A 115343-nucleotide genomic window follows, 5' to 3' on the forward strand; every position below is an offset into this window, starting at 1 on the left:
TTCTTTTATTATTCTTTACGAATTTTTAAAATAAGATTAACATATTCAGTTTACAAAGATTACTCTTCTTAACAAACCAAATCTTAGATTTTAAAGAACTTAATTTTAAACCGTATCGGTCAAATTGGACGGGAATTATAATAGGATTTTTTAGCTTTGTCAAGAGGTTTAACTTAAATTTAGCTTAAATTTTGGGATTTATTGTAATTGTTCGATTTCTTGGGGTTTGTAAGATGTTTATTTATTTTTTATCAAGGTAAATTTAGGGTTTATACCCTAAATTTATTATAATTTTGAGATAAATTCAGCTAAAGCAGAAATTTGTTCTGGAGTTTTTGTCTCTACATGAGTTTTCATTATGCCTTTCATAACACCTCCGTAACTTCCGTCTTTATAACCATTTAAAGCTTTAATAACTCTATCTTTATCCCAACCTGCAATAACTTGAGATTTTCCTAAAGCTTCTTTCTCACCTTTTTGTCCATGACATGATGTACATGTTTTAAACAAAGCCTCGGCATTAACTTCATTTTCAACTACATTTTTTGCTACTTCTTCAGTTTTAGGTGCTTCTACTTTTACATCTTCATTTTTTTGTTCAACAACTTTAGCAACTTCTTGTTTTACTTGCTCAACTGCACTTTTTGTTTCAGTTTTTTTATTATCATCAGTACAACCTGTCAGTAATGCAAGTGCAACTGATGCTACGATTAAACTTTTTTTCATTTTTTCCCTTTATTTTTATTTAATTTATAATTGTATCAAAGTGATTGTAAAAGAATTGTGTTTTAGAAACTATATTCAAAAACAAATTCGTCTTTATAATCAATTTTAACTACTCCACCTTTTTTAAGTTTTCCAAATAAAATCTCATCTGTTAAAGGATTTTTGATTTTATCACTTATTACTCTATTAAGTGGTCTAGCTCCCATAGCTTTATCGTATCCTAGCCTAGCTAATTCATCTTTTGCTTTTTTACTAATTTCAATTTTTATCTTTTTACTTTCAAGCTGTTTTTCTAAATCTTCTATAAACTTACCTGCAACTTTAGAGACAATATCTAAACTTAAACTATCGAAACTAACAACACTATCAAGTCTATTTCTAAACTCAGGAGCAAAAAATCTGTTTATAGCTCTGTTTTCATTTAGTTTCTCATTTTTTGCAAATCCCATAACATTTGCTTCAGCAACACCTAAATTTGAAGTCATTATTAATATAACATTTTGAAAATCTGCTTTGTTTCCACTATTATCAGTTAATTCTGCATTATCCATAACTTGAAGTAAAATTGACATTAAATCTGGATGTGCTTTTTCTATCTCATCAAGTAGTAAAACTGTATGTGGATGTTTTCTAATACTTTCTGTTAAAAGTCCACCTTGCTCAAATCCAACATATCCTGCAGGTGCTCCTATAAGTCTTGAAACGGCATGTGCTTCCATATATTCACTCATATCAAATCTTTCAAAATGTATTCCCATTTGAAGTGATATCTCACGTGCAACTTCTGTTTTTCCAACACCTGTTGGACCAGTAAATAAAAAACTTCCTATTGGTTTTTTATCAAGACCTAATCCCGCTTTATTTCTTTTTATTGCTTGAACTATTGTAGAAATTGCCTTATCTTGCCCAAAAACTCTTTTTTGCATATTTTTTTCTAAGTTTTTTAATAGTGATAAATCAGATTTTGTAGCACTTCGTGCTGGAATATGTGCCATTTTTGAAATAGTTGCTTCTACATCTTTTTCATTTATAGTATTGTTTGTTTCAAGGCTATTTTGAATAGCTATTTTTTTACTAGCACCAACTTCATCTATTACATCTATCGCACAATCAGGTAAAAATCTATCTTGAATATATTTTTTGCTAAGTTCAACTGCACTAATAATTGCATTTTTAGTATATTTTACCTTGTGATAATCTTCATATTTATCTTTTAAACCTTCTAAAATAGTGATTGAATCTTCAATGCTTGGCTCATTTATATCAACTTTTGCAAATCTTCGACTTAGTGCCTTATCTTTTGCAAAATCATTTCTAAACTCTGCAAATGTTGTAGCTCCAATGCACTTTAATTTTCCATCTGCTAAAAGTGGTTTTAATATATTTGAAGCATCCATAGCACTTCCACCAACACTTCCAGCTCCTACAATTGTGTGGATTTCATCTATAAATAAAATTGCATTTGGAATTTTACTAATTTCACTTAGAAGAGATTTTAATTTTTTCTCAAAATCTCCTCTATATTTTGTTCCAGCTAACATTGAGCCCATATCAAGCGAGAAAACTTTTGCTTCTTGCAAAAACTCTGGAACTTCTTTTTTTGATATTTTTAAAGCTAAGCCCTCAGCAATTGCTGTTTTTCCAACTCCAGGTTCTCCTACAAGAAGTGGATTATTTTTCTTTCTTCTTCCTAAAATCTCAATAACTCTTGAAATTTCGCTATCCCTTGCTATTACTGGGTCTATTCGTGATTTTTTAGCAATTCCTACAAGCTCACTAGAGTTTTGCTCTAAAACTTTATCGTTTTTATCCTCTTTTTCTTCACTATTTTGCTCATCTTTATGCGAAATCTCTTCTAAAATATCAACTCTTTGAATACCCAATTTTTTCAGTAAATATGTAGCATAAGCTTTTTCATCTTTTAAAATTGCTACAAACATATCTTCAACATTTGCTTTAGTTTTTCCACTACTTTGAGTGTGAGCTACCATATATTCAATAGTTGAAGACAAAGCCAAAGTCTCAATTGGTTCATCTATTATTCCGTCTGGAAGTTTTGGTGTATTTGCATCTATATATGTTTTTAAATCTTCAAATAAACTATTTGTATTTACACCTAAATCAATGAACATATCTTCAATTGTTGCATCATTTATAAGCATCAAAAAAATATGTTCTAAAGTCAAATATTCATGTTTACTTGTCTTTGCATAAGCAATTGCTTGTGCAAAAATATGTCTTAACTCTTTACTAATCATTTTTTACTCTTCTTCCATAATAGCTTTTAGTGGAAAGCCCTTATCTCTTGCTAAACTCTTTACTTGTGCAACTTTTGTACTTGCAATTTCAAAGCTATAAACTCCACAAAGACCCTTTCCATTATTATGAACACTAAGCATAATTGTTTCAGCTTCATTTATATTCTTTCTAAATACTTTTACTAACACATCAATTACAAAATCCATAGTAGAATAATCATCATTTAATAAAAAAACATTGTATCTTTTTGGCTCTTCTACTTCTAAATCTTCATTTAACTCTATTTCTATATCATTACTCACATAAAACCCTTATTATTTTTACTATGATAAAATCATATTTTTAAAAAGCTAGAAATTATAACAAAAAAGAGATTATTATGAAAATTGACCCAAAAGAGTACATAGGAAAAGCAATATTTGTAACAGCTACAAATACAGATGTAGGAAAAACTTATGCTTGTGAAAAACTTTTAAATTACTTTGCAAATGCAAATTTAAAAGTTGGATATTTTAAACCAATAGAAACAGGAGTAAAAAACAACACTCCAGCTGATGGTTCAAAGATGTTTGAGCTAGTAAAAAAACTAAATAAGGAGTTTGAAAAGCTATCAATTGATGATATTGTTCCATATCAATTTACTCTTCCTGCTTCGCCTTATGTTGCAAAAGGGAACAAATATATAGAAATAGAGTTTTTAAAAGAGAAAAAAGAGTATTTACAAACTTTTTGTGATGTTTTAATAATTGAAGGAGCTGGAGGGCTTATGGTTCCAATTAAAAAAGATTTTTTTATAATAGACTTAATAAAAGAGTTTAAATCTAAAGCTTTTTTGATAACTCCTTCAAAACTAGGAAGTATAAATGATACCCTACTTTCAATTGAAGCTTTAAAAAATAGAAATTTAGATTTTGAATTTTTTATAAATTTATATGAAGATATAGAAAACTTTGAAAAAATATCAAAACCATTTTTAGAGAAGTACTTTTTAGAGCTTAATTTTTTACAAGATTTATAAAAAAGAGAAAAAAACTCTCCTTTTTTATAAAATAATTTGTTTCTTATCTTAATTTTTAATTTTATTTTATTCAAAATTATCACTTTTTATAATATTTTTTAAGTTTACTTTCCCTAAAATTGGTAGTTGTACTGCATTTATTATAATAAACTTAAATTTATTTACTATATTAAAAGATATAAAATTTATTCATTTTAATTTGTGTATAAATTCCTTGTTAGTTTTTATGTGTAATAAAATCTTTGTACATAAAGCAAGTAAAAAAATATGAAAGGTTTAAATATGATGACTTCTGCGATAGATTTATCTAAATTAACAGCAAATGACGATTTAACACCAGTTCTTGGTGGTTATTGGCCAGGTATTCAAATTTACTATCCACCAATTAAATATAACCCACTAGATGGTTCTTATGAAACGATGGAACAAGCTAAATTAAGATTACAAAAACATGCTTATAAAACAAAGGCTCACACAGTTTTATTCGACTTAGAAGATGGATGTAGACAAAAAGCTATGAGTAGAGAGCTTTTAATTCAAGAGTTACCAAAATTTCCTGAAAGAGATTTTCAAATAGCTATTAGAATAAATCCATTTAGAACAGAAGAGTATGAAGAAGATTTAAAAATGTTAAAACAAATTCACCAATATATTGATGTTATTGTTTTAGCTAAAGCTGGAGAAGTTTATGGAAGTGCTGAAATTAGAGATTTAAGCTCTTGGTTAATTTCTATTGGAAGTAAATTAACAATTCAACCAATTGTTGAACACCCAAAATCTCTTCAAATTGCAGATAGATTGATGGAACACTCAACAGTAAAACATATAGTTTTTGGAATTCACGATTTTTCAAAAGCAATGGCTTATAAAATCACTCCAAAAGGGTGGATTGATGAACTTGAAACATTCTTTAATATTCTTACAATGGAAGCAAGAATAAAAGGTAAAGGAGTTATTGGAGGAGTTGAAGTTCTTTTAACACCGCACTCTTTACCTGATAATTGTGTTGAGAAAAAAGATATTAGAAGATGGTTAGATTTACATGGTGATGAAGCAAGTAAACATGTTTATGCTCATGCTTTAAGAGAAAATGCTATGGGATTAACAGGAAAACAAGTAATCACTCCAAATCATATTAATATTTGTAAAGTTGCATTTACACCATCTCCTATTGAAATAGAAAAAGATGTATCTATCTTAAAAGCTGCTATTGAAGCTGATGCTCTACTAAGTGGTGCGATTAGATATGAAGGTGAAATGCTTGATCCTCCAATGTTTGGTAAATCTTTACAAAATATTTTAAGAGCTTATGCCCTAAATAGTTTATCAAAAGAGGATGAGTTATTTGCTCTTTCTGTATTAAACAAAATGCCTCTTCATACATTTAAAGAAAACTGGCCATACGGTCAATTGTAATATCCAAGGAGATTAATATGAGTCAAACAGTAAAATTAGAAGTACCTGAATTTTTAAATATTGGTATTGCTTGTACAACTAAACATGTTGGGACAAACAAAGAGAACAATGTTGCTATGATAATTGAAGATGACAAACTTGGAACGGATACAATAACTTATAAAGAGTTAGCAACAAAATCTGACCAAGTATCAAATTTCTTTAGAGGAATTGGTTTAGAGCCAAGAGATAGAGTTTTAGTTTGTTTAAAAAACTCTTTAGCTTACCCTATTTCATTCTTTGGAGTTATGAAAGGTGGAATGATAGCAGTTCCAACTTCAACACTTTTAAGTGGTAGTGAAGTTAAATATTTAGCTGAAGATTCTCAAGCAAAAGCTATGGTTATGTCTGCTTCTATGTATGAAAATTTAATTCCATATTTAGAAAATCTTGACAATTTAAAAACAATTGTTGTTGCTGGAGTTGATAGTGTTGATAATTTAAAAGTTCCAGAAGGAATGCAAGTATTTTCTTTAAACCAAATTTTTAAAGATACAAGCACAACAGCAAATCACTATAACTCAAAATCAGGAGAACCAGCATATTTAGTATATACATCTGGAACAACTGGATATCCAAAAGGAGTTTTACACTCTCATAGATCATTAGTAGGAAGAAAACCAGCAACTGATTATTGGTTTGATTTTAAAGAAAACGATAGAATTATGCACTCTGGTAAATTTAACTGGACTTATGTTTTAGGTTCTGCACTTATGGATCCATTATACAACGGTCATACAGTTATTGCTTATGAGGGTTCAAATGATGCTTCAACATGGATTAATTTAATTAAAAAACACCAATGTACAATTTTCATTGGAGTTCCAACAATTTATAGACAAATTATCCAAAAAACAGATTTTTCTTTAGATGATTGCCCATCTTTAAGATATTGTATGAGTGCTGGAGAGCATTTATCTGATGAGATGTTAGGACTTTGGAGAGATAGATTTAAACAAGATATTTATGAAGCAATTGGGATGAGTGAGTGTTCATACTATATTTCACACTCAAAATATAATCCAATAAGACCAGGAAGTGCTGGTTTCCCACAACCAGGACATATTGTAAAACTTCTTGATCCTGAAACTTTGAAAGAAGTTGGTGTTGAAGAAGAAGGAATGATTTGTATAGGTGAAGATGATCCAGGACTTTTCTTAGAGTATTGGCAACTTGAAGATGAAACAGCAAAATCAAGACATGATGGATACTTCTTTACAGGAGATTATGCAAGAAAAGATAAAGATGGATATATCTGGTTTATTGGTAGAAAAGATGATATTATCAACACTTTTGGATTTAGAGTAAGTCCACATGAAATTGAGAGAGTTGTAAAAACTCACCCAGATGTTGCTGATTGTGTTGCTTTTGGACTTGATATTGAGAAAGAGAAAACTATTGTTGCTATTGCTGTTGTTGGACATTCTCCACTAAGTAAAGAAAAAGAGCAAGAGATTTTAAAATTCTCTCAAAATAATCTAGCAAAATATAAAGCTCCTAAAGAGATTTTTGGAATGCTTGATTATCCACGAACAAAAAATGGAAAAGTTCTTAGAAAACAATTAGTAAAAGATTTACATGAACAATATTTTGCTATTGCAAAAGGTGAAGAAATTGTTGAGTACAAAGCTAGAAGATCAATGCTTTTAGTTCCTTCTTACAATAAACACAATGTAGAAAAAGCAAAAACAGTTTTAGCTGACACAGTTATTTTTGATCTTGAAGCTATTTTAGCAGAGCAAAGAGAAGCAGGTAGAGAAACTATCAAAGCTGTTTATAATGAGCAAGGTCCTAAATTTGGTGATAGTGAAAGAGTTTTAAGAATCAATAATCTTGGAAGTGAAGATCTTAAAAAAGATTTAGCTTTAGCAAAAGAGATTGAATTAGATGGTTTACTATTCTCTAAAATTGATTCAAAAGAGGATGTTTTAGAAGCTGTTAAGTTAATAAATGAAGTAAATCCAAATTTAACTCTTATGATTATGATTGAAACTCCTATGGCTGTTTTAAATATTCAAGAGATTTGTGCAGCTAGTTCAAAAGTTGAAGTTGTTGTTGTTGGTTCAAATAAACTAGCAAATAGACTTCAAATAGATATAAAAAGAGGTTCAAAAGCTATTGTTACTTATTTAGCTCAAATTGCACTTGCAGCAAAAGCTTATAATAAAACAGTAATAGATGGTCCTCACTTTGATGTTTTAGATGAGTTTGCTTGTGAAGACTCTACAAAAGATGCCTTTAATCTTGGATTTGATGGTAAATCTCTTATTCATCCAATTCAAATTGAGTATATCAATGATATTTTCACTCCAAAACAGTCTGAAGTTGAAGATTATGAAGATATGATTGCAAAATATGAAGAAGCTTCAAGAGATGGTAAAGAGGTAATTTTACATAATAATAAACTTGTTGATTCTTCAAGAATTAAATGGGCAAGAAAAATGATTAAGTTGTATGAGACTTATAAATCTCTAGGTCAAAATCTATTTAATAAATAAGGAGTTTTGTTTGTCAAAAATAAATTATGGTAACTACTTTGAAGATTTTAAAATTGGTCAAAAAATAGTTCATCCACTTCCAAGAACAATTAGTGATGGTGATGTATCTTTATATATCGCCTTTACTGGAAGTAGATTTTCTTTACACTCTAGTGATATAGTGGCGAAAGAGATTGGATATGAAAAAAGACCAATTGATGATATTTTAATGTTTCACTTAACATTTGGAAAAAGTGTTCAAGATATATCTTTAAATGCTATTGCAAATTTAGGATATGCTGAAATCTCTTTTCCTAATCCAGTTTTTACAGGCGATACTGTATCAATGACTTCACAGGTTATTGGATTAAAAGAGAACTCAAATGGTAAAAGTGGAGTTGTTTATGTTCACTCAATTGGTGTAAATCAAAGTGGAAATGAAGTTTTAAATTTCAAAAGATGGGTAATGGTTCATAAAAAAGACCATTCAACTTTAAGTGGTATAAATGAAGTTCCTAGTTTTGCTAAAACAACACCAATAAGTGATGAAATTTCTATTCCAAAAATTGGAAAAATTGATACAAATTCTAGTGGTGGAGAGTTTTTCTTTGAAGATTATGAAGTTGGAGAAAGATTAAATCATCCAGAGGGAATTACTGTTGATAATAGTGATCATACTTTGGCAACAAAACTGTATCAGAACAATGCAAAAGTACATTTCAACGACCATATGATGAAGAGTTCTCCTATGGGTCAAAGACTTATGTATGGTGGAATTGTTATATCAATGGCAAGAGCAATATCTTTTAATGGGCTACAAAATGCTCAATGGGTATATGCAATAAATAGTGGAAGCCACTGTAATCCTACTTATGCAGGAGATACAATTTATGCTTATACAGAAATTTTAGAAAAAATTGATCATAAAAGAGAAGATATTGGTCTTTTAAGATTAAGAACTATTGCACTTAAAAATCTAACTCCAAGTGAGATTGAGAATGCAAAAGATGAAGATGGAAAATATCTTCCAAATGTTGTTTTAGATTTGGATTATACAGTAGTAATTCCAAAAAAAGTTACAAAAAAATAAATAACGGTTAATTAAGTTAGAGGCAACTCGTTGCCTCCTTTAGGTTTTTCTCGAAGAGAGTTTAACAACAGGCTACTTTTTAAAAAGTAGTCAAATATGAAAAAAGGTTCCCTTAAAATTTGGGAACCAAATTTTAAGGAGATTATTATGACACACCCAAAAGAAGCTTTATTTGAATCTGGTAAATCTTTACCAATTATCCCAACTTGTGAACACTTTGCAGGAAGCGAAAAGCTAATCCTAAAAGGTTTTGAAATGCAAAAAAAACTAGGACCAGTTTTTGATATTACTTGTGATTGTGAAGATGGTGCTGAAACAGGAAAAGAAGTTGAACATGCAAATATGATAGTAAGAGTTGTAAACTCTGCTGAAAACCCATATAAAATGGCAGGAACAAGAATTCATGACCACTCTCACCCAGATTGGAGACAAGATGTTGATATTTTAGTATCTGGTGCTGGAGAAAATCTAGCATATATTACTTTACCAAAATCAACTTGTTATGAAGATGCAAAAACTCAAATTGAGTATATTCAAGAAGTTGCAAAAAAAGCTGGAATTAAAAGAGAGATTCCAATTCACGTGCTTATTGAAACTCACGGTGCTTTACAAGATGTTGAAAAAATCGCAACTTTACCATGGTTACAAGTTTTAGATTTTGGTTTAATGGACTTTGTAAGTGGATACCAAGGAGCAATTCCTGCAATAAATATGAGAAGCCCAGGTCAATTTGATCATAGATTAATCGGAGCTGCAAAAGCTAGAGTTGCACAAGCTGCTATTCAAAATTGTGTAATTCCTTGCCACAATGTAACTTTAGATTTAAAAAATCCATACCAAACATACAAAGATGCTGAAAGAGCTAGAAATGAGTTCGGATTTATGAGAATGTGGTCAATTTACCCAACACAAGTTCAAGCAATCGTTGATGCTATGAGACCAGATTTTACAGAACTTGAAGCTGCTCAAAATATCTTAATCAAAGCTCAAGATGCTGAGTGGGGACCAATTCAATATGATGGTGAACTACACGATAGAGCAACATATAGATATTTTTGGGAATTAGTTCAAAGAGCTAAATATTCTGGTGTAAAACTACAAGATGAAGCAGAAAAAAGATTTTTTGCTTAATCTTTGATTGATTTTAAAGCTACTCTTTTTTAAGGGTAGCTTTTTTTATTTAAAAAGCTATTTCTAAACTAAACATTTTTATGAAAAACAGAAAAATTTGGCTTAAAAAAGGGTAGTTTTAAAACTGCATTGATATAATTTTAAGATTTCTAAATAAACAAAAGGAAAAATTTATGAGCAAAAAAATCACAGAACAAGATATTATAGACTCGGTTGCAAATGCCTGTCAATACATTTCATTTTATCATCCTGAGGATTTCGTAAAAGGTATGGTTGAGGCATATGAAAAAGAGCAAAGTGAATCTGCAAAAAATGCTATTGGACAAATTTTAATTAACTCAAAAATGTGTGCTATGGGTCATAGACCCCTATGTCAAGATACAGGAAGTGTAAATATTTTTGTAAAAATAGGTCTTAAAGCAAACTTAGAGTTAAGTAGAAACTTAGAAGATGTTTTAAATGAAGGTGTTGCAAAAGGTTATACAGACCCTGATAATACTTTAAGATTTTCAGTTGTAAGTGACCCTGCTGGAAAAAGAACAAATACAAAAAATAACACTCCAGCTGTTATTCATATCTCAACAGATAACTCTGATACATTAGATATTACAGTTGCTGCAAAAGGTGGAGGAAGTGAAAACAAATCTAAATTTACAGTTTTAAATCCAAGTGATAGCATTTATGACTGGGTTATGTCAAATGTTAAAGATATGGGTGCTGGATGGTGTCCTCCAGGGATTTTAGGAATTGGAATTGGTGGAAACCCTGAGAAATCAATGCTTTTAGCAAAAGAGTCTTTAATGGGTCATGTTGATATTCACGAATTAAAAGCTAGAGGTCCACAAACTCCACTAGAAGAACTAAGACTTAAACTTTATGAAGATATAAACAAACTAGGAATTGGAGCTCAAGGTCTTGGTGGATTAACAACTGTTTTAGATGTTAAAATCTTAGATTACCCATGTCATGCTGCATCACTTCCAGTTGCTATGATTCCAAACTGTGCAGCAACTAGACATATTCACTTTGAACTAGACGGAAATGGAGCAGCTAAATTTGATAAACCAGATTTAGATTTATGGCCAGATATTGAACTTCCAATGGATACTATTAAAAGAGTAAATATTGATGATTTAACAAAAGAGAACTTATCTCAATTTAAATCAGGAGATACTCTTTTACTATCAGGAAAAATTTTAACTGCAAGAGATGCTGCTCATAAAAAAATAGTTGAGTACAAAAATGCTGGAACTCCACTTCCAAATGGAGTAGATTTAAAAGATAGATTTATCTACTATGTAGGACCAGTTGATCCTGTACGAGATGAAGTAGTAGGACCTGCAGGTCCAACAACATCTACAAGAATGGATAAATTCACAAAAGATATGATGGAAATTGGAATTATGGGAATGATTGGTAAAGGTGAAAGAAAACAACCAACAATTGATTTAATAAAAGAGTACAAATCTATTTACTTAATTGCAACTGGTGGGGCTGCATATTTAATCGCTCAATCAATCAAAGGTGCAAAAACTTTAGCTTTTGAAGAGCTTGGAATGGAAGCTATTTATGAGTTTGAAGTAAAAGATATGCCTGTAACTGTTGCTGTTGATACTGAAGGAAATTCTATTCATACAACAGGTCCAGCAAAATGGAGAACTATAAATAAATAATTCTTATTTAACAAAGAGTCATAAATACTTGTGACTCTTTGTTAATATCTTTCTTAAATAACCCTTAAATACACAAACTATATTCCTTTTTTGACTTTTTTAATAAATTTTTTTGATAATATTTCACTTCAAAATATAATAGGAATTAATAATTATGAACTTAATAGAAGATTTAAAAGATTATTTAGGATTTGCAGTTGCAGGTAATTTTGCAAGTCACTTAAGTGAAGCTGGTGAAGCCGATGAGTTCTCTGTTATTCAAACTACAGAAAAAGATGCACCAAAAGGGATGTTTCCATTTTATATAAAAGGTCATGATAGCTTTTTAGGAACTTATCCAATTTGCGATGAAACAATACTAACACATGGTAGAGAGTGCGACAATCTGCAAGTTGAAGCAGAAGTTGCACTTATTTGTGATTTTGTTTATGAAGATGAAAAAGTTATAGATATTATCCCAAAATACTTTACAGCTTTTAACGATTGTTCAATTCGTGTTCAAGACGGAAATAAATTAAGCACAAAGAAAAACTGGGGACCAAATACAAAAGGGATTTCTCAAGATTTAATTCCAATAGATGACTTCACAGAAAATGGAATTTTAAGCAAATATCATATCTCTTCATTTATAAAAAGAGATGGAATTGTATGCGATTATGGAACTACAAGTGCAGTAAAATCTTATTCTTACTTTTTTGAGAAATTGAAAAATTGGATGATTGATATTTTAAATTGTCAAGAAGATTGTGGACCACTTGAAGAGTTGGGACAATTTTTAAGAGTTGCAGCAAAAGATGCAAAAGGTATTTTAATAGCAGCAGGTGCAACAGCTTATACAGATTTTGGAAAGAAAAATTTCTTGAAAAAAGGTGATGAAATTTTTGTATATGTTTACAATGCTCATGCTCATAGTTTCCAAGATATTATGAATGATATGTGTGGAATGGATACATATTTAGGACAATGTTCAAAGCTTCATCAAATTGTTCAATAAAAAATCTTGCTAAGGACTAGGCTAAAGCCTAGTTTCCGAATTTTACCAACATTGGAAATATTTCTTATGATAGTGCAGTTGCACATTTAGGTAAGAGTTTTAAATTTACTCCATCTTTTTTCATAATCTCATCAAATTTTTTTACAAAACTCTTATCTACATTTTTTGCTTCATTTGAAACTATTTGCAAATAGTTTTCATTCATAAGTAAAAATATTGTTTCTATTAAAAACATTGGATTATCTTTAAAGCTAGGCAAAGACAACAACTCTTCAAAACTCATATCTTTTTTTGACAATTTTTCCAACATTTGCGAAATTACTTCTTTTGGTGCTTCTATATCTCCTATTGGAGTATGAAAAGTTACTGCTCCTTTTTTTGGAGAATTTGGAAGAAGTTTAAACAACATTTTATCTATTGTTTCTTTATGTTCACTAGCTTCAAACTTTTGTGGAGTTTTTTGGAAAATATCAACTCTTTGTTTTGAATTTCTTGCTAAATCTTTTAAATACTCTTTTAATGCTGGTGATTTCATATTTTTTATAATACTTTGAAGTTTTGCAGGAATTGAGATATTATCAATATTATCAATAATATTTGCACTTCCTAAAAATGTAGCTTTTGTATTTTCAAAAACCATTTTATGCACATCAACACTAAACAAAGGATTCCAAAAATCTGTCAAAAATTCATGAGCAAGATATGAACTATCTTGATTCAAAGATTTTTCTATTGCTTCAAGTCTTGGATTATCAACAAATGCACCTGCACTATTTAAATCATCAAACAAACTTTTTCCTATTTTTATACTATCAATAGAAGAGTTATTTGTATGATTATCAACCAAACTTAGCAACTTTTGAACAGGAAGCAAAGAAGCACTTGCAGGATAACACATGTAATGAAGATAAAATATTCCAAAATCATTTAAAAAGTTTGAAACAATATCTAAAATATCTTTTTGAACTGTTGGAGAAACCCAAGAAAAAGTACCATGATTTACTATAAAATCAAACTTTTGCACATTTTCTTTAAAAAATGTAGCAAAATCACAACAGATAAACTCTATATTATTAAGCCCTATTTCATTTGCTTTTTTCTTGGCTATTTCTATATGCTCTTTATTAAAATCAACTCCTATAAAATGCCCATTTGGATTATTTATAGCATTTACTATTATGTTTATTCCTGTTGCACAAGCTAGTTCTAAATATGAAAAGTTTTGTGAAATATTTGGAGTTTTAAAACCTAAAAAATTCAAAGTACTATTTAACCATAATGGTGTCATCTCTTTGTAAAAAAATATTGGGTAAGTCGTATCTAAAATATATCCATCTTGTTTTTTCATTTATTGCCTTTTTTTTAAGTCCAGTTTCTAAAAACTATAACTTATTTAAAATTTCATTTATATCTAAGTTCATTTTTGAAAAAGCGAACCATTTTTTACCCAAATCTTTCAAACTTGCTCCAATATGATAAATCTCTTTTTTATCTAAAATTAAAAATCTATCATGAGAGTTTTTAAAAGTTTTTAGAGTTATATTTGAATATTGTTTTTGATACTTTTCAAAATCCAATTTTAACTGTTTTGTTATTGCATTTGTATAAATCATAAAGTTTATATTTGGATACTTAGAAAACATAGTAAAAACCGTATCATCTATATAGTTATCTATAAGTACAACTTCTTTTCTTGCCAGTTTTAATAAATCATTTATAAAGGAGTAGCTATCAAAAATTTCTCCTTCAAAAAAGATATTCTTTTTTAAAACTAAACTATCATTTACAATTTTACTCTCAATATTTTCTATCTTATTTCTTAAAGTATCTACACTATTTTCCAAAGATACAAATCTTTCATTTGTGATTTTATCTGCATTTATCACATAGCCATTTTGTATATAATTTTTAAGTATCGTTGTAGCCCACTGCCTGAATTTTGTAGCTCTTGCTGAACTTACTCTGTATCCAACACAAATAACTGCATCCAAATTGTAGTGTAAAATATTTCTTTTTACAGTTCTATTTCCTTCTGTTTGAACTACCGAGAAATTCTCGGTAGTTGAATTTTCTTTCAACTCTTTTTCAAAATATATATTTTTTAAGTGCAAACCAATGTTATCTGTACTTGTACCAAAAAGAACTGACATTTGCTTTTGTGTGAGCCAAATTGTTTCACTATTTACAGAAACTTTGAGTTCTAGTTCTCCATCATTATAAACTACTAAATTTGATAGATTTTCCATTTTCCACTCCAAGATAAGAAATATTTAAAATTCTATCATAAAAAGAAATGAAATATAAGAAATATTACAAAATGAAAGATTTTGGAACTAAATTGAATTATACTTTAATATGAACTTTAATTAAAAAAGACCATATCAAAATATATTGAAACCAAGGATAAATCCTTAGTTTGAAAAAGAAGAGCTGGGACTAAAAGTCCCAGTTCCGAAAAAGTTTTAGAATTTCATATTCATAGCAACACTATATCTTCTACCATCTAAAACATTTGAGTTACCATCATCTGTAACATCTTTATTTGCTATATTATAAATACCAGCATTAAAACTTAGATTTTTATCATATTTATAAACAGCACCTAAATCAACAAATGTATAAGAAGGTGTTTTTGTAGTTTTAATTTTACCTGTTTTTACACTACTTCTTTCAGTTCCATTATTTCTATATATATATGTTGTATCTTCTGAGTTAGAACCAGCCGTTTCACTTCTATAATTTACTTGTGTCCATAATAATAGTTTAGAAGTAGCATCAAAATCAATTCCAGCATTAAACATATGTTTAGATAGATTATTTAATGCATATCCTTTATAAATACCAGTTTTTTGTTCACTGTCTGTATATGTATATGAGTGTCTATATTTTAGATTTTCTAAAATATACCAATCTGTTGTAAGTTCTATACCTTTGATTTCTGCTTTATCAACATTTTCGTAAAATTTCACCCCACCTGGATAATTTTCACCTTTATAATCATACATTCTAGTTCCATCTGAATTATATGCATCTGTTGTTTGAACTTTATTTTTATAGTTTGTTTGGAATAACATCAAACTTCCACCAAGTCCTAAATCAGAATTATCATAAGCAATTCCTGCTTCATAGTTTACAGATTTTTCTGGTTTTAAATCAGGATTTCCAACCATAGCAATAGCAGGACCTCCACCACCAGAAATTCCAGCAAAATTAGAAGCAGCTTGTCTTAAGCTAGGTGCTTTATATCCAGTTGTTACTCCACCTTTTAAGTTTAAGTTATCTGTTAAACTATAAACAGCATAAGCTTTTGGAGTAAATTCACTACCAAAATCCTCATTTTTATCATATCTACCACTTAAAGTTAAAGCTAAATCATCAGTTACACTCCAAGTATCTTCAGCAAATAAAGCCCATTGGTATCTATCCATTTTAGTAATTGAAGTATCTGTTACACCATTTACTTTAATAGCATTTGTTGCACCATCTTCAAGATTCTCTTTTTTATAATTTGCACCAACAGTTAAAGAGTTTGTATCAAAAAAGTAAGTCCCTTGAGTATTTAGAGTCAAGGTATCCATTTCTATACTATTTCCTGTTGTTGCATTTGCTCTAGTCGGATTTTTTGATTTTTCATAAGTTAAATATGAATTTACTAATACTTTATCATATTTTGCTTCATGAGCAATATTATAATCATAGTTTATTGATTTTTGATATGATTTTGTATTATCAGTTTGTGCATAATGTGTCAATACTTGTTTAGACCAACCATTAACTGCTCTTCCCCAAGCCATTTCAGATCTATCAACAAGATAATAATTATCACCACTTTTAATATAATCTTTTCCACCAATTGATGTAGTAGTTGTGCCACTTATTTCATTCTTTGCTGCTATACTTTTACCAGGATTTGAAGTTCTTTCTTGAACTTTATAGTTGTATCCTGCTGTTATAGTGTTATGTTCATCAGGAGTTAATATAACTTTCCCACCAACATTTGTTCTTTTATAATCTGGGTCTGAACCAGCTTTTAAAGCTCCACTACTTTTATAATCACTCTCATCTGTATTTAAAAGACCAGCTGTTAATTGAACTGATAATAAATCTTTTACTACTGGAACATTTACAAATGCACTAACATTTTGTGAGTCATTATTTACTTTATTTGAAGAGTCTGCTTTTAAATACTCCAAATTTATATTTGCAGTTACTTTATCTGAGTGTTTTTTTGTAATAATATTTATAACTCCACCCATTGCATTACTTCCATAAAGAGCAGATGCAGGTCCTCTAATAACCTCTATTCTCTCAATAGCTTCAAGTGGTGGCAGGAAATTTATAGGATTTCCTGCATGGCTTCCATTCGGACTAAATGCTTGATTATCTTGCATTGGTTTTCCATCAACCATATATAAAGTATAATCAGCACTCATACCTCTTATAGAGATAGATTGATTTGAACCACCACCATTTACATAAACACCTGGTACATTCTTAAGTACATCTGTTACATCTGTATATGATTTTTTTTCGATTTCTTCAGCTGTAATAACTGAAATTGAAGCAGCAGCATCTGCAATATTTTGCTCATATCCACCAGCAGTAGTTACAACTTGAACTTCATCAAGTTTTGTAGTTTCATTGGCACTTAGAAGTGTACCCCCCCCCGCAAGTAAAATTGCAGAAACAGACATCGCTAGTCTTATTTTCATATCCATTCTTCCTTTTTTTTGTTTTTTTAATTTCGAATAAAATTTCTAAATAGTTTTAGGAGAAAAACTATTTAATAATTATTATCAATATTGATAAAAATTGATGGAATGTTAATAAAATAAACTTAAAATTAAGTAAAACCGATAACAATTATTAAAATTTATTAGAATTTTCTCTTTAATACTTGTAATATAACCTAACTTATTACTTCTAAATATTATTTTATATATAATTGCAAAAAAATTTGAAAGGAAAATTTATGTTAAAAGAGTTTAAAAAATTCTTGATTTCAGGAAATGTTGTTGATATGGCAGTTGGATTTATATTTGGAGCAGCTTTTGCTACATTTGTAAAATCTCTTGTTGAAAATGTTGTAATGCCTCCAATTGGGCTTTTACTTGGAAGAGTTGATTTTTCTCAACTATTTATTCCATTAGATGGAAACTCTTATGATAATTTAGCTGCTCTTGAGGCTACTGGAGCACCTGCTATTAAATTTGGTGTATTTATGAATGATACAATCTCATTTTTAATTTTAGGTTTTGTTGTATTTATGTTTATAAAATCTTATAACAAATTAAAAGGTGAGCAAGTAGAAGCACCTACAACAAAGGTTTGTAATGATTGTGCTATGGATATTCCAGTAGCTGCAAAAAAATGTGGACACTGCGGAAATTGTGAATTAAAATAATAAAATAGGAAATTTTTCCTATTTTATATCTTACAAATCAACCATAGCTTTAAAAGTAACCCCTACTCTTCCTAAGCTTTCTATTTTTGTATGATTTCTCTCATTTATTCTATCATCTTCTATATATTGATGATTAATCTTTAAAATAATAGGTGTTGTATCCCCATCTACTTTGTAAGTATCAAAATATTCACAAAAAAGTGCTGTTTGAGTTGAACAAATCATTGGTGGATAAGTTTCAAGTTCTTTTCTTACTTCTATTTCAAACTTATCTATTTCACTTTGTTCTTTTGGAAGTTGAACCGCACACTTTTGAACTTGTTCATAATTTGTAATATTTGGAAAGCAAATTGTTGCTTTCTTATTTTTTAGAATATTTGCTAAAGTATCTTTTGGGCTTCCATCATCTTTTTTTCCAATTGCTACGATTACCAGTGCTGGATTTGTTGAAATTGGAATAAAATAAGAAAAAGGAGCGGCATTTAAAACTCCATCATCTTCACTTACTATCCAAGCTATTGGTCTTGGAACTATACTTCCTGACATTATTTTGTATCTATCTAAATCATTTATATCTTTATAATCTAAAATCATTATTTCTCCTTTTAAATTCTATTCTATCAAAGTTTTTATTCTAGTATAGTAAAGAGCAAAAAGTAAAAATGCAACACCTAAGCATATTGTAATTATAGTTGTAGTTGTAATATGTGCCATACTTCCTATAAATAAGGTTGTTAAAACATTTGCCAACATAAAAAACATATCATTATAAGATATTACTCTTCCTATATATTTTTTATCACATCTATTTTGTAAAAGTGCATAAGTATATGACCAAAGAAAAGCTGTACTAAATCCTACAAAAAACAAAGCCACCAAAGAGGCATAAAAATTACTTTGAGCAAATGCCCAAACTATTATTGTAAGACCTTGAAAAGTTAAAAGATAGTGCAAATTATCTTTTGTTACTATTTTATTTAAAATCATTGGTCCAATTGCAAGTGCGACCGCTCTTACACTATTTGACAAACCAATTGCAAGAGGAACAGCTATTAGTTCTTTATACTCATTTTTAGCCAAAATTGTAATCAAAGCATCATAAGATGTAAGCCCTACACTTGCATGAAGGAAAATTAAGTGTAAGATGATTTTGTTATTTTTGATATATCTTAATCCATCTAGCATCAACTCTAGGATTTTCTCTTCAACTTTTTTGTATTCGAGATCTATTTTTATTTGAACAAAAACCATAAAAGCAAGTACAAAAATAATAACATCAATCAAAATTGCTGTTTTTGCTCCATATAAATTTACAACAAAACCACTTATTGCCATTCCAACTGCATAGGTAAATGACCAAATTATCGATTGAATTTCATTTGCCATTTGAAGCTCTTTCCCACTAGATAATTTTGCTAAAAGAGACATTTCACTTGAAAAAAACATAGATGCTGCACTCATTCGAATAAAAATAAAGATTAAAAGCATCCATAAATCACTAGCATTTGAAACCAATAAAAAACAAGCTGTCATAGATAATTCTATAAAAAGTAAAGTTACCATAAGAGGTTTTATCTTAACTCTATCAATAATTGCTCCGCTCAAAGGAGATATAAGAATTGCTGGTAAAAAGTGCATAGCTGTAACAATAGCAATTGCTAACTCACTTGAACCAAAATCAACAACCATAGTATAAATAGCAACAGTAGAAAACCAAGCACCAAAAGATGCTATAAAATTAACCAAAGATAAACCTCTTATAATTGGTTTATCTTTCAAAAAATCAATATAATTTTTCAAAAAAATCCTTAAAAATTTGTATAAATATTTAGTTTAAATAGAGTATAAAAAAGTATAAATTAAATTTTAGAACTCTAAAGTTCCTTCAATAGCAAAATTTGCTTTTGAATCAAGTTCAGCATGAGATAAAACAGGAATAGAAAGACCAAATTTTTCATAAATTTCAGAAACTCTTTTTCTTAAAACTGGATCAACAACCATTGCAACTTTTGTAAATCCTTTTTTCTCAACTTCATCTAAAAGCTGTTTTGTTTTTGTTACAAGATTATTAATTTCAGAAATACTAAGCATTAGTTGAGAAACTCCGTGATGTTCTTGAAGTTTACTAATAAATTGTTGTTCAAGCTCTGGTTTTATTGTAACTATATGTAAAACTCCATCTATATCTTTGAATTTTTGAGTAATAAGTCTATATAGTTTTGACCTTACATGTTCTAGCAATATTTCTGGTACTTTTGTAAACTCTGCAATATCTGCAATTGCTTCAATGATTGTTAGCATATCAACAATTGGAATTTTTTCATGAAGTAAATCTTTACAAACTTTTAACAAGCTTCCATAAGATGTAACTTTCATAGCCTCTTCAACAACAATTGGGAAATCTTTTTTCAATCTATCAACAATATCAACAATATCTTGTCTTGTAATTATATCTTCAGCATGTCTTCTTATAATCTCTGATATATGAGTTGAGATAATTGAAGGAACATCAACAACTGTGAAACCTTTCATCAAAGCATCATCTTTTTGATCAGAATTTATCCAAATTGCATCAATATTAAATACAGGTTCTTTTACTTTTTGACCTGCTAAATTTTCTCCTAAACCACCCATAGCAAGGAGTTTATCTACTTCAACTCTTCCTCTTGCTATTGGAATTCTTTTTAGATTAAATACATACTCATTTGCACCTAAAGTTGAATCGTCTGAAATTCTAATTTGTGGAATAATAAATCCAAGTTCAGCTGCAATTGTTTTTCTTATAGCTTTAATCTTATCAAGAAGCTCAGAATTTCCTTGAACAAGTTGTAAAAGTCTAATTCCTAGTTTAAGCTCAAGAACTTCCATTCTCATAATATTTTCAATATTTTGGCTCTCATCAGGAACAGTAGCAGCTTTTTTCTTCTCTCTTAAATCTTCTGGTTTTCCACTTACTTTTGGTTTTGCATCTTTTGATTTGAACATTCTTGTAATTGAATTATCATCACCTTTTTCTATCATAACAATTGTATATCCCATAGCAATCATCATAATACCCATTGTTGATAAAATTCCAGTAGGGAAACCTGGAACAAATCCAAATAAAATTAATCCAACACCAACTAAAATTAAAGATTTACTATCTTTGATTAACTGATTAACAGCTTTTGAAGCAAATTTCTCTTCATCTGTATTTGACCTTGTAATAATAATTGCTGTTGCTGTTGATGTTAAAAGTGCTGGAATTTGAGTTACAAGACCATCTCCAATAGTTAAAATTGTATAAATCTCTCCAGCTTCATCTATTGATAAATCGTGTTGAAAAATACCTACCATTAGCCCACCAATGATATTTACAACTGTAATAATAATACCTGCAATTGCATCACCTTTTACAAACTTAGATGACCCATCCATTGCTCCATAGAAATTTGCTTCAGTAATAAGTGCTTTTCTTCTTTCTTGTGCCTCTTTATCATCAATAAATCCAGCATTTAAATCAGCATCAATTGCCATTTGTTTACCAGGCATAGAATCAAGTGTAAACCTTGCAGTTACCTCAGCAACCCTTGTAGCACCTTTTGTTACAACCATAAAGTTAATAAGAACTAAAATAATAAATATAATAACTCCAATAACCATATTTCCACCAACAACAAACTCCCCAAATGCAGAGATTATAGTACTAACAGCATCAGGACCATTATGTCCTTCACTCAAAATTGACCTTGTTGTGGCAATACTAAGTGATAATCTAAAAATAACAAGGATTAAAAGTAAGGTTGGGAATGTGGTTAAATCTGCTGGTTTTTGTATATAAAGTGAAATTAAAAGTATTAAAAACGAAATAGCAAGAGAAAGTGATATAAAAAAGTCAATTGCTGTTTGATTTAAAGGAACTATGATAATAGCAAGCATTGATAAAAACAATGCAACTGCTATTAAATCCCTAGAGAAAAAGCTCCTTAAATCAAACTTCATAGATTACTTAAATTATCTATCTCATAAAATTAACTAATGATAGTTCATTAGTTCTTGCAACAGTTGAATACATAGCTGTATATGTAAGTTCCAAAGCTTTAATTTTGATTGAAACTTCTGTTAAATCTGCACTACTTAATGCCTCTTCAAGTTTTTTATATTGATTCAATTTAGATGTAACAGATTCCAAAGCTGTTTCAAATACTTTATTTTTTGCTCCTAAATCTGCATGAGTTACATTTAAACTATCAAAAGTTTTGTCAATAGAATCAATTTGTTTTGTTAAATTTGCTCTTACATCTTCTCTTGAAATTGGATTTCCTGTCTCATCAACCATATTTAAAGTATTTATAACATCTGTCATTAAATCAAAAATATTTGTTTTTGCTTCAAACATTGTTCCATTTGTATTTGGAGTTGTAAAACTATATGTTTTTGTTGTTGCATCATAAGTTGCCGAAATTGTATCACTTGTAATATTTCCATCTAAATCATACTTAGTTAAAATATTTGTCGCAGTATCAAGCTTCCACTCATTTCCATCTTGGTCTAAAATTCTATCTTTTGCACCAAAAGTTAAAGTCGAATTTTGATATGCAACCGAAGATGTAAACATCATAGCATCAAAACCATTTACACCTCTTTCTCTATAAGAACCCTCTTCAACTGCTATTTTTCTTAATTTATTATCACCAACATAAGATATATTTCCAGCAGCATCTTTCACAAAAGGTTTAATACTTGAATCACTTCCACTAAATAGATATTCACCTTCAACTTGAGTATTTGCTAAAGTAAATAAGTTCTCTCTAGTTCCTGCAAGTGCAACTGCTATTGATTTAAGGCCAGCATCACCTGTTGTATCAGTATTTGCTTTCATAAGTTCTGATTTAACATAAGTTAAAAGATTTTTTACCTCTTTTAAACTAGAATCTGACATATTATTTTGCACTTCAGTTCTTTCAACTAAAGTTTTAATTCCATCAAAAGTTCTAACTTTATTTTGAGCAGAAGTTATTCTTCCAAATAAAACGGAATCATCACTACCATTTTCCAACTGTTGTTTTGTACCTAATTGGTAATTTAATTTTTGTTGAGTTTTATCAAGATTATTTATTCTGTATATTGTTTGTTCAACTTGACTAATCATTCTAAAGCCTTTTTAAATTTTTGCAACATATCATCATAAGATACTATCTCTTGAGAACCTTGTGTTAAGAACTCTCTAATCTTATCTTTTTTTGACATTGCAGCATCTAGTTCTAAATCCATACCTGGTTTGTATGCACCAACTCTTACTAAAACTTCATTCTCTTTTATTAATGATAATACTCTTTTTAACTTTAAAAAATCATTATATTGGTCTTTTGTAATAACTTTATCTATTACCCTTGATGCCGATTTTAAGATATTTACAGGTGGATAGAAACCTTGCTCTGTTAAATCTCGTGTTAAAACAATATGACCATCTAAAATAGACCTACTTTGGTCTGCAATTGGGTCATTTAAATCATCTCCATCAACCAAAACTGTAAAAAATGCAGTAATTGAACCTAATTGATTATTTCCAGCTCTCTCCATAAGTTGTGGCAAAAGAGCAAAAACTGAAGGTGGATAACCACGACTAACTGGTGGTTCTCCTGTGCTTAATCCTATTTCTCTTTGAGCCATTGCAAATCTTGTAACACTATCCATCATAAGTAGTACATCATGCCCTTTATCCCTAAAATATTCTGCAATACTCATAGCTGTAAATGCTCCATATTTTCTCATTAAAGCTGATTCATCAGAAGTTGCTGTTACTAAAACTGTATTTTCCAAATTTCCACCAAGATTATAGTGGATAAACTCAGGGATTTCTCTTCCTCTTTCTCCAATTAGTGCTACAACTTTTATAGTAGCTTCGCAACCTTTTACAATCATTCCCATTAGTGTTGATTTTCCAACTCCACTTCCTGCAAAAATACCAACTTTTTGACCTTTTCCACAAGTTAGCATTGAATCTATTGGTTTAACACCTGTTGCAAATTTTTTATCTATTATTCCTCTATCCAAAGGCGACATTGAAACTTTGTTGATTGGTTCATTGCTATCAACATCTCTTATTTTTCCTTTTCCGTCTATTGGTTCACCTAAAGCATTTACAACTCTACCTAAAAGACCATTTCCACACTTAATAGTCAAGCCATCTCTTTGCAAAAATATTTTGTCATTTATTTTAAATCCATCAATAAAAGAAAATGGAACTATAATAAAATTTGACTCTTCAATAACAGTAACCATTCCTAAAACACTATAAAGTTTTTGAACTGATTCTATTCTTACAATATCTCCAACAGCTACTTCAAGCCCTGTTCCTGTTAAAGTAATTGATGAAATATGAGTAATTCTTCCAAAAGCAATTGTAAGTTTTGTTGGGTCTATTTTATTTAAAATATCATCTATATTCATTTCATCTCATCACACATTTTTTTATAAAGACTATCTTGTGTATTTTCTACTTTTTTACATTTTTTCAAATACTCTTCTTTCTTTGATTTATTTCCCAAATTATCATATAAACTCAAAATATCATAATATATTTTAACTTCATCATTTGGAAGAATTTTTCTAGCATTTTCTAAAGCTCCTAAAAGTAGCTCTAATGCACGATTTTTATTATCATTTTCTTTAGAAATTCTTGCTAGTTCCATCTCTACAAAAGGAGAATACACAAAAGCTTTAAAATCTTTTTGTTTAAAATATAGCTTTTCTAAAATATCATTTGCCTCTTTTATCTTATTTTTTGATGTTAAATACAAATAATAATCATGATAAAAATCTATAAGAGCTGGACTATTCTCACTTTGTTTTATATATTCTGGATTATAATTTGCATAAATAAAAAATTTCTCCATAAAATTTGGATTATCTTTTGCCTTATTTATTTGGTATCTTATTATAAACTCATTTGCCAAAGCTTTTTTGTCATTTAGCATTTCAACTTTTGCAGAAAAATCAAATGCCTCATCCAATTTATCCAAAGAAAGTGCCATTTTTTCAAGATATAAATATATATTTGCATCTTTACTTGTATTAAAAATATCTTTTAACTGATAAAAAGTTTTGTCATTTGATGTTTCAACCAAACACTCAAAAAAGCTATATTTTAGTGTTTCATCTTCAATAATTTTTTCAAAAGTCTCATTCTTTGCATTTTGTAAAATTGTACTTAACTCTGAGCATTCTCCTCTTTGTATCTTATCTTTTATAATTTCTAAATCAATCTCACTAAAAATTTCATCCATATTTTTGTAGCCAAATCTTTTTGCTATTTCATTTGATATTTTTTTATAAACTGCTTGAGTTTTTAAGATATTTTCATACTTCTTATCTCTTTTATCAATCATCAACTCTTGTAATAAAGCCTTTTGTTGCATCTCTTCACTATCTTCATATTTTTGAGCAATAACATTTGGTGCAATAACACCTTGTCTCATTAAAATTTCATCTAAATACATAGCTGAATTTTTTGAGTATAAACCATTTTCATAATCATTTATAATCTCTTTATATAGCTCTTTTGCCTTTTCTAAATAGTAGTTTGTCTTATCATACATTCGCATATATGTATTTGCCAATTTATACTTATAATCTTCTATTTGCTCTTCTTGTGTTGTTGTATTTAAAAGCTCAATTAAAATTTCAGAAGCATGTTCTGGCATATTTGCTTTTAAAAGTTTATTTATTTTTTTATTTGCTAAATATGTATCAACTGCATAAAATTCTACATTTGTCTTTAAAACTTGGCTTATAAGTTCATTTGCTTTTTTCATATCACCTGATAAAACATATACATCAAAAAGTTCATCAGCAACCAAAGTAGCAATAGTTTTATCTTTTGTTGTTGATAAAATTTCATATAAATAAGATGCTGATCTTCCATAATCTTTTTGATATTTAAAAACTTTTGCCAGTGCTATTTTTCCATAAGTTTTTGTAAAATTATTATCAAAATTATCTATTATTATTTGTGCAAAATATTTAGCATTATCAATTTTATTTACAGATAATTTTAAATCAACCAAAAGCATATAAGCATGTGGTAAATCAGCTTCATTTATTTGAGAAGAGTTTATAGCTTTTTCTAGCTCATCACTTGCATCAAGCAAAAGTCTTTTATTATCTTTTTTTAAAGCTAATTCTGAGTATAAAACAATAATATCTGAAGTTAAAATTTTAAGCTTATTTTTCTCTTTTAACTCTTTTATTTGTGTAAATGCTTCTTCTATTTTATCATTTCTTGAAAGGTATCTAATATTTTCCAAAATATCAAAACCATCTCTTATTGTCTGTTTCGTCTCTTCTGAGATTTGTTTTCCATTTGAATCAATAAAACTATAATAGAAATCTTTTTGTGCATTTAAAAGATTTAAAAAAATAAATAAACCTAATAATATTTTCAAATTTTACCTTTTTCTTTTTAATTCATAAACATAAGAGAAAATTTCAGCCATAGCTTTATAAAAATCACTAGGTATCTCTTTATCTACTTCAATTTGTTCAAATAAACTTCTAGCAAGTGCAGGATTTTCAATAATTGGAATATCATTTTCCCTTGCTATCTCTTTTATTCTTAAAGCTATAAAATCTATCCCTTTTGCAACAACTAAAGGGGCTTTATTTTTTGTATTATCATAATTTAAAGCAACAGCATAATGTGTTGGATTTGTGATAATAACATCAGCACTAGGAACACTACTCATCATCCTTTTTTGTGCCATTTGCATCTGAATTCTTCTAATTCTTCCCTTTACTTGAGGATCTCCCTCCATATTTTTATACTCATCTTTAATCTCTTGTTTGCTCATTTTTAAGGATTTCATATAATAAAATTTTGTAAAGTAAAAATCCATTATAGCAAAAATAATAATAATAAAAAGAATTGTCATAATAAAAATTATGCTTAGGTTTACTATTGTTTGTAAGGTTGCATTAGTATCTTGATTCATCATATATAAAATATCTTTATAGGTTAAAGAAAACAGTAAAAACATAACAGCTACAATAATTGTCAATTTAGCTGTTAATTTCAAGGCTTCCAAAAGTTTTTTTAGACTGAAAATATTTTTAAAACCTTTTATAGGGTCAAGTTTTTGTAAGTCAAACTTCAAAGGAACAGATACAAAACCAAATTGCATCCAATTTCCAGCTAAAACTAAAATAAAAACTAATAAAAATATTGGTGCTAAAGCCTTTAATAGTGTCATTCCTATTGTAAATACAATAACATAATATAAATTCCCATCAATTTCGCTTCCAATAAAGCTATATGAAAAAAGCATTAGTTTTTTAATCTCTATTAGAGAAAAAGTTGAGAAAAATAACAAATAAACAGAACCAAAAAGTAAAATAGCAGCTCCAACAACTTCTGTTGATTTACCTACATTCCCCTCTTTTTTGGCATCCTCTATCTTTTTGGATGTGGGTTCTTCGGTTTTTTCTTCATCATCTGCCATAAACTAAGCCTTATTGAAATTTATCTATAAAATAGTTTGTAAAAGCATCTGCAAAAATTTCCATTCCTAAAATTAAGAATACAAAAATTAGTGCAAATTTAAGTTGAAAAGTGATTATAAAAGGTGAAAATGCTGGCATTGATTTTGTACCATAACCATAATAAACATCCATAATAAAACCAATAAAAAACAGTGGTAAAGCAAAGGCAAAAGAAAAAGCGAACATTCTTTTTATCTCATCAATAGCTAATTGAATACCATTGTAAGAGAAAATATCAAAACTACCTAGATGTATCATTGAAAAACTTTTTACTAAAATAACTAAAGTCATCTCATACATTCCTGTTTGAAAAAATAAAACTATTGCTATCCAAGAGAGCATTTTTGAAACTAAACCCTCTTGTCCACCAGTTGCTGGGTCAAACATCATAGCCATTGATAGTGCTGTTGAATACTCGACAAACTCTCCAATAATTCTAACTGCAGAAAAAATAATATTTATAAACATAGCAGCAACTAAACCTAGAGTAATTTCTGAAAATAGTGAAAGTAAGAAATTATCTTGATTAATATTTCCTTGTATTTCAACCAAAGGATAGATAAAAAATGTAATATATAAAGCTAAAGAGACTCGAATTCTAGCACTAACAGCAGTATGTCCAAAAATTGGCATAAATGCTGTAAAGGATAGAACTCTTGCAAATAAAAGTAGAAACTGAAAAAGTACAGTTTCATCCAATAAAGATATTAATGCTTCCATTACATATAATCAAATTTATCATCAATTTCTTTATTCTCTTCTTGAAGTTTCAAAATTGTTTGTGTATCAATATGTTCATCTTGATTTCTTTGTTCTTCTTGTTTTTGTTGTTGATTTCCATCTTGATTTTTCTCTCCAGAATTAAAATCAAGATTAAACTTTGTATTTTCATCAAAAGTTTTATTTAGTGAATTTCTAAGTAGATTTTGATTTTCCATTAAAGCATCTAATGTAGCTTGACTACTAACACTCATACTAATAGAAACATCACTATTTCTTTCACTTTTCATCATAATAGCAATAGTTCCTAAATGTTCAGGATGAAGATTAATTCTAAAAACAGTAACAGGTGGTTTATAATTTTCATACATTTGTCTTGCAATATCTGACATCATATTTGTCATCTGCTGTCTTGCACCAATAATTTTTGTTTGAATATTAAACGATAATGGAGAGTTTACATTTACTAGCTTATCTTCTTCAATATTTAAGCTATTTTCAAGTAAAGCTGCACTTGCTTCCACTGATTTTGTGATTAAATTTCTTACATCAACACTTCTAATATTTTTTTCATTTAATAAACTATCTAAAATAATTTTTTTATCACTTAAATCTCTTAAATTATTTTTCTTAATTACTTCATCTAAGCTTGTAGTTTGTTCAACATCAACTCCATTTGCATCTAAATCTAAAATAGCTGCACTTTTTTGAATATCTTCTAAACTAGCACCATCTTTTAAAAGCTTCATAGCTTCTGTTTTATTAAAATTTAGTTGTGTATTTATTTGGTTTTTTTGTTCACCTAAATAGATATTTGAAACAACTTCTTTTGATTGCTTATCAACTTGTGTTAAGTCAATATTTTTATTTACAAACTCCTCTTGCTTTTTCATACTATTTTGAATTAAAGCATCCATAAGAGATTTTGGTTTTTGTTCTTCTACTTGCTCAATAATATTATTTTCTACACCATTTAAAACTTCTATTGGTTTTGTATTTAAAATGATAACTTTTTCATCATTTTTTATTGTTGCTTCATTTTTTATAACACCATTTGCTTCATCAAGTACAATATCACTTTGTATAGTTGTTGTTGAAACTATCTCTTTATCTCCTACATCAACAATAACTTGCGAAGTTTGTGTAGTTTTTTGCTCATTTAGATTATTCTTATCTTCAACTATTTTGTTTTTTGCATCACTAATTAATTTATCAAGAAGAGCTGTTGGAGAATTCTCAACTTTAACAACCTCATCTTTTACATTCGTTTGAATAATAGTAGCTTCTTGTTCTAAAGTTTCTTGTACTATTTGAATTGATTGATTTGGAGTATTATTTGTATCTTTTACCAAAATATCTTTTTTTGCATCACTTACTAATTTATCCAAAAGAGAGCTTGAACTATCTGTTTGTAGTTTTAGTTCTGATTTATCTTCTATCTTTATTTCAGACTTAATCTCTTCACTTAATAAATTCTTATTTTCACTTACTAAAGAGTTATTTGTATCTTTTACTAAAATATCTTTTTTTGCATCACTTACTAATTTATCCAAAAGAGAGCTTGAACTATCTGTTTGAGGTTTTAAATCTTGAGTTAAATCTACTTTTGAATCTGTTTTAATTTCAGCTTTAGTTTCAGTTTTTAAAATAACTTCTTTACTTTCATCTAAATCTAAAATAGCATCTTTTAAACTATCTAAAAATTTTGGATTGCTTTGTGTACTTTCATCTATATTTTCTTTAGTTGTATCAACAACTTCACCATTTGATATTAACTCTTTTGCTTCAATTAACATCTTATCCAAAAGAGAACTAGAACCTATAGTTGTAGTTATATTTTCCATACCATTTGTTACCATTTTTAAATTATTTGAAGATTTAGTCTCAATATTTATATCTAATTGTGCTTTTGTATCTATACTACTTTTTAAAATAGAATCAAAAAGAGACATACCTGTTTTTTCATCTTTTTGACCACCTAAAAGAGAAGATCCACTATCTAAACTAGTTCCTTCTTGTATAAAAATATCTATAGCATTCATTTTTTACTCTTATGCATTTAATATCTCTAAAGTTTTAGAGTCAATTGACTTATGAGTATTAAATGCACTTACATTAGCCTCATAAGACCTCATAGCTTCGATTAAATCAACCATTTCAATAACTGGATTTATATCAGGATATGCAACATAACCTTTTTCATCTGCATCTGGGTGAGTTGGATCATACCTTAAAACTGGTTTTGCATCACTTTGAACGATTGATTTAACACCAACTCCTCTTAAAGCTATATCCGAATTCTTATCATTTGTTATTTCAACTTCATTTGAGTTTGTTTTTTTATTAGAATTTGAAAGTAAAATATCATGAAAAACAACTTGTTGTTTTTTATAAGGACCACCCTCTTGCGTATGAGTTGTTTTTGCATTTGCAATATTTGCACTTACTACATTTATTCTAGTTCTTTGAGCTGACATTCCAGAGCTTGAAACATTATATCCATCAAAAAAACCCATAATTTACCCCTTTTACTAAATTTGCATTCTTGTAATTTCTCTATATGCACTAATTGCTTTATTTTTTACTTCTAGTGCTAATTTTAGAGATAATTCAGCCTCTTCAATTCTTTGAACTGCTTCTTGAAGATTCGAAACTTTTCCTGTTGCTATACCTTCCATTGCTTTGTAACCTTCAATTTGTTCGCTATTTAACTCTTCTAGTGAATCATTTAGCATCTCTTGAAAAGAGATTGAATTATTTGAAACTTCTTGTTGATTTAATTGTGATTGGTTAAGTTTTACATCATTTAAAGAGTTTATAATTGATGATATATTCATATTTTACTCCTAATTTTTACTTTCTTTATCGTTTGAATCGATAACATCTTTAACTACAAGTTCGTTTAACATAGAATTTATTTTATCTTCATTATATTTAAAATCAAACTCTTTTCTTTTATTTTCTAAACTAAATAGGCTAATAATTAATGATACCATAATATTGCTCAAACCTTTCAAAAGTAAGGTAAAGAATACAACTCCAACTAGCATTTCCATTGGAGTAAATAGTTCAGAATTAAATAAAAAAAACAGTAATGTCCCAAAAAAACCAGTAGCAATATAGGTTTTGAATAGTCCACTATTCATTAAATTTTGCGAAAATCTCTCTATTACCATTTCTTACCAACAACAAAAAGATAACAAAAAAATAGTTTTTGCAAAATAGCCCTTTACTCTATATTTAATAATAAATTTCTAAGCACCAATTCCATTTGCAAAGTAATTTCATCATTTTTAAATTCATTTGCAAATACTCTTCTAAGCCTACTTGTTGTTGCAATATTTGAACAACTTGAAATATTTCCTAAATATTTTACCATAAAATCTGATTTTAAACTATTTTTTTTCGCTAAAGATATTAAAGAGTTAGAAATATTCTCTCCACTTTGGTATGTTTTCGTATGATTAAAACATAACATTAATTTAGATTTATTCAAAGATAACATTTTCATCAAAGCATAAACATCAGTTAATGCACTAGGGTCCATTGAAGTAATCGCTAAAATATTATCTGAAATAGCTAGAAACTCTTTTACATAATCATTTAATCCAGCTCCAGTATCAACTAGCAAAAAATCAAAACTATTTAAAGCTAAAATATCATCTATAAAATTTGAAAAAACAAAGCTATTTTTAAATGAGCTATATGAAGAGGAGCTAACACCTGCAAATAAAGAGATATTATTATAAGGTGTTTTTGTTATTGTCTCTTTTAAACTAATTTTTCCTTCAATATAATCAAAAAAGCTATATTGTGGCTTTACATCAAATAAAACTTGCATATTTGCTAAACCAATATCAGCATCTAAAACAGCAACTTTATAATCTTTTTGACTCAATAAAAGTGCCAAATTTGATGTAATTGTAGATTTTCCAACTCCACCTTTTCCAGAAGTTATTGTTATTAATTTTGTTTTATAAGAGTTTTTTTTTACTCTACTTGCCATTTCCACAAGTTTACTTGCTTGTGATGAAATATTATTATACAAATCTATCTTCTTATACATCTATTATTCATAAAACAATCGATCAAAAAATTTGAATCAGAAACAATCAAATCATCTGGAACATTTTGTCCAATAGAAAAATATGTAATAGATTTCTTTGTTTTATGTGAAAATGAGATTAAATTACCAAAACTTTTTGTTTCATCAAGTTTTGTAAAAGTCAAATAATCAATTCCTAATCTTGTATAAGTCTTATATATTTCTAATAAATCACTATATTTTACATTTGCAGGAAGAACCAACACTTTTTCAATATTTAGCTCTTCAACTCTTTTTTGGTACTCATTTATAAGCTCAATTTTATCAATATCGTATTGGCTAGAACCTGCTGTATCAATAAAAATATAGTTACAATCTTTTAATCTTAATAAAGCTTCTGAAAAATCTTCAGGATTTCTTACAATCTCCAAAGGAAGCCTCATAATATTTGTATATGCTTGAAGCTGTTCTATTGCTCCAACTCTATATGAATCAAGAGTAATAACTCCAACTTTATAATTTTGATTTAATTTATAAGCATATCGTGCTGCTAGTTTTGAAATAGTTGTAGTTTTTCCAACTCCTGTTGGTCCTACCATCATAATAACTTTTCTTTGAAATCTTCTTAGAGGAACTTCATGTTTTATAGGAATTACTCTTCTTAAAATTAATCTAAAAAAGTCATCTATTTTTTTTGGGTTTGATTTAAAAGCCAAAGGAAGTTGCTTTATAGTTTTTTTCATAATAGTATAAGTCATCTCAGCATCGAACTCATTTTGTTCAAAAATATTATACATAGAGGCAAATTCAGGAGGAATTGTTAAATCATAAAGTTGGCTTTTAGGATTCCAAAGAGATTTTTGAACCTGCTCTAGTGCAGATTGCATTTTTAAAATCTCCTCTTTAAAATCGTAAGTTTTTGCTCCACCATAAGTTTCAACAGCTTTTTTACTAATTAATGGCTTATCTTTCTCTTTAGTTTTACTATTTTCTTCAACAGCAACAACAATTTCATACATATCTTTCCCATTTTCCAGGGCATTTGATACTTTTTTTGTTGATATTACAATAGCATCTTCACCACACTCTTTTTGAGCCAATGCTAGTGCGATTGTAGGTGTTTCTCCTAAGAAAGAGAGCATATTCATTTTAATCTTCCATCTTTATATATTTGCTCAATTGTTCCATCAAGGTTTTTAAATCTAATAAACTCACTATTTTCATAGATTATTTTCCCTTTTTTCTCTATTTCAAGACCACCAAAATTAAAAACTATTGTTTCATCTTGAAATTTCTTTATATCTTTTTTACAAATTACCGTATTTTTATTTATATAGTGTGTAGTAATATAAATTTCATTCGATATGTCATTTAATGTTACTATTTCACAAGATTTATTTACATTTGAAATATCTTTTGAAATAAGTTTTGAAGAAGTAACTTGTTCATTTAATTTAATAGGACTTTTTGCAACTAAAACATTTTGTGCAAAAAGTGTAATATTTAATAAAATACTTAAAAAACTAAGCTTTAATATCAAATATTCTTCCTCCATTTACACTACTAAACTCAGTTACTAACTCTTTATACATATTTTGAATAGGTAAAACTATATTAGATAATTTCTTATTTAACTCATATAGCTCTTTTAAATTATTTTCTAAATAATCTACTTTTGATCTATAAATATTTACATCAACACCTTTTTCAATCTCTTTTATTAACTCTTTATTTAATTCTGCTTTACTTAAAATAATATCTTCTATTAATCTTTGTTTCATATCGTTTCTTTTTAATAAACTCTCATGATTAGCAACTTTTATATCAGAAATATCTTCATTTATAGAATTTTTTAAACTATCAATTTTTAAATTCATTTGCAAAATAACATTTTCAATCATTATTTATCCTTTGTTGTTTTTACTTAAAAAATCAAATAGCATATCACTAATTCCAAAAGTACCAGAAGAATTATCTGCAATAGCTTGAATGTACATACTTTTTACAATATCGCTACCAGCTTCTTCTCCTGCTATATTTGTATTTCTTAAAGATACATCCATAATTTGGTTTAGAAAGAATGATTCAAAATCATTACTTATTTCTCTTAATTTTTGTTCATCTTCGATATTATCTGTTTTTAATCCATCAAATTTTTTTGTATTTAAAATATCTTTGTTGATTAAATTATTGCTACTTATTTCCATTTTACAATCCTATTTGAGCTAGTTTTAACTCTTCATTTCCAATTCGTTTTATTTTTAAACCAAACTTTCCTTCAACAATAACAGCCTCACCCTCACCAATTTTTACACCATTTACTAAAACTTCTAAAGGTTCATTCACCATCTGTTCAAGCTCTATAATCTCTCCCACATCCCATCTTAAAATATCTTTTAATAAAACTACTTTTGTGCCTAATCTTACACTTAATTTTAGTTTTACACTTTGTAAAAGTTCTAAATTCTTAGGAACATAATGAACAGAACTAGATGCTTGTATCATAGGTGCTATTTGTTTTGGCTTTGGCTCTTCTTCTACTAAACTAGCCTTTGATGTTGCACCTGTTATTTGAGAAAAATATGGCGATATTTCATCTGTAAAAGATACTATAATAGGATAATTTGAGCCATCTAAATCAACACCAAATTCATAACTATTTTGCTTTGAAACATTGGCTATATCTGAAATATTTTTATCTTTTATTTCAAATTTCACACTTCCAATATCAGAAAATCCTTGTGCATTTGAAACTGTACAAAAACTTCCACAAACATTTGAAACAATCTCATTTAAAGCATCTAAAGTTTCATCATCTAAAGTATCTTTTAAATCGCCCATTCCACCAAGCATTAAAAATTCAAAATTTGTAGCACTTTTTGTTGGAATATAAAATTTGATAGAAGAAGATATATTTTTAAAATCAAACTTTGATTCACAAAATATTACTTGTTCCCCTTCAAACTTTGAGGCTTCAAAAGGGTTTACACTATCAACTTTTGCTTTTTTCCCTAAAAGTTGCTCTAATGTATTTGCTAACTCTTCTTTTAAAATATTAGATAAATCTGATGCCAAGTTTTTGCCTTATATATTATTATTTTTTTCTAGCTCTTCTAGTAAATAAGCTTTTAATCTCATCATATCTTCTGTTGGGAATTTTCTTTCAATATCCCCCCTTGTTACTTTTACAAAAAAATCTCTTGAGCTTTTATTGTAACCAAAAGTGATATTATCCAAAATAACTTCATTTTTATCAGCTATCTCTTCATTTAAACTTTTTTTATATTCGTCTTTATTGATTATTTTTGACTCTGTTTTAGTTTCTTGTAATTTCTGATTTTTTTCTAACACATTTTCTCTTGCATTATCTATATTTGCTATCTTACTAATTTGCATAATAATCCTCCAAAAATATCTATTGTAGATTATTATATCTAAAAATTATTAAATAAATTAGCTATTTTATAAAGATTCTAAATACTCATCAAAGCCAACAAGTCTAAAATCTATAAGAGAGTCTAAATAGGGTCTATTTAAAAACTGTTTAGCAGCAAATATCTTTAAATCTTGAATTAGTTGAATGGCTGTTAAAAAATCAGCATCATGGTCATTTAAAAGCGATTTTATAAGTGTTATTTGAATTGAAGCATCATTGTATCTCCCAGCTTCAAGAAGTGCTGCAACAATTAAATACATAGTATATTTATCTTCTAAATTATACTCATTTTGTAGGTATTCCAAAGTCTTAATTGTCTCATTTGGAAGATTATAGTGCAAATCTCTAATAGCCTTTGTTCTAAGATAAGATGGAGATTTTCCACCTATTATTTTCATATCAGCTTTATTAAATATTCCCAAAGATTTCAAAATATCTATATAATATTTTGTAACAACCAAAGGACCTTCCAAAAAATAGTTATTTAAAGTTAAAGGTATTGTATCTTGAAGCCTTGCATAATAATCAAAATCACTCTCTTTTGCTTTTCTTTGAACAAGTCTAATTAAAAGTGTAAATGGGTCTTTTATATACTCATTTAAAAGAGGATGAGCAACTAAATTTTTTTTCTCTTCCATTGCTTTTAAGAAATCCATTGCTTGAAAAAAGATTGTATTTTCAAAATTTTCTGGCTTATCAGTAAAAATAAATTGAGAATTTACAAACTGTTTATATACTTCTTTTCCAAAATAATTGTACATCCCTAGATTAGATTTCATTGAATTTTCAATATAATCTTTATCTCTTATTGTTGCATTTACTTTATTTGCAGAGACTAAATATAAAGCTAAATATAGCTTATTTCCTGGATGAAGTTTATATGCTTTTTCAAAATATTTATAAGCATTGTTATAGTCATTTATTTGGGCATATGATAGAGCTAAATTATAATAAATATAGGATTTTGTATCATCTTTCAACATCTCTTTTAGCTTTGCAACCCTTAAAATTGGATCACCTTTTACCAAAGCTAAAAACTTTGCATTATACTCAACCATTCCTTCTAAATTTAGAATATTATCCTTATCACTATAGATAAAACCTTTTATACTATCATAAATAATTTCTTGAGAATCAGAAAAAACAAATGGAGCAAAATAGAAAAGAAAATCAATTTTTCTATCACTATCAAAATTCAAAACAGAGTTTAGATACTCACTTGATGTAAATTTACTTTGGTTAAAATACATCTCCAAAGGTAACTCTTGATTTGATTTAAAAGTTAATTTTCTTTTATTTATCTCATCTAAAGTCTCTTTTAATTTATCTAGCTTATTTAATTTCAAATCTACAAAAGCATTAAACCACAAAATTTTATCTATTGTATTTGGGTTTTGAGTACTATTTTTTGCTTGATTTAAAAGCAAAGATGCTTTTTCATAATTTTTAAGTTTTATATTTAAAAGTGCTTTTTTTAAATCAACATTAAAATCTATTGTATTTAAAACTTCTAAAGCTGCTTCATAATCTTTTAAAATCACATAAGTATCAGCTAACATTCGCTTTGAATTACTAGATAAATTTTTATCCTTTCGTGCAACTCTTACAATTGTGTCTAAGTATTTATTATCTTTTGAAATTTGATACAAATAATAACAAGCAGATAAATATGAGTAACTTTGAGTTTTTGCAATATTTTCATTTTCATAAATCTTATTTAAATACAATATTGCTTTATCTATATGATTTAATTTATAATAAGCAATTCCCATATTAAGGTAAGATGGAACTTCAAGAATTTTAGCTGTTTTTAAAAAAAGCCTAATTGCCTCTTCATACTTTTTTTTATTCAAGTGAAGTACAGCTTTATTAAAATCAACTTGTAAAGCTAAATTTTCTTGAGATTTTTTTAATTTTTCAAACTGAAATAGTATCTCTGGTTGAGACTCTATTAAATCATTATTTGCATATAAAATATTTATAAATAAGAAAAAACCTAAAACTATTTTATATATAAATTTCATATAATCAAAACCTAAACCATTACATTTACTTGAGCATATAGCTCTTCATTTCGTCTTTCTAGCTCTTCTACTCTATTTTTTAGATTCATATTTTCAACTCTTACTTCTTGTAAATCATTTCTTGCAACTTCCAAATTTCCTTGATTTGTTTTTAAAGTATTAGCACTAATTTTTACTTGTTTTTCATATCTATCAATAATGCTTTCAAGTCTTGCCATATCTTCTTGTATAATATTTTTTTCTTCATTTACTTTTTTATATAAAGATTTATAAATACTTGCTGTTGAGAAAAAGTAGAGTAAGAATATACCTAAAACGGCTATTAATAAAAAATTCTCCAAAAATAATTTCCTAAATTAATTTTTTAATAGAAGAGCTAACTCTTCTATTAAATTTTTAACTATCTTTTCAAGTTAATAAGTGTATTTAACAACTCATCTGAAGTTGTTATTGATTTTGCATTTGCTTCAAATGCTCTTTGGAATATCATTAAATTTACCAAGCTTTCACTTAAATCTGCATTTGAAAGCTCTAGTGCTGATCCTCTTACTTCTGCCATCTTATTATTATTTATATTATAGATTGCATCACCTGATTCACTTGTTTTTGCAAAAAGGTTATTTCCTTGTGGCTCTAGCCCTCTGTTATTATTAAATCTTGCAATTGCAACTTGTCCTATAGCATATTCTGCACCATCTTGTTTCATAGTAATTAATCCTGTACTATCAACAGAGAACTCACCAAATGGAGAATCAGAGATATTTAAAGTATCTAGTCTTAATTGAATACTATCTTTTGATGCTGTTTGATCTACTTTTGTTTTTATCTCTAAAAACTCAGCCCCTGCCCCTTCTCTTCCTGAATAATCTTTATTTACTTCTATTGGAGTTGGAGTTGCTGGAGTTGTAGTAATCATATTTCCACTAAACTCTACATCATAGTTACTATCTTTTGTTTGAATTACTAAGTTTCCATTTACATTTCTAGCTTCTATATGTTTTGATATTTCAGGGTCTAAATTTATTTGTGTAACTGCATCATCAATACTTGTAATACCAGTAAGAGTTACAGGAACAACTTGTGGTGGATTAGCATTATCATTTGGAATTGGTATATTTAAACCTTTTTCTTTATCATAAATATTAATAGAGTAGTTAAATGCTGTATTTGTACCAATCCCTAAATCAATAGGAGTATAAACATCTTGCTGTTTACCAGTAATTAATTTTGATAATGCATCTTTTGATGTATTTAATGCTGCTATTCCTGAACCTTTTGAAGCCAAAGATGTTGATTGATAATTCCCTTGTACTATTTGATTTCCACTTTGTTCACTTACTTCTGTTATTTTAAACTCTGTCCCTGGTATCAAAGATTTTATATTTATTATACCTTTCATCATATCTTTTAGGTATGTTGAGCTTTTATAAGACTCATTTATATTAAATGCTCCTGTCTCCCCTCCATCTATTGCCATTGTTGCTTCTACTGGCAAAGAATTTGAGATTAAATCTGCTAATGCTTTATATGTCTCTATTTTCCCTGCTGCTTTATCATATGCAGCTATTTCAGCAGCACTCAATGTTCCTGTTGGGTCTACTAATCCTTCTGCTGTTCTTTCAGCAGCAGTTAATCCAGCATAAAGCTCTTCCATAAATCCTTGAGTAGCTTTTGTTACAATAAAGTTTTGAGATATTGTTTGTCCATCTATTACTACTTTTACTCTATCTCCATCTTTACCGATTACTGAATCTGTACCACTTTTAAAATCTATTTGTGATATTTGAGCTATTGAGTTTGCAGAACTTGCATCTGGCTCTTCTTTTAATTTTTGAAGCCAAGAGTTATAATCTTTTATTGCTGCTTCTATATCTGATACTTTTGAAGATTTACTTTTTGCTCCATCTCCGCTAAACACTGTTGTTGAATCTGTTTTTGCTGTTGTATTATAATCTGTAGATTTTGCTGTTATTGTCTCTACATAAGTTCCATGTCTAATGATTTTTGAACCCAACATTTTATTATATTCATTTGTGAAAACACTTGTATTTGGGTTTGTGCTTGTTACATCTTTTGTGGCATCTATTGGACTCATTATCCAACCTTGTATTTCATTCCCACCAGCATCTTGAAGAGTTCCATTATCACCCATTCTTAGGTTTCCAGCTCTTGTATAAAAACTTTCAGCAGTTCCCAGTGTATTTTTATTTATTACTGTAAAAAATCCATCACCTTCAAGCATCATATCATACTCTACACCTGTGATTTTTGTATTCCCTTGAACAAATAGTTTTTCAGCATCTTGTACTATTGATCCTTTTCCTATTTTATTCTGATACATCTGATCTGCAAATGAGATTCTTGACGATTTATAACCAACTGTATTTACGTTTGCTATATTATTTGATTCATTATCCAAAGCTTTTTGTTGTGAAGACAATCCTGAAATTCCTGTCCATAATGCTCCGATCATGTTGTGTCCTTTATTTTAAGGTTAATGAACTTAAAGTTCATATATTTATACTAATTTTAGTACAAATATATAAACTCTATTTAATCATATTCATAGCTGTTTGTAAAAAATCATCAGATGTTGTAATAGATTTTGAATTTGCCTCATAAGCTTTTTGATATGCCATAAGTAAAGTTAGTGTATCTGTATAATTAACATTTGCATTTTCCAAATATTTTGAAACCACATTATTTGAACCATCTGCATTTGTAGGAAGCCCTGATTCTCTTGTAGCTGAATATAAATTTCCACCTTCAGCTCTTAAACCACCTTCATTTATAAAGCCTACTGTTCCTATTCTACTTACTAAGAAATCATTTCCTTCAATACTTACAAACATAAAACCATCATCATTTATACTAATAGTACCTTTTGCATCTTCTACCAAGCTTAAAGAACTTAATAAAGTATCTATTGTACTTGTAGGCATAGAATTTCCACCATATGATAATACATTAGTAATCTCCATAAACTTTGCATCTGCATTTTCTAAGGTTTTTTTAAGTGCATCTCTTGAAGATTCAACCATTCCTAAACCTGTTCCTTGTTTTGCTACTTCTACTGTAGTAGTATTAACTTCACTTTTACTTATATTGTCATTTATCATAGCATCATAAATTTTAAACTCTTTACCAGGAATTAAACTTTCAATAGTAAAAACACCCGTTGCTGTATCTACACTTGACGAAAAACCTTGCATATTGGAAATTCTATCTGATAAATTATTTAAAGTTGTAGCTATATCTTTATCAAAATTCTCTCTAATTACATAATTATCTATACTAATACTTATAAAGTCATTTTCATCTTGTAAATCATTTACTACTCTTGAATAATCTACATTTGAGATTTGACTTGTTGAATTACTAGAAACTGCATTTGGATTTGTTTGAAAAAGTTTTAATTTTTGATTATAATCACTTAAAGTTGCTTCTACATCATTTACTTTAGAACTAGAAGTTTTATAATTATTTCCGCTATTTAAAATATCATCACTTTTAGCACTATCAACATAGTTAGTTGTTCTTGCATTGATATTGTAAACTGTACTATTTGAGCTTATACTTATAGAATTTATATTTTTTAAATACTCATTTGTAAACATTTGTTCAGAAGAATCTGAACTTATTACCCTCTTTTCTTGTGGATTAATTCCTAAAACATTCAAGCCATCATGATTTTTTAGTAAACCATCTTCTGCTTGAATAAAATTTCCAGCTCTTGTATAAAATTTTTGTCCTGTACTATCTTGAACTACAAAAAATCCTTTTCCATACATAGCTACATCAGTAGATGACTTTGTAGGTTGTAAATTTCCTTGTTCAAACTGTTTTGAAATATTGCTTGTTGATACACCTTTACCATATCTTTGTGTATATAAAACATCTTCGAAAGTTATAGTATCTTTTTTAAAGCCTAATGTATTAGCATTACTTACATTATTTGCTTCAACATTAATACCTTTTTCATAAGATATAATTCCAGACATTCCATTCCACAAAGCACCTATCATCTTTTATCCTTTATAGTGTAAAGATTTTAGTAATTGATGAGAAAGATATTTTTTCAACACTGTCTGAATAAACAGGGATTGAACTTCCAGTTAATGCAAAACTATGATTTGCTACTTCATTTCCATCTGCATCTAATATAACAGGTTTCCCATCTTTCAATAATGGAGAACCAGGATTTGATAAAGCAATTGTTTGTCCAGTTTTTTGCCCTTTATCATCGTAAATATAACCAGCTACATCATAATTTACCATTTTTGTTTTACTTGCATCGTCTGGATCAGCCATTGTTACAATATCTTCAAGATACAACATTCTTTGAACTGTTGCTAAGATATTTCCTTCTTCATTTTCTATTGATTTTACAATAAATGCTTTATTAACTCCATCTTCTCCAACAGAGCCATTTTCAACATGTTTTCCAATTATTCCTGTTGCAGTTGAAAGTGATGATTGGTTAAAAGCTTGTTGGATTGATTCAAGAGTTTTTACCATCGTAAGATTAGAATTTAATGTACTCATTTGCATTTGTGTTTGAAGCATTTTTGCTGAGTCCATAGGTTTTGTTGGGTCTTGAAGCTTCAACTCTTCAATCATAAGCTTTAAAAAATCATTTGTCGTTAATGAATCATTACTAACACTATTTGTATATGTGCTACCGTCAATTCCTGTACCTGTATTAACTCCACTTATTGTTGCCATTTTATTCTCCTTAAATTATATGCTCTTCAAAGAAATATCGAACCACATTATCTGAATCCATAGCATCTTGAACTCTAACTGCTAATTTATCATCCATAACAATTATATCACCAGTTCCAATAATTCTTGAATTTACATAAATCTCACCACCAGAACCACCTGGTTTATGCAATGAAACTATGTCACCTTCAACTAGCCTTATAAATTCTCCAATACTTATATTTGTACTTCCTAGCATAACATCTACAACTATTTCAGTATCTACAAGTAAATCATAATCTCTTTCGCTAATTTCCATCTAAACTCTTTATAAGCAATTTTTACATTATATCATAAATTTTATTATTAAGTAAATTCTATATTACCAAATCTAAAGTCTCAAGCATTGAAGCAACTTTTGATTCTACACTACCATCAAAATTTCCCAAATCACTAGCTATTACAACACCACCAGCTATTACATTTGGGTCTTTTAATAACTCTATAAAAGGTTGTAAATTTAACTCATTTTTTAATATTTCATAATCTTTTGGATTTAAATGAACTTGAACTTTTGAAGCTGTTTTTATCTTTTCAAGTAAAAAACCTATAGTTTGTTTTGCTATTTTTGCTGAATTTTCACCAACTTCTATAGATATAATTTTTTGAGCTAAAGCTACTGAGGTTTTTAAAAGTTTTGTTTCCATTTGAAATGTTGCTTGTTCAAAAAAAGCAGCATATTGTTTTAAATCTTTTATTGCTTGAACAACTTGTGCATCTATATCTCTACCTTTTATTCCATCATTTTCAATATTTATAACTTTTTGTGAAATTTGGCTTATTTGTTGTTGTAAATTTCTAATTTCTATTAAAACAGGATCAACTCGTCCATTTATATCTCTATCATTTAATACAGCACTTGAATTTTCAACAACATTTGTATCTGTGCTATTATTTATAAAATTTCCCAATTCAAATTTTTGAATATTTTCATCACCACTTAAAACTTTTGCATTTGAATATACATTATCAGCCATTAATTACTCTCTCTTTCAATAACACCCTCTTCAATCATCTTTTGAGCAATATCTAGCATTTTTCTTTGAGCTGCTTCAATATCTTTTATTTTTACTTTCGTAAGCATTTCACTCTCTTCAACAAATCTCTCTTTAACCCTTTGACTCATAGCACTTGTAACTTTTTCAATTTGTTCTTCAGTTGTATTTTTCATAGCAATTGCAACTTCTGTTGATTCAACACCTTGTAAAATTTTCATAATATATTCTGAATCTAAGTTTAATAAATCCTCAAATACAAACATATTATCCTTTATTTTACTTGCTAAAACTGTATCAATACCATTTATATTTTTAAGTATATCTTGTGCTTTTGGTCCCATTTTATTTAGCATATCAGCAACAACTCTAACACCACCAACATCAACAATAGAAGATAATAATGACTCCAATTTTTTCTCTAAAACAGATGAAATTGTTCTTACAACATCGGGAGAAACATCTTTTATTGTTGCAACTTGAATTGTTACTTTTACTCTTACTTCTTCATCAAGTTGCATTAAAACATCTGAAGCCTTAGAAGGATCCATATGTGCTAAAATTACGGCAATTGTATGAGGAGATTCATCTTTTATAAAGTCACTTAACTGTTTTGGATTTATTCCATCAAGATAAGCAAAAGCTTGAGAGGCTAACTTCATTCTTGAAAGTTTTGCTAAAACCTCATCGGCTTCTTCTTTACCCAAAGATTTATATAAAATATCTTTTGCAAAATCATATCCGCCAGAACTGATAAAACTCTTACTTCTAGTATATAAATGAAACTCTTCTAAAACGGCTAATGATACATCTTTATTTATTGATGCTATTTGAGTAATTCCAGTTGATATAGCCTCAACTAGCTCTTTTGGTAAATGTTGAAAGATTTTTACAGTAGAATCTTCTCCAATTAGGACAAAGAATCTCGAAACTTTTTCCAACATTGACATACCTTTTAGAACATCATCATCTATCATTTTTGATACCTATGACCTTTTTTTAAAATTATTATTTCCTTCAGTTAATAGCAATTCTATCATTCTTGCAATCTCCGCTGGATTATTATTTATCTCTTTATCAAGTTCTTCAATAAATACCTCATATTTTGCAGCTGATTCCTCATCAAGACCATCAATATTGTTTAAAATCTGACTTTTTACTTTTGACTTTAATCTTCCTTGAGCACTACTTACTTCAAATTCATGTTCCAAGTTTGATAACATATCATCAACCAAACCTTCATCATTACTAGCAGCTCTTTTTTGATTAGCTTTTCCTTTTGAATTTGAAGTTCCATCACCTAAAACAACTATTTCATTTGAAGCTATAAATTTTTTATAGAATACAAATAATAAAATAGCTGCTATTAAATATTGAATATAATCTCCAAACTCTTGTATAAAGGCTTTTATTTGTGTTGCTGTATCAAATGAACTAGACTCTTTTAATACAACATTTCCATTTTCATCAATAATTTGTTCAACTTCTTCAAGAGGTTTAACTCCAATAAATTTAAAGTCTTTAACGGTAACTTGATCTCCTCTTGCCTTATCATAACCTATTGTATTTTGAACAATAGATTCTAAAGAAGCAATAAACTCATCTTTATTTGGAACATCTTTTAGTACACTAGAATCAAAGGTAACAGCTGCTGTTATTCTTTTTATGTTTGTATAGTTATAATCTTTTTGTGAAACTAATTTTCTTGAAATTTCATAATTTGTTACAGTGTTTGTACCTTCACTATTTGAAGAGATATTTCCACTTCCACTGCTAGAGCTTGGTTCTTGAATATTATTATCAACTCCAGCAACACCTCCACTATTATTTGGCATTCCTTGGGATTGGTTTGTATTTTCTATTACTTGCTGAGATCTTATTGTTCCTTCTGGATTATAAATCTCCTCTTCAATATCTTTTTTAATAAAATCTAAATTTAAAGTAACTTTTGCAATAACTCTTCCAACACCAACAAAAGGCTCAAGAAGTGCAACTATTTTTTTTGAGTAATCTTCTTCTAAACTATCTTTATATTTTGTTTGAGTAACAGATTTTTGGTTACTCTCATCTTCACTAGAAAGCTCCAATAAACTTCCATCTTGGTCAATTAATTGAATATTCTCTTGTTTTAAATCTGGAACAGCTGAAGCTATAAAGTTCTTAATTCCATCTATTTGCTTTTGAGTTAGAAATATTCCAGGCTTAACAGATAAAATTGCCGAAGCTGTTGTTTGACCTTTTTTTTCTGTAAAAATAGTATCTTTTGGAATAGCAATTTTAACACTTGCTTTTAAAACACCATTTAAAGCTTCCAAAGCTCGGCTTAATTCACCTTCTAAAGCTCTTAAATATTTTACTTTATTCTCAAAATTTGTAGTTCCTAAAGATGATTTTTCAAATATTTCCCAACCAACATGCTTACTTGTTGCTGCTTCACTTGTTACTAGTTTAATTTTTGCAACATTTACAAACTCTTTTGAAGTTTTTAGGGTTAAATTATTTCCACTTCCAATAACTGAAAATTGAATTCCTGAAGCTTCAAGCTCTTCACTTGCTAACATAACTTGAGATTTTGTAAGATTTGAAGCTATTGTATAGTTTAATTTTTTATCTTCAGCTTTTATATTTGAATATATCAAAAAACCAACTAAAACGACAAATAATATAGAGAAGCCTCCAATTATTACTGCTCTTTGAGCTGTATTTAGATTATTTACGAACTTTAAAAGTTGATCCATTATTGCCCTATATTAAATTAAATTTTTGAAGATGAATCAATCATATTTCTAAATAATCTTGAATCTCTTCTTATTGAAGATTGAATTGCATCAACAATAACTTTATTCTTAGATTGCTCACTTATTTGGGCATCTAAATTTACATTATTCCCATCATTTTGTTCTTGTAATCCTTTTACTTCTACTAATCTTGGGTTTGATAAATGTGAAGTTGAATCAATATTTTTCATATGTTTTGAGTTTGTCTGCTTCATTTGTAAAGAGTTTTTTAAAGAAGAATTTAATTCATCTTCAAAAACTAACTCTTTTGTTTTGTAGTTTGGAGTATTTATATTTGCTATATTACTTGAAATTACTTTTTGTCTTTCTGCTCTAAAGTTTAAGTGTTCAAAAAGAGCATTTGATACATTACTTGCGTGCATTATCTAGTATTTCCTCCAATTTTTTCAATCAATCCAGCATTTATCTCATCTATACTTTTAATAGCTCTTTGAGATTGATCAAATCTTCTATGAGCATCTATTAACTCAACCATAGCTGCTACAGAATTTACATTTGAGCTTTCAACAGCACCTTGAACAATCATATTATCATTATTATCAATAACTTCCAAATCAGCTTGATTTTTTGGAAGATAGGTATTATTTCCTATTTTTTCTAAATTTGTATATGGTGTTCTTGTTACTCCTATTTGTGAAGCAAAGCCATCTTCAACAACAACTGGTTCATTATCTTGATTTAATATACTATTTCCATTTCCATCAACTAAAAAACCATCAAGATTTTTAAATGATCCATCTCTTGTATAAACTATATCACCATTTTCGTTTTGGATTTTGAAAAAAGTATCTGGATTGCTTAGAGCAAAATCCAAATTATTTCCAGTCATAACAATTGGTCCCATTTCTCCATTTATATATTTAGAATCTATTTTTGGAATATTATTTGTTACAACATTTATCTTAGTAGGAGTTTCATTTGCCTCTTGAACTCTTTTTAAATAGTAATTAAAAGTAGTTTCAGTAGTTCCTTCTTGTTTAAAACCAAAAGTATTTGCATTTGCTAAATTATTACTTATTTGATCAAGTCTATTGATTTGATTAATCATTGAAGCCACTAACGGATAAACACCTTGATTCATAATATTCTCCTACTTATTTTTTAGAAAATTCTTCTATTAATTTATCTAAATCATCTCCAGCTAAATCATCATTATCATCACCATGAATATGTTTTGCAACTGCTATCTCTTTTGAATTCTCATCATCTTCAAAAAGATTATTTAAATACAGTGATAACTTTCTAATAACAAACATTACTCTCTCGATTTTTTGTCTGTTTATATCATTGAATTGCATCAATTCCATTGCTTGAAAAATAGAGTTATCTTCTTCATTTAAAATATTTGTTAAATTTTTAATAGACGAATTCATCTTATTTATATTTTCTAAATGTTCAGAAAAAACTTTTATATTTGGGAACTTCTGACTTAGACTATTTAATAGAGCCTTTTGAGATTCCAAAGATTTTTCACAATCTTTAAAACTATCTCTAATAATTCCATTATTATCCAAGGCTAGACTTAAAACATCAAATATTTTTGAAACTTTCTCTTCTGAATCATTTGCCACTTGAGTTAATTGACTAACAACCTTTGTATCACTTTGTGCAGGAGTTGGTATTATCCCCTCATTTATTTTAGATGATGTCCAATTTTTCACAATATCATCCTCATTGATTTGATTTTCTTGTTCTACTAAACTATCTAAGTTCAAATCTGCATCAAAATTATCAAGCTCTTCAATCTCTTCTTCTTTCTCTTCAAAACTAGGAGTTGATTCAATATCTTTTAAAAGATTTTCTATCTCATCTGCTTTAGATAAGATTTTAGTATCTTCAATACCTTCTATCTCTTTTGTCTGAGAAATAAGCTCTTCAATCTCTTTTGTATCAACTTTTACAGGCTCTTCAATTTCAACTTCAGGTTCTGGCTTATCATCATCAACAATGTCTAAACCATTCATTAAAGCTTCAATCTCTTCTTGACTCATACTCATAATAAAACCTTAATTATTTTTTTAAAACCCCATCTAATTTCTCTTTTAGAACTTCAGCACTAAATGGCTTAACAATATAGTTATTAACTCCTGCTTTTAAAGCTGTAATAACTTCACTTTTTCCACCTTCAGTTGTAATCATAATAATTGGAGTTTTTTGGTGTGTCCCTTCTCCTCTTACTTTTTTTACAAGTTCTAAACCATTCATATTTGGCATATTCCAATCTGTTAAAATAACATCATAATGAGCTTCACTAAGAAGTTTCCAAGCTTTTACACCATCTTCTGCTTCGTCGAAATTATCTTTTCCAAATCCTAATTGCATAACTACATTTCCGATAATTCTTCTCATTGTAGAGCTATCATCAACTATTAGAATCTTCATTCGTTTTTCCTCTGTTTATTTTAAATATAAATTTCAATAAGTATGCATTATATAGAATTTGTTTTAAATTTTTACTTAATATTATTTAAAATAATTTATCGCTTTATCAACTTTTAAACATTGCTAAAATATAATTAAATAATTATGTAACAAAAAGGATTGTAAATGATTAGAGGATTATACACAGCTGCCACAGGGATGAACTCTATGCAACATCAAATCGATGTTACATCAAACAATATTGCGAATGTTAATACAACTGGATTTAAGCAAGATAGAGCTGAATTTCAAGATTTAATATACGAAACTTTAAACTATACAGCTGGTCAAACAACACAAACAACACTAAATCCTACTGGAATTGATGTTGGACTTGGAGTAAGAATTTCAAATATTCAAAAGAACTTTACAACTGGAGATATGAAATTAACTTCTGGAACACTTGACATTGCTATTCAAGGAAAAGGTTTTTTTCAAATTACTCTTCCTAGTGGAGAGACAGCTTATACAAAGAATGGAAGTTTTAAATTAGATCCAGATGGTACTATAGTAAATGGGAATGGATATGCTTTAGCTCCAGAAATTGTTGTTCCTGATAATGTAAGAGATTTAACAATTGGAAAAGATGGGCTTGTAACTGCAACAGATGCTCAAACTGGAGATACAGTTGAATTAGGTCAAATTACATTGGCTGATTTTATAAATCCTCCTGGATTAATTCCTCTTGGTGAGTCTTTATTTATGCAAAGTGATGCTTCTGGAGATGTTTTAGAAGGAAACCCAACTGAAGAGCAATTTGGGAGTTTACAACAAGGAATGCTTGAAGGTTCAAATGTTAAACTTGTAAATGAGATGGTTGATTTAATTACAGCTCAAAGGGCTTATGAAGCAAACTCTAAAGCAATTACAACAGCTGATAATATGCTTGATATTGTTAATAGGTTAAAAAATTAATTTAGTTTTATAAGATGAATTTAGAAGAGTTAAAAAGAAGAAGAGAAGAGAATTTCCTAGCTCATAAAAAAAAGAAAAAAGCCTACTACCAAAAGAGTAAAGTAAAAAAACAGGTTTTTGATTATGAAGCTGAGTTTAATAGTGATAATTTTTTTGATAAAATCAAAGAAATTGCACATAAACAAAAAAAGTATGTTGATACAAGAAAAGAGTCAATAACAAAAAAAATTGCACTGTATAAAGAAGAGAAAAAAGAGTATTACGAACAAAATCGAGAGAAAAGATTACAGTACGATAAGGAATATAGAGAAAAAAATAAAGAAGAACTAAAAGCCTATAGAAAAGAGTATTATAAAAAGATGAAAGAAAATAAGAAAAAAAGCGAGTAAAAATGTCTCAAGAAAACATAGAAGTAAAAGAATCAGAACAATCAATACCTGTCTTAGATGAAAAGAAAAAATTTAAAAAACCTCAATTAAAAACTATTCTTATTTCAATTATCGCTTTTTTAGTTGTAATTTTAGTTATTGGTATTTTAATAATTATTTTTTCTCCAAAAGAAGAACCTGTTGTAGAAAATATTGAACCAGTAGTTCAAGAAGAGATAATAGAAGAAAAAGAACCTGAAGTAAAATTTGACCTTAGTAGTATTAATTCTCAAAAATTAAATGAACAATTAGCAGCTCTTACAAATAAGAATATTCAAAAAGAGCAAGAGCCTGTAATTGAAGATGAAGAGAGCAGAAGAGTTTTAGAAGAGCAAAAAAGAATAGAAGAAGAATCATTAAGAATTGAAGAAGATTTAGTTCTTAGACAAAAAGAGTCATTAGAAGAGAAAAAAGCTGAATTAGAAAGTGAAATGCAAAAACTTGAAGCTTTAAAACAAGAAGCAATTATGGCAAAAGAAGAGCTTCAAAGAGCAAAAATAACAAATACATTTAATGAAGTTAAAGATAATCAAGTAGAAGAAGATAACACAAAAGAAGAAGTTAATAATGTTCAAGAAAAAGAACCTATTGTAGATAATGAAGATTTCCTAAAGCTTATAAATGTAGCAAAAATAAAAGGTGTTTTATATAAAAAATATCTTGATAAAGCAACAAATCTTGACCCAAATATTCTTCTTTGTAGAGATGATTCAAATAGAATTGAGTTATATTATGGTCCTTTTACAAGTAATGAATTAAGAGAAAATTTATTGAATAGATTATTAAAAAATGGTTTTTCTCAAGCTTATGAATTAGAAATGACTAAAGAGGAATTTAATAAAAGATGTAACTATTAGAAAATTAAGAATTTTCTAATATATCAAAAGCATTTTTTACAAATATTTTTTTATTCTCTATCTCTATTTTTTGGATAAAACTATCAAAAATATGTGGTACTAAAAAAGTTTTTGGTAAACCTTTTTCTATAAGTTCTTTAGAAGTTTGTACTTCTAAATAATCATTTAATGGGTATCTGTGAATATCTTTTACACAACCTAAAAGTAGCTCATCTTCATAAATTTCACAAGAGATTAAATCAAACCAAAAATGTTCATTTTCTTTTAGTTTACAAAACTCTTTTGTAGCTTCTTCGGTAGTAAATAGTTCACTATTTGTAAGTTTTTTTGCTAAATCTATATCCAAATACTCTTCAAATCTAACCAAATCTTTATTTGCATTATATTCAAGAACTTTTAGAGTCAAACCTCTATTTGTAGTAAAAATAGCACCTTTTTTAAACTGCTCTGGAAAATCAGAGTCAATAAAAAGTCTTAAATGACCTTGAAGACCTACTGCTTTTCCAAGCTTTGCAACATAAACTTTATTCATCTATTTTGTAACTACTTGTATTTTATAAGATATTCCATCTTTTGCTTTACAACCATTTGCTATTGTTTTAAGAGCATTAATCATATTTCCATTCTTTCCAATAAGTTTTCCTATATCAACACTATTTACACTTATTGTAACTTCAACAAAATTTTCATCTATTTGCTCTTTTGTAACAACAATATCTTCAGGAACTGCAACAATTAGTTTTGCATAGTTTTCTATAAAATTTATTATCATATTTTTTCTAAAATATTATTTTGAAGCTAATTTTTTAACTTTTTCAGATGGTTTAGCACCAACACTTAACCAATAGTTATATCTCTCTTCATCAATTTTTAAAACTTGTGGTTCAACAACTGGGTTAAAATAACCAATTGATTCAATCCATCCTGAATCTCTTCTTTTTCTTGAGTCTGTTACAACTATTCTGTAAAATGGTTTTTTGTTTCTTCCCATTCTTGTTAATCTGATAACTGTCATATTTTCTTTCCTTTTTTAAATTTATAGTATTGAGCTTTAAACTCCAATAAGTTTATAGCTCAATACTATTTGATATTTTTTATCTTGGAATTTTTGGCATTCCATTTGGTCCCATTTGAGACAACATATTTTGTAAACCTTTCATTCCACCTTTGCTCGATAGCTGTTTTGCCATTTTTGAAGCATTTTTGAACTGTTTTAAAATCTTATTTACTTGAACTTCACTAAGCCCAGATCCTAGTGCAATTCTCTTTTTTCTACTAGGATTTAGTAAATCTGGATTTTCTCTCTCTTTTAGAGTCATAGAACTAATTAAAGCTTTTATTCTAATAATCTCTTTTGAATTTTCAAAATCCATATCTTTAAGTGCTGGTGCCATAGCTGACATTCCAGGTATCATTCCAATAATTGATTTTAAACTTCCAAGTTTACTCATCATAGAAAGTTGTTCTAAAAAGTCATTAAAGTTAAATTCACCTTTTTTAATTTTTTTGCTAACTTCTTTTGCTTTTTTCTCATCAATAATACTTGCAGTTTTTTCAGCAAGTCCTGCAATATCTCCAAGTCCAAGAAGTCTTGAAACAATTCTATCTGGAATAAAAACTTCCAAATCTGGCATTTTTTCACCAAGCCCTATAAATCTTAAAGGAACTTCAACTTGATTTGCAATACTTAAAGCAACTCCACCTTTTGTATCTCCATCATATTTTGATAAAATAACACCATCTATTCCAATTTTTTCTTTAAATGTTGTTGCTGTTTTAGTTGCATCATGCCCTGTTAGTGCATCTGCAACATAGAAAATTTCATTTGGATTTATTGCATTTTTAATATCTTTTAATTGAAGCATTAACTCTTCATCAATAGCAAGTCGTCCTGCAGTATCAACTAAAACTACATCATAAAGTTCTTTTTTTGCTTTAAGAACAGCACTTTTTGCGATTTTAATTGGGTCTTTTTCATTGTCATCAAAATATATATCAACATCAATTTGTGCTGATATTTGTTTTAATTGCTCAACGGCTGCAAGTCTTTGTAAGTCACAAGCAACAACTAAAACTTTTTTCTTTCTTTGCTTTAAATAGTTTGCTAGTTTCCCTGTTGTTGTTGTTTTACCACTTCCTTGAAGCCCTGTCATTAAAATAACAGTTGGAGGCGTATTAGAAAATATGAAACCTTGATTTCCATTTGCAGTTAAAACTTTTTCTAGCTCTTGTCTTAAAACTTTTATGAAGTTATCTTGTCCAATTCCTATTTTTTTTGTTTCTGTTTCAATAGCAGTTAATAACTCTTTTGTAGTTTTATGATGAACATCAGCTTTTAAAAATGCTTTTTTTAGCTCAGATATAGCACGAGAAAGTGAAGCTACATCATCTTGATGTCTAATTTTTCCTATTATTCCTCTAAGTGAGCCTGTTATTGAATCAAACAAAATATTTCTCCATATTTTTAATTTTGGGATTTTATATAAATTTTACTTTAAAGAAGATTAAATTATATTCTTATCTTTAAGTATTTTTTTAGTTTTCTATTTTTTAAAAGCCCATATTTTAGGCTTTTATATTTTTATTAGCTTAATTTTAGCTAAAATCATACACTTTAAACTCTTTTGGTTCATTTGAAATAAACTCATAATCAAAAATTTTAGTAACTTTTGAATGAAGCAAAACTCTATTTACATTTGAAGCTGTTCTTCCATAAATAGCATCTCCAATTATTGGTAATCCAACAGAGTTTAAATGAACTCTAATTTGATGAGTTCTTCCACTTTCAATTACTAGTTTTATTTTTGATTTATTTCCTTCTACTAGAAGTGGATAAACTGTAGTTTTTGCACTTTTTCCATTTTTATCAACTTTAGATTTTGCGACACCTTTATCTTTTATAGTAATAATTGGCTTATCAATAACTATCTCTTCAATTACTTTTCCCTCAACAATAGCCACATACTCTTTATAAACTCTATTTTGTGAAAACTCTTTTATAGCTTTTTTTTGAAACTCTTCATTTTTTGCAAACATCATAACACCACTTGTCTCTTTATCAAGTCTATTTAAAAGTATTGCATTTGGGAATTTAATTGCTACTTCATCAGCTGTTATAAATGCTGGTTTATCAACAACTAAAATATTATCATCTTCAAAAATAACTTTTGTTTTTGCTAGTTCTTTTACATTAAATTTTGTACCAACTTTAATTTCACCTCTTGCTATCATAACCTTTTTATCGCCAACTTTTACTAAACCTCTATCTATTAAATCTTTTGCTTTTGCATTTGAGATTTTCTCTTGCATAGCAAGAAGTTTATAAGCTTTATCAAACTCTACAGCCATTTTTTTATCTCCTTAATTATTGGTTCAAATGAACCCTCTTTTGTTAATTCTGGTTTTAAAAGAGTATCTGCCTTTTCTAAATACTCTTGTAATTCATCGTTTTCTATTAAATAGTAATTTCTTATACACTCAAAAAGTGATTTTTGATTAAAAATATTTTTTCCACTAATTATTACATTTCCAAAAAATGCTGGTTCTATTGGATTATGTCCACCAATATTTGCAAATGCTCCACCTAAAATTGCAATATCAGAAATTCCATAAATATCATTTAGAATTCCCATTTTATCAACTAGAACTATATCGCTTGAAAAATCCTCTTGCTTTGTAAATCTATGAAAGCTATAGCTATTTTCTTGTGCAAATTTTTGAACTAGTTCAAAAACTTTTTCAAACCTCTCTGGGTGTCGTGGAACGATTATTAGTTTTCCAAACTCTTTTTTATATGAATTTAAAATTAATTCCTCTTCATTTTCGTGTGTACTAGCTGCTACAATTACTCTTGTTTTCAACTTTTCAAACTTCTCTTTTTTTTGTGGAAGTTGTGCTAGTTTTATATTTCCAATAACTTCGACATTTGTAGCACCAAGTTCTTGCAATCTAATTTTATCAACTTCACTTTGTGCAAACACTTTATCAATATTTGCAAATATTTTTTTATAAAAAAAACTAAATCTAAGATAAGATTTATATGATTTATCAGAAATTCTTGCATTTATTAAAAAAGTTTTTGCACCTTTATTTTTTGCCATTAAAAAAAGCATATACCAAAGCTCTGCTTCCATAACTACCAAAACTTTCTGTTTTGTTACCCAAAATGGTAGAAAAATCTCGAAAGGTAAAAATCGTACATTTTTTGAGAAACTTTTTGCTTCATCAAAACCTGTATTTGTAATCACAGATATATTTGCACTATCTTCAAACTCTTTGATAAGTGGTTTTATAGCCCTTACCTCACCCATAGAGCAAGAGTGAAACCAAACACCAGAAAAATTGAATTTTGGATTGTTTTTTAGAAAAAATTTTGCAGGAACTGCATCTTTGTATTTTTTTGTTCTAGCTTTATAAAATAAGTAAGGTGTTAAAAGTATATAAACTATACTTAAAACAAAGTTATAAAAAAGAGCAAAGAGGCTCAAATTAAGCCTCTTGTGTAGCTAGTTCTTCTTCACCTTTATAAAGAATTCTTCCACAGTGAAGACAATTTACAATCTCTTCACCTTTTATAACTTCAGCATAAGTTTTATCATTTATCTTCATAAAACATCCATAACATGCTTGTTTTTTTACAGGAACAACCGCTGTATCTTTTGCCCATCTTTTGATTTTTTCATAGAAAGTTAAAATTTTATTATCAAATTGACCTAAAAGTTCACTTCTTTTTGCATAAACTTCATTTCTTTCATCATTTATTTGTGCTATTGAATCTTCTACAACAACTTTAATCTCTTTTATATCTTCTTCTTCAGTTTTTAATTTTTCTTGAAGCTCTTTTAATTTATCTTCTTTTGCAACAGTTAATTTATCAAGTCTTTCAATCTCTTCATTTGCAAAGCTTACTTGCTCTTTTGCAATCTCTTCTTCAAGTTGTAAAGCTTTTAACTCTTTTTCATTTGTTACATCTTTATTCTTTTTAGCAATTGAATCTAATTTTGTTTTTAACTCACTTAAGTGAATATTATTTTTTGTTCTTTTTGATTTTAAATCATCAATTTCTAAATAAGTTGAGTTTATTGAAACTTTAATAGCCTCTGCTGTTTCAACAAAAGTTGCTAATTTTGCTTTTTGATTCTCAATTTTTGGCTCAAATTGACTAATACTTGTATCATATTTTGATAACTTAATTAAATCCTCTAAATACTTATTCAATGTTTTCTCCTTCTATAAAAAACTCAAATGGATTTTGTGAAGCTGTTATTATAGCTTTTAATTTATTTTTTTTCAAATACTCTTTTAATAAACCTTCTAAAAGTATATTAAAATAGTTTTCACTCTCATAATGTCTTATATCAATTAAAGACAAACCTCGTGCTTTTGCCTCCATAGCATCGTGATATTTTATATCTCCTGTTATGAAACAATCGGCTTTTACCTCATCTATTAAACTCATAGCACTACCTGTACAAATTGCTAGAGTTTTAATACTATTTTTTGTTTTTACAAACTTTATATTTTTTAAATTTAACTTTTTATTTAAATGCTTTAAAAGATTTTCAAAACTCATATCTACTTTTGCATTTGCAATAAACTCATTTTGATTATCTATTGTGAATCCTAAAATATCTTCAACAACAAATCTATTTAGATGAGTTTTATCTATATTTGTATGCATTGAAATCAAACTTATATCTTTTTTTATAAGCTCTTTTAGGATTTTTGTAGAATATGTATCATAATTTACTCTTTTCAGACCACTAAAAATAAGTGGATGATGAGTAATTACAAGTGAATTTGGCTTTAAAGTTTTTACTAACTCTAAATCCAAATCCATACTTAAATATAAATTCTCAAAACTATCATCCATATTTCCAACAAGAAGTCCTGAATTATCCCATTTTTCTTGAAGTTCAAAAGGTGAAAGTTCATTTAAGTAGTTATAAATATCTTTTATTTTCAAACTATCCTCTAACTCTTTTTAATCTATTTTCTTCCTGACTCTTGTACATAACAGCACAAGCTTGTGCTAACTCTCTAACTCTTAAAATATAGTTTTGTCTTTGAGTTACACTAATTGCTTTTCTTGCATCAAGAGTGTTAAAAGTGTGACTTGCCAACATACAATAATCATATGCAGGAAGTGGAAGTTCGGCTTCTAAACAAGCTTTGCATTCATCGAAATATTCATCAAAATGTTTAAAAAGCATAGCTGTATTTGCTACTTCAAAATTATATTTTGAAAACTCATATTCAGCTTCTTTATGTACATCAGCATAAGTTGTTTTTCCAAACTTATTTTCATTCCAAACAATATCAAATACACTATCAACACTTTGTAAATACATAGCAAGTCGCTCTGTTCCATAAGTTATTTCAACTGCAACAGGATCACAAGAAATTCCTCCAACTTGTTGAAAATATGTAAACTGTGTAACTTCCATTCCATCAAGCCAAACTTCCCAACCAAGTCCCCAAGCTCCTAAAGTTGGAGATTCCCAGTTGTCTTCTACAAATCTAATATCATGACGACTCAAATCAAGTCCTAAATACTCTAAAGATTTTAAGTATAAATCTTGAATATTATCAGGGCTTGGTTTTATTAATACTTGAAATTGATAGTAGCTTCCTAACCTATTTGGATTTTCTCCATATCTTCCATCCGTTGGTCTTCTACTTGGTGCTACATAAGCTGTACTCCAAGGAGTGCTGTCAAGACTTCTTAAAAGTGTTGCAGGATGAAAAGTTCCTGCACCTGCAGGTATATCATAAGGTTGCACAATATTGCAACCCTCATTTGCCCAGAATTCTTGAAGTTTTAATAACATTTGTGAAAAAGTAAGCATTTTATTTTATTCCTAACTCTTTATTTAATTTCTCTTTGTCAAAACCACAAATCCAAGAATTTCCAACTAAAAAAACTGGAGCACCTGAACATCTTTTTTGACAATCTCTTAAAGCATTTTTGTCTTTTGTTAAATCTATTTGATTAAATTTTAGTTTTTTACTTTTTAAGTAGATAATTGCCTCTTTGCACCATTTACAATTTGGCAAAGTAAATAGTGCAATTGGCTTCATTATAGAATTACTTCAATATCTTTAGAATCACTCTCAACAGCTTTAGCTTTAACCATTCTATCTTCTTTTAGTTTTACAGCTAAATCTTTATCGCTTATTGCTAAAATTTGCATTGCTAAATAAGCTGCATTTATAGCTCCTGCTTTTCCTAATGCAACAGTAGCAACAGGCATACCCGCTGGCATTTGAACAGTTGAAAGCATAGCATCCATACCGTCCATTGCACCACCTTTCATTGGAACTCCAATAATCGGTTTTGTTGTAGTTGCTGCTAATGCACCTGCAAGGTGTGCAGCCATACCAGCAGCAGCAATAAATGCAACAGCACCTTTTTCTTCAGCTTCTTTTACATACTCTTTTGTTCTTTCAGGACTTCTATGTGCTGAAGAGATAATTAACTCATATTTTACATTAAACTGCTCAAAAGTATCAGCACAGTTTTTCATAATTTCATAATCAGATTTACTACCCATAATAATAGAAACAAATTTCATTTTTTACCTTTTTTATTTTAAATAATTCAAGATTGTATCAAATTTTTTCTAATAACTTTATAATCTTCGATACTTTCAAGCTTTTCCAAGCTTCTAACTTATAAATTGTTAAGGCTTCATTTTCATAAATAAATTTAGATAAATTCTTTGATTTATCTTTTAAATATATAGATTTATTGTATCTATAATATTTACTTAAAGTTTCAAAATTATCTTCAACAAAAAATGTAATTGTTGGTATCATAAAAGCATCACTTATATGAAATGCTGAAGTATTTGTTGTAATAATTTTATCCATAGAAGAGATAATATAGATAAAATCATTTATACTTCTTGACTCTTTTGATAAATCAAGTAGATTATCTCCTTTTATTTTTGGGTCTATATGCAAAGTCGTAACAATAGTATAATCTTCAAGTTTTAATAATAAATCTTTTAATAAATCACTAGCTATTGTTTGAGGAATAGACTTATTTATATTTGCACTATATGGATGAAAGAGTAAAAGTTTGCCTCTTTTTTTTGCTTCAGAAATCTTATTTTGCAAGTTTTTATCTATATTAAAATGCTCTGTATCTAAAGAGTTATATTTTTCTTGAGCATCTATTTTTTTGTAATCAATTCCAAATTTATATAGCCAAGCATCAACATAATTCAAATCTAAAAGTTTTGTGAAATCTACACTATTATCTATAAAATAGTCATATTCACTTAACTGCTTTGTATTTAATCCCAAAGGTAGTATATCGTTTAAATATCCTTGAGTTTTATAAATATCTTTATCTCTTGTAAAATAACTATTATTTGAAGCACTAATATAAATATCTATTTTCACACTTTTAAACATTTCACTAAGTTTTTGATGCAAAATTCTTAAAGCAGTGCAAGATGCAATAGTTTTTCCAATTCCAGATGACATTCCACCAATAATTGCAATTTTTATATTATCTTTATTTAGATATTTAACTTGTTTGTATAAATCAACAGGAGTTAAATCAATAAACTCTTCAGCCCTTTGATTTCTATCTTTATCAAATTCAAACTTTGTAGAAACTCCAAGCTCTATTGGAAAATCTTTTCCTTGTCTTACATTCTCTTCATTTAAAATTTTTGTAAAATATTTACTTCCATCTATTCTTGCAAAAACACCATTTAAATCACTATAATCATCAAAAGTTGAAATATAAACAGTCTCATTTGGTAAACTAGCAGGTGCTTTAAATCTAAAATATTTTACTAAAGTTCCATCTGTTGTTTTAATATTTATATTATTTGTTACCCTAAAAAATATCATATTTTATTCTATATTCTCTTCTATATTTTTTACTCTAAACATTGTTAAATATGGCAATTTACAAGGTAGTTTAATTTTATTTACATTTCCACTATGTACACTTTCAAGCTCTTTATTTGTATCTGTTAATATTTTTTTGAAATTTATATAATAAAGCCCATCATCACCTAAAAAAAGTTTTCCTATCTCATTATCACAAGGCTCTAAAATAGTATTGTGTGGAGTAAAAATCTCTATATCTTCATTTGGATAAACTTTGTATTTACATAAAAAGTGATTTTCATCTTCTGTTACAAGTCCCGTTACTTCGTAAGATCCTTTGCTTAGTGCATAATCGTGGTTTTGTGAATCAGTTTTTTCAAATGGTCTATGAACTAAATAAGCATCTGTAAAACCTCTATTTTTTGTAGTATGAAGTTCTTTTTGATATTTATCTGCATCAAATTTATCACTAAAATAGTCATCTATTGCTTCTCTATAAGCTTTTGCTGTAACTGCTGCATAGTATGGAGATTTTGTTCTTCCTTCAATTTTTAGACTATCAACTGCTCCACTATCCAAAATCTCTTTTATATGAGATGCTAAGTTCATATCTTTTGAGTTAAAAATATATGTTCCAACACCTGGGTCTTCTTCAAGTCTAAACAAGCTTCCATGTTCATCATTTCCAGCATATAAAGTATATTCAAATCTGCAATCATTTGCACAAGAGCCTCTATTTGGAACTCTTCCCATTTGTACAGCACTTATTAAACATCTTCCAGAGTAAGCAAAACACATAGAGCCGTGTACAAAAATCTCTATTTCCATATCAGGTAAGTGTTTTTTAATCTCTACAACATCTTTTAAAGATATTTCTCTTGCTACAACTATTCTTTTTACTCCCATATCCCAAAAAACTTGGGCATCAAGGTAGTTTAAAACATTTGCTTGAGTTGATAAGTGAATATCAATTTGTGGTGCTAGTTCTCTACAAAGTCTTACAACTCCAGGGGCTGCAACTATAAATGCATCTGGTTTTAACTCAGCCATAGCTAAAATATGTTTTTTTAATAATTCAATTTGAGAGTTAAAAGGGAAACCATTTATTGTGGCATATACTTTTTTCCCTCTTTCGTGAGCATAATCAATACCTTCTTTAAAAGTTTCAAATGTAAACTCTTTTCCAGCTCGAATTCTTAAACTAAAATGGCTAACACCACCATATACAGCATCTGCTCCATATTTTATAGCAATTTTTAACTTCTCTAAATTTCCAGCAGGGCTAAGCAACTCAACTTTTTGCTTACTCATATAAAATTCCTTTGATTATTTTTAATAATTATTTAATTTAAATTTAAGTGGAGATTATATCTATTTTTTAATAAATATTTAGTTTTTGGATAGTTTAATAAGCTAATGAAAGAGCTTAAAAGCTCTCCCATTCATCATCTTTTGTTTGAGATACTACTTTTTTTATAGTAGCTTCTTTTACTTTTATTTCAGGTTTTACTTCACTAACAATATTTTGTTTAGAAATCTTATTTGTTGTGTTTACCTCAAATATATTATCTTTTTTCAATTGGTCTAAAGATTTAAATACCTCAAAAGTTGCTCTATCTAACTCTTTTGATAAACTATTTAATAATTCGTTATTTACAACTTCTTTGCAATCTTCATTAATATATGTTTGAACACTATTATGAACACTATCATGATTTAATTTTAAATTCTTCCAATTTTGCGTTTTTGTAAATGGATTAGCTTTCGCCTCTTGCTCAACTATCCATTTTCCTAAATCACAATCTGTTGGTTTTGTAACAACCCAAGGAGTTTTAGTTTGCCCAACTTTATCAAAGTTTACAAGCTTAAATCTAATATGATCATTTTTTAGTTTTGAAACTCTAAATACTAAATCAATATCCTCTATCTCTTTAGGACTAAACTCTTTAAATTTTGCTCTATCAGCAATTTTTAGAAGATTTGTAGATAAATTTGCAACTTCACTTGCTAAATCGCTAATAACTGTTGCAGAGTTCGCATTTACTTGAGTTGCTTTATCTAAAACATTTATTGTGTCATTGATTTGGATAATTCCCTTTTCTTCCTCTTTACTTCCTTGAGATACATCTTCTATTAAAACTATTGTATCATTGATTTTTGAGTTTAAAGTAGAATATCCATTTATCATCTCATTTGCAATATCTTTTCCTTCATTTGCTTTTGAAGTTGCAATTTCAACTATATTTTTAATATCTTTTGCAGCTTCAGCACTTCTACTTGCTAGATTTCTTACCTCTTGAGCAACAACAGCAAATCCTTTTCCTGCTTCTCCAGCTGTTGCTGCTTCAACAGCTGCATTTAGACTTAAAATATTTGTTTGGAATGCAATTTGGTCAATTATACTTATTGCCTCATTTATTGATTTAACTTGTTTATCTATCTCTTCCATTGCTTGATTTGTTTTAGTTGCAAGAGCCTCTCCATCTTTTGATGATTGTTGAAGATGTTTTGCTAAAACTGACATTTGAGAAGTTTTTTGAACACTTGATTTTACAATAGAAGTAATCTCTTCAATTGCTGCTGCTGTCTCTTCAAGTGAAGCTGCTTGTTCATTTGCTGAAGATGATAATCTATTTGCAGCTTGAGAAAGAGTATTTGTATCACTACTTAATTGTCTTCCGCTTCCAATAATCATAGATAAGAACTCACTTACAGTAACACCAATTAACTGTGTACTAGCAGCCAAAGAAGAGATAATTCCATTTACTTTTGTTGTATCAATTTTTGAATCACTAATTGCAAAATTAGAATTTCCATACTCAATTAAAATATTATTTAATCCTACTAAATTTTGATTTGTTTTTTCAATCATTGTATTAATAGAATCTCTTAATTTTTTAATTTGTGGATTTGAAGATGTAGCTTCAACTTTGTAAACATAGAAACCATTTATTACTTTTTCTATTACCTCTTCCACATTTGAAATAACTTTTGCATCTTCAATATATCCCTCTTTTAAAGAAGCTATATATTGGTTAAAGCTATCAACAACTTCACCAATCTCATCATTTGATTTTTTCTCTATATGATCAGTTGAAGAATCACCGTCTTTTATTCTTACTATCGCCTCATTTAAATCCTCTAAAGGTTTAATTAAAGTTCGTTTTATAAAAATATTATAGATTATTGAAGCAATTAAAATAGAGACAAAAGTAAAAATTGCAATACTAAAGATTATTTTATTTATCTCACTGTTTGTATTCTCTTCCATTGAAGCAATTTGTTCTTCAATATCATCAACATAAGCACCTGTTCCAATTATCCAATCCCAAGGACCAAATCTTTGAACATAAGAGAATTTCTCTTTTGGGTCATTTGGTTTATTTGGTTTATCCCAAAAATATTTTACAAGCCCACCTTCAGCTTTTTCGTTAGAGATTTTTGACATCTCTACAAAAAGTTTTGTTCCATAAGGATCTGCATAAGTTGATAAATCTGTTCCATTTAATTTTGAGTTAGTAGGATGCATAATCATTTTTGGGTGAGAATCATTTATCCAAAAATAGTCATTATTTGCATATCTCATCTCTGATATAGTTTTTAATGCCTCTTCTTGTATTTTTGCTGTTAAATTATCAACATATTCTCCAGTTCCAATTACCCAATTATAAGGTTTAAAAAGTTTTACAAAAGATGCTTTTTCTTGAGGTTGTTCAAAACCTGGTTTTGGCCAAACATAATCAACAAAACCCTCTTTATCTTTTTTAGCAATATCTGCAAATTCTTTAAAAATCTGTTTTCCATTTGGGTCTTTATATGAATACATATTTTGATTATTTAACTTTGGATTTATAGGGTGGATTAAAACAACAGCATCAAAGTCATTTATCCAGAAATATCCACTCTGTCCATATCTTGTAGCATTTACAATAGACTTTAATCTATCTTTTAAAGCCTCTTCAGAAAGTGAATTTTTATTTCTTTCATATTCAGATTCTAAAATAGAAAATAAAAAATTTGTCTGTTTTAGAAGCTCTTCTCTCACTTCAATTTTTAATTTATCACTTGAAGTTCTTGAGTGATAAGCTTCAACTGTTTTTACAGCTAAAGAAACATAATTTTTAAGCTCTTGCTCTTTTTTTGCATAAGCCTCTTTTTTGTAGTTTTCAATACTTTCATTTGAAAAACTCTTAATAGAATAAATAGCATCTATTGCAACAGCAAAAGAGATTACTATTATTGTTATAAATGAAAGAATTAAAACTTTTAGTTTTAATGACATATTTTTAAACATCGTCTCTCCAGTTTTTTAGGTCGAAATCATTATACCGAAAAAAATGAAAAAGAGTTTTTTTATTGTTATTTTAAAAGGTTTTTTGCAAACTCAATAGCCTCATTTGTTACACTTTCACCACTAATCATTCTAGCAATTTCAGTTATTTTTTCATTATTATTTAATAATCTAACTATAGAAACTCCATCTTTCTTATCCACTAAGAAGTGTTGATTTGCACTACTTGTCAATTGTGGTTGATGTGAAATTGCAAAAATTTGATAATTTTTACTAAGAGTTATTAGAACTTTTGATATAGCATCACTCTCTTTACCACTTAAATTTGCATCAATTTCATCTAAAAATAGAACTCCATTTTCACCAATATCAAATTCACTAATTGCACTTAAAAGTGCTAATCTTAATCTATTATATTCTCCTGAACTAATAGTATTTAAAGATACTTGATTTAACTCAAAATGAACTTCATCAATACCAAAACTATCCAAAGTTTTATTATTTAGCTCTATTTTTGCATTATTCAAATACAAAAATTTTAAATAGTGATTTATTCTATCTTCCAATAAAATCAAACTATTTTGCCTAAAAGTTGAGATATTTTTTGCTAAATCATTTATCTCATCTTCCAAAATTTTATACTCTTTTTCAAGTTTTGTTTTAGAAAAAGAGATATTCATATAAGATTCTAACTCTTTTTTCTTCTCTTCTTTATATTCTAAAGCCTCTTTTATAGAACCAAATCTTTTTTGTAGAGCTGAAATTTTCTCGATTCTATTTAAAACTTCTTCAATATTTATATCTTCTAACTCACTTAAACTATCACTTGATTTCTCAAAAACATTATTAAGTTCATTCATAGCTTCATCAAAAAAAGAGCTATCAACTTCTAAAAGATTAAGTAAATCATTTACACTACTATTTAGCTCAAAAATTGCACTTGCTTTATTTATTGCTTTCTCTATTTTCTCTTTTTTTGCCAAAGATTTTTTTATAGAATTTAATCTTTCATACTCATCCTCTTTTGGATCAATCTCCTCTATCTTTGCTATTTCAAATCGTGCAAACTCTTTTAAATCTTCTATCTTTTTTTCATCTTCATAAAGTTTTTCTAACTCTTTTCTTATATTTGAAAACTCTTTATATTTACTATCAAAACTATATTTTAACTCTTTAAATTCTATAGAGTTTTTAGTAGATAATCTATCTAAAAACCCTATTATTTTTTGGCTTTCAAAATCACTAGTATCTTTTAAATTTAGTTGTTTTATCAACTTTGAAGAGATATTTTGAAGATTTTTCTTTGAAATTACTTGATTATTTAAAAAATATCTAGCTTTCTCCTTTTTGATATTTTTAATTATTAAATCATCATTTATAGATATTCCATAGGCTTCATCTTCAAAACTACTATTTGAGAACTCCAACTCACTTAATTCACTTTTTACATCATTAAAAGCAAATAAAGATAAAATCTCTTGCATTAAAATTGATTTTCCAGCACCAGAAGGTCCACTAAAAATATTTAAACCTTTTCCAAACTCCAAATTTACTTCTTCAAAGCTTAGGCAATTTTTTATGTAAACTCTATTTATCAAACTAATTTCCCCATCTTAATTTTTCACTTAAAACTTCAAAAAAATCTCTACTACTTCTATGAAGCATTTTTGATTTTTTTGTAGCAATTTTGATTTTTATAACTTCATCTTTATTCATATCATAAAGTTCTTGTCCATCAACAATTACAACTGCTCCACTATCTTTTGTAACTTTAAACTCTATTTCAAACTCAGCAGGAACAACAATTGGTCTTTGAGTGAGTGAATGTGGAGCTATTGGTGTTAATATAAATGCATTTGTAAGTGGATAAACAATAGGACCTCCAACAGATAAATTATAAGCAGTTGAACCACTTGGAGTTGAAACTATCAAACCATCACCAAAATATGTATTGAAGGCTTTTTTATCTATTTTTGCTCTAACTTCTAGCATACTTGATAAGTTTTTTCTTGAAATTACAATATCATTAAAAGCTATAAATTTTCTATCTTTTATTTGACCTTCAATTATCATCCTAGGATTTATTTTATAATCATCTTTGATTAAATCTTCTATAAATTCTGGTAACTCTTCCATACTCAAATCTGTTAAAAAACCTAAAGTTCCTAAATTTATTCCAAGTACAGGTAAATCATATTTAAAAGCTTTTCTTGCAAGTCCTAAAAGTGTTCCATCTCCACCAACACTTATTAAAAAATCAACTTTTTTACATAATATATCAAAATCAACTCCATCTTGACCTATCATCTGAGCAGAATCTTCTTCAAGTATTAATTTAATATTTTTTTCTAAAAATAGCCTCTCTATTTTTAAATAATCATCTTTTAATTCTGGACTTTGTGGTTTAAGAACTACACCAATATTCTCAATTTTATCTAAGTGTTTACAGCTTCTCTCTAATCTCAATTTTCTAGCCTAATTTTTTGTTTGAATGGTAGCAATTTCAAACTTATATGAGAGTAAATTGCTATTTTCATAATTTTTTTAAAATATCTTTCAAATTTAAAGAGTCTAAACTCATCTTTGAAAAGGCAAACCACTTTTTGCCCAAATCTTTAAGACTTGCTCCAATATGATAAATCTCTTTTTTATCAATAATTATAAATCTATCGTGGCTTTGTTTAAAAGTTTTTAGAGTGATATTTGTATATTGTTTAGAGTATTTCTCAAAATCCAGCTTTAGTTGTTTTGATATATTATTTGTATAAATAATAAAATTTATATTTGTATATTTTGAAAACAATGTAAAAACAGTATCATCAATATAATTATCTACTAAAATTATTTCTTTTTGTGCCAGTTTTAGCAAATCATTTATAAAGGAGTAAGAATCATATATTTGTCCGTCAAAAAAAATATTCTTATTAAATTCTAAAGTATTATCTTTTACAAGAGAGTTAAATTTATCCATTTGAATTTTTAAAATATTTACATCTTTTTCTAAATTTACAAATCTCTCATTTCTAATTTTATCACTATTTATCACATAGCCATTTTGAATATAATTTTTCAAAATGATTGTTGCCCATTGTCGAAATTTTGTAGCTGTAACTGAATTTACTCTATATCAAACCGAGATTATTACATCAAGATTATAGTGTTCAACTTCCCTTTTCCCTTCTTTCTGAACTACTCGAATTTTTCGAGTAGTTGGATTTTTTTGCAACTCTTTTTGCTTATAAATATTTTGAATATGGTAAGTAATTGTATGTGCTTCAATCTTAAAAAGTTCTGCTAACTGCTTCCCCATCATTATAAACTACTAGATTTGATAAATTTTCCATTTATTAGCCTCAAATATGAAAAATATTTAAAATCTTATCATAAAAAAAGAAATTTGATTAGAAATATTGCATTTTGTAATACTTTTGTGGGATTAATGCTTTTTAGTTTATTGTTCTTGTTCTAAGTTTTTCTTTTACTACTGCTTCATCTACATATTTTCCATATCTAACATCATCACAAAAGCTTTTAAATCTCTTTTTTCTTATTCATCTTTAAATAGATTTCCCGTTTTTTGTATTAATATATCAAAATGGAATAGTTGTAATCAAAGCTATATATATCTTTGCTTAAGCTGAAAGAAATTATTACTAAAAAAGATAGTGTAAATTTAAATAAAAAAGATAAATTAAGTATAAATTTAAAAAGCAATAAAAAAAGGAGTATGCTTTCGCACACTCCCTTTTAGAAAAAAAATTTAGATATTATCCATTTCTTTTTTTCATAATCTCTTCAGAAACATTTCTTGGAACTTCTTGGTATGAATCAAAAAGCATAGAGTATGTTGCTCTACCTTGAGACATAGATCTTAAATCTGTAGAGTATCCAAACATTTCAGATAATGGAATCATAGCAGTAACAAGTTTGATACCTGCTCTGTCATCCATAGAATTAACTTGACCTCTTCTTTTGTTACAATCTCCAATAACATCTCCCATATAATCTTCAGGAGTTTCGATTTCAACTTTCATAATTGGCTCAAGTAAAACTGCACCAGCAGCTGCACTTCTACAACCTTGTTTGAATCCCATAGAAGCAGCAAGTTTAAATGCCATTTCAGATGAATCCACTTCGTGGTAGCTTCCGTCATATAGTGTAACTTCAATATCAACCATTGGATAACCTGCAAGAATTCCACCTTGCATTGCTTCAGAACAACCTTTTTCAACTGCAGGAACATACTCTTTTGGTACAACCCCACCTTTAATTTCGTTGTTGAATTTAAATGTTGGTTCACTTCCAGCAGCCATTGGTTTAATCTCTAAGTAAACGTGACCATATTGTCCTTTACCTCCAGATTGTTTTGCATATTTGTACTCTTGCTTAACAGCATTTCTAATAGTTTCTCTATATGCAACTTGAGGAGCACCTACTTCAGCTTCAACTTTGAACTCTCTTTTCATTCTATCTACAAGAATTTCAAGGTGTAATTCACCCATTCCTGAAATGATAGTTTGTCCAGTTTCTTCATCTGTATTTACTCTAAATGATGGATCTTCTTCAGCTAATTTTCCTAAAGCAATACCCATTTTTTCTTGGTCAGCTTTAGTTTTTGGCTCAACAGCAACAGAAATAACTGGATCTGGGAAATCCATTCTTTCTAGGATTACTGGATCTTTTTCACTTGCAAGAGTATCACCTGTAATTGTATCTTTAAGACCAACAACAGCTCCAATTTCTCCAGCATATAACTCTTTAACTTCTTCTCTTGAGTTAGCATGCATTTTAAGTAATCTTCCGATTCTCTCTTTTTTATTTTTTGTAGAGTTAAGTACATAAGTTCCTGATTCTAAGATACCTCTATAAACTCTAGTAAAAGTTAATTGTCCAACAAATGGGTCAGTCATGATTTTAAATGCAAGAGCAGCTACTTCACCTTTATCAGTTGAAGGAACAACAACAGCATCACCATCTTGAGTTTCACCTTTAATATCAGCAACTTCTGTTGGAGCTGGTAAATACATAGCAACAGCATCAAGTAATGGTTGAATACCTTTGTTTTTAAATGATGTTCCACAAACCATTGGAGTAACTTCCATTGCTAAACATCTTTTTTTCATTCCAGCAACAATCTCTTCTTCAGTTAATTCTTCACCACCAAGATATTTATCCATTAACTCTTCACTTGACTCAGCGGCAGCTTCAACAAGTTTTTCTCTATATTCAGCTGCAGTATCAGCTAAATCAGCAGGAATATCTTCTATTTTATACATCTCTCCAGCTTGTGCATCAAGAGTATAAGTATAAGCTTTCATTTTTACTAAATCAACCATTCCTCTAAATTGGTCTTCTGCACCAATTGGAATTTGAAGTGGAACTGGATTTGCTTTTAATCTATCTCTTACTTGGTTCATAACATTAAAGAAGTTTGCACCTGTTCTATCCATTTTATTTACATAGATAATTCTTGGAACTCCATATTTATTTGCTTGTCTCCAAACAGTTTCAGATTGTGGTTGAACTCCTCCAACTGAACAAAATACTGCTACAGCACCATCAAGAACCCTCATTGATCTCTCAACTTCAATAGTAAAGTCAACGTGACCTGGAGTGTCGATGATATTTATTTGTAATTGCTCATTTGTTTTTGGGTGGTTCCAGAAACAAGTAGTAGCTGCTGAAGTAATTGTAATACCTCTTTCTTGCTCTTGCTCCATCCAGTCCATAGTTGCAGTACCTTCGTGAGTTTCACCAATTTTATGTGAAATTCCTGTATAGAATAAAATTCTTTCAGTACTTGTTGTTTTTCCAGCATCAATGTGAGCTGCAATACCAATATTTCTAACTCTATTTAAAGGTACTTTTCTTGCCATAATTGTTTCCTACCATCTGTAGTGTGCAAATGCTTTATTAGCCTCTGCCATTCTATGTACATCTTCTTTTTTCTTAAAAGAAGCTCCTCTTTCGTTTGCCGCTTCGAATAGCTCATTTGCTAATCTTTCGATCATTGTTCTTTCATTTCTTTTTCTTGAAGCATCAATTAACCATCTTAAAGCTAAAGTTTGTCTTCTTACAGCTCTTACTTCAACAGGAACTTGGTATGTAGCTCCTCCAACTCTTCTAGATCTTACTTCTAAAAGTGGTTTAACATTTTCAATTGCTTGTTCAAAAAGTTCAATACCTTTTGCTTCACCTCTTTTATCAAGGTTATCAATTGCACCATAAAGGATTTTTTCAGCAACTGATTTTTTACCATCTAACATAATTGCATTTACAAATTTTGTGATCACTTTACTATTGTAGATAGGATCAGCCATAATTTCTCTAACTGGAGCTTTTCTTCTTCTCATTTTCTATCCTTCTACTTATTTTTTTGCCGCTTTTGGTCTTTTTGTACCATATTTAGATCTAGATACAGTTCTGTTATTAACTCCAACTGAATCTAAAGCACCTCTTACGATGTGGTATTTAACCCCAGGTAAATCCTTAACTCTTCCCCCTCTTACCAACACAATTGAGTGTTCTTGTAAGTTGTGACCTTCTCCACCAATATATGAAATAACTTCAAATCCAGTAGTTAATCTAACTTTTGCAACTTTTCTTAAAGCCGAGTTAGGTTTTTTTGGAGTTGTTGTATATACTCTTGTACATACCCCTCTTCTTTGTGGGCATTTTTTTAATGCAGGTGATTTTGATGTTTCAATCACTTTTTTTCGCTCTTTTCTAATAAGCTGGTTAATAGTAGGCATTTCTTTCCTTTATAAAATTTGGTTTGAGTAGCTATAGCCCTACTCATGCTTCTCGTAATCTTCAAAATTTTTTGAAGCGATACTACCATTCTAGGAAACGATTTAGTGTTTTCTAAAAAAGTTTTGCATTATATCTAAATAGCTTTAAACTTTGCTTTATATACTTTTTATTAAAATCAAATAAAAAATGGAAAGAAAATGACAAGTTTAAACTATAAAACTTTTGGATATGGAGAAAAAAAGCTACTCTTTTTACATGAACTTTTTGGAGATTGTACAAATTATGAAGCTTGTTTAAAATATTTTGATGAGAAACAATTTACAATATATTTAGTTGATTTAAGAGGTTATGGAGAGTCCAAAAATATTTTAGGAAAATATAGTTTAGATGAAGCAATAACTGATTTACAAAATTTAATATCATCTTTAAATTTATATAGTCTTACTTTACTTGCTCACTCTATGTCCACTATGATTGCTCAAAATTTAGCTTCAAAAGATAAAAGAGTAGAAAAACTTATTTTAGTCTCACCAATAAGCTATAAAGGTGTAAAAAGCACACAAAAGGCAAAAGAAAATTTACTAAATCAAATGGCAAAAGATAATCAAAAAATAGAAGAAGTTGTGGAGCAATCAAGTAAAAGATATAATCAAATATGGAAAAACTATCGTATAAATTTAGCTACAAACTGCTCAATTAATGAAGCAAGGCTAGGTTATATGAGTATGTATCTAAATGTAGATTTTGAAAATCCAAATAATATAAATCTTGATATTCCTATTAAAATCATAACAGGAAAGCACGATTTCCCAGTATTTTCTAAAAATGAAGTTGAAAAATATTTCAAATCCTTTTCAAATGTTGAGATAGTAGAGTTTGAAGAAGCTGGACACTATGCTATGCTTGAGTGCCCTATTCTTTTTGCTTCACAAATTGAAGCTTGGAATTAAACTCTAATTTTAATCTTTTTTAACTAGAATTTCACTCTATTTTTAAAAAAAGGTATAATTTTTATGACTAAACAACTATTTCCTTTGGCTGTTGGTGGATTGGCCATTGGAACAACTGAATTTATTATTATGGGGCTTTTGCCTGATGTTGCACAAGATTTAGGAGTATCTATTCCTGTTGCTGGGCATTTAATCTCTGCTTATGCTTTTGGAGTTGTTCTTGGTGCACCAATTTTAGTGGCACTTAGTTCAAAATTTCCACCAAAAAATATTTTAATAGTATATATGATACTTTTTACACTATTTAATGCTTTATCTATAATTGCACCTGATTATAACACTCTTTTAATGTCAAGATTTTTTGCAGGTCTTCCTCATGGGGCATTTTTTGGAGTTGGAACAGTTGTTGCTATAAAATTAGCCAAAAAAGGAAAAGAGGCAAGTGCCGTATCCTCTATGTTTACAGGGCTTACTTTAGCAATACTGTTAATGGTTCCACTTTTAACTTATATAGGACATAACACCAGTTATAAATACTCTTTTGCAGCTGTTAGTATGCTAGGAGTTTTTACAATTATAGCTCTATATAAATTTATGCCAAAGTTAAAATCACTTAAAACTGTAACATTTAAAGAGGAGATTGAATTTTTTCTAAGCTTTAAAGCTTGGCATATTATTTTAATTGTTGCTATTGGTTTTGGTGGGCTTTTTGCTTGGTTTAGTTATATTGCACCACTTTTAATAAATGTTTCAAAATTTGCCCCTAGTTCTATCTCATATCTAATGCTTGTTGCTGGAGTTGGAATGGTTTTAGGCAATATTTTGGGTGGATATTTAGCAGATAAAAAAGATCCAATAAAAGTTGCTATTTATCTACTTTCTTTTATGGTTCTTTTTCTAACTTTAGTTTTCTTTTTAAGTGAATACAAATATATATCGCTTATTTTAACTTTTATTTGTGGGGTTTTTGCTATGAGTGTTGGAACTCCAATAAATATGGTAATGGTAAAAAATGCAAAAAACTCTGAAATGTTAGGGGCTGCTTTTATGCAAGCTGCTTTTAATGTGGCAAACTCTTTGGGTGCTTTATTTGGTGGAATTCCACTTTTATATGGTTTAGGTTTTGAATATCCTGCACTTGTAGGTGCTTTTATGGCATTTTTAGGAGTTATTTTATGTATGATTTTTTATACAAAGTATAAAGAATAAAAAAGGCAAGATTTTTTATCTTGCCTTTATAGAATTTTGAAGATTAAACTATTAAGATAAAATCTCTTCAAGAGTAATATAATCTCCAACTCTTCCTGTCATTTGCTCAACATCTGTGTTTACAGGAAGTGTTTTTTTACCTGGTCTCCAACCTGCAGGACATACTTCACCAGTTTTTGTTGCGTGTTGCCAAGCTCTAACTTGTCTTAAAAACTCATTTACATTTCTTCCAACGCTATCTGCTTGAACTTCTTGTGCTACACAAACACCATCTGGATTAAATAAAAATCTTCCTCTTAAAGCAACTCCTGCTTCTTCGATTAATACACCAAATGATTCTGATACACTTTTATTTGAATCAGCACCAATTGTTAATTTTAATCCCTTTAAGATTGGTTCTGTTTCAACAAATCTTTTGTGAGAGAATTTTGTATCTGTTGATATTGGTAAAATCTCGACTCCAAGCTCTTGGAACTCATCATATTTTGCATTCATTGCTGCAATTTCTGTTGGGCATACAAAAGTAAAATCCGCTGGGTAAAAACAAACTACTGTCCACTTACCTGCATAATCTTCACTTGATACTGTTGTATAGTGACCTGTTGCTGCGTTATACGCATCCATTTTAAATTCTGGCATTTTTCTTAAAACCATAGTTGAACTCATTTTTTTCTCCTTTTTTGTTTCTGTTTGATTATTTTCGTCTGTTACAATTTTCTCTTCTCTTGCTTTAACACCTGTATCACAAGCCATAATAAATCCTTATAAATTATTTCTAAAGATAAATTTTATCCCTTAGACTTTGAAATAATATCAGATTTATTTTAAGTAGAGCTTAAGTTATTAGATAATTTTATCAAATTATCATAAGATTAACTTATAATAACTTGATATTTTTTATTAAATATATTGAGAAAGAGTAATTACACTTAACAAAAGTATAAAATAAAAATAGTGAAAAATGACTCTAAACCGAGGTTTTGCATTAATTTTTTCTAAAAACTTTGGAATAGCTAAAAATGCCAAAACTAAAATTAAACCTAAAACTATTTTAATATGTAAAATCACTGAACTATTTTGTAGATGATAAGCAAAAAATAGATAAAACCCAGAAAGGATTAAAACAATATTGCTAATTGCTATAATCTTTCTTGCTTCGTTTCCTAAAGCCTTTTGGATTTTCACACTCTCTTGTTGTGGATAATATTTTCCTAGTTTAAAAAGAACAAAAGTCCTAAAAAATACAGTTCCCACAAACAAAACAACAGTTATTATATGTATTGTTTTTATAAATTCATACATCTTTTATCCTAGAATTTTGCTCTAAGTCCTGTAAAATAGTATGTTCCAACATTTACATCTACATTTGTATCGACTTTTCTATTAAAAATATTATCAACTCCACCATATAGTGTAAAGTTTTTATTAATATCATAAGAAAGACCTAAATCAACTAAAGTGTATCCATCAATTTTATTTCTATTTCCGATATTATCAGGATCTTCATATTGTCTTCCTATATATCTAAGATTTAAATTTGTACTTAGTGGTTCTATTATTTTGTAGTTTAGATTTAGTGCCATACTTAAATTTGGAGTATATGTAAGCTCTTTATTTGTAGTTTTATCTTCTGTATCAAGATATGTAAGATTAAAACCTGCATCAAAGCTATTATTAAATTTATAATCTAAATTTAGTTCAACTCCATTTATATTTACTTTATCTAAATTTTCAGATGTATAATATCTAGTCGAAGCATTTGTTTTATTATAAACAACAGATTCAATTTTATCTTTTATTATAGTTTTAAATAGCACTAATTCAGAATTAAAATCTCCAAAATTATTTCCTAAAGCTAATTCAAAAGTATCACTCTTTTCAGGTTTTAAATCATATGCAGTAGTTTTAAAATTATTTATAACCTCAGCTCCATATCTTTTACCATCTTTAAAAAGTGGTGCAGTTACATAAAGTTCTGCAATATCAGGTGCTCTGTATCCACTTGCATAGTTTGCTCTAATTCTTGTATTATCTCCTAGTTTTTGAACAACTCCTGCTTGGAAAGTTACTTTTGAATCTGCATTTGAGATATCATCATATCTAGCACCTATTGTTGCATTTAAACTAGGCGTAAACTCTATTTCATCTTGTAGATATACAGATTTGTACTCTACATTTTTTCTTATAAACTCTTCAGAAGTAGGAGTTGGATTAATTGCTGCACTATCTCTTGTCTCTTTTCTATAATCAAGTCCAAAAGTAAGTAGATTTGCATCATTTAAAGCATAAGTTGTAACAGACTCAATATTATCTATTTTTACATTTGCACTAAATTTTTTGCTTACAGGTCCTGCAAAATTTAGTGGTGATGTCTCATTTCTTTTTTTATAATATGACTCATAAAATCTAAGATTTGTGCTTAAGTCATCATTAAAATTGTACTTTGCAAAAATTGAGTAATCAACTCTATTGTTATCATCTTTTGAGAATACTGGTGTATTTTGAACCATTCCACCAATAGTAGATTGTGAGCTTCCTAAATATTGCCCTTTTCTATCCTCTTGAAAATAGTTAATCTCAGCTCCTAAAGAAAAATTATCTGTTATATTTTTCTCTAAACTTGCTCCTACACTACTTACAGTTGATTCATCTCCATAAGTTACTCCCAAAACTCCACTCTTAGCATTTTGTGGATGTCCTGCTATAACAGCTCCCGTAGTTGGATTTATAACTTTTTGTGTATATGATTTATCTATTTTATAAGAAGATGTATCAATAGTAGAAGTGTAAATTTTATATTTATACCCATCTACATTTCCCATAGTTGCGAAGTTTACATTTTTTTGTCTAGCTTTGATATATGCATTTGAACCATATTTTAAATCTAAAGTTGTCTGATAAGAGTCTATATCTTTTTTTGTAATAATATTAATTACTCCACCAATAGCATCTGAACCATAAAGTGTACTCATAGAGCCTTTTACAATCTCAATTCTATCAATCATTGAAGCTGGAATTCTACTCATCTCATAAGGGCTTTCTGTTTCACCACTTAATCTTTTTCCATCAAGTAAAATCAAAGTTCCATTTGCACCAACTCCTCTTATAGAGATTGCTCCTTTTGATTTTGCACTTGCATGTGGAAATCTTCCAAATTGTGAGTTAATAGATGGAACTTTATCCAAAACATCTTTTAGTGTAGTTGCAGATACTTTTTCTATATCCTCTTTTGTAATTACAACTACACTAGCACTTACTCCATCAATACTTTTTTCAGTTTTAGTTGCAGTTGTAACTGTTATTTCATCTAGCTTTGTATCTGCACTTAAATTTTGAAGTATCATAACTGATACTAAACTCGAAATTAGAATTTTATTTTTCAAAATACTTCCTTTTATAATGATAATAAGAATCATAATATAAAAGAACTTAAATAATATTGACTTTTATCAATATTATTAATAAATATTATCTATTTAAAATAAAAACCTTCATTTGGTAATTTCCCACCTATTAGTTTTGAGTCATTATCTTTTAAAACTTCAAAGAAAAACTCTAAATCTTTTTTACTATTTTCTGCACTAATATTTGCAAATTTTACATGCTCAATTGAGTCAGCTAAACCTTCTTCTTCTAACATTGGTAAAGTTTTTACTACCAATTGACTAGCCTCTTTTGGATTTGCTTTATACCAATTTAAAGCTTTTTCATACTCTTCTAAAACTTTAGAGATAAGCTCTTCTTTTCCTTTTGTTTCTCCAATAACAGCCAAACCAGCTTGTGGGATTTTTGCTTCAACTTTAAACAATCTTCCCCACTCTTCTTGTAAATTTAAACTTCTATAAATATCAGGAGCTATAAGCTTAACAGGAAATGAGCCAGTTTTTCGCAAAGCAATTGAAACAGCAGGTTCAGCTAAAAGTGCATAGTCTGCTCTTCTTAAAATTAACATTTGCATAGCATCAACAGGAGTTGAAACATATTTTAGATTAAAATCTTTTTTCACATCAAAACCAGCTTTTTTGATAAGTGCTTGTAAAACAATATCTGGCATATCAGCCCTAAATGGCACTATTATCTCTTTGTTTTTAAAATCTTCTACTGTTTTTAAGCTACTATCACGACTTACAAGCTCTAAAATTCCCCAAACAGATACATTTAGAAGTTTTAACTCAACTCCTTTATTATATAAATTTGCAGCAACATTTGTAGGAAGTGCGATAAAATCAACCTCTTTTTTCAAAATTAATGCTCTTAGTTCATCAGGGTTGTTCCAAAGCCTAAATTCTAATTTTTTACCTAGACTTTCTAATACCTTATCCTCTACCATTTTTAAAATTGGGTGAGAAACACTAGCTATTGGTCCAGCTATTACAATTTTTTGTTCATCTTTTGCAAATAAATTTAGCACAAGTGCAAAAACTAAAACTATTTTTTTACCTGCACTAGGCAGGATTTTGCTTCGCTTCATCATTATTTTTTCCTTTTTAATTTTTGATTTTTTTAGCCTTTTATACCATCTGCTCTAGGACTTAGCAGAAATGGAAAAAAAGTTTTAATATATATAGCAAACGGTATTGCCCACAAAATCGAAGATAAAATATATAAAAACATACTATACTCCAAATAAAATGGGATAAAGGCTCTTATAAATGTAGCTAAAATGATTAAAATCAAACCCAAAGTCAAAGCCCAATTTGTAAAAATCGCACGTCCAGTGTGAATTGTAGAGACTATTATCATAATTACATAAAAAATAAGCCCAAAAGTTCCTGTTGTCAAAAAGTGCCTAAAGTGATTTGTGATATTTAACTCTAAAAGATAATTAAAGCCCAAAAATACAAAACCAATAGCTGTAAGAGATATAATACTCACAATATATAAAACAAAAGGTTTTAGTAAAATATTGTTATCTTTTAAAACAAAATCATTTAAAATCCCAAGTGTTGCAGCTGCACAGGCAAAACAGATATATGCCAAAGAAGAGTTTTCAGGAAAAAAAAACTCCACAAAACCATATAAAAGTAGGCAAAAAATAGCAAGGTTATATCTAAAACTCTTTGCCAAAAATGTTTCATCTATCTTTTCTTGCTCCAAAAGTTCATTTATTGACTCCATACTAACTCTTCTTAAAGCAAGTAATATTAAAACCAAAAACAAAACAACACTTAAAAGAAGAGTTTTAAAAGAGTCAAGCTCTATAATATTTGCAACACTTAGAAAAAACAAAGCTTGAATCAAAACTATTGAAACCATAGAGTATGCCAAAGATACATGCTTTTTATTTCTATCTTTAAATGCTGGAATGGCTGCAAGATATGCGATATATGCTGTTAAACTCACATTTATAAGTCCCACAAAAAAACTACCAAAAAAGTCCATAAACCAAAATGAAAATCGTCCCAATACCCACCAAGCAACAATAAAAGCCAAATGCCTTCCAACAATTGGAACAACACTAGGAAAAAGTTCAGGCAAACCTGTAAGAAAAAATGCTACAATCATAGCAGTTCCAACTCCAAAAACCATCTCATAAATATGCCAATTTAATATATTTTCAATTGGTAAATTAATATATCCAGCAAACACAAATGCCCATAAAACAATACTTAAAATAATATATGGAGCAAGAAGTAAAAAAACAGGTCGAAAACCATAAGCTAAATATATAGGAAATTCACCTTTTGGATAGTATAAATAGTGTCTTGAAGCATATTGCTTTTCAAATTCTGTCATTTTAACTCCAATTCAAAACTAGAAATAATATCTTTGTCTTTTAAAATTTGTGCTGTTTTATTGTAAACAAACTCATCATCTCTTAAGACTCTTGGCTCAGCTATATTAAATATTTTTTTGATATGCCCAACTGGCTCTGCTTTTAAAACTATGATTTTATCGCTTAATCTTATAGCTTCCATTAAATCATGAGTGATAAACAAAACACTTAAATTTTTCTCTTCAATATCTTTTATAAGCAAATTTTGAAGCTCTTTTTTAAGCCCAATATCCAAAGCTGAAAAAGGCTCATCTAAAAAAAGTAGGCTAGGATTTACAACCAAAGCTCTAGCAAACGATACTCTTTGCTTCATTCCACCACTTAAATCTTTTGGGAATTTTGTAAAATCATCAATTTCTAGCCCAAACTTTAAAGCTATATCTTTTGATTTTTCTATTGCTATTTGGCTCTTTTCTCCTTTGGCACAAAGTCCTAAAGCGATATTATCTATAACATTTTTCCATGGAAGAAGTCGTGGCTCTTGAAAAGCAAAAGAGCTTGAAATAAAAGAATTTTTTATCTCTCCATCATCTAGTTTTAAAAGTTTTGAGCAAAGATGAAGCAAAGTTGTTTTTCCACCACCGCTGGGCCCAACTATTGAGATAACTTCTCCTTTTTGCAAAGTAAAGCTTATATCTTTTAAAATCTCTTTGAATCCAAAAGAGAAATTTACATTTTTTACTTCTAATTTCTCCATGCTTCAAGCTCCTTTTTAATTGGCTCTAGTAAGATATATTCAATTAGAAGCAAAGATGCAATCATAATAGATACAAGTGCTAAAGCTGTACTAGTTTCCAACTGGCTTCTTGCAATTGCCAATAAAGCTCCTAAACCATCGCTAGTTGCTAGAAGTTCAGCCATAACAACTATTTTCCATGACATTCCAAGAGCTGAAATATATGCTGGAAAAATATATGAAAAAATATGTGGCAGATACAAATCAAAAAGTTTCATAGAAAAAGGAAGATGAAAACTATCAGCCATCTCTTTTAAATCACCCTCTAAAGTTCGTGTTCCTTGCAAAGCTCCCACAAAAACAATAGGAAAAGAGGCTATAAAAACTGTAAAAACAACTGTTGTATCGCCCATACCAAACCAAATCATTGCCAAAACTATCCAAGCAATTGGGGGCATTCCAAACAAAATTGTAACTATTGGGCGGCTCATAATTGAAGCAGTGATAAAAAGCCCTGCTAAAAGTCCTAAAACTGAACCTACCAAAATAGCTAAACCAAAGCCTATCAAAGCTCTTTTTATCGTAATCATTATCTCTATTTTTGCTGCACTATCTTGCAAAATTGTACTTATAGCCAAAAAAGTATCTTTTGGGCTAGGAAGAATTAAATCTCCATAAATTTGATGTCCAAAATCCCAAAAAGCCAAAAAAAGAAAAATAGAAGCAATACTTCCCCAACCACTCCAAAGGTAACTAGGAAAATCTTTTATAATTTTTAGTAAAAATTTCATTTTAATCCTGTGAAAAAATTTACCTAATTCTATATCAATTGATATTAATTATCATTGAGTTAGGTCAAGATACAATATTCACACTATTTCTTCCACTATTTTTTGCAAGATAAAGAGCTTCATCAACCAAATATAGGCTCTCTTCAATTTTTTTATCTTTTAATATCTCACCTACTCCCAAACTAATAGTAATCTTTTTTTGAATATCCTCCAAAAAATCTCTATTTTGAACAATTTCCCTTAAGTTATTAGCAACATTTCCTGCATTCTCTTTTGAGGTAAATGGAAGAATAATCAAAAATTCTTCACCACCCCATCTTCCTATAATATCAGTTTTTCTTAAACTATTTTTTATCAGTAAAGATAGCTCTTGTAAAACTTTATCTCCTGCTAAGTGACCTAAAGAGTCATTTACATTTTTAAAATAATCAATATCGAAAATTATTAAACTACAAAAATAGTCTTTATTTCTATCTATTTTATCTTTTTGAGAATTTAAATTTTTATCTATCTCAAAACGATTATATAATCCTGTTAATTTATCAGTTGAAGATAGTTTTTCAAGCTCTTTATTAAACTGTTTCAACTTTCTTTGATAAAAAACCAGAGCTCCTAAAATTATACTTATTATAAGGGAAATAACTGCTATTTCTCGTGGCTTCAACCAACCAACTTGCTCAACTATTGAAGTCCAATTATTTAGAAATTCTTGCTTTGAAGACTCATCTAAATCATTTACAAGTCTTGAAAATATTTGATTTAAAATAGGTTCATCACTTCTTGTTCCTATACAAATATCATCTTTTAATGAAAATCTAAGTGCAATTTTTAAACTATTTGCATACTCTTTTTGAATAGTAGAAGTTAATACTAAAGAGTTATCAATATATCCATAAACTTCGCCTCGTTCAAGCATTTTTAAACCAATATCAATATTTGGTATTTCTACTAACTCAATATTTGGGAAATACTCTTTAAGATAATCAACCACAAAATGGCTTTTTATAACTGCAATTTTTTTATCTCTTAAAAATGAAATATCCTGAATAAATGGCTTATCATCTTTTGTAGCCAAAACTATAGGAAGGGATAAGATAGGATCTGTAAAATTTAAAAATCTCTTTCTTTCAAGGCTAGGAGAGATTGAAGATATAATATCACACTTTTTATTTTCAATAAAATTCATCGATTCATCCCAATCTTTTGTAGAAACTAGTTCTATTTTTGTAGCAATTTTTTCTTCAAAAATTTTCATAATATCAGAAGTAATTCCAGAAACTTTTCCATTCTTTATTGACTCTATTGGATACCAATCTGGATCAACACAAAGGTTTATATGACCTTTATTATTTAAATAATCTTTTTCACCTTTTGTTAAAGAGAAATTTTCAGGCTCTTTATCTATATAATTTTCAAACAATATAGAATCAGCTACACTCTCTTGAGTATCAATTGAACCAGAATAAATAAGCTGTCTTAGTAATCTTCTTGTAAAATCCAGACTAACTTTTCCAATTGGATAAAACTCTTTCATTACAAGTTGATTTATAACATTTGCTTCATACATTAAAGCTAGTTTCGACTTTTTTACACCATATTTATTTATTAAAATATCTACTATTTCTTCAGGATTATTTAAAGCATATTCCCAACCTTTATTAGTTGCAAGAATTAGCTTTTTGGTTCTGCTTTTATTTTCTAAAACTTCATCTTTTGCACTATATAAATTTATTGCACTTACTATAAATCCATAATCTGCTGGGTCAATTATATTGTAAGGAATTTTTCTTTTATCCAATTCATAAAGCTGATTTGACTTAAATGAACTCATAGCATCAACTCTTCCTTCTATGAAATCATCTAAAGCAAAACTATGAGGTACAAAATTGCTATTTGAAATATTTATATTAAAATGAGAAAACAAAAGTGCTAGAGAGCTATGTTTTAACTCATCTTTTGCTCCCATTATTTTTTTACCAATTAATTGATTTGGATGTTTAATTTCTGGTTTTGTAACTAAAATCAAAGGAGACCTTTGTAAATAAGTTGCCAAAAGTACAATTGGTGCAACTTTTCCGTGGTCTAGCACTATATTTGAGTTTGATATTCCATAAGTTGCCTTATGATTTAAAACTTCCGAAACAACATCAATATCTGAGCTATACTCTCTTAAATCAACATCTAATCCAACTTCTTTGTAAAATCCTTTCTCTTTTGCAGCAATAAAACCTGCAAATTCGAACTGATATTTCCAATTTAATTGAATTGATACTTGTTCAAGACTATTTGCAACTAAGAAATTTGTTATTACAATAAAAAGAAATAAAACTCTCAAAATTTTCCTATTTTCTAGTTTTTTGGAAGTAATTTAACAGGTACTATTTGAATTTGAGCCAAATCCCAAACTTTATTTACAACATACGGTTCATTTTCAAGCCATGAATCTAACTCTTCATCATTTTCAAAATTAACAAAAAGTGAAGAACCAACCATTTTTTCATCTTCAAGTAAAGCACCAGCTTCTACAATTTTACCTTTTTTAATTAACTCTTTTGTTGCTTTTAAGTGTTCATCTCTTACTTTTAATCTTCTTTCTAAAGCATCTTCATAATCATAAGCTATTATTAAATATTGCATTTTTATCCTTTAATAAATTTTATATGATTTTAACACAAAAATTATAAAGTAGCTAATAAAAATGTTATTGGATAGATTAATACATTTAAATATCTTAAAATTGGTGTAATATTTGCATTAAAAGGAATAATTTGCTCAATTGATAAGTTATTTGATAATTTTTTCATAATTGATAGTTTTAAACTAATATCCAAAAATTTCAGAACCAAAATAGAACTCATCCAGAAGCCAAAATTATTTAAACTAAGACTTAAGTAAATTGTATAAAAAAATGATAGATGTAAAGTAAAATACAAGAATATACTTTTTCTAAATGCTAAAAAGTTATTCTCTAATAAGCCATATAAAGTGTCAGATTTTTGCCAGTTTGTCTCAAAAAGTTCAATGGCAATAAATATAATAAAAAGGTAGATAATATCCATTTTTGTAAGCTAATAGGGCAAAAGCCCTATTATTTCTCTTCAGAGAATTTAACTTTTTGATCTTTATAAAGTCCTGTTCCAACTGGAATTGTTCTTCCTATTACAACATTCTCTTTTAAGTCTTCAAGCATATCCATTTTTGCACTAATTGCCGCTTCTGTTAATACTTTTGTAGTCTCTTGGAAAGATGCCGCTGAGATAATACTATCAGATGTAACAGCAGCTCTAGTAATACCTAGAAGTACAGGTTCAGCAATTGCTGGTTGTCCACCCATTCTTACAATTTTCTCATTTTCAATTTTGAATTTCTTTTTAGAAATCATATCTCCAACAATAAATTTAGTATCTCCACCATCAAGAATTGATACTTGTCTTAACATTTGAGATGTAATAACCTCAATATGTTTATCTGCAATATTAACCCCTTGAGATCTATAAACTTGTTGAACTTCAGAAACAATAAAGTAATGAAGAGCTTTTTCACCTAAAATTCTTAATACATCATGTGGTGATACTTGACCATCTGTTAATGCTTCTCCAGCATGTACAAACTCACCTTCGTGAACTAAAATATGTTTACCTTTTTCCACTAAATACTCTGTATTATTACCATTTTCATCAGTAATTACAAGTTTTTGTTTATTTCTAAGTGGTTTTCCAAATGTAACAATTCCATCAAATGAAGCTAAAATTGCAATACTTTTTGGTCGTCTAGCTTCAAATAACTCAGAAACTCTTGGAAGACCTCCTGTAATATCTTTAGATTTTTGAGTGGCTTTTGGAGTTTTAGCAATAATATCAGCTATTTCAACTCTTTTACCCTCAGCAATATTTAAAGAAGCTTTAGGGTCTAAAACATATTTTATAATTTCACTATTATCTGTTGCAACTAAAACAGTTGGTTTATATCCACTTGGAATATATTCATTAACAACTAGTTTCGAAGTTCCTGTTAATTCATCAAATTGCTCAGAAACTGTAACGCCTGGAATAATATCCTCAAAACTTACAACCCCTGCTTTTTCAGCAATTGTTGGGTTTGCATATGGATCCCATTCAGCAATTACAGTTTGTTCTGAAACAGTTGGTTCAGATATAACAGAATCTTTTTCAACTTCACTATTATCATTTAAAGCTATTGAAGAACCCCTTGAAATATAGTGTCTTACTGCTTCTCTATCATCAGCATCAGCAACAACAGCAAAAAGCCCTTTTTCTACAACATTATCACCAGCTTTAATATCGTGTCTTCTTTCTAAATAATCTCCAGTTAATTTATAGTATTTAACTATTCCTTTTGCACCTGAAACAATTTTTGAAGTAATTGGAGCTCCATCTGCAACTTTTAGTTCAGAAGCATAAGGGATTCTATTTGGTACATTCCATCCATCTTTAATAATTTCAACTATTGAATCATTATGTTCAACTTCAAAACCATCTTTATATGGTAAGTATAATTTACCTTCAATTTTTCCAGAAATTCCAGCAAGTTCATTTACTTTTGCAACATCACTTTTTCTTAAGTAATATTTTTTAGTCTCTTTTCCATTTGTAATTGTTAATTCTATCTCTTCATGGATTGCTTCAACACTTACTTTACCTTTAAATGGTGCATTTATTTTTGGCTCAACAAGTAAAACACCAGCATTTCTTCTATTTGCAACTATATTTTTACCAGTACTTGATTCATAAGTTTTGATATTATAGTATCTAATAAACCCTTGCTTATCTACTTTTAACTCTCTTTCAGTTTGAGTAGCACTTGCAGTTCCCCCAACGTGGAAAGTTCTAAGTGTTAGCTGAGTTCCTGGTTCTCCAATAGATTGAGCAGCAACAACTCCAACAGCTTCTCCTGGTTTTGCTTTTCTTTGCTCACCTAGGTTTAACCCATAACATTGAGAACAAAGTCCATTTTCTTCTTTACAAGTAAGTGGAGTTCTAATAATTACAGATTTAACTTCAGCTTCAATAACTGTTCTAGCATACTCTTCAGTTATTAGTGTACCTTCAGCAAATAAAATCTCATTTGAAACAGGATCAATAATATCTTCAGCAATAACTCTTCCAGTGATTCTCTCTTCTAAAGACTCAATTAACTCATTTCCAGAAGTAATATCAGTTATTTCAATACCTTCGTGAGTTCCACAATCTTCAGCTGTAATTCTAACATTTTGAGAAACATCTATTAGCTTTCTTGTTAAATATCCAGCATTTGCTGTTTTTAAAGCTGTATCTGCAAGTCCTTTTCTAGCTCCGTGAGTAGAAATAAAATACTCAAGAACATTTAGACCCTCTTTAAAGTTAGAGATAATTGGTGTTTCAATAATAGTTCCATCTGGTTTTGCCATAAGACCCCTCATACCTGAAAGCTGTCTAATTTGTGTAGCACTACCTCTTGCTCCTGAATCTGCCATCATATAAATAGAGTTAAATCCATTCTTATCACCTTTTACAAGCTCCATCATTTCAGAACCCAATTTATTATTTGTTTCTGTCCAAATATCAATTGTTTTATTATATCTTTCTTGCTCTGTTAAAAGACCTTGGAAGAACTGTTTTTGAACTTCAATAACATCTTTTTTAGATTTTGTAATATGTCCTATTTTACTTTCAGGTACTCTAATATCATCAACAGATATAGAAATTCCTGCCTTTGTTGCATATTTAAAACCTAGATTTTTTAAGTTATCTAAAAATCTTGGAGTTACTTCATATCCAGCTTCTTTATAGATATAATCAACTAAAGCTCCAATATCTTTTTTCTTTAAAACTTTATTCCATAAATTCATAGGTACAAAACTAGGTAAGATTTCATGAATAATTAATCTTCCAACAGTTGTATTTACAATTTTATTATCTAATTTAGTTCTTATTTTTGCATGTAAATCAATTTGATCCATTTCAAGTGCAATTTTTACTTCATTTACATCAGTAAACAGTTTATGTTCACCTTTTACACCATCTTTTTGTAATGATAAATAGTAAATACCTAAAATCATATCTTGAGATGGAACTGCAATAGCTCTTCCTGATGCTGGTAAAAGAATATTCATAGAACTCATCATTAAAATTTTTGCTTCAGCAACAGCTTCTTGTGATAATGGTATGTGAACAGCCATTTGATCCCCATCGAAGTCCGCATTAAATGCAGCACAAACAAGTGGGTGAAGTCTAATAGCTTTTCCATCAATTAACACAGGGTGGAATGCTTGAATTGAAAGTTTGTGAAGAGTTGGTGCTCTATTTAATAAAATTGGATATTCATCAACAATCTCATTTAAACATTCCCAAACTTCATTTGTTTCAGCTTCAATCAATCTTTTTGCAGCTTTAAGAGTAGTTGCATAACCTTTCTCTTCTAACTTTGCCATTAAATGTGGTTTAAATAGTTCAAGTGCCATTTTTTTAGGAATACCACATTGATCCATATTTAAATTTGGTCCAACAACAATTACAGATCTTCCAGAGAAATCAACCCTTTTTCCAAGTAAGTTTTGTCTAAATCGTCCTTGTTTACCTTTAATAATCTCAGATAAAGATTTTAAAGGTCTTTTGTTTGCACCTTTAACTGCATTTGCTGTTTTTCCATTATCAAATAGTGCATCAACAGCTTCTTGAAGCATTCTTTTTTCATTTCTAATAATAATTTCAGGAGCATCAAGTTCTGTTAATCTTTTTAATCTGTTATTTCTATTAATAACTCTTCTATAAAGGTCATTAACATCAGAAACAGCAAATTTTCCACCATCAAGTGAAACAAGTGGTCTTAAATCAGGCGGAAGAACTGGAAGTTGAGTTAGCATCATCCATTCTGGTCTATTTCCACTATTTATAAAGTTTTCAACAATTTTTAATCTTTTAATAATAGTCTTTCTTTTTGCCTCACTTTTTGTAGCTTCCATTTCATCTTTTAATAGAGTCAATAGTTCAAATAAGTTTAATTTTTCTAGTAAATCTCTTACTATTTCTCCACCCATTTTTGCTTCAAATCCAGTATGTTCAAATAAATCAGCAACCGTTCTGTATTGCTCTTCATTTAAAATATCATATTTCTCAATTTTTTTAGTTCTCTCACCATCATAATAAGCTTCACCTGGCTCATTTACAATATATGCTTCATAATATAATACTCTTTCAAGGTCTTTTAATTTAACACCTAAAATTGTTCCAATTCTTGAAGGTAAAGATGAAACCATCCAAATATGAGCAACAGGAGAAACTAATTCAATGTGTCCCATTCTGTGTCGTCTTACTTTACTTGAAGTTACTTCAACTCCACATTTTTCACAAACAACACCTTTGTATCTCATCTTTTTATATTTACCACAAAGACACTCATAATCTTTTACAGGTCCAAAGATTTTTGCACAAAATAGTCCATCACGTTCAGGTTTTAATGTTCTATAGTTGATTGTTTCAGGTTTTTTAACCTCTCCACAAGACCAAGAAAGAATTTTTTCTGGACTTGCAAGTCTTAATTGAAACGCTGAAAAATCTTGTGGTCTTTCTAACTCTTTAATCTCTATTGGTGCTAGTACTATTTCATTATTGCTCATCGTTTTCTACCTCTTGAAAAATCTCTACATCTAAAGCTAAGGCTTTTAACTCTTTTGTTAAAACAAAGAATGTCTCTGGAACACCAGAATTTGGAACATTTTCTCCATTTGCAATAGCTCTATAAGCTCTTGTTCTACCCTCAACATCATCAGATTTTGTTGTAAGCATCTCTTTTAGTACATTTGTTGCACCATAAGCTTCCAATGCCCAAACCTCCATCTCTCCAAATCTTTGTCCACCAAATAGTGCTTTTCCACCAACTGGTTGTTGAGTTACTAAAGAGTATGGTCCAGTACTTCTTGCGTGAACTTTTTCATCAACTAAGTGGTGAAGTTTTAGCATATACATATAACCAACATTTACTCTTTCTTTCATTCTTTCACCAGTTTTACCATCAAATAAAACTGATTTTCCATCACTATCCATTTTTGCTAATTCAAATAGTTTTACAAACTCATCTGCTTTAACACCATCAAATATTTGAGTAGCAAATTTTACACCTTTTGCCCAATCTCTTGCATATTTGATTAAATCTTCATCATTTAGATTACTTATAAACTCTTTTGCATTCATAAGTTTTGCTATTCCAGCAATATCAATTAATTTTGCTCTTAATTCAGCTACAAAATCTGCTCTTTTTGCTTTAAATATATGTTGAATTTGTTTTCCTAATCTTCTTCCAGCAAGTCCTAAGTGAACTTCAAGAATTTGACCAATATTCATACGAGATGGAACCCCTAGTGGATTTAAAATAACATCTACACTTGTTCCATCTTCAAGGTATGGCATATCAACTTTTGGAACGATATTTGAAACAATACCTTTGTTTCCATGACGTCCAGCCATTTTATCACCAACTTTTATTTTTCTCTTAGTTGCAATATATACTTTAACTTGTGAAATAACCCCACTTGGTAAAATATCATCATGCTCTAAGATTTGAAGTTTCTCTTCATGTTCTTCTCTTAAACTTGCTTTTTGTCTAATAAAGTACTCTTTTGTATCATTATAAGTTTTTTCAACCTCTTTTGGATATGAAGATACAACTTTTTTCATTGCAAATCTATTTACACTATTTAGAACATCTATAGTTAAAATTTCACCTTTTTTATAAGTAATATCTTCTAACTCTAAATCTTTTGCTAATGGTGTTTTTAATAATAAATCATTTATTTTTAAAGCTTCTTCTCTATCAAGCATTAAAAGTTTATCATGGTGTTTTTGATTTAATTCTGCTTTTTCTAAATCAATTTCAGCTATTGCTCTTTCACACTTCTCATAACCTTTTTTAGTAAATACTTTAACATCAACAACAGTTCCTTCCATTGATGTTGGACAAACTAGAGATTTATTAATAACATGCCCAGCCTTTTCACCAAAAATAGCTCTTAAAAGTCTCTCTTCTGGAGTTGGTTTAATTTCACCTTTTGGAGTAACTTTTCCAACAAGAATCATTCCAGGAGTAACATAAGTTCCAATTTTTACAATTCCTGAAGAATCAAGATGAGTTATATTTTCTTCTTTAACACCCGGTAAATCTCTTGTTATCTCTTCATTACCATGTTTTAACTCTCTACAATCTATCTCTTTTTCATAAATATGAACAGAAGTAAAGGCATCTTTTTCTATTAATCTTTCACTCAAGATTATAGCATCCTCATAGTTGTATCCATTCCATGGCATAAATGCAACCATTGCATTAATTCCAACTGCAAGTTCACCTTTATCCATAGAAGGACCATCAGCAATTACTTGTCCTTTTTCTACAAAATCTCCAGCTCTTACAGCAGTTCTTTGTTCAAAATCTGTATTATTGTTTGTTCTTACATTTTTGTGAACTTCATAGTGATCAATAAATGCACCATTTTCATCATCACCACTAATATATATATTTTTAGAGTCAGCTTTTTCAACAATTCCAGCTCTTTTAGCTTTTATAGCTTCCCATGAATCTCTAGCAACTGTTTTTTCTAATCCTGTTCCAACAATTGGAGCTGTTGGTTTAATCAAAGGAACAGCTTGTCTCATCATATTTGAACCCATTAATGCTCTATTTGCATCGTTGTGTTCTAAAAATGGAATAAGTGAAGCTGCAACTCCCATAACCATTTGAGAAGAAATATCAATTAAATCAACACTACTTCTCTCCATTAAAAGGATTTCTCCATCTTTTCTAACTTCAATTAGTGGTTCAATAATTTTTCCATTTTCATCAAGTTTTGTAGATCCTGGCGCAATTACAAGTCCCTCTTCTTGAGTAGCTGTATAATAAGCAATCTCATTTGTTACAATACCATCAACAACTTTTTTATATGGAGCTTCGATAAATCCTAAATCATTTACTTTTGAAAAAGTTGATAAAGTATTTATAAGTCCAATATTTTGTCCCTCTGGAGTTTCAACTGGACAAATTCTTCCATAGTGAGTTGGATGAACATCTCTTACCTCAAATCCAGCTCTCTCTTTTACAAGACCACCTTCTCCAAGAGCTGAAAGTCTTCTTTTATGTGTAACTTCAGATAATGGGTTTGTTTGATCCATAAATTGAGACAATTGTCCACTTGTAAAAAACTCTGTAATAGTTGAAGTTATCATTTTAGAGTTTACTAAATCATGTGGCATAATATCTTCTAATGTACCAGATAATGTAGTCATTTTATCTCTAATTGCTTTTTGCATTTTAATAAGTCCTGCATGTAATTCATTTGCAAGTAACTCACCAATAGCTCTAATTCTTCTATTACCTAAGTGATCTCTATCATCGATATGACCATTTCCAGCCTTAACTTTTACTAAATATTGAACAGTTTTTATAATATCTTCATAAGTTAGAGTTGTTACATATTCTGGAACATTTACTCCTAGTTTATGATTCATTTTCATTCTTCCAACTTTTGTTAAATCATAACGTTCTGGATCAAAGAAAAGTTTTTTAATGAAATCTTTTGCTGCCTCTTTAGTTACTGGCTCACCTGGTCTCATAACTTTATAAATTCTAATAGCTGCTAAATCATTTTCATCATCTATTTGCTCTGTTTGTTTTAAAAGTTTTAAACTTTCTGCATCTGCTTTGAAAGCATTAATGATTGAATCATCAACATTTGAAGATAAGTCATTCGCAATATCAAATGATTCAAAACCTAAATCAAGAAGTTTTTTAAGTTTTAACTCATCAAGATTTGTTAAAGCATCAAATAAAACTTCTCCTGATTCTGGATCATAAATTGTATTTGCAGTATATCTATCCATCAATAATTCAAGTGGATACTCAATTAATTTTAAACCACCTTCAATTAAAGCTTTTGCTTTTCTTGCAGTTAATCTTTTTCCAGCCCCAATTACAACATTACCTTTATCATCTTTAATGTCATAATCAATTCTACCAGTGAAGTCATCAGGATTAAATTCTGTTAAAAATTTATTATTTTTAATTTTAACATTTACAATTGGATAGAACATTTTAATAATGTCCTCTTTTGAATAACCTAATGCTCTAAATAAAATTGTAATAGGAACTTTTCTTCTTTTATTAATTCTTACATATAATACATCTTTTGCATCATATTCAAAATATAACCAAGAACCTCTATCAGGAATTATTTGACCTGTATATAAAAGTTTACTATCAGTAGTATTTGATTCATCTTCTTTAAAGATAACACCTGGGCTTCTATGTAATTGATTAACAACAACTCTTTCAACACCATTTACAATAAATGATGTTCTTTCAGTCATTAAAGGAATTTCTCTTATGAATAAAGATTGCTCTTTTATATCTTTAACACCAATTTTTTCACCAGTTTTCTCATCAAGATCCCATAGTGTTAATCTAATATTAATTTTTAAAGGGATTGAATAAGTCAATCCTCTAACCATAGATTCTCTAACATCATATCTAGGTTTTCCAACTTCACTACCTAAGTAATCTAAAGTTAGCCTATTTTGAATATCATGAATAGGGAATATTGTTTTAAATACTTTTTCTATACCAGCAGTTGATCTATCTTTTTGATCAATCATCAAAAAAGTATCATACGAAGTTTGTTGTAATTGTAATAAGTTAGGAATTTCGATTTTTTGCGGATTTTTTGCGAAATCTACTCTGAGTCTATTACCAGATTTTAAAGAGTTTAACATTTGACACCTTGTTATAAAATTTGGTTGAGTTTGCTTTAAATATTATAAAGCACAAAAGCATCCATAAAGGATAAGGTTAAAATTCTTGTTAAAACTTTAACCTTAGCCTTCAAAGATGCCAAAATATATAGGAGAAAATCTCCTATATACCAAAGAGTTAAATAAAATTATTTAACTTCTACTTTTGCTCCAGCTGCTTCTAATTGAGCTTTAATTGCTTCAGCATCAGCTTTAGAGATTCCTTCTTTAATTGTTGAAGGAGTTTGCTCAGCAGCATCTTTAGCCTCTTTTAATCCAAGACCAGTGATTGCTCTGATTTCTTTAATAACATTGATTTTTTTATCTCCTGAATCAACGATAATTACATCAAACTCAGTTTTTTCTTCAGCAGCTTCAACAGCAGCAACTGCACCACCAGCAACAGCTACAGGTTGAGCTGATACTCCAAATTTTTCTTCAAATTCTTTTACTAATTCTGATAATTCTAATACAGATAAACCAGAAATAAATTCTAAAACGTCTTCTTTAGAAATTGCCATTTTCTATCCTTTTTTTATTTATTAATATATTTTTAGCTTAAAATTAAGCAGCCTCTTCTTCTTTTTTTCTTCTAAGAGCATCAAGACCAATAGTAAAGTTTCTAACAGGTCCCATCCATACAGATGCAAGCATTCCAAGAAGTTCTTCTCTTGATGGTAATTTAGCAAATGCATTAACTCTAGCAACATCTGCAATTTGACCTTCAATAATCCCTGATTTAATAGAGAATTTATCTTTTGTAGAAGTTGCAAATTTATCAGCTACTTTACAAGCCGAAATTTGATCTTCTGACCATAAATAGATATTAGTTCCACTTAAATCAATATCTCCTAAATCTGCAGCCTTAACTGCTTTAGTAACTAAAGTGTTTTTAATAACTTGAACTTTAGTATTATTAGCTTTTGCTTCTCTTCTTAAAGTTTCTAACTCTTTATGAGTAAGACCTTTATAGTCACAAACAACTACAGCCAAAGAGTTTTTAAATTCAACAGATAAAAAGTTTATAATTTCTGATTTTTCTTGTCTAGTCATTATTCTTTCCTCCTTTCAAAACATCATCCTAGGCGGGACTTACAAGAGAGTAGGAAAATACTTCTCTTACCAGCTGTCTTCAGTTTTATTTCAGTGCTTTGAACACTCAAAAATATTGAACAATTTCAACACTTTTGAATGTAAAGAAAAAAATTAGATAAGGAGAACCTTATCTAATTTCTATTAATTCCATATTATCTAAAATAATAGATGGACTCATTGTTAAGCTAATTGCTGCATTAGTAATATATCTTCCTTTTGCAGTTGAAGGTTTAGCTTTATTGATTGCACCAATAAATGCTTCAGCATTCTCTTTAATAGCTTGAGCTGAGAAAGAAACTTTACCAATAGCTGCTTGCATATTTCCTTTTTTATCAACTCTATATGTTACTTGACCACCTTTAGCATCATTAACTGCTTTTGTAACATCCATAGTAACTGTTCCAGTTTTTGGATTTGGCATTAAACCTTTTGGCCCAAGAATTCTTCCTACTTTTCCTACAATTCCCATACAATCTGGAGTTGCAATTAAAACATCAAAATTAATTTTTCCAGCTTGAATATCTTCAGCTAAATCATCATTTCCAACAATATCAGCACCTGCAACTTTTGCTTCATCCATTTTTACACCTTTTGCAAAAACAGCAACTCTAACAGTTTTTCCTGTACCATTTGGAAGAACAACAGCTCCTCTAATCATTTGGTCTGCATGTCTTGGATCTACATTTAAGTTAAGAGCAATTTCAACACTCTCATCAAATTTAGCAGATTTTAACTCTCTTACTTGTTCACAAGCTTCAGCTAAAGAGTATTTTCTATCTTCAACTTTTGCACTTAACGCTTTATATCTTTTTGAAACTTTTGCCATATTTTTCTCCGCAATTTTTAATTTTTTTTGCTACCACTTCTTTTAAAGGTTAGTGGTTATACCTCATACAGAATTATAACTCTGTATCTATTCCTATTGATCTAGCACTTCCAGCTACAATTTTAGCTGCAATTTCTCTATCAGTTGTATTTAAATCTTTGATTTTCATATCAACGATTTCCATAATTTGATCTTTTGTAAGTTTTCCAACTTTTTGTTTAAGTGGATTATTACTTCCTTTTTTAACTCCAGAAACTTTCTTAATTAATTCTGTCATTGGAGGTTGTTTTACTTCAAAAGTAAAGCTTTTATCTGTATAAATTGTAAGAACAACTGGTAATCTATATCCAGCTTTATCTTTTGTTTTTTCGTTAAATGCTTTACAAAATTCCATAATATTAACACCTCTTTGTCCAAGTGCTGGACCTACTGGTGGTGATGGATTTGCTGCTCCTGCTGGAATTTGCAGTTTTAAATATCCTTGAACTTTCTTAGCCATGATGCTATCCTTTAAAAAATTTTAATGATTTTAATGATTAGACATTAGGCAAAAAAACTATATAGAAGCTAGTTTCTTTGCCTAATGCCTAAATTAAAATTTTAAACTATTCTCTCTACTTGAGTATAAGAGATTTCAACTGGTGTATTTCTTCCAAAAATAGAAACATTTAATTTTAATACTCCAGAAACCAAATCAAAGTCTTCTACAATCCCATTAAAGTTTGCAAAAGGACCTTCATTAATTCTTACCATTTCACCTTCATCAAAAGAGATTTTTGGTTTAGCTGCTGCCTTATTTTTTGCTTTTTCTAAAATAAGGTTAATATCTTTATCACTTAAAGCAGTTGGTTTTTTTGATTCACCAATAAATCTTCCAACTTTTGGCATTGATTGAATTCTATGCCATAAAGCAGTATCTAAATCTATATTTGCAAAAGCATAAGCAGGATATAAAGGTCTTTCTATAATAACCTTTTTACCTTTTTTTATCTCTATCAAATCTTCAGTTGGAACTAAAACTTCAGCAATTCTATCATCAGCCATCTCATCAGCAAGTTTTAACAATGCTCTTTTAACAGTAAGTTCGCTTCCTGAATATGTCTGTATTGCATACCATTTATGTGCCATTTATTTTCCTTAATTAATAATCGAAGATAAGCTAATTGACATAATTCCATCAATTAAAGCTAAATATAAAGCTATTACTGTAACAACAATAAAAACTGAAATATAAGCAGTTCTAATTTGCTCTTTTATTGGAAAAATCACTTTTGACAACTCTGATTTTACACTATTAAAATAATTCTCTACTTTACTCACAGTTTCTCCATTTATCTACACTTTGTAGTTTATAAATTCTTTTAAAAAAAGATAGAAACTTCTTTTAAAAAAATTTAGTGGCAGGCCAGGAGGGACTCGAACCCCCATCACTCGGATTTGGAATCCGATGCTCTACCATTGGAGCTACTGACCTTTAAAAAACTTGAGAGAAAACTCTCAAGTTTATATTGTTAAGATTTTAATTTCACTTCTTTATGAGTAGTGTGTTTTTTTAATCTTGGACAATATTTTCTAACTTCAAACTTTTCAGTATGAGTTTTTGGATTTTTCCAAGTAGTGTAGTTAATATCTCCACTCTCTTGGCATTTTAATCCTATTTTGATTCTTACTGCATTCGCCATAATAATCCTTATTTAATGATTTCTGAAACAACTCCAGCACCAACAGTTCTTCCACCTTCTCTGATTGCGAACTTAGTTCCTTTTTCAAGAGCAATTGGAGCAACTAAAGTAACAGTCATCTCAACATTATCACCTGGCATAACCATTTCAGTACCTTCATTTAATACACAAGATCCTGTAACGTCTGTTGTTCTAACATAGAATTGTGGTCTATATCCGCTAAAGAATGGAGTATGTCTTCCACCTTCTTCTTTTGAAAGAATATAAACTTCACATTTAAATTCTGTATGAGGTTTAATTGTACCTGGCTTACAAAGAACTTGTCCTCTTTCAACCTCTTCTTTTTTAACACCTCTTAAAAGGATACCGCAGTTATCTCCAGCTTGTCCTTGATCCATCTCTTTTCTAAACATTTCAACACCAGTAACAGTTGTTTTTCTAGTGTCTCCAAATCCAACGATTTCGATCTCTTCACCAACTTTAATAGTTCCAAGTTCAATTCTTCCAGTAACAACTGTTCCTCTTCCTGAAATAGAGAAAACATCTTCAACTGGCATTAAGAATGCTTTATCAGTATCTCTTTCTGGAGTTGGGATATATTCATCAACTGCAGCCATTAAAGCAACAATTTTCTCAGCCCATGGTCCAACTGTACCAGCTTTTGCTTCTTCTAATGCTCTAAATGCAGAACCTGCAACGATTGGAGTATCATCACCTGGGAAATCATAAGTAGATAATAATTCTCTAATTTCCATTTCAACTAATTCTAACATTTCGTCTTTATCAGCTGGGTCTAATTGATCTTCTTTATTTAAGAATACAACGATATATGGAACACCAACTTGTTTAGAAAGAAGGATATGCTCTCTAGTTTGAGCCATTGGTCCATCTGTTGAAGCGATAACTAAGATAGCTCCATCCATTTGAGCAGCACCAGTAATCATATTTTTAACATAATCGGCATGACCTGGACAATCTACGTGTGCATAGTGTCTTTTATCTGTTTCATACTCAATGTGAGAAGTAGCAATAGTAATTCCTCTTTCTCTCTCTTCTGGAGCATTATCGATTTGATCGTAATCTTTCATCTCTCCACCATATTTTAAAGCTAATACAGCTGAAATTGCAGCAGTTGTAGTAGTTTTACCGTGGTCAACGTGACCAATTGTACCGATATTTACGTGTGGCTTATTTCTTGAAAACTTTTCTTTTGCCATAGGATTATTCCCCTTCTAAAATTTATTTTGCTTATTTTGCCCTCTGAGTAGATAAGCCTACATTGGCTTCTCTATTCAGAGGGGATTTGCTTTCGCAAATGTGATGAGTATTATATTACTTAAATACTAAAAATTAAATTAATTGAGAGATATAAAATATAAAGAGTTATAAAAATAATTGCGTTATAACTCAGCTCCCAGTAATCAATAAAAATGGAGCGGGAGACGAGACTCGAACTCGCGACAGTCTGCTTGGAAGGCAGAAGCTCTAGCCAACTGAGCTACTCCCGCAACATTGCGTGGTGGTGAGAGAAGGATTTGAACCTTCGAAGCCGTAGGCGGCGGATTTACAGTCCGCAGGATTTGACCACTCTCCAACCTCACCGTTGTTAAATTATTGTTCTGGTCAAGCGCTGTTCTTAAAACTTACGCAAGACAAAAATGGAGCTGGTGAAGGGAGTCGAACCCCCGACCTGCTGATTACAAATCAGCTGCTCTAGCCAACTGAGCTACACCAGCACCATAAAAATCAAAATGGTGGCTCGAGACAGAATCGAACTGTCGACACAAGGATTTTCAATCCTTTGCTCTACCGACTGAGCTATCGAGCCTTCCAAATTGGAGTGCAATTATACAAAGTAGATTATTAAACTTTGCTTAATAATCCTACAAATTTCTTAAATTCATCTCCTCTATGCGAATAAGATTTAAATTGATCCAAAGAAGCAGCAGCTGGAGATAAAATTCCTATACTATTTTCTTTTAAGTTTTTATCAATATTTTTAACAGCAAGTTCTAAAAATTCACACTCTATAACTTTTATCTTATACTTATTACAATAGTTCACAACTCTTTTCATATTTGAACCAATAGCATAAACTGTTATATCCAAATCTTTTATATCTTCAAAAAGTGGTTCAAGACCTGCCCCTTTATCATCTCCACCTAATATAATATGTATATTTTTATTTTTATATGGAATGAGTGCATTTATTGTAGCATCATAGTTTGTAGCTTTACTATCATCAATCCATAATCTATTTTTAAAATCTATAAACTCTTCAACTTTATGCTTATCAATTTTATATGAGTTAATTAAATCATAATCTATATCATCAAAAATTATCTTTCTTACTACTATTGCCATAATAGCATCAAGTAAAAAAGGCTCATTAAACTCTATTTTACTTTTATCTATATCAAAATATAAGCACAAATCATCACTTGAATTATAATATATAGTATGGGTATCTGTTTTAAAATCTTTAAATTCATTTGGAATTATTGCAATATCATTTTCATTCATTAGCTCTAATGGCTTTAATTTTGCATTTTTATACTCTTCAAAACTTCCATGCCAAGTTATATGGTCTTCAGTAATTGGTAAAAGAATATAAATATTTGGCTTTGCCTCTTTTGTATAGTGAAGTGTGAAAGATGAAGTTTCTAATATCCATATTTTCTTATTTTTATCGAGTCCACTTAGAGGAACTCCAATGTTTCCACCATAAACTGAATCAAATCTTTCTAATAAATGCTGACACATTTGAGTAGTTGTAGTTTTACCATTTGTTCCACTTATCCAGATATTAAATGGCATATCATCATAGAACAAATCATAATCACTAGAGATATTTTTTGAATTTAAAACCAATTTGTTGTGTGGTGGAATTCCAGGACTTACAATAGTTAAAGCTTCTGAATTCTTATCAAAAGTTTCAAAATCACTATCATCATAAAGTTCAGCACTTGGAAATCTTTTTTTTAGTGCAAGTGCTGTTTTTCCTTTTCCCAAAATTCGTAAATTTTCTATATTTTTCATATTTATCTCAACTTTAAACTTAAAAGGGCAACAAGATTTGCCATAAAAGAGATTATCCAAAATCTCACAATAATTTTATTCTCTTTCCAACCTTTTTGTTCAAAATGGTGATGAATAGGGGCCATTAAGAAAACTCTTTTTTGCCTTAATTTATATGAACCTACTTGAAGCATTACAGAAACTGTTTCTAAAACAAAAATAAATCCAACAGCCAAAAGAAGAAGTTCTGATTTTGCAACAATTGCCATATATCCCATAAATGCTCCAAGTGGTAGAGATCCACTGTCTCCCATAAAAACCTCAGCAGGATAAGCATTAAACCATAAAAATCCAATTAATGCTCCAATAATAGCAGCACCCATTACAGCTAACTCTCCAGCAATAGCTATATTTGGAAGCAATAAATAGTTTGCAAAACCAATATGCCCAACAACATAAACCAAAATAGATAGTGTTGTAAATGCTAAAATAGAAGGAACAGTTGCAAGTCCATCAAGTCCATCTGTAAGATTTACAGCATTTGATGAGCCAACTACAACAAACATCCAAAAAACTATAGAAAATACTCCCATTTCGAAAATAGGATATTTATAAAATGGTAAATATAAATCACTTGTATGACCAAAATAAAATAGAATTGAAACAACTATTCCTGCACTTAAAAATTGGAAAAGCAACTTCATTCTAGCACTTAAACCTGCACTATTTTTTGCTTTACTAATTTTTTTATAATCGTCTTGAATTCCAATTAATGAAAAAAGTGCCAAAGTTATAAGACCACCAACAACATAAAAATTATTTAATTTTGCTGTTAAAATTGTAGCAATTATAGTAGAAAATATAAAAACTATTCCACCCATAGTAGGAGTTCCTGCCTTTACTTTATGAGCTTCTGGAGCTAATTCATAAATTGGCTGAGAAGCTTTTTTTGCTCTTGCCCATCTTATAAACTTTGGCATTAAATACATAGTTAAAACAAAAGCTAAAAAAAAGCTAATTCCTGCACGAACTGAAATATATTGAAAAATGTTGATTTCTAAATGTCTGTAGAGCCAATAAAACAAAATTAAACCTTGGATTTGATATAATAATCGCGATTATAATATATTAAATATTTCAAAAGGTTTAAATAAAATGAGTAATAAAACATTATTAATTATAACTGACGGTATTGGACATAATAGTTCAAACAACTTTAATGCTTTTTGCAATGCAAAAAAGCCAACTTATGACTATCTTTTTTCAAATGTACCTTATAGCTTAATTCATACATATGGGGAGTATGTTGGATTACCAGAAAATCAAATGGGAAATAGTGAAGTAGGACATATGACTATTGGAAGTGGAAGAGTTTTATATCAAGATTTAGTAAAAATTCATTTAGCAATAAAAAATGACACTTTAAAAGATAATGAAATTGTAAAATCTACAATAAATAGTTCAAAAAATATTCATTTAATAGGTCTTGTAAGTGATGGTGGAGTTCACTCGCATATTGACCATATAATTGCACTTGCAAAAATTTCGCAAAATTTTGGAAAAAAAGTTTGGCTTCATTTAATAACTGATGGAAGAGATGTAGCACCAGATTGTGCAAGAATTTATATAAATCAAATTTTAGATATTTGTAATGATGATATAAAAATTGCAACTATTGGTGGAAGATATTATGGAATGGATAGAGATAATAGATGGGATAGAGTAGAACTTGCATATAACTCTATGGCAAATGCAAATCCAAAAACTTCACAAAATATTTTAGAATTTATTGATAATTCTTATAAAAATGAGATTTTTGATGAATTTATTCTTCCTACTGCTTTTGAAGGTTTTGAGGGAATTAAGGAAAATGACGGAGTAATTTTTTGCAACTTTAGAAGTGATAGAGCAAGAGAGCTTTCTAGTGTATTTGCTAAAGATGATTTTAAAGAATTTACTACAAAAAAATTAAATCTAAATTTAGCATCTATGACTCAATATGATAAAAATGTAAAAATACCAGTAATTTTTCCAAAAGATAATCCTACAAATACTTTAGCACAAGTTATTTCAAATGCAGGATTAACTCAACTTCATACAGCTGAAACAGAAAAATATGCCCATGTAACTTTTTTCTTTAATGGTGGAGTTGAAGAGCCATTTTTAAATGAAACTAGAGTTTTAGTTCCATCTCCAAATGTTGCAACTTACGATATGCAACCACAAATGTCAGCTCCAGAAGTTGGAAATGCTGTAAGAGTTGCTATGCAAAACAAAACTGATTTTATAGTTGTAAACTTTGCAAATGGTGATATGGTAGGACATACAGGAGTTTATGAAGCTGCAATAAAAGCTGTTGAAGCTGTTGATTATGAACTAGGATTAATCCTTGAAGAGGCAAAAAAATCTAACTACAATATAGTTTTAACATCAGATCATGGAAATTGTGAAATGATGAAAGATGAAGCTGGAAATACTCTAACAAATCATACAGTTGGAGATGTTTATTGCTTTGTTCTTGCACAAAATGTAACAAAGGTAAAAGAGGGAAGCTTGAATAATATTGCACCAACTGTTTTAAAACTAATGGGCTTAAATATTCCAGAAGAGATGGATGAACCACTAATTTGATAGATATAAAAAAATTAAAAATTTCTTCAAAGGAGCAAACTATTGTAAATATAGATTTTACAATATCTAGTTCAACTGCACTAATTGGAGAGAGTGGAAGTGGAAAATCATTAACATTAAAAGCAATTTTAAATCTACTTCCAAACTCTTTAAAAGTAGAAAAAGATATATTTAGTGATTTTGAATTAGGCTTTAATACAATTGGTTTTATTCCACAAAATCCTTTTACTTCTCTTTCATCTATGACAAAAATAAAAAATCAAATATTTTGTAGTGATGAAAAAAAAAGGGAGACTTTTAAGCTTTTAGATCTTCCTTTAGAAATTTTAGAAAAATATCCATCACAAATTAGTGGTGGACAAACTCAAAGAGTTGTAATTGCAATTGCTCTTAGTCGTGATATTAAACTTCTTTTGCTGGATGAACCTACAACAGCACTTGATTTTGAAAATAAAATGAACATAATAAATATAGTAAAAAATTTAAAAGATAAATTAGATATTAATATACTTTTTGTAACTCACGATATAGAATCTATTAGAGATATTTGTGAAGATATAGTGATTATTAAAAATGGTAGAGTAGTTGAATTTGGCAAAACAAGTGATATTTTAAATAATCCAAAAGATGAATATACAAAAAAACTTTTAGATTCAAGTTTTAAAAATAAAAAATTTAGGAATTAAAAATGATGAAATTCTTCATAAAGCTATTTTTTATACTTTCAATAATAGTTGGTGCAGTTGTTGCTGTTTTTTTATATGATTTATATGACGAAATAAAAGACGATATAAATAGTGTTGTAAACTACCAACCAAAGCAAAGTACTCAATTTTTTGATAAAAATGGAAAACTTCTTGCAAATACTTTTAAAGATGAAAATAGAGAGTATGTAAAATATGATGATATTCCAGCAAGAGTAATTGAAGGGCTAATTGCTATTGAAGATACACAATTTTTTGAACACTTTGGAATAAATCCAGATGCAATAAGTCGTGCTATTATTAAAAATATACAATCTGGTGGATATAGTGAAGGGGCAAGTACCTTAACTCAACAGTTGATAAAAGTATTAGTTTTAAGTAGAGAAAAAAAACTTATGAGAAAGGTAAAAGAAGCACTTCTTGCTATTAGACTTGAAACTATTCTTACAAAAGAGGAGATTTTAGAAAGATATTTAAATCATGTATATTTTGGGCATGGATATTATGGAATAAAAACCGCTGCAAAAGGTTATTTTAAAAAAGAGCTATATGAACTTAGCTTAAAAGAGATAGCTATTTTAGTTGGACTTCCAAGAGCTCCTAGTTTTTATGATCCCACAAAAAATTTAGAAGTTTCTTTGGCAAGAGCAAATCAAGTTATTACTAGACTTGATACTTTAGGTTGGATTAGTAAAGAGCAATATGAAAAATCTATAAATGAAAAACCAGTAATTTTCAACCAAACTTTAACTCAAAATGTTGCTCCTTATGCTGTTGATTATGCTATAAATCAATTATCAAATGACTTCCCAGATATTTTATCTGGTGGATACAAAGTATATTTAACAATAGATTTAGAAGCTCAAACAATAGCAAATGAGGCCATTAGAAAATCTTATGAAGAGTCTAAAAAAAGAGACTTTGATATTAGACAAAATAGTAAAAACCAAACAGATGATAAATTTACAAAAGAGTTAAATGCAGCTATGATAACTCTTGAAAATAGTACTGGAAAAATCTTAGCTCTTATTGGTGGAGTTGATTATCAAATTTCAGTATTTAATAGAGCTTTCCAATCAATTAGACAAGCAGGAAGTGCAATAAAGCCATTTTTATATCAAATTGCTTTAGATGAAGGATACAATCCAGCTAGTCAGCTTTTTGATATTGGAAGAACATATACTTATAGAGAAAATGGTGTTCAAAAAGTTTGGCAACCTAAAAACTCTGGAGGAAACTTTCAAGGAATTGTAAGCTTTAGAGACTCATTAATACACTCAAGAAACCTTTCAACTCTAAATTTAGTTACAGATATTGGAATAGGAAAAGTTGCTAGTGAATTAAAAAGATATGGATTTAAAAATGTAAATCAAGATTTATCACTTGCTTTAGGATCTATGAATCTATCATTAATTGAATTTTCACAAGCTTATACAGTATTATCAAACAATGGAACTATGGTAAAACCATATATTGTTGAACAAATTATTGATAAAGATGGAAATGCTACAACTTTTGAAAGTGAGAAAATAGAGGTTACAACTCCTGAACAAACTTATCTTACAACATCTATTTTAAAAGATGTTATTGCAAAAGGTACAGGAAAAAGAGCAGCTGTTACTGGAATTGAACTTGCTGGTAAAACTGGAACTACAAATGATAATATTGATGCTTGGTTCTGTGGATATTCCCCATCTATTCAAACTATAGTTTGGTTTGGAAATGACGATAATACTCCTATGAGACGAGCCGAAATGGGTGGAACAATAGCAGCACCAGTTTTTGGATATTTTTATAAAAAGTATCTTGAAATTCATCCTGAAATTCAAAGAACATTTACAAAACCAGATGAAGTTTATAGTGGAATATTTAATGGAAAAAGTGAATTTTATACAGATAAATCTCCTCTGCCTGATATTGATTCACAAATTACAATAGAACAATCTATTTCAGACCCAGATGCAATGGAGTTTTAAAATATTTTTTTTGAAAACTAGACTTCAGTCAAGTATTAAAGAAAAGTATGTAGGCTTGACAAGGGCATTGACCCTTGTTTCGTTTACATATTTATATTTGTAAAAAGTGTGATGTTATTTTTCTTCTAAAATTTCTATAGATATAATTTCATCTTTTTGTCTAATTCTATCAAGAACTTCAAAACTCTCTTCATCAGAAGGGTTTATTTCTCCAAATACTGTATGATTTCCGTCTAAATGAGGACAAGGTACAAAACAGATAAAGAATTGACTTCCACCTGTATTTCTTCCAGCATGAGCCATAGATAAACTACCTCTATTATGAACTTGTTTTGGTGCATCTACTTCACATTTTATAGCCCAATCTGGACCTCCTGCTCCAGTTCCATCTGGACAACCACCTTGTGCCATAAATCCAGCTATAACTCTATGAAAATTTAATCCGTTATAGAAACCTTCATTTGCTAATGTTGCAAAATTTGCAACTGTATTTGGAGTCTCTTGATTAAATAATTCAACCCAAATAACACCTTTAGATGTAGTGAATTTTGCAAATTTAAATTTTGCTAACTCTTCATTTGAATATTCATAAGTTTTTAAATCTTTTTTAAATCTAAACATTTTTTTCCTTTTTTAATTTTATTGAATTATACCTTCTTTTGGGAAAAGGTAATTTAATTTTACTAAGTTTTGAACAATCTCTTTAAATACTGGAACTGCTGATTGTGAGGCATAGTAGTAGTACCAGTATGTACCTGTAGAGTTTGGATTAAAAACAGTTACCCCTATTGTATAAGAGTTTCCTTTGTCATCATTTACAAATCCTACAAACGATGAAATATATTTTTTAAGATATTTTCCACCTCTTGCTATTTGTGCTGTTCCAGTTTTCCCACCAATCTCAAGCCCAGGTATTCTAGCACTTCTTCCTGTTCCTTCATCAACAGTTTTAACTAGCATTCTTTTCATTTCAAGTGCTGTTTCTTTTGAAATTACTTGTTCTGGCTTATCATCAAATGGTTTATATTGACTTCCTTCATAAGTGATATGATCAACAATTCTTGGAGTTACCATAGCTCCATTATTATTAAAAACAGAATAAGATTTTATAAGTTGAATAAAAGTTGAAGTCATACCTTGCCCATAAGAAACAGTTGCTTTAAAAATATTATCTCTTTTATCTTTATCATTTGCAGAGAATTGCCAAATCTTAGGCATTAAACCCTTTTTCTCATAAGGCAAATCAATTCCTGTTTTTTTACCAAAACCAAATTTCTTCATACCTTCAAAAAATTCTGGTCCTGTTAATCTTTGTGCAATTTGTAATGTTCCAATATTTGATGAGAATATTACTATATCATCCAAAGATAGATAACTTTTTGTAAATCGGTGGTCATCTTTTATAGTAAATCTTCCTATAGGATAAGCACCTTTCCCTCCGCCACTATTATAGGCAGCAAACATCTCATTTTTTTTGATTCTTCCTTTATCCATAGCTAATGAGATAGATATTGGTTTAACTACAGAACCTGGTTCAAATTGGTATTCAACAGCATTTACATTTAAGTTTGGAATGTCATTTTGTTTTATAGATTCAGGATTAAATCTATTTGATGATGCCATTGTTAAAATTTTACCTGTTTTATTTTCCATAATAGCAACTATAATTTCATCTGCACTTAATTTCTTTTTATGATTATCTAATGTTGTTTCATTGTTTTTTTGAAGTTTTAAAGGTATATTTAAATTTAGAGTTGCTCCATCAACTCTTTGAGTCATTTCAGAGTTTTTGTCAAAATTTACATAATTTATAACATCTCTTTGTCCTTTTAGAATACCATCTTTTACATTGTTTAAGTAGGTATTATAAAATTTTTCTAAGCCCTTTACTCCATTTACTTTTGTTTTTCCATTTTCTGATTCAAATTTTGATATATAACCAATTACAGGGGTTAGAGTATTTCCATAAGCAAAGCCTCTTTTTTCTCCACTTTCGCTTATAGTTAATCTTTTTACTAATTTAGAACCATTTACCATTCTAGCCGTAAAAACTCCCAATTGCCCTAATTTAAAATCTAGCTCTTTTAGATTTTTTGCTGATCTTGAATTTATGCTATATGATAAAACTAAATTTCCAGGAGTCTTTTCTCCTTCATCTAATTTTGCTTTTAAAGTTCTATAATCTACACCACTATAAATTGAAAAAAGATTTAAAAATAGTTCCTTTTTTTCAGGGCTTATATGTCTAGTATCAATTTCAGCACGATATAGTTTTTTTGATGTTGAAATTTTAAAATTATCTTCACTTATAATATCTCCTCTTACTGAAAGCTCTTTTCTCTCAGTTTTCAAAGTTATATTATGTTTTTTGTCGTTTACTGTTCTGAAAATTGAAGTTAAAAGAAGAAGTACAAAAAGAAAAATAAAAGTAAAAAGAATTATAATTTTTTTAGTATTATCAATTTCGAAGATTTTATTTGATGACATATTTATCCATAATATTATATAATAAGATATGAATTTTAGCGAAAACAATATTAAACAAAACAATAATAGTCCAATATTAGCACAAGCTGATTACTCACTGTTTATTTTAGTGTCAATTTTAGTAATTATGAGTACAATATTTTCATATTCATTAACTGTATATACAGTTGAATTTTTTGGTTATGATAAATATCACTTCTTCTTAAGACAATTTGCTGTAGGAGTTGTATCTATTTTTATTATGTGGTATTTATCAAAACAAGACCCTGCAAAGATTTTGGGAAAAATTGGGATGTTCTGTTTTGTCTTCTTTTTTGCCCTTATGGTTGCAATGCCAGTGCTTCCAGGTTTTTTAGTAACAGAATCAGGTGGAGCAAACAGATGGATTAGGCTTCCTGGATTTTCCTTATCTCCAGTAGAATTTTTTAAAATAGGATTTGTATATTTTATCTCTTGGTCTTTTAATAGAAAAGTTCTTAATCAACCAAAAAAAGGTTTAATTGGTGATACTATCTTACTTGCACCATACTTTTTGTTTTTTATGGTTGTTGTTTTTATCATTGCCTTTTTACAAAAAGATTTGGGTCAAGTTGTACTTTTGGGTGCTATTTTGGTTGTTTTAATTATCTTTGCAAATAGGTCTTTTAAAATCTTTTTAGCATTAGGTGGTTTAGCTGTAATTGGAGTTATTGGATTAATTATTGCAGCTCCTCATAGGATTAAGAGAATTCACTCTTGGTGGTCAATGGTTCAAGATGGAATATTGTCCGTTTTACCATCATCATTTGAATCTTATTTAAGAATTGATGATTTACCAGAGCCATATCAAGTTTCATATTCTCTAAAAGCTATAAATAATGGTGGTATTTTTGGTCAAGGAATAGGTTTAGGAGATGTTAAACTAGGTTTCTTATCTGAAGTTCACACAGACTTTGTTTTAGCAGGAATTACTGAAGAGTTAGGACTTTTAGGATTAGCTTTTATTTCATTTATTATTTTAATGATAATTTGGAGAATATTTAAAATAAGTAGAAGAGTTGAAAACAAAATATATCATCTCTTTTCTGTTAGTGTTGCTTTAATGATAATAGTTGCATTTATTATAAACTCTTATGGAATTTCAGGAATGATACCTATTAAAGGGATAGCTGTTCCATTTTTATCTTATGGAGGTTCTTCAATGTTGGCTATGTCTATATCTATAGGTTTAGTTTTATCTATTAGTAGGACAATCAGAAGCGATTTTAAGGCTTATAATGGCTAATATTGTAGTAATAACAGGTGGTGGAACAGGTGGGCATCTAAAAATTGCAGATGTATTTATTGATGAGTTTAAAGCAAAAGGTTTTGAAGTAATCTATATTGGAAGTACAAGTGGACAAGATAAATCTTGGTTTGAAAACGACAATAGATTAAAAGAGGCTATATTTTTAGAAACAAGTGGAGTTGTAAATAAAAGTGGATTTAGTAAAGTTTTCTCACTTTTAAATATATTTAAAAAAGCACTTTTTTGTCTTAAAATTTTAAGACAAAATAGAGTTAATATTGTTGTAAGTGTTGGTGGATTTTCAGCTGCAAGTGCATCATTTGCTGCAATATTAAAAAGAGATTGTAAATTTTTTATTCACGAACAAAACTCAAAAATGGGTTCACTAAATCTAAAAACTATGAAGTATGCAACAAAAGTTTACTCATCTTTTCACGATTTTTCATCTATAAAGGATTATCCAGTAAAAAATGAGTTTTTCCAAAAAGCAAGAGTAAGAACCAAGCTTAAAACTATTGGTTTTTTTGGTGGATCTCAAGGAGCAAAAGCTATAAATGATTTTGCTTTAAAAGTAGCACCTTTTTTAAATGAAAGAGGAATAAAAATAGTTCATCAAGCTGGAAGAAGTGATTTAAATAGAGTGCATGAAGAGTATGAAAAACTAGGAATAAAAGCTGATATTTTTGATTTCACAAAAGATTTTGTAGAAAAAATGAATGAGTGTGATTTTTCTGTAAGCCGTGCAGGTGCTTCAACACTATTTGAAATTTGTGCTTCCAATCTTCCAACATTTTTTATACCATATAAATATGCAGCAAGTAACCACCAATACTTTAATGCAAAAGCTTTGAGTGAGCAAAATTTATGCTTTTTGCAAAATGAAGATGAGCTAAGTATTGATTACTTTTTAGAGTGCTTAGATTGTGATTTAGAAGATATTAGCACAAGATTAAAAACTAGCATAAATCCAAATGGAGCTAAAAAAATAGTAGAAGATATTTTAAATAGTTGAACTATTTCTTAAACTTCAAAGTTAAATCTTTATACTCTTTTAGAGTATTTTCTAAATTTGCAAGAAAAATCTCAGGTGCATATATAAGTAGGTCATTTATAGCATGAAATCTATCTTTTGGAATCTCTATTTTTGCCTTTGATTCAGGGCAAACTTTTTCTTTTATTAACTCTTTTTCTTCATTTGATATATCTTTTAGAATATGTTTTAAATAATTTTTTCTAGCCCTGCTGCTATCATCAAAAAGCACTTGTTCAGGTACATTTAATGCTTCTGCTATATATGGGATTAGTTCTATTTTTATGCTAACTCTACCACTTAAATAAGCATATATAGACTTTTCAGATGGTATTTCTAAAGTGCTATTTAGTTTTGGTTCTAAATTTCTTAATTTTTCTACAAAATCTTTTTTAGAAATCTTTTTTTCTTGTAATAATAGATTTATCTTCTCAAAAACTTCCATATTTTCCCTTTTTTGTAGAATTCTATCTACCAAAATTCTATGAAAATTGGATTATTCTATATATAAGATACATTAAAGCAAGAATATTCTAATATTTCAAGAATTAAAAACTAGATAAATAAGAATTGTTATCAGTTAGAATAAATTATTAGGGGTTATTTTGAATAAAAGAATTAAATATTATTTTTATGCTTCAGTTGTTAGTTTATTGGTACTAACAATTTACTTATATTTTGTATTCACATTATGGGGGGGGGAAATTAGATGAAGGAAAATCATATTTTAACTGAAGATGAAATAGATTTAAAAGAGCTATTTCAAATAATTTGGAACAAAAAGATTTTTATAGCTATTCTTACTTTGATAGTTACAGTTTTAGCAGCTTTCTATGTATATAGTAAAACACCAATTTATGAAGTTAAATCTTTCGTTGAGTTAGGATATATAAATAAAGAAAAACTTGAAGATATTGATTCACTAGAGCAAAAACTAAAAGTAGTTTTTGAAATTGAAGATAGACGATTTGAAGAAGATACTTTTGAAAAAGGAATTGTAACTTCTATAAAACAGATAAAAGGTGTTAAAAACTTTTTAGAAATAAAAAGTGAAGCATTTTCAAATGAAGCAGCTTTAGCTAAAAATCAAGAAGTTTTAAAATTTATTCAAGATTTAAGTATTGAAAAAATAAAAGAGTATGAAATTGTACTTGAAAACTCTATTTTAGATACTCAAAGAGAGATAGATTATATAAATAATATAGAGATAAAAAATCTAAAATCACAAATTGAGATTTTAAAAGAGCAAGAGTTAAAGAATATTGATAAACAAATAGAGATATTAAAAAGCCAAGAGTTAAAAAACATTGACAAAAAAATAAATATTTTAAATTCTCAAAATATTGAAAATATAAATAGAGAGATAAAATTAATAAGAACTCAAGAAATCCCAGCACTAAAAACTCATATCAAATTTTTAGAAACATCAAAAATAAAATCACTTGAAGATAAAAAAATCTACTATTCAAAAAGCCTTGATACATATATGAAAGAGTTAAATAAATTAAATGAAAATATAAAAAATTCAGATAATTCAAGCTCTATGATAGCTTCTGTTCAAATGTTAAATTATCAAAATCTAATAACAAATGCACAAAACCAAATAAAAGATATTGAACATCAAATAGAAGTTATAGAAAATGAAACCATTCCAAAATTAAAATATGATTTAGAAAATATAGAGACAATTAAGATAAAAGATTTAGAGAATAAAAAAGCAAATATTGCAACTGTTGATGTAAAAAACTTGGAAAATGAAAAAATAAATATTTTAAATGTTGAGATAAAAAATCTTGAAAACAAAAAATTAAATGTTTCAAATGAAACTATAAGAAAACTAGAAGATAAGATAAATATTGAACTTCAAACAAGAATCTCACAACTAAATGAGAAAATAGATACTCAAAAATTCAAAAAGAGTGAACAAAACTTAACAAACTCAAAACTTGTTGGAGAATATATTGTAAATGATTTTCCAGTTAAACCAAAAAAATCTTTAACAATCGCAGTTGCTTTTGTAACAGGATTTATACTTTCAATATTTATAGTGTTTATTTTAAACTTTTTTAAAAAAAGAGAAAGAGTAGAAACATAGTGTATTTTAATACACTATGTAATAAAAATTAAATCTATATCAAAACCAAGAGTTATTGGAGTAATTCCTGCTAGATATGCATCTACAAGATTACCTGCAAAACCACTAGCAGATATTTGTGGACTTCCTATGATTGTACATACTATGAAAAGAGCTATGATGTGTGAAGATTTAGATGATGTGATTGTAGCAACAGATGATAAAAGAATATTTGATGTGGTTGAAAAATATGGTGGAAAAGCAATGATGACTGATGAGAATCATATTGATGGTATATTTAGAATGCAAGAAGTTTCAACAAAAGGAGAAGGAGATATTTATATCTCAATTAATGGAGATGAACCACTATTGGATTTTAAAGATATTACAAAATCTTTAAATGGATTAATTGAAAATGATGAAGTTTTATATACATCAAGAAGTGATATTTCCTCAGATGCAAGAGTTGAAAAACAAGCTATGTGGAAAGGTTATTATCTAGTTAGTTTCTCAAAAAGAATTTTGGATAAATTTGTTTATGAAATGGAAAGTTCAGAATTAAATGAAAGAAAAAGCCTTAACGAGAATAAACTTTTAGAATATGGATATAAAATAAAAGCTATAAGAACAGATACAAATGCTTTAAGTGTTGATACTAAAGAGGATTTGGAAATTGTAAGAGAGATGATGAAAAATGATAAATTATTTGAAAGTTATAAGGACTGTAAAATTTTATACAAATAGTGTTGAATATATCGTAATTAAAAGTTAAGTAAATTATAGAGTTGATTGAAGCCATAGTAAATGTGGTGTGGGTGAGAAGAATTGAACTTCTCTGTGTGTCGTTATTGGAAAAAATCAGCCATAAGAATACTATTGAAGTAGTTATTCAATGTGGATTGGAAACCATTCCCCCACACAACACACCACATTGAAACTCTAATAATATCATGATTACTCCCTGTATTTTAATAGTTATAGAAATTGATATATCAATTTTTATACTTAGACAAATTGTAAAACTAAAAAAATAGCCACTTCAGTAAAACTATAAACCAAAATTATTTTTGGATATAAAATGGATGAAGAACTAAAAAAGAGACTATAAATATTATAAATAATTGTAATTATAATAGAAAAATAGTAGTTTATGAAATGATTAAGAAAAATGGGAAATTAGAAAAAAACGTTATAATAAAACCAAATATTTTAGAACTTTTTAAAAGTAACTCACTTTTTGCTAATCTATAAAAATTTTAAGGATTATATTTAACTTATAAACTAAATATTAAGATAAATTTAGAATAAAACATATATAATTAGCTTTATTTAATTTATAAGCTAAATAAGAATGCTTTATTTAAGGTATAAAATGGAACTAACAACCGTAAGAATAGGAAAAATCATCAAAAAACGAAGACTAGAGCTAAAGCTAGAGTTAAAAGATTTACAAGATTTTTCAGGCATAAACTATGTCTCAATTTCAGATATAGAAAATGCAAAATCAAACCCAACTATAAAAACTCTTGAAAAGCTTTTAGATGCACTTGGTATGCAAATAAATATTGAAGTAGTAAGTAAATAATGCAAAGAGCAAAAGTTTTTAGAAACAATATTCTTGCAGGAACTCTATCCAAACTAAATGAAAAAGAGTATATTTTTGCTTATGATAAAGAGTATTTGAAATTAGCAAATAAAAAACCAATTAGTTTAACTTTACCTCTTCAAGAAGAAGAGTTTAAATCACCCTATTTATTTCCTTTTTTTTATAACTTACTAGCAGAAGGAAAATTAAAAGATATTCAAATAAAAGAGTTAAGAATTGATAAAGATGATGATTTTTCAAGACTAATACTTACAACAAAAGAGAATACAATAGGTTCAATAACAATTGAGAAAGATGAGATATAAATATGGAAACTAATACTTGCTTAGGTTGTTTAGCAACAAATAAAAAACTAAAAAATAGCTATTGTCAAAAATGTATAAAAGAACTTTTTGATAGCATTGTACCGAACCCTTTAAATTTTGATAGGCTTGAGTTTAGTCAAAAAAGAGCTGAATTATCTTCTCGAATGTCAATCTCAGGAGTTCAAGATAAAATCTCTTTAAGATTTGAAAACAAAGATTTAATCCCAACTGCAACAAATGGAAAATATATTTTAAAACCAATCTCTAGCGATGTACATATAAAAAATGAAAAAGATGTTGTTGCAAATGAGCATTTGTCTATGCAAATATCAAAACAGATTTTTAAAATCCAAACTGCAATTTGTGGCTTAATAGAGTTTAGCGATGGCGAACTTGCATATATTACTAAAAGATTTGATTATGATGAGAGTTCAAATCTAAAATATGACCAAGAAGATTTTGCAGGAATTATGGAAATATCTCCATCATCTCATGGAGAAAACTATAAATATGATGCTTGTTCTTATGTGGATTGTGCAAAAATGATAAAAAAATATGTAGCTTCGAGTGTAGTTTCAATAGAAGATTTTTTTAAAAGAGTTCTTTTAAATTATCTTATTTGTAATGGCGATGCCCATTTAAAGAACTTCTCTTTATATAGCAAAGCAAACTCTAGCGAATATTTTTTAACTCCAAATTATGATTTGCTAAATACTAGATTCCATATAAACGAGAAATATGGAGATATGGCATTAGTGTTATTAGATGAGTATAGTTCAACTTATCTAAAATATGGATACTATACTTATGAAGATTTTAAAATATTTGCTAAACAAATTGATTTAAAAGAGGTTCGATTTAATAAAATTATGAAATTTATAGAAGATAGTTTTCCAAAAGTTGAAGAGCTGATTGATAAATCATTTTTAAGTGAAAATGCAAAAGAGTTTTATAAATCATCTTATAAGACTAGATTGAAAAGATTAGGTATAAAATAAAAAGAGATTTGATTTTATATCAAAACCAAAATCAAAATCCCAAATAAAATTCTATAAACCCCAAAAGCTACAAAAGTAAACTTCTCTAAGAACTTCAAAAATAGTTTGATTACCACTAAAGCAACTACAAAAGATGTTACAAATCCAACTGCTAAAGTTAGTAAATTTCCATCTTGTAAGATTGCTTCATGGTGTTTGTACAAATCATAAAAAGTTGTGGCACACATAACAGGAACTGCTAGAAGAAACGAAAACTCAGCACTTGCTTTTCTATTTAAGCCTACAAGCATAGCTCCTATAATACTTGCACCTGCCCTGCTTCCTCCTGGAATTAGTGCTAAAACTTGTGCAAGACCTATATAGAGTGCTTGTTTGAAACTAACTTTTTCAACATCATCTATTAAAGTTTTTTTATCATCATAAAAATATTTTTCAACAATCAAAAATATAATTCCACCAATAATAAATGCCCAAGCCACAATCTCCACACTAAAGTTCGCTTTTATCTGCTTTGCAAACAAAAACCCAACAGCTCCAATAGGAATAAAAGCAAGAGCAATTTTTAGCCAAAGATTGATTTTTTTAAATGTAAATTTACTAGGATATACAAAGACAAGTGCCATAATTGCTGCAAACTGGATGATTATCTCGAAAGCCTTATTTACATTGTTTTGTTCAAGTCCTAAAAGTTCACTTAAAACTATTAAGTGTCCAGTTGAAGAAACAGGGATAAACTCTGTAATTCCCTCAATAATTCCTAGCCAAATGGCATCAAATATATTCATAAAATTCCTTTTTCTTTAGTTAGTTTTAAAAATAGTTTTAAAGCTCTTTTTTCTTTGTATCCAATATCATAATCGATTCTTTTTAAATAGTTTAAAATATCACTTTTTGCAATTCCACTTCTTTTTGAGTAGATTTCTAGGATATATTGTGGGATTTTTATTTTTCTTTTATTAAAGTTTTTTGTAAGATTTTTTAGTCTTGTTTCGTGTTTGTTGTAGCATAAAAGCCCAAAAACAAAAGGAAGATTATATTTTTCTTGCCAAGCTTTAGCTAAATCTATCATTTTTTCTTTTTGCTCTTTTCCTTCATTTTTTAAATAATATTTTAGTGCTTTATCCCCAATAATTACTTCACCATCAAGATTTAAAACTTTTGCTAAAGCATTTGAAGCTTTTGATTGAAAATCATCTTTTGGTTTTTTCTCTGGTAGCACAAAAACAGAATCCACATAATCTCTTGCAATAATTCCAAAATCCAAAAACTTTTCACCTCTTGAACCAATTGATGAAATAAATGCACTATGAACTTGTCTTTTTTTGAAACTGTTTGTGATTTTTGCAGGGTATGATTTTTTGTACTCAATAATCGCTTTTTGTTGATTAGATTTTATATTTTTTTTAATATATATATGAAATGGTAATA

Annotated in this window: 108 protein-coding genes and 5 tRNA genes (1 of these 113 running past the window's edge); 23 read left to right on the forward strand and 90 right to left on the reverse strand. The window is 28.7% G+C overall.

Features of this window, described 5'->3' with window-relative positions; all coding sequences use genetic code 11:
- Nucleotides 1-285: 285 nt before the first annotated feature.
- The 3 genes from IQC44_RS04325 to IQC44_RS04335 all read right to left on the reverse strand — a co-directional run bounded on the left by IQC44_RS04325 (nt 286) and on the right by IQC44_RS04335 (nt 3287).
- Nucleotides 286-726, reverse strand: a complete 441-nt coding sequence (locus tag IQC44_RS04325; RefSeq protein ID WP_198305127.1) for a c-type cytochrome — start codon at nt 724-726, stop codon at nt 286-288.
- A 62-nt stretch (nt 727-788) separates the two neighbouring features.
- Entirely contained in the window at nt 789-2984 is a 2196-nt protein-coding gene (gene clpA / locus IQC44_RS04330) for an ATP-dependent Clp protease ATP-binding subunit ClpA (protein WP_198305128.1), read from the reverse strand.
- A 3-nt stretch (nt 2985-2987) separates the two neighbouring features.
- Complete coding sequence (locus IQC44_RS04335; RefSeq protein WP_198305129.1) at nt 2988-3287, reverse strand: ATP-dependent Clp protease adaptor ClpS; 300 nt, start codon at nt 3285-3287, stop codon at nt 2988-2990.
- Nucleotides 3288-3364: 77 nt separating this feature from the next.
- On the opposite strand from IQC44_RS04335, the gene bioD reads away from it, so the two are divergent.
- The 7 genes from bioD (at nt 3365) to IQC44_RS04370 (ending at nt 12823) form a co-directional block, all read left to right on the forward strand.
- A complete protein-coding gene (gene bioD, locus IQC44_RS04340) occupies nt 3365-4003 on the forward strand; it encodes a dethiobiotin synthase (RefSeq protein WP_198305130.1) in 639 nt (212 codons plus the stop codon).
- Nucleotides 4004-4285: 282 nt separating this feature from the next.
- Nucleotides 4286-5419, forward strand: coding sequence for an HpcH/HpaI aldolase/citrate lyase family protein (locus IQC44_RS04345; RefSeq protein WP_198305131.1), 1134 nt, complete (start codon nt 4286-4288; stop codon nt 5417-5419).
- A 17-nt stretch (nt 5420-5436) separates the two neighbouring features.
- The gene (locus tag IQC44_RS04350; protein ID WP_198305132.1) at nt 5437-7956 is read left to right on the forward strand and encodes an aldolase/citrate lyase family protein; all 2520 of its coding nucleotides are present in this window, start codon (nt 5437-5439) and stop codon (nt 7954-7956) included.
- A gap of 10 nt (nt 7957-7966) precedes the next feature.
- Nucleotides 7967-9025: a MaoC family dehydratase gene (locus IQC44_RS04355; protein ID WP_198305133.1), complete on the forward strand. Its 1059-nt coding sequence runs from the start codon at nt 7967-7969 to the stop codon at nt 9023-9025.
- 147 nt (nt 9026-9172) lie between these two features.
- Complete coding sequence (locus tag IQC44_RS04360; RefSeq protein WP_198305134.1) at nt 9173-10156, forward strand: HpcH/HpaI aldolase/citrate lyase family protein; 984 nt, start codon at nt 9173-9175, stop codon at nt 10154-10156.
- Nucleotides 10157-10329: 173 nt separating this feature from the next.
- Nucleotides 10330-11829, forward strand: coding sequence for a fumarate hydratase (locus IQC44_RS04365; RefSeq protein WP_198305135.1), 1500 nt, complete (start codon nt 10330-10332; stop codon nt 11827-11829).
- A gap of 154 nt (nt 11830-11983) precedes the next feature.
- Nucleotides 11984-12823: a DUF5718 family protein gene (locus IQC44_RS04370; RefSeq protein WP_198305136.1), complete on the forward strand. Its 840-nt coding sequence runs from the start codon at nt 11984-11986 to the stop codon at nt 12821-12823.
- Nucleotides 12824-12887: 64 nt separating this feature from the next.
- Here the strand turns inward: IQC44_RS04370 and IQC44_RS04375 are convergent, their stop codons facing one another.
- The 3 genes from IQC44_RS04375 to IQC44_RS04385 all read right to left on the reverse strand — a co-directional run bounded on the left by IQC44_RS04375 (nt 12888) and on the right by IQC44_RS04385 (nt 17535).
- A complete protein-coding gene (locus tag IQC44_RS04375; RefSeq protein ID WP_198305137.1) occupies nt 12888-14171 on the reverse strand; it encodes a class I SAM-dependent methyltransferase in 1284 nt (427 codons plus the stop codon).
- Between the two features lie 34 nt (nt 14172-14205).
- Nucleotides 14206-15069, reverse strand: a complete 864-nt coding sequence (locus IQC44_RS04380) for a virulence RhuM family protein (protein ID WP_198305138.1) — start codon at nt 15067-15069, stop codon at nt 14206-14208.
- A 216-nt stretch (nt 15070-15285) separates the two neighbouring features.
- A complete protein-coding gene (locus IQC44_RS04385; RefSeq protein WP_228286255.1) occupies nt 15286-17535 on the reverse strand; it encodes a TonB-dependent receptor domain-containing protein in 2250 nt (749 codons plus the stop codon).
- 260 nt (nt 17536-17795) lie between these two features.
- On the opposite strand from IQC44_RS04385, the gene mscL reads away from it, so the two are divergent.
- A complete protein-coding gene (gene mscL / locus IQC44_RS04390) occupies nt 17796-18227 on the forward strand; it encodes a large conductance mechanosensitive channel protein MscL (RefSeq protein WP_198305140.1) in 432 nt (143 codons plus the stop codon).
- Between the two features lie 30 nt (nt 18228-18257).
- On the opposite strand, the gene IQC44_RS04395 is transcribed toward mscL, so the two are convergent.
- The 32 genes from IQC44_RS04395 to IQC44_RS04550 form a co-directional block, all read right to left on the reverse strand.
- Nucleotides 18258-18821: a flavin reductase family protein gene (locus IQC44_RS04395; RefSeq protein ID WP_198305141.1), complete on the reverse strand. Its 564-nt coding sequence runs from the start codon at nt 18819-18821 to the stop codon at nt 18258-18260.
- 18 nt (nt 18822-18839) lie between these two features.
- Nucleotides 18840-20027: an MFS transporter gene (locus IQC44_RS04400; protein WP_198305142.1), complete on the reverse strand. Its 1188-nt coding sequence runs from the start codon at nt 20025-20027 to the stop codon at nt 18840-18842.
- Between the two features lie 66 nt (nt 20028-20093).
- Entirely contained in the window at nt 20094-22208 is a 2115-nt protein-coding gene (gene flhA, locus IQC44_RS04405) for a flagellar biosynthesis protein FlhA (protein WP_198305143.1), read from the reverse strand.
- Between the two features lie 16 nt (nt 22209-22224).
- Nucleotides 22225-23358 (reverse strand): flagellar hook-associated protein FlgL, encoded by a 1134-nt coding sequence (flgL, locus tag IQC44_RS04410; protein ID WP_198305144.1) that lies wholly within the window; start codon nt 23356-23358, stop codon nt 22225-22227.
- Nucleotides 23355-24659 (reverse strand): flagellar protein export ATPase FliI, encoded by a 1305-nt coding sequence (gene fliI, locus IQC44_RS04415; RefSeq protein ID WP_198305145.1) that lies wholly within the window; start codon nt 24657-24659, stop codon nt 23355-23357. Before fliI ends, flgL begins: the two co-directional genes overlap by 4 nt.
- Complete coding sequence (locus tag IQC44_RS04420) at nt 24656-26653, reverse strand: tetratricopeptide repeat protein (RefSeq protein ID WP_198305146.1); 1998 nt, start codon at nt 26651-26653, stop codon at nt 24656-24658. Before IQC44_RS04420 ends, fliI begins: the two co-directional genes overlap by 4 nt.
- A gap of 3 nt (nt 26654-26656) precedes the next feature.
- Nucleotides 26657-27706, reverse strand: coding sequence for a flagellar biosynthesis protein FlhB (gene flhB, locus IQC44_RS04425; RefSeq protein ID WP_198305147.1), 1050 nt, complete (start codon nt 27704-27706; stop codon nt 26657-26659).
- Nucleotides 27707-27716: 10 nt separating this feature from the next.
- Complete coding sequence (locus tag IQC44_RS04430; protein ID WP_198305148.1) at nt 27717-28466, reverse strand: flagellar biosynthetic protein FliR; 750 nt, start codon at nt 28464-28466, stop codon at nt 27717-27719.
- Entirely contained in the window at nt 28466-30508 is a 2043-nt protein-coding gene (locus IQC44_RS04435; protein WP_198305149.1) for a flagellar hook-length control protein FliK, read from the reverse strand. Before IQC44_RS04435 ends, IQC44_RS04430 begins: the two co-directional genes overlap by 1 nt.
- 9 nt (nt 30509-30517) lie before the next feature.
- On the reverse strand, nt 30518-30982 hold the full coding sequence (gene flgC, locus IQC44_RS04440) for a flagellar basal body rod protein FlgC (RefSeq protein WP_198305150.1): 465 nt from the start codon (nt 30980-30982) through the stop codon (nt 30518-30520).
- 15 nt (nt 30983-30997) lie between these two features.
- Nucleotides 30998-31303 carry a flagellar hook-basal body complex protein FliE gene (fliE, locus tag IQC44_RS04445; protein WP_198305151.1) on the reverse strand — a complete coding sequence of 102 codons (306 nt, stop codon included), beginning with the start codon at nt 31301-31303 and terminating at the stop codon, nt 30998-31000.
- 9 nt (nt 31304-31312) lie between these two features.
- Nucleotides 31313-31642 (reverse strand): hypothetical protein, encoded by a 330-nt coding sequence (locus IQC44_RS04450; RefSeq protein WP_198305152.1) that lies wholly within the window; start codon nt 31640-31642, stop codon nt 31313-31315.
- A gap of 53 nt (nt 31643-31695) precedes the next feature.
- Entirely contained in the window at nt 31696-32532 is an 837-nt protein-coding gene (locus tag IQC44_RS04455; RefSeq protein ID WP_198305153.1) for a P-loop NTPase, read from the reverse strand.
- A complete protein-coding gene (gene flhF, locus IQC44_RS04460) occupies nt 32517-33659 on the reverse strand; it encodes a flagellar biosynthesis GTPase FlhF (RefSeq protein ID WP_198305154.1) in 1143 nt (380 codons plus the stop codon). The genes IQC44_RS04455 and flhF overlap by 16 nt, the downstream gene beginning before the upstream one ends.
- Nucleotides 33656-34051, reverse strand: coding sequence for a hypothetical protein (locus IQC44_RS04465; protein WP_198305155.1), 396 nt, complete (start codon nt 34049-34051; stop codon nt 33656-33658). The genes flhF and IQC44_RS04465 overlap by 4 nt, the downstream gene beginning before the upstream one ends.
- On the reverse strand, nt 34035-34412 hold the full coding sequence (locus IQC44_RS04470) for a hypothetical protein (RefSeq protein WP_198305156.1): 378 nt from the start codon (nt 34410-34412) through the stop codon (nt 34035-34037). The genes IQC44_RS04465 and IQC44_RS04470 overlap by 17 nt, the downstream gene beginning before the upstream one ends.
- Nucleotides 34413-34415: 3 nt before the next feature.
- Complete coding sequence (locus IQC44_RS04475) at nt 34416-34718, reverse strand: hypothetical protein (protein ID WP_198305157.1); 303 nt, start codon at nt 34716-34718, stop codon at nt 34416-34418.
- Between the two features lies 1 nt (nt 34719).
- The gene (locus tag IQC44_RS04480; protein ID WP_198305158.1) at nt 34720-35586 is read right to left on the reverse strand and encodes a FliM/FliN family flagellar motor switch protein; all 867 of its coding nucleotides are present in this window, start codon (nt 35584-35586) and stop codon (nt 34720-34722) included.
- Between the two features lie 9 nt (nt 35587-35595).
- On the reverse strand, nt 35596-35907 hold the full coding sequence (locus IQC44_RS04485; protein WP_198305159.1) for a flagellin: 312 nt from the start codon (nt 35905-35907) through the stop codon (nt 35596-35598).
- A gap of 66 nt (nt 35908-35973) precedes the next feature.
- Complete coding sequence (locus tag IQC44_RS04490; RefSeq protein ID WP_198305160.1) at nt 35974-37971, reverse strand: tetratricopeptide repeat protein; 1998 nt, start codon at nt 37969-37971, stop codon at nt 35974-35976.
- Between the two features lie 11 nt (nt 37972-37982).
- Complete coding sequence (locus IQC44_RS04495) at nt 37983-38312, reverse strand: hypothetical protein (RefSeq protein WP_198305161.1); 330 nt, start codon at nt 38310-38312, stop codon at nt 37983-37985.
- A 59-nt stretch (nt 38313-38371) separates the two neighbouring features.
- On the reverse strand, nt 38372-40444 hold the full coding sequence (locus IQC44_RS04500) for a flagellar hook-basal body complex protein (RefSeq protein WP_198305162.1): 2073 nt from the start codon (nt 40442-40444) through the stop codon (nt 38372-38374).
- Between the two features lie 76 nt (nt 40445-40520).
- Nucleotides 40521-41996, reverse strand: a complete 1476-nt coding sequence (locus IQC44_RS04505; protein WP_198305163.1) for a flagellar hook-basal body complex protein — start codon at nt 41994-41996, stop codon at nt 40521-40523.
- Between the two features lie 10 nt (nt 41997-42006).
- Nucleotides 42007-42696 (reverse strand): flagellar hook assembly protein FlgD, encoded by a 690-nt coding sequence (locus tag IQC44_RS04510; RefSeq protein ID WP_198305164.1) that lies wholly within the window; start codon nt 42694-42696, stop codon nt 42007-42009.
- 10 nt (nt 42697-42706) lie between these two features.
- A complete protein-coding gene (locus IQC44_RS04515) occupies nt 42707-42994 on the reverse strand; it encodes a FliM/FliN family flagellar motor switch protein (protein ID WP_198305165.1) in 288 nt (95 codons plus the stop codon).
- Between the two features lie 58 nt (nt 42995-43052).
- Nucleotides 43053-43712 (reverse strand): FliH/SctL family protein, encoded by a 660-nt coding sequence (locus IQC44_RS04520; protein WP_198305166.1) that lies wholly within the window; start codon nt 43710-43712, stop codon nt 43053-43055.
- Nucleotides 43712-44707 (reverse strand): flagellar motor switch protein FliG, encoded by a 996-nt coding sequence (gene fliG / locus IQC44_RS04525; protein ID WP_198305167.1) that lies wholly within the window; start codon nt 44705-44707, stop codon nt 43712-43714. Before fliG ends, IQC44_RS04520 begins: the two co-directional genes overlap by 1 nt.
- Before the next feature lie 9 nt (nt 44708-44716).
- Complete coding sequence (gene fliF / locus IQC44_RS04530) at nt 44717-46468, reverse strand: flagellar basal-body MS-ring/collar protein FliF (RefSeq protein ID WP_198305168.1); 1752 nt, start codon at nt 46466-46468, stop codon at nt 44717-44719.
- 17 nt (nt 46469-46485) lie between these two features.
- Nucleotides 46486-46890 carry a flagellar basal body rod protein FlgB gene (flgB, locus tag IQC44_RS04535; RefSeq protein WP_198305169.1) on the reverse strand — a complete coding sequence of 135 codons (405 nt, stop codon included), beginning with the start codon at nt 46888-46890 and terminating at the stop codon, nt 46486-46488.
- A complete protein-coding gene (locus IQC44_RS04540; RefSeq protein ID WP_198305170.1) occupies nt 46890-47609 on the reverse strand; it encodes a flagellar hook-basal body protein in 720 nt (239 codons plus the stop codon). Before IQC44_RS04540 ends, flgB begins: the two co-directional genes overlap by 1 nt.
- A 13-nt stretch (nt 47610-47622) precedes the next feature.
- On the reverse strand, nt 47623-48525 hold the full coding sequence (locus IQC44_RS04545) for a hypothetical protein (protein WP_198305171.1): 903 nt from the start codon (nt 48523-48525) through the stop codon (nt 47623-47625).
- A gap of 13 nt (nt 48526-48538) precedes the next feature.
- Complete coding sequence (locus IQC44_RS04550) at nt 48539-48910, reverse strand: response regulator (RefSeq protein ID WP_198305172.1); 372 nt, start codon at nt 48908-48910, stop codon at nt 48539-48541.
- A 165-nt stretch (nt 48911-49075) separates the two neighbouring features.
- Between IQC44_RS04550 and flgG the strand changes: the two genes are divergently transcribed.
- Genes flgG through IQC44_RS04565 form a run of 3 tightly spaced genes read left to right on the forward strand, consistent with a single transcriptional unit; the run spans nt 49076 to nt 51149 of the window.
- Nucleotides 49076-49864 (forward strand): flagellar basal-body rod protein FlgG, encoded by a 789-nt coding sequence (gene flgG, locus IQC44_RS04555; protein WP_198305173.1) that lies wholly within the window; start codon nt 49076-49078, stop codon nt 49862-49864.
- A 14-nt stretch (nt 49865-49878) separates the two neighbouring features.
- Nucleotides 49879-50253: a hypothetical protein gene (locus IQC44_RS04560; RefSeq protein ID WP_198305174.1), complete on the forward strand. Its 375-nt coding sequence runs from the start codon at nt 49879-49881 to the stop codon at nt 50251-50253.
- A gap of 2 nt (nt 50254-50255) precedes the next feature.
- A complete protein-coding gene (locus IQC44_RS04565) occupies nt 50256-51149 on the forward strand; it encodes a hypothetical protein (protein WP_198305175.1) in 894 nt (297 codons plus the stop codon).
- A 4-nt stretch (nt 51150-51153) separates the two neighbouring features.
- Here IQC44_RS04565 and rimM read toward each other — a convergent pair whose 3' ends face one another.
- The 20 genes from rimM to rpsL form a co-directional block, all read right to left on the reverse strand.
- Nucleotides 51154-51681 (reverse strand): ribosome maturation factor RimM, encoded by a 528-nt coding sequence (gene rimM / locus IQC44_RS04570; protein ID WP_198305176.1) that lies wholly within the window; start codon nt 51679-51681, stop codon nt 51154-51156.
- Complete coding sequence (locus IQC44_RS04575) at nt 51682-51921, reverse strand: KH domain-containing protein (RefSeq protein ID WP_198305177.1); 240 nt, start codon at nt 51919-51921, stop codon at nt 51682-51684.
- 15 nt (nt 51922-51936) lie between these two features.
- A complete protein-coding gene (gene rpsP / locus IQC44_RS04580) occupies nt 51937-52164 on the reverse strand; it encodes a 30S ribosomal protein S16 (RefSeq protein WP_198305178.1) in 228 nt (75 codons plus the stop codon).
- A gap of 79 nt (nt 52165-52243) precedes the next feature.
- Nucleotides 52244-53596: a signal recognition particle protein gene (gene ffh / locus IQC44_RS04585; protein ID WP_198305179.1), complete on the reverse strand. Its 1353-nt coding sequence runs from the start codon at nt 53594-53596 to the stop codon at nt 52244-52246.
- Between the two features lie 148 nt (nt 53597-53744).
- A complete protein-coding gene (locus IQC44_RS04590; RefSeq protein WP_198305180.1) occupies nt 53745-54497 on the reverse strand; it encodes a pseudouridine synthase family protein in 753 nt (250 codons plus the stop codon).
- Nucleotides 54488-55636, reverse strand: a complete 1149-nt coding sequence (gene waaA, locus IQC44_RS04595; protein WP_198305181.1) for a lipid IV(A) 3-deoxy-D-manno-octulosonic acid transferase — start codon at nt 55634-55636, stop codon at nt 54488-54490. The genes IQC44_RS04590 and waaA overlap by 10 nt, the downstream gene beginning before the upstream one ends.
- Before the next feature lies 1 nt (nt 55637).
- Entirely contained in the window at nt 55638-56366 is a 729-nt protein-coding gene (locus tag IQC44_RS04600) for a zinc ribbon domain-containing protein (protein WP_198305182.1), read from the reverse strand.
- The gene (locus tag IQC44_RS04605) at nt 56359-57114 is read right to left on the reverse strand and encodes a Nif3-like dinuclear metal center hexameric protein (RefSeq protein ID WP_198305183.1); all 756 of its coding nucleotides are present in this window, start codon (nt 57112-57114) and stop codon (nt 56359-56361) included. The genes IQC44_RS04600 and IQC44_RS04605 overlap by 8 nt, the downstream gene beginning before the upstream one ends.
- A gap of 1 nt (nt 57115) precedes the next feature.
- A complete protein-coding gene (gene glyQ / locus IQC44_RS04610; protein ID WP_198305184.1) occupies nt 57116-57997 on the reverse strand; it encodes a glycine--tRNA ligase subunit alpha in 882 nt (293 codons plus the stop codon).
- Between the two features lies 1 nt (nt 57998).
- On the reverse strand, nt 57999-58229 hold the full coding sequence (locus IQC44_RS04615; protein ID WP_198305185.1) for a glutaredoxin domain-containing protein: 231 nt from the start codon (nt 58227-58229) through the stop codon (nt 57999-58001).
- Nucleotides 58229-58723 (reverse strand): 5-(carboxyamino)imidazole ribonucleotide mutase, encoded by a 495-nt coding sequence (gene purE / locus IQC44_RS04620; protein ID WP_198305186.1) that lies wholly within the window; start codon nt 58721-58723, stop codon nt 58229-58231. Before purE ends, IQC44_RS04615 begins: the two co-directional genes overlap by 1 nt.
- Nucleotides 58724-58760: 37 nt before the next feature.
- Entirely contained in the window at nt 58761-60017 is a 1257-nt protein-coding gene (locus IQC44_RS04625) for a hypothetical protein (protein ID WP_198305187.1), read from the reverse strand.
- Nucleotides 60018-60020: 3 nt separating this feature from the next.
- Nucleotides 60021-61310, reverse strand: coding sequence for a peptidase U32 family protein (locus IQC44_RS04630; RefSeq protein ID WP_198305188.1), 1290 nt, complete (start codon nt 61308-61310; stop codon nt 60021-60023).
- A gap of 115 nt (nt 61311-61425) precedes the next feature.
- A complete protein-coding gene (locus IQC44_RS04635) occupies nt 61426-64293 on the reverse strand; it encodes a methyl-accepting chemotaxis protein (RefSeq protein ID WP_198305189.1) in 2868 nt (955 codons plus the stop codon).
- A gap of 65 nt (nt 64294-64358) precedes the next feature.
- Entirely contained in the window at nt 64359-65888 is a 1530-nt protein-coding gene (locus tag IQC44_RS04640; RefSeq protein WP_198305190.1) for an AAA family ATPase, read from the reverse strand.
- Between the two features lies 1 nt (nt 65889).
- Nucleotides 65890-66756 carry an NAD(+)/NADH kinase gene (locus IQC44_RS04645; protein WP_198305191.1) on the reverse strand — a complete coding sequence of 289 codons (867 nt, stop codon included), beginning with the start codon at nt 66754-66756 and terminating at the stop codon, nt 65890-65892.
- Nucleotides 66757-66823: 67 nt separating this feature from the next.
- Nucleotides 66824-67363 carry a hypothetical protein gene (locus IQC44_RS04650; protein ID WP_230403142.1) on the reverse strand — a complete coding sequence of 180 codons (540 nt, stop codon included), beginning with the start codon at nt 67361-67363 and terminating at the stop codon, nt 66824-66826.
- A gap of 694 nt (nt 67364-68057) precedes the next feature.
- On the reverse strand, nt 68058-70166 hold the full coding sequence (fusA, locus tag IQC44_RS04655) for an elongation factor G (protein ID WP_198305192.1): 2109 nt from the start codon (nt 70164-70166) through the stop codon (nt 68058-68060).
- A 9-nt stretch (nt 70167-70175) separates the two neighbouring features.
- Nucleotides 70176-70643 carry a 30S ribosomal protein S7 gene (rpsG, locus tag IQC44_RS04660; protein ID WP_198305193.1) on the reverse strand — a complete coding sequence of 156 codons (468 nt, stop codon included), beginning with the start codon at nt 70641-70643 and terminating at the stop codon, nt 70176-70178.
- A gap of 15 nt (nt 70644-70658) precedes the next feature.
- Entirely contained in the window at nt 70659-71042 is a 384-nt protein-coding gene (gene rpsL, locus IQC44_RS04665; protein ID WP_198305194.1) for a 30S ribosomal protein S12, read from the reverse strand.
- 198 nt (nt 71043-71240) lie between these two features.
- Between rpsL and IQC44_RS04670 the strand changes: the two genes are divergently transcribed.
- Together IQC44_RS04670 and IQC44_RS04675 are read left to right on the forward strand one after the other, a co-directional pair.
- Entirely contained in the window at nt 71241-71993 is a 753-nt protein-coding gene (locus IQC44_RS04670) for an alpha/beta fold hydrolase (RefSeq protein ID WP_198305195.1), read from the forward strand.
- 63 nt (nt 71994-72056) lie between these two features.
- Entirely contained in the window at nt 72057-73202 is a 1146-nt protein-coding gene (locus IQC44_RS04675; protein ID WP_198305196.1) for an MFS transporter, read from the forward strand.
- A gap of 51 nt (nt 73203-73253) precedes the next feature.
- Here the strand turns inward: IQC44_RS04675 and IQC44_RS04680 are convergent, their stop codons facing one another.
- From IQC44_RS04680 to mraY, 27 genes are all read right to left on the reverse strand, one after another.
- Nucleotides 73254-73955: a peroxiredoxin gene (locus tag IQC44_RS04680; RefSeq protein WP_198305197.1), complete on the reverse strand. Its 702-nt coding sequence runs from the start codon at nt 73953-73955 to the stop codon at nt 73254-73256.
- A 147-nt stretch (nt 73956-74102) separates the two neighbouring features.
- Nucleotides 74103-74504, reverse strand: a complete 402-nt coding sequence (locus IQC44_RS04685) for a hypothetical protein (protein ID WP_198305198.1) — start codon at nt 74502-74504, stop codon at nt 74103-74105.
- 8 nt (nt 74505-74512) lie between these two features.
- Nucleotides 74513-76585: a TonB-dependent receptor plug domain-containing protein gene (locus tag IQC44_RS04690; protein WP_198305199.1), complete on the reverse strand. Its 2073-nt coding sequence runs from the start codon at nt 76583-76585 to the stop codon at nt 74513-74515.
- 89 nt (nt 76586-76674) lie between these two features.
- Nucleotides 76675-77676 (reverse strand): ABC transporter substrate-binding protein, encoded by a 1002-nt coding sequence (locus tag IQC44_RS04695; protein ID WP_198305200.1) that lies wholly within the window; start codon nt 77674-77676, stop codon nt 76675-76677.
- 29 nt (nt 77677-77705) lie between these two features.
- Nucleotides 77706-78938, reverse strand: a complete 1233-nt coding sequence (locus IQC44_RS04700; protein ID WP_198305201.1) for an NnrS family protein — start codon at nt 78936-78938, stop codon at nt 77706-77708.
- On the reverse strand, nt 78935-79675 hold the full coding sequence (locus IQC44_RS04705) for an ABC transporter ATP-binding protein (RefSeq protein ID WP_198305202.1): 741 nt from the start codon (nt 79673-79675) through the stop codon (nt 78935-78937). The genes IQC44_RS04700 and IQC44_RS04705 overlap by 4 nt, the downstream gene beginning before the upstream one ends.
- Nucleotides 79663-80445 carry an ABC transporter permease gene (locus IQC44_RS04710; protein ID WP_198305203.1) on the reverse strand — a complete coding sequence of 261 codons (783 nt, stop codon included), beginning with the start codon at nt 80443-80445 and terminating at the stop codon, nt 79663-79665. The genes IQC44_RS04705 and IQC44_RS04710 overlap by 13 nt, the downstream gene beginning before the upstream one ends.
- A 64-nt stretch (nt 80446-80509) precedes the next feature.
- A complete protein-coding gene (locus tag IQC44_RS04715; RefSeq protein WP_198305204.1) occupies nt 80510-82780 on the reverse strand; it encodes a diguanylate cyclase in 2271 nt (756 codons plus the stop codon).
- A 14-nt stretch (nt 82781-82794) separates the two neighbouring features.
- Nucleotides 82795-83082, reverse strand: coding sequence for a YciI family protein (locus IQC44_RS04720; protein WP_198305205.1), 288 nt, complete (start codon nt 83080-83082; stop codon nt 82795-82797).
- Nucleotides 83083-83123: 41 nt separating this feature from the next.
- On the reverse strand, nt 83124-83504 hold the full coding sequence (locus IQC44_RS04725) for a hypothetical protein (protein WP_198305206.1): 381 nt from the start codon (nt 83502-83504) through the stop codon (nt 83124-83126).
- Nucleotides 83505-83533: 29 nt separating this feature from the next.
- Entirely contained in the window at nt 83534-88060 is a 4527-nt protein-coding gene (gene rpoC / locus IQC44_RS04730; RefSeq protein ID WP_198305207.1) for a DNA-directed RNA polymerase subunit beta', read from the reverse strand.
- Complete coding sequence (rpoB, locus tag IQC44_RS04735; protein ID WP_198305208.1) at nt 88050-92198, reverse strand: DNA-directed RNA polymerase subunit beta; 4149 nt, start codon at nt 92196-92198, stop codon at nt 88050-88052. The genes rpoC and rpoB overlap by 11 nt, the downstream gene beginning before the upstream one ends.
- Nucleotides 92199-92365: 167 nt before the next feature.
- On the reverse strand, nt 92366-92737 hold the full coding sequence (gene rplL / locus IQC44_RS04740) for a 50S ribosomal protein L7/L12 (RefSeq protein WP_066159173.1): 372 nt from the start codon (nt 92735-92737) through the stop codon (nt 92366-92368).
- Nucleotides 92738-92780: 43 nt separating this feature from the next.
- Nucleotides 92781-93269, reverse strand: a complete 489-nt coding sequence (gene rplJ / locus IQC44_RS04745) for a 50S ribosomal protein L10 (RefSeq protein ID WP_198305209.1) — start codon at nt 93267-93269, stop codon at nt 92781-92783.
- Between the two features lie 169 nt (nt 93270-93438).
- Nucleotides 93439-94137: a 50S ribosomal protein L1 gene (rplA, locus tag IQC44_RS04750; protein WP_198305210.1), complete on the reverse strand. Its 699-nt coding sequence runs from the start codon at nt 94135-94137 to the stop codon at nt 93439-93441.
- A 73-nt stretch (nt 94138-94210) separates the two neighbouring features.
- Nucleotides 94211-94636: a 50S ribosomal protein L11 gene (gene rplK, locus IQC44_RS04755; protein WP_198305211.1), complete on the reverse strand. Its 426-nt coding sequence runs from the start codon at nt 94634-94636 to the stop codon at nt 94211-94213.
- Nucleotides 94637-94737: 101 nt separating this feature from the next.
- Nucleotides 94738-95265 carry a transcription termination/antitermination protein NusG gene (nusG, locus tag IQC44_RS04760; protein WP_198305212.1) on the reverse strand — a complete coding sequence of 176 codons (528 nt, stop codon included), beginning with the start codon at nt 95263-95265 and terminating at the stop codon, nt 94738-94740.
- Nucleotides 95266-95274: 9 nt separating this feature from the next.
- On the reverse strand, nt 95275-95457 hold the full coding sequence (gene secE, locus IQC44_RS04765; RefSeq protein WP_198305213.1) for a preprotein translocase subunit SecE: 183 nt from the start codon (nt 95455-95457) through the stop codon (nt 95275-95277).
- Nucleotides 95458-95535: 78 nt separating this feature from the next.
- Nucleotides 95536-95611, reverse strand: a tRNA-Trp gene (locus IQC44_RS04770).
- Between the two features lie 37 nt (nt 95612-95648).
- A complete protein-coding gene (rpmG, locus tag IQC44_RS04775; RefSeq protein WP_024775591.1) occupies nt 95649-95819 on the reverse strand; it encodes a 50S ribosomal protein L33 in 171 nt (56 codons plus the stop codon).
- 8 nt (nt 95820-95827) lie between these two features.
- The gene (gene tuf / locus IQC44_RS04780; RefSeq protein ID WP_198305214.1) at nt 95828-97036 is read right to left on the reverse strand and encodes an elongation factor Tu; all 1209 of its coding nucleotides are present in this window, start codon (nt 97034-97036) and stop codon (nt 95828-95830) included.
- Between the two features lie 214 nt (nt 97037-97250).
- Nucleotides 97251-97327: transfer RNA gene (locus tag IQC44_RS04785), tRNA-Gly, on the reverse strand.
- A 9-nt stretch (nt 97328-97336) separates the two neighbouring features.
- A tRNA-Tyr gene (locus IQC44_RS04790) sits at nt 97337-97421 on the reverse strand.
- A gap of 57 nt (nt 97422-97478) precedes the next feature.
- A tRNA-Thr gene (locus IQC44_RS04795) sits at nt 97479-97555 on the reverse strand.
- 16 nt (nt 97556-97571) lie between these two features.
- A tRNA-Phe gene (locus tag IQC44_RS04800) sits at nt 97572-97647 on the reverse strand.
- Nucleotides 97648-97682: 35 nt separating this feature from the next.
- Complete coding sequence (gene murD, locus IQC44_RS04805) at nt 97683-98858, reverse strand: UDP-N-acetylmuramoyl-L-alanine--D-glutamate ligase (RefSeq protein WP_198305215.1); 1176 nt, start codon at nt 98856-98858, stop codon at nt 97683-97685.
- A gap of 2 nt (nt 98859-98860) precedes the next feature.
- Entirely contained in the window at nt 98861-99922 is a 1062-nt protein-coding gene (gene mraY, locus IQC44_RS04810) for a phospho-N-acetylmuramoyl-pentapeptide-transferase (protein WP_198305216.1), read from the reverse strand.
- Between the two features lie 70 nt (nt 99923-99992).
- Here mraY and gpmI point away from each other — a divergent pair, with 70 nt between their 5' ends.
- From gpmI to IQC44_RS04825, 3 genes are read left to right on the forward strand one after another with little or no spacing between them, the layout of a single operon-like run.
- Nucleotides 99993-101468: a 2,3-bisphosphoglycerate-independent phosphoglycerate mutase gene (gene gpmI, locus IQC44_RS04815; protein WP_198305217.1), complete on the forward strand. Its 1476-nt coding sequence runs from the start codon at nt 99993-99995 to the stop codon at nt 101466-101468.
- Nucleotides 101465-102154 (forward strand): ATP-binding cassette domain-containing protein, encoded by a 690-nt coding sequence (locus IQC44_RS04820; RefSeq protein WP_198305218.1) that lies wholly within the window; start codon nt 101465-101467, stop codon nt 102152-102154. Before gpmI ends, IQC44_RS04820 begins: the two co-directional genes overlap by 4 nt.
- A 5-nt stretch (nt 102155-102159) precedes the next feature.
- Entirely contained in the window at nt 102160-104148 is a 1989-nt protein-coding gene (locus tag IQC44_RS04825) for a transglycosylase domain-containing protein (protein ID WP_198305234.1), read from the forward strand.
- A 114-nt stretch (nt 104149-104262) separates the two neighbouring features.
- Here IQC44_RS04825 and IQC44_RS04830 read toward each other — a convergent pair whose 3' ends face one another.
- Complete coding sequence (locus IQC44_RS04830; protein WP_198305219.1) at nt 104263-104769, reverse strand: peptidylprolyl isomerase; 507 nt, start codon at nt 104767-104769, stop codon at nt 104263-104265.
- 18 nt (nt 104770-104787) lie between these two features.
- Nucleotides 104788-106635, reverse strand: coding sequence for a peptidoglycan D,D-transpeptidase FtsI family protein (locus IQC44_RS04835; protein ID WP_198305220.1), 1848 nt, complete (start codon nt 106633-106635; stop codon nt 104788-104790).
- Nucleotides 106636-106663: 28 nt separating this feature from the next.
- On the opposite strand from IQC44_RS04835, the gene IQC44_RS04840 reads away from it, so the two are divergent.
- Nucleotides 106664-107899, forward strand: coding sequence for an FtsW/RodA/SpoVE family cell cycle protein (locus IQC44_RS04840; protein ID WP_198305221.1), 1236 nt, complete (start codon nt 106664-106666; stop codon nt 107897-107899).
- Nucleotides 107892-108914: a glycosyltransferase gene (locus IQC44_RS04845; RefSeq protein ID WP_198305222.1), complete on the forward strand. Its 1023-nt coding sequence runs from the start codon at nt 107892-107894 to the stop codon at nt 108912-108914. Before IQC44_RS04840 ends, IQC44_RS04845 begins: the two co-directional genes overlap by 8 nt.
- 1 nt (nt 108915) lies before the next feature.
- Here IQC44_RS04845 and IQC44_RS04850 read toward each other — a convergent pair whose 3' ends face one another.
- Entirely contained in the window at nt 108916-109377 is a 462-nt protein-coding gene (locus IQC44_RS04850; protein WP_198305223.1) for a hypothetical protein, read from the reverse strand.
- Between the two features lie 264 nt (nt 109378-109641).
- Between IQC44_RS04850 and IQC44_RS04855 the strand changes: the two genes are divergently transcribed.
- From IQC44_RS04855 to IQC44_RS04875, 5 genes are all read left to right on the forward strand, one after another.
- The gene (locus IQC44_RS04855; protein WP_198305224.1) at nt 109642-111027 is read left to right on the forward strand and encodes a Wzz/FepE/Etk N-terminal domain-containing protein; all 1386 of its coding nucleotides are present in this window, start codon (nt 109642-109644) and stop codon (nt 111025-111027) included.
- 63 nt (nt 111028-111090) lie between these two features.
- Nucleotides 111091-111750: a cytidylyltransferase domain-containing protein gene (locus IQC44_RS04860; protein WP_257120166.1), complete on the forward strand. Its 660-nt coding sequence runs from the start codon at nt 111091-111093 to the stop codon at nt 111748-111750.
- 628 nt (nt 111751-112378) lie between these two features.
- On the forward strand, nt 112379-112591 hold the full coding sequence (locus IQC44_RS04865; protein ID WP_198305225.1) for a helix-turn-helix domain-containing protein: 213 nt from the start codon (nt 112379-112381) through the stop codon (nt 112589-112591).
- Nucleotides 112591-112917: a HipA N-terminal domain-containing protein gene (locus tag IQC44_RS04870; RefSeq protein WP_198305226.1), complete on the forward strand. Its 327-nt coding sequence runs from the start codon at nt 112591-112593 to the stop codon at nt 112915-112917. The genes IQC44_RS04865 and IQC44_RS04870 overlap by 1 nt, the downstream gene beginning before the upstream one ends.
- A gap of 2 nt (nt 112918-112919) precedes the next feature.
- Nucleotides 112920-113915 carry a type II toxin-antitoxin system HipA family toxin gene (locus IQC44_RS04875; protein ID WP_198305227.1) on the forward strand — a complete coding sequence of 332 codons (996 nt, stop codon included), beginning with the start codon at nt 112920-112922 and terminating at the stop codon, nt 113913-113915.
- A 14-nt stretch (nt 113916-113929) separates the two neighbouring features.
- Here IQC44_RS04875 and IQC44_RS04880 read toward each other — a convergent pair whose 3' ends face one another.
- The gene (locus tag IQC44_RS04880) at nt 113930-114700 is read right to left on the reverse strand and encodes an undecaprenyl-diphosphate phosphatase (RefSeq protein WP_198305228.1); all 771 of its coding nucleotides are present in this window, start codon (nt 114698-114700) and stop codon (nt 113930-113932) included.
- Nucleotides 114697-115343, reverse strand: the 3' portion of a protein-coding gene (locus IQC44_RS04885; RefSeq protein ID WP_198305229.1) for an MqnA/MqnD/SBP family protein. It continues 31 nt past the right edge of the window; the window shows 647 of its 678 coding nt (coding positions 32-678); its start codon lies off the right edge, out of view; the stop codon is at nt 114697-114699. Before IQC44_RS04885 ends, IQC44_RS04880 begins: the two co-directional genes overlap by 4 nt.

The sequence above is a fragment of the Arcobacter vandammei genome (genome assembly GCF_016106035.1).
GTDB lineage: Bacteria > Campylobacterota > Campylobacteria > Campylobacterales > Arcobacteraceae > Aliarcobacter > Aliarcobacter vandammei.

Coding starts and splice junctions, on each gene's coding strand:
- IQC44_RS04325 (WP_198305127.1), bottom strand. CDS start 726: ATGAAAAAAAGTTTAATCGTAGCATCAGTTGCACTTGCATTACTGACA.
- clpA (WP_198305128.1), bottom strand. CDS start 2,984: ATGATTAGTAAAGAGTTAAGACATATTTTTGCACAAGCAATTGCTTAT.
- bioD (WP_198305130.1), top strand. CDS start 3,365: ATGAAAATTGACCCAAAAGAGTACATAGGAAAAGCAATATTTGTAACA.
- IQC44_RS04345 (WP_198305131.1), top strand. CDS start 4,286: ATGATGACTTCTGCGATAGATTTATCTAAATTAACAGCAAATGACGAT.
- IQC44_RS04350 (WP_198305132.1), top strand. CDS start 5,437: ATGAGTCAAACAGTAAAATTAGAAGTACCTGAATTTTTAAATATTGGT.
- IQC44_RS04360 (WP_198305134.1), top strand. CDS start 9,173: ATGACACACCCAAAAGAAGCTTTATTTGAATCTGGTAAATCTTTACCA.
- IQC44_RS04365 (WP_198305135.1), top strand. CDS start 10,330: ATGAGCAAAAAAATCACAGAACAAGATATTATAGACTCGGTTGCAAAT.
- IQC44_RS04370 (WP_198305136.1), top strand. CDS start 11,984: ATGAACTTAATAGAAGATTTAAAAGATTATTTAGGATTTGCAGTTGCA.
- IQC44_RS04375 (WP_198305137.1), bottom strand. CDS start 14,171: ATGAAAAAACAAGATGGATATATTTTAGATACGACTTACCCAATATTT.
- IQC44_RS04380 (WP_198305138.1), bottom strand. CDS start 15,069: ATGGAAAATCTATCAAATTTAGTAGTTTATAATGATGGAGAACTAGAA.
- IQC44_RS04385 (WP_228286255.1), bottom strand. CDS start 17,535: ATGAAAATAAGACTAGCGATGTCTGTTTCTGCAATTTTACTTGCGGGG.
- mscL (WP_198305140.1), top strand. CDS start 17,796: ATGTTAAAAGAGTTTAAAAAATTCTTGATTTCAGGAAATGTTGTTGAT.
- IQC44_RS04395 (WP_198305141.1), bottom strand. CDS start 18,821: ATGATTTTAGATTATAAAGATATAAATGATTTAGATAGATACAAAATA.
- flhA (WP_198305143.1), bottom strand. CDS start 22,208: ATGAAGTTTGATTTAAGGAGCTTTTTCTCTAGGGATTTAATAGCAGTT.
- flgL (WP_198305144.1), bottom strand. CDS start 23,358: ATGATTAGTCAAGTTGAACAAACAATATACAGAATAAATAATCTTGAT.
- fliI (WP_198305145.1), bottom strand. CDS start 24,659: ATGAATATAGATGATATTTTAAATAAAATAGACCCAACAAAACTTACA.
- flhB (WP_198305147.1), bottom strand. CDS start 27,706: ATGGCAGATGATGAAGAAAAAACCGAAGAACCCACATCCAAAAAGATA.
- IQC44_RS04430 (WP_198305148.1), bottom strand. CDS start 28,466: ATGGAAGCATTAATATCTTTATTGGATGAAACTGTACTTTTTCAGTTT.
- IQC44_RS04435 (WP_198305149.1), bottom strand. CDS start 30,508: ATGAATGCTATAGATATTTTTATACAAGAAGGAACTAGTTTAGATAGT.
- flgC (WP_198305150.1), bottom strand. CDS start 30,982: ATGGGTTTTTTTGATGGATATAATGTTTCAAGCTCTGGAATGTCAGCT.
- fliE (WP_198305151.1), bottom strand. CDS start 31,303: ATGAATATATCATCAATTATAAACTCTTTAAATGATGTAAAACTTAAC.
- IQC44_RS04450 (WP_198305152.1), bottom strand. CDS start 31,642: ATGGTAATAGAGAGATTTTCGCAAAATTTAATGAATAGTGGACTATTC.
- IQC44_RS04455 (WP_198305153.1), bottom strand. CDS start 32,532: ATGTATAAGAAGATAGATTTGTATAATAATATTTCATCACAAGCAAGT.
- flhF (WP_198305154.1), bottom strand. CDS start 33,659: ATGAATATGCTCTCTTTCTTAGGAGAAACACCTACAATCGCACTAGCA.
- IQC44_RS04470 (WP_198305156.1), bottom strand. CDS start 34,412: ATGATTGAAAATGTTATTTTGCAAATGAATTTAAAAATTGATAGTTTA.
- IQC44_RS04475 (WP_198305157.1), bottom strand. CDS start 34,718: ATGGAAATAAGTAGCAATAATTTAATCAACAAAGATATTTTAAATACA.
- IQC44_RS04485 (WP_198305159.1), bottom strand. CDS start 35,907: ATGCAAATTAGTAAGATAGCAAATATAGATAATGCAAGAGAAAATGTG.
- IQC44_RS04490 (WP_198305160.1), bottom strand. CDS start 37,971: ATGAAATTTATATATAAAATAGTTTTAGGTTTTTTCTTATTTATAAAT.
- IQC44_RS04500 (WP_198305162.1), bottom strand. CDS start 40,444: ATGATCGGAGCATTATGGACAGGAATTTCAGGATTGTCTTCACAACAA.
- IQC44_RS04505 (WP_198305163.1), bottom strand. CDS start 41,996: ATGATAGGTGCTTTGTGGAATGGAATGTCTGGAATTATATCTTATGAA.
- IQC44_RS04510 (WP_198305164.1), bottom strand. CDS start 42,696: ATGGCAACAATAAGTGGAGTTAATACAGGTACAGGAATTGACGGTAGC.
- IQC44_RS04515 (WP_198305165.1), bottom strand. CDS start 42,994: ATGGAAATTAGCGAAAGAGATTATGATTTACTTGTAGATACTGAAATA.
- IQC44_RS04520 (WP_198305166.1), bottom strand. CDS start 43,712: ATGGCTGATAATGTATATTCAAATGCAAAAGTTTTAAGTGGTGATGAA.
- fliG (WP_198305167.1), bottom strand. CDS start 44,707: ATGATAGATGATGATGTTCTAAAAGGTATGTCAATGTTGGAAAAAGTT.
- fliF (WP_198305168.1), bottom strand. CDS start 46,468: ATGGATCAACTTTTAAAGTTCGTAAATAATCTAAATACAGCTCAAAGA.
- flgB (WP_198305169.1), bottom strand. CDS start 46,890: ATGCACGCAAGTAATGTATCAAATGCTCTTTTTGAACACTTAAACTTT.
- IQC44_RS04540 (WP_198305170.1), bottom strand. CDS start 47,609: ATGAATCAAGGTGTTTATCCGTTAGTGGCTTCAATGATTAATCAAATC.
- IQC44_RS04545 (WP_198305171.1), bottom strand. CDS start 48,525: ATGAGTATGAGTCAAGAAGAGATTGAAGCTTTAATGAATGGTTTAGAC.
- IQC44_RS04550 (WP_198305172.1), bottom strand. CDS start 48,910: ATGAAGATTCTAATAGTTGATGATAGCTCTACAATGAGAAGAATTATC.
- flgG (WP_198305173.1), top strand. CDS start 49,076: ATGATTAGAGGATTATACACAGCTGCCACAGGGATGAACTCTATGCAA.
- IQC44_RS04560 (WP_198305174.1), top strand. CDS start 49,879: ATGAATTTAGAAGAGTTAAAAAGAAGAAGAGAAGAGAATTTCCTAGCT.
- IQC44_RS04565 (WP_198305175.1), top strand. CDS start 50,256: ATGTCTCAAGAAAACATAGAAGTAAAAGAATCAGAACAATCAATACCT.
- rimM (WP_198305176.1), bottom strand. CDS start 51,681: ATGAATAAAGTTTATGTTGCAAAGCTTGGAAAAGCAGTAGGTCTTCAA.
- IQC44_RS04575 (WP_198305177.1), bottom strand. CDS start 51,921: ATGATAATAAATTTTATAGAAAACTATGCAAAACTAATTGTTGCAGTT.
- rpsP (WP_198305178.1), bottom strand. CDS start 52,164: ATGACAGTTATCAGATTAACAAGAATGGGAAGAAACAAAAAACCATTT.
- IQC44_RS04590 (WP_198305180.1), bottom strand. CDS start 54,497: ATGGCTGTAGAGTTTGATAAAGCTTATAAACTTCTTGCTATGCAAGAG.
- glyQ (WP_198305184.1), bottom strand. CDS start 57,997: ATGCTTACTTTTTCACAAATGTTATTAAAACTTCAAGAATTCTGGGCA.
- IQC44_RS04615 (WP_198305185.1), bottom strand. CDS start 58,229: ATGAAGCCAATTGCACTATTTACTTTGCCAAATTGTAAATGGTGCAAA.
- purE (WP_198305186.1), bottom strand. CDS start 58,723: ATGAAATTTGTTTCTATTATTATGGGTAGTAAATCTGATTATGAAATT.
- IQC44_RS04625 (WP_198305187.1), bottom strand. CDS start 60,017: ATGATATTTTTTAGGGTAACAAATAATATAAATATTAAAACAACAGAT.
- IQC44_RS04630 (WP_198305188.1), bottom strand. CDS start 61,310: ATGAGTAAGCAAAAAGTTGAGTTGCTTAGCCCTGCTGGAAATTTAGAG.
- IQC44_RS04635 (WP_198305189.1), bottom strand. CDS start 64,293: ATGTTTAAAAATATGTCATTAAAACTAAAAGTTTTAATTCTTTCATTT.
- fusA (WP_198305192.1), bottom strand. CDS start 70,166: ATGGCAAGAAAAGTACCTTTAAATAGAGTTAGAAATATTGGTATTGCA.
- rpsG (WP_198305193.1), bottom strand. CDS start 70,643: ATGAGAAGAAGAAAAGCTCCAGTTAGAGAAATTATGGCTGATCCTATC.
- rpsL (WP_198305194.1), bottom strand. CDS start 71,042: ATGCCTACTATTAACCAGCTTATTAGAAAAGAGCGAAAAAAAGTGATT.
- IQC44_RS04670 (WP_198305195.1), top strand. CDS start 71,241: ATGACAAGTTTAAACTATAAAACTTTTGGATATGGAGAAAAAAAGCTA.
- IQC44_RS04675 (WP_198305196.1), top strand. CDS start 72,057: ATGACTAAACAACTATTTCCTTTGGCTGTTGGTGGATTGGCCATTGGA.
- IQC44_RS04680 (WP_198305197.1), bottom strand. CDS start 73,955: ATGGCTTGTGATACAGGTGTTAAAGCAAGAGAAGAGAAAATTGTAACA.
- IQC44_RS04685 (WP_198305198.1), bottom strand. CDS start 74,504: ATGTATGAATTTATAAAAACAATACATATAATAACTGTTGTTTTGTTT.
- IQC44_RS04695 (WP_198305200.1), bottom strand. CDS start 77,676: ATGATGAAGCGAAGCAAAATCCTGCCTAGTGCAGGTAAAAAAATAGTT.
- IQC44_RS04700 (WP_198305201.1), bottom strand. CDS start 78,938: ATGACAGAATTTGAAAAGCAATATGCTTCAAGACACTATTTATACTAT.
- IQC44_RS04705 (WP_198305202.1), bottom strand. CDS start 79,675: ATGGAGAAATTAGAAGTAAAAAATGTAAATTTCTCTTTTGGATTCAAA.
- IQC44_RS04710 (WP_198305203.1), bottom strand. CDS start 80,445: ATGAAATTTTTACTAAAAATTATAAAAGATTTTCCTAGTTACCTTTGG.
- IQC44_RS04720 (WP_198305205.1), bottom strand. CDS start 83,082: ATGCAATATTTAATAATAGCTTATGATTATGAAGATGCTTTAGAAAGA.
- IQC44_RS04725 (WP_198305206.1), bottom strand. CDS start 83,504: ATGGATATTATCTACCTTTTTATTATATTTATTGCCATTGAACTTTTT.
- rpoC (WP_198305207.1), bottom strand. CDS start 88,060: ATGAGCAATAATGAAATAGTACTAGCACCAATAGAGATTAAAGAGTTA.
- rpoB (WP_198305208.1), bottom strand. CDS start 92,198: ATGTTAAACTCTTTAAAATCTGGTAATAGACTCAGAGTAGATTTCGCA.
- rplL (WP_066159173.1), bottom strand. CDS start 92,737: ATGGCAATTTCTAAAGAAGACGTTTTAGAATTTATTTCTGGTTTATCT.
- rplJ (WP_198305209.1), bottom strand. CDS start 93,269: ATGACTAGACAAGAAAAATCAGAAATTATAAACTTTTTATCTGTTGAA.
- rplA (WP_198305210.1), bottom strand. CDS start 94,137: ATGGCAAAAGTTTCAAAAAGATATAAAGCGTTAAGTGCAAAAGTTGAA.
- rplK (WP_198305211.1), bottom strand. CDS start 94,636: ATGGCTAAGAAAGTTCAAGGATATTTAAAACTGCAAATTCCAGCAGGA.
- nusG (WP_198305212.1), bottom strand. CDS start 95,265: ATGGCACATAAATGGTATGCAATACAGACATATTCAGGAAGCGAACTT.
- rpmG (WP_024775591.1), bottom strand. CDS start 95,819: ATGGCGAATGCAGTAAGAATCAAAATAGGATTAAAATGCCAAGAGAGT.
- tuf (WP_198305214.1), bottom strand. CDS start 97,036: ATGGCAAAAGAAAAGTTTTCAAGAAATAAGCCACACGTAAATATCGGT.
- murD (WP_198305215.1), bottom strand. CDS start 98,858: ATGAAAAATATAGAAAATTTACGAATTTTGGGAAAAGGAAAAACAGCA.
- gpmI (WP_198305217.1), top strand. CDS start 99,993: ATGAGTAATAAAACATTATTAATTATAACTGACGGTATTGGACATAAT.
- IQC44_RS04825 (WP_198305234.1), top strand. CDS start 102,160: ATGAAATTCTTCATAAAGCTATTTTTTATACTTTCAATAATAGTTGGT.
- IQC44_RS04830 (WP_198305219.1), bottom strand. CDS start 104,769: ATGTTTAGATTTAAAAAAGATTTAAAAACTTATGAATATTCAAATGAA.
- IQC44_RS04835 (WP_198305220.1), bottom strand. CDS start 106,635: ATGTCATCAAATAAAATCTTCGAAATTGATAATACTAAAAAAATTATA.
- IQC44_RS04840 (WP_198305221.1), top strand. CDS start 106,664: ATGAATTTTAGCGAAAACAATATTAAACAAAACAATAATAGTCCAATA.
- IQC44_RS04845 (WP_198305222.1), top strand. CDS start 107,892: ATGGCTAATATTGTAGTAATAACAGGTGGTGGAACAGGTGGGCATCTA.
- IQC44_RS04850 (WP_198305223.1), bottom strand. CDS start 109,377: ATGGAAGTTTTTGAGAAGATAAATCTATTATTACAAGAAAAAAAGATT.
- IQC44_RS04855 (WP_198305224.1), top strand. CDS start 109,642: ATGAAGGAAAATCATATTTTAACTGAAGATGAAATAGATTTAAAAGAG.
- IQC44_RS04865 (WP_198305225.1), top strand. CDS start 112,379: ATGGAACTAACAACCGTAAGAATAGGAAAAATCATCAAAAAACGAAGA.
- IQC44_RS04870 (WP_198305226.1), top strand. CDS start 112,591: ATGCAAAGAGCAAAAGTTTTTAGAAACAATATTCTTGCAGGAACTCTA.
- IQC44_RS04875 (WP_198305227.1), top strand. CDS start 112,920: ATGGAAACTAATACTTGCTTAGGTTGTTTAGCAACAAATAAAAAACTA.
- IQC44_RS04880 (WP_198305228.1), bottom strand. CDS start 114,700: ATGAATATATTTGATGCCATTTGGCTAGGAATTATTGAGGGAATTACA.